This is a genomic window from Arthrobacter sp. cf158 (assembly GCF_900106835.1).
Taxonomy (GTDB): domain Bacteria; phylum Actinomycetota; class Actinomycetes; order Actinomycetales; family Micrococcaceae; genus Arthrobacter.
The window spans coordinates 56472-171814 of the sequence record NZ_FNNR01000002.1; the positions used below are offsets into that span (position 1 = coordinate 56472).

Annotated in this window: 107 protein-coding genes and 1 tRNA gene (2 of these 108 cut by a window edge); 75 read left to right on the top strand and 33 right to left on the bottom strand. The window is 62.3% G+C overall.

Annotation, left to right across the window (positions count from 1 at the left end):
- From BLW08_RS03195 to truA, 8 genes are all read left to right on the top strand, one after another.
- Positions 1–815, top strand: partial view of a P1 family peptidase gene (locus BLW08_RS03195; RefSeq protein ID WP_175538558.1) — the 3' portion only. 124 nt of this gene lie to the left of the window's left edge; only the last 815 of its 939 coding nucleotides appear in the window; its start codon lies beyond the left edge, outside the window; the stop codon is at positions 813–815.
- A 195-nt stretch (positions 816–1010) separates the two neighbouring features.
- The gene (infA, locus tag BLW08_RS03200; protein WP_011775571.1) at positions 1011–1232 is read left to right on the top strand and encodes a translation initiation factor IF-1; all 222 of its coding nucleotides are present in this window, start codon (positions 1011–1013) and stop codon (positions 1230–1232) included.
- A gap of 72 nt (positions 1233–1304) precedes the next feature.
- Positions 1305–1418: a 50S ribosomal protein L36 gene (rpmJ, locus tag BLW08_RS03205; protein ID WP_011775570.1), complete on the top strand. Its 114-nt coding sequence runs from the start codon at positions 1305–1307 to the stop codon at positions 1416–1418.
- 195 nt (positions 1419–1613) lie between these two features.
- Positions 1614–1991 carry a 30S ribosomal protein S13 gene (gene rpsM / locus BLW08_RS03210; RefSeq protein ID WP_011775569.1) on the top strand — a complete coding sequence of 126 codons (378 nt, stop codon included), beginning with the start codon at positions 1614–1616 and terminating at the stop codon, positions 1989–1991.
- 51 nt (positions 1992–2042) lie between these two features.
- Entirely contained in the window at positions 2043–2444 is a 402-nt protein-coding gene (rpsK, locus tag BLW08_RS03215; RefSeq protein WP_014922380.1) for a 30S ribosomal protein S11, read from the top strand.
- A 148-nt stretch (positions 2445–2592) separates the two neighbouring features.
- The gene (locus tag BLW08_RS03220) at positions 2593–3603 is read left to right on the top strand and encodes a DNA-directed RNA polymerase subunit alpha (RefSeq protein WP_011775567.1); all 1011 of its coding nucleotides are present in this window, start codon (positions 2593–2595) and stop codon (positions 3601–3603) included.
- Positions 3604–3669: 66 nt separating this feature from the next.
- A complete protein-coding gene (gene rplQ / locus BLW08_RS03225; protein ID WP_090817804.1) occupies positions 3670–4230 on the top strand; it encodes a 50S ribosomal protein L17 in 561 nt (186 codons plus the stop codon).
- A 32-nt stretch (positions 4231–4262) separates the two neighbouring features.
- A complete protein-coding gene (gene truA / locus BLW08_RS03230; protein WP_175538559.1) occupies positions 4263–5153 on the top strand; it encodes a tRNA pseudouridine(38-40) synthase TruA in 891 nt (296 codons plus the stop codon).
- 120 nt (positions 5154–5273) lie between these two features.
- Here truA and BLW08_RS03235 read toward each other — a convergent pair whose 3' ends face one another.
- The 9 genes from BLW08_RS03235 to BLW08_RS03275 all read right to left on the bottom strand — a co-directional run bounded on the left by BLW08_RS03235 (position 5274) and on the right by BLW08_RS03275 (position 13273).
- Complete coding sequence (locus tag BLW08_RS03235) at positions 5274–6152, bottom strand: type II secretion system F family protein (protein WP_091323342.1); 879 nt, start codon at positions 6150–6152, stop codon at positions 5274–5276.
- 12 nt (positions 6153–6164) lie between these two features.
- Positions 6165–7106: a type II secretion system F family protein gene (locus BLW08_RS03240; protein ID WP_091323343.1), complete on the bottom strand. Its 942-nt coding sequence runs from the start codon at positions 7104–7106 to the stop codon at positions 6165–6167.
- Positions 7107–7108: 2 nt separating this feature from the next.
- Positions 7109–8428 carry a TadA family conjugal transfer-associated ATPase gene (locus tag BLW08_RS03245; protein ID WP_091323864.1) on the bottom strand — a complete coding sequence of 440 codons (1320 nt, stop codon included), beginning with the start codon at positions 8426–8428 and terminating at the stop codon, positions 7109–7111.
- Between the two features lie 122 nt (positions 8429–8550).
- Positions 8551–9750, bottom strand: coding sequence for a CpaE/TadZ family protein (locus tag BLW08_RS03250; protein ID WP_090817813.1), 1200 nt, complete (start codon positions 9748–9750; stop codon positions 8551–8553).
- Positions 9747–10514 carry a Flp pilus assembly protein CpaB gene (locus tag BLW08_RS03255; RefSeq protein ID WP_090817817.1) on the bottom strand — a complete coding sequence of 256 codons (768 nt, stop codon included), beginning with the start codon at positions 10512–10514 and terminating at the stop codon, positions 9747–9749. The genes BLW08_RS03250 and BLW08_RS03255 overlap by 4 nt, the downstream gene beginning before the upstream one ends.
- Before the next feature lie 50 nt (positions 10515–10564).
- Entirely contained in the window at positions 10565–11593 is a 1029-nt protein-coding gene (locus BLW08_RS03260; RefSeq protein ID WP_368086872.1) for a TadE/TadG family type IV pilus assembly protein, read from the bottom strand.
- Positions 11594–11598: 5 nt separating this feature from the next.
- Positions 11599–12000, bottom strand: coding sequence for a TadE/TadG family type IV pilus assembly protein (locus tag BLW08_RS03265; protein ID WP_090817822.1), 402 nt, complete (start codon positions 11998–12000; stop codon positions 11599–11601).
- Between the two features lie 113 nt (positions 12001–12113).
- Entirely contained in the window at positions 12114–12308 is a 195-nt protein-coding gene (locus BLW08_RS03270) for a Flp family type IVb pilin (RefSeq protein ID WP_175538560.1), read from the bottom strand.
- 320 nt (positions 12309–12628) lie between these two features.
- Positions 12629–13273, bottom strand: a complete 645-nt coding sequence (locus BLW08_RS03275) for a prepilin peptidase (protein ID WP_090817824.1) — start codon at positions 13271–13273, stop codon at positions 12629–12631.
- Between the two features lie 288 nt (positions 13274–13561).
- On the opposite strand from BLW08_RS03275, the gene rplM reads away from it, so the two are divergent.
- From rplM to glmM, 3 genes are all read left to right on the top strand, one after another.
- Positions 13562–14005 carry a 50S ribosomal protein L13 gene (gene rplM, locus BLW08_RS03280; protein WP_011775554.1) on the top strand — a complete coding sequence of 148 codons (444 nt, stop codon included), beginning with the start codon at positions 13562–13564 and terminating at the stop codon, positions 14003–14005.
- Positions 14006–14043: 38 nt separating this feature from the next.
- Positions 14044–14550, top strand: coding sequence for a 30S ribosomal protein S9 (gene rpsI / locus BLW08_RS03285; protein ID WP_035760464.1), 507 nt, complete (start codon positions 14044–14046; stop codon positions 14548–14550).
- Positions 14551–14740: 190 nt separating this feature from the next.
- Positions 14741–16105, top strand: coding sequence for a phosphoglucosamine mutase (gene glmM, locus BLW08_RS03290; protein WP_091323344.1), 1365 nt, complete (start codon positions 14741–14743; stop codon positions 16103–16105).
- A 67-nt stretch (positions 16106–16172) separates the two neighbouring features.
- Here the strand turns inward: glmM and BLW08_RS03295 are convergent, their stop codons facing one another.
- Together BLW08_RS03295 and coaA are read right to left on the bottom strand one after the other, a co-directional pair.
- Positions 16173–16964 (bottom strand): M15 family metallopeptidase, encoded by a 792-nt coding sequence (locus tag BLW08_RS03295; RefSeq protein WP_091323865.1) that lies wholly within the window; start codon positions 16962–16964, stop codon positions 16173–16175.
- A gap of 61 nt (positions 16965–17025) precedes the next feature.
- Positions 17026–17997 carry a type I pantothenate kinase gene (coaA, locus tag BLW08_RS03300; RefSeq protein ID WP_026539842.1) on the bottom strand — a complete coding sequence of 324 codons (972 nt, stop codon included), beginning with the start codon at positions 17995–17997 and terminating at the stop codon, positions 17026–17028.
- Between the two features lie 139 nt (positions 17998–18136).
- On the opposite strand from coaA, the gene glmS reads away from it, so the two are divergent.
- The 8 genes from glmS to BLW08_RS03340 all read left to right on the top strand — a co-directional run bounded on the left by glmS (position 18137) and on the right by BLW08_RS03340 (position 30832).
- Entirely contained in the window at positions 18137–20020 is a 1884-nt protein-coding gene (glmS, locus tag BLW08_RS03305; RefSeq protein WP_090817829.1) for a glutamine--fructose-6-phosphate transaminase (isomerizing), read from the top strand.
- Between the two features lie 4 nt (positions 20021–20024).
- Positions 20025–20372, top strand: a complete 348-nt coding sequence (locus tag BLW08_RS03310) for a holo-ACP synthase (RefSeq protein WP_018760400.1) — start codon at positions 20025–20027, stop codon at positions 20370–20372.
- Positions 20373–20389: 17 nt separating this feature from the next.
- Complete coding sequence (locus BLW08_RS03315) at positions 20390–21967, top strand: NAD(P)H-hydrate epimerase (protein WP_175538561.1); 1578 nt, start codon at positions 20390–20392, stop codon at positions 21965–21967.
- A gap of 69 nt (positions 21968–22036) precedes the next feature.
- On the top strand, positions 22037–24316 hold the full coding sequence (glgX, locus tag BLW08_RS03320; protein ID WP_090817831.1) for a glycogen debranching protein GlgX: 2280 nt from the start codon (positions 22037–22039) through the stop codon (positions 24314–24316).
- Positions 24313–26625, top strand: coding sequence for a malto-oligosyltrehalose synthase (gene treY, locus BLW08_RS03325; protein WP_091323345.1), 2313 nt, complete (start codon positions 24313–24315; stop codon positions 26623–26625). Before glgX ends, treY begins: the two co-directional genes overlap by 4 nt.
- Positions 26626–26685: 60 nt before the next feature.
- On the top strand, positions 26686–28458 hold the full coding sequence (gene treZ, locus BLW08_RS03330) for a malto-oligosyltrehalose trehalohydrolase (RefSeq protein ID WP_091323346.1): 1773 nt from the start codon (positions 26686–26688) through the stop codon (positions 28456–28458).
- A gap of 82 nt (positions 28459–28540) precedes the next feature.
- Positions 28541–29578: an L-glyceraldehyde 3-phosphate reductase gene (gene mgrA / locus BLW08_RS03335; protein WP_090817839.1), complete on the top strand. Its 1038-nt coding sequence runs from the start codon at positions 28541–28543 to the stop codon at positions 29576–29578.
- 168 nt (positions 29579–29746) lie between these two features.
- Entirely contained in the window at positions 29747–30832 is a 1086-nt protein-coding gene (locus BLW08_RS03340) for an inositol-3-phosphate synthase (protein ID WP_090817844.1), read from the top strand.
- A 398-nt stretch (positions 30833–31230) separates the two neighbouring features.
- Here the strand turns inward: BLW08_RS03340 and BLW08_RS03345 are convergent, their stop codons facing one another.
- Both BLW08_RS03345 and mshA read right to left on the bottom strand, forming a co-directional pair.
- Positions 31231–32919 carry a formate--tetrahydrofolate ligase gene (locus BLW08_RS03345; protein ID WP_091323347.1) on the bottom strand — a complete coding sequence of 563 codons (1689 nt, stop codon included), beginning with the start codon at positions 32917–32919 and terminating at the stop codon, positions 31231–31233.
- Positions 32920–33023: 104 nt separating this feature from the next.
- Entirely contained in the window at positions 33024–34268 is a 1245-nt protein-coding gene (mshA, locus tag BLW08_RS03350; RefSeq protein ID WP_090817849.1) for a D-inositol-3-phosphate glycosyltransferase, read from the bottom strand.
- A 109-nt stretch (positions 34269–34377) separates the two neighbouring features.
- Between mshA and BLW08_RS03355 the strand changes: the two genes are divergently transcribed.
- Positions 34378–34896 (top strand): GNAT family N-acetyltransferase, encoded by a 519-nt coding sequence (locus tag BLW08_RS03355; RefSeq protein ID WP_090817852.1) that lies wholly within the window; start codon positions 34378–34380, stop codon positions 34894–34896.
- A gap of 12 nt (positions 34897–34908) precedes the next feature.
- On the opposite strand, the gene BLW08_RS03360 is transcribed toward BLW08_RS03355, so the two are convergent.
- Entirely contained in the window at positions 34909–36288 is a 1380-nt protein-coding gene (locus BLW08_RS03360) for a 6-phospho-beta-glucosidase (protein WP_091323348.1), read from the bottom strand.
- Between the two features lie 46 nt (positions 36289–36334).
- Between BLW08_RS03360 and BLW08_RS03365 the strand changes: the two genes are divergently transcribed.
- Genes BLW08_RS03365 through tsaD form a run of 6 tightly spaced genes read left to right on the top strand, consistent with a single transcriptional unit; the run spans position 36335 to position 41621 of the window.
- A complete protein-coding gene (locus BLW08_RS03365) occupies positions 36335–37429 on the top strand; it encodes a carbohydrate kinase family protein (protein WP_254779654.1) in 1095 nt (364 codons plus the stop codon).
- 49 nt (positions 37430–37478) lie between these two features.
- Positions 37479–38726 (top strand): alanine racemase, encoded by a 1248-nt coding sequence (gene alr, locus BLW08_RS03370; protein WP_091323349.1) that lies wholly within the window; start codon positions 37479–37481, stop codon positions 38724–38726.
- Entirely contained in the window at positions 38723–39301 is a 579-nt protein-coding gene (gene tsaE, locus BLW08_RS03375) for a tRNA (adenosine(37)-N6)-threonylcarbamoyltransferase complex ATPase subunit type 1 TsaE (RefSeq protein WP_091323350.1), read from the top strand. Before alr ends, tsaE begins: the two co-directional genes overlap by 4 nt.
- Positions 39301–39972, top strand: coding sequence for a tRNA (adenosine(37)-N6)-threonylcarbamoyltransferase complex dimerization subunit type 1 TsaB (tsaB, locus tag BLW08_RS03380; protein ID WP_091323351.1), 672 nt, complete (start codon positions 39301–39303; stop codon positions 39970–39972). The genes tsaE and tsaB overlap by 1 nt, the downstream gene beginning before the upstream one ends.
- Positions 39973–39985: 13 nt before the next feature.
- The gene (rimI, locus tag BLW08_RS03385) at positions 39986–40498 is read left to right on the top strand and encodes a ribosomal protein S18-alanine N-acetyltransferase (RefSeq protein ID WP_090817869.1); all 513 of its coding nucleotides are present in this window, start codon (positions 39986–39988) and stop codon (positions 40496–40498) included.
- Entirely contained in the window at positions 40485–41621 is a 1137-nt protein-coding gene (tsaD, locus tag BLW08_RS03390; protein WP_091323352.1) for a tRNA (adenosine(37)-N6)-threonylcarbamoyltransferase complex transferase subunit TsaD, read from the top strand. The genes rimI and tsaD overlap by 14 nt, the downstream gene beginning before the upstream one ends.
- Positions 41622–41674: 53 nt before the next feature.
- Here the strand turns inward: tsaD and BLW08_RS03395 are convergent, their stop codons facing one another.
- Positions 41675–42826 (bottom strand): glutamate--cysteine ligase, encoded by a 1152-nt coding sequence (locus BLW08_RS03395; RefSeq protein ID WP_091323353.1) that lies wholly within the window; start codon positions 42824–42826, stop codon positions 41675–41677.
- A 165-nt stretch (positions 42827–42991) separates the two neighbouring features.
- Between BLW08_RS03395 and BLW08_RS03400 the strand changes: the two genes are divergently transcribed.
- From BLW08_RS03400 to BLW08_RS03410, 3 genes are read left to right on the top strand one after another with little or no spacing between them, the layout of a single operon-like run.
- On the top strand, positions 42992–44143 hold the full coding sequence (locus BLW08_RS03400; RefSeq protein ID WP_091323354.1) for a GTP-binding protein: 1152 nt from the start codon (positions 42992–42994) through the stop codon (positions 44141–44143).
- A gap of 47 nt (positions 44144–44190) precedes the next feature.
- Positions 44191–44313: a type B 50S ribosomal protein L36 gene (gene ykgO / locus BLW08_RS03405; protein ID WP_091323355.1), complete on the top strand. Its 123-nt coding sequence runs from the start codon at positions 44191–44193 to the stop codon at positions 44311–44313.
- A gap of 25 nt (positions 44314–44338) precedes the next feature.
- Entirely contained in the window at positions 44339–45151 is an 813-nt protein-coding gene (locus tag BLW08_RS03410) for a shikimate 5-dehydrogenase (protein ID WP_091323356.1), read from the top strand.
- Between the two features lie 13 nt (positions 45152–45164).
- On the opposite strand, the gene BLW08_RS03415 is transcribed toward BLW08_RS03410, so the two are convergent.
- Positions 45165–46394, bottom strand: coding sequence for a THUMP-like domain-containing protein (locus tag BLW08_RS03415; RefSeq protein WP_091323357.1), 1230 nt, complete (start codon positions 46392–46394; stop codon positions 45165–45167).
- Between the two features lie 67 nt (positions 46395–46461).
- Here BLW08_RS03415 and BLW08_RS03420 point away from each other — a divergent pair, with 67 nt between their 5' ends.
- The 5 genes from BLW08_RS03420 (at position 46462) to BLW08_RS03440 (ending at position 52105) form a co-directional block, all read left to right on the top strand.
- Complete coding sequence (locus BLW08_RS03420; RefSeq protein WP_090817887.1) at positions 46462–46824, top strand: hypothetical protein; 363 nt, start codon at positions 46462–46464, stop codon at positions 46822–46824.
- Positions 46825–47017: 193 nt separating this feature from the next.
- Complete coding sequence (gene groES, locus BLW08_RS03425; protein WP_011775524.1) at positions 47018–47314, top strand: co-chaperone GroES; 297 nt, start codon at positions 47018–47020, stop codon at positions 47312–47314.
- Between the two features lie 85 nt (positions 47315–47399).
- The gene (groL, locus tag BLW08_RS03430; RefSeq protein WP_090817890.1) at positions 47400–49013 is read left to right on the top strand and encodes a chaperonin GroEL; all 1614 of its coding nucleotides are present in this window, start codon (positions 47400–47402) and stop codon (positions 49011–49013) included.
- A gap of 164 nt (positions 49014–49177) precedes the next feature.
- On the top strand, positions 49178–50812 hold the full coding sequence (locus tag BLW08_RS03435) for a helix-turn-helix transcriptional regulator (protein WP_091323358.1): 1635 nt from the start codon (positions 49178–49180) through the stop codon (positions 50810–50812).
- Between the two features lie 141 nt (positions 50813–50953).
- On the top strand, positions 50954–52105 hold the full coding sequence (locus BLW08_RS03440; RefSeq protein WP_091323359.1) for a flavin-containing monooxygenase: 1152 nt from the start codon (positions 50954–50956) through the stop codon (positions 52103–52105).
- Here BLW08_RS03440 and BLW08_RS03445 read toward each other — a convergent pair.
- Entirely contained in the window at positions 52000–52995 is a 996-nt protein-coding gene (locus BLW08_RS03445) for a DUF389 domain-containing protein (protein WP_091323360.1), read from the bottom strand. The genes BLW08_RS03440 and BLW08_RS03445 overlap by 106 nt on opposite strands.
- 226 nt (positions 52996–53221) lie before the next feature.
- On the opposite strand from BLW08_RS03445, the gene BLW08_RS03450 reads away from it, so the two are divergent.
- From BLW08_RS03450 to BLW08_RS03500, 11 genes are all read left to right on the top strand, one after another.
- Positions 53222–55279, top strand: coding sequence for an acyltransferase family protein (locus tag BLW08_RS03450; RefSeq protein WP_254779708.1), 2058 nt, complete (start codon positions 53222–53224; stop codon positions 55277–55279).
- Positions 55276–57372, top strand: coding sequence for an acyltransferase family protein (locus BLW08_RS03455; RefSeq protein WP_091323361.1), 2097 nt, complete (start codon positions 55276–55278; stop codon positions 57370–57372). Before BLW08_RS03450 ends, BLW08_RS03455 begins: the two co-directional genes overlap by 4 nt.
- A 238-nt stretch (positions 57373–57610) precedes the next feature.
- A complete protein-coding gene (gene guaB / locus BLW08_RS03460) occupies positions 57611–59122 on the top strand; it encodes an IMP dehydrogenase (RefSeq protein ID WP_026539869.1) in 1512 nt (503 codons plus the stop codon).
- Between the two features lie 104 nt (positions 59123–59226).
- A complete protein-coding gene (locus BLW08_RS03465) occupies positions 59227–61104 on the top strand; it encodes an ABC transporter ATP-binding protein (RefSeq protein ID WP_091323362.1) in 1878 nt (625 codons plus the stop codon).
- Positions 61105–61178: 74 nt separating this feature from the next.
- Entirely contained in the window at positions 61179–62315 is a 1137-nt protein-coding gene (locus tag BLW08_RS03470; protein WP_091323363.1) for a GuaB3 family IMP dehydrogenase-related protein, read from the top strand.
- 139 nt (positions 62316–62454) lie between these two features.
- Positions 62455–64209, top strand: coding sequence for a glycerol-3-phosphate dehydrogenase/oxidase (locus BLW08_RS03475; protein WP_091323364.1), 1755 nt, complete (start codon positions 62455–62457; stop codon positions 64207–64209).
- A gap of 48 nt (positions 64210–64257) precedes the next feature.
- A complete protein-coding gene (locus BLW08_RS03480; RefSeq protein WP_091323365.1) occupies positions 64258–64746 on the top strand; it encodes a PTS sugar transporter subunit IIA in 489 nt (162 codons plus the stop codon).
- Positions 64747–64811: 65 nt separating this feature from the next.
- Positions 64812–65672, top strand: coding sequence for an SURF1 family protein (locus BLW08_RS03485; RefSeq protein ID WP_091323366.1), 861 nt, complete (start codon positions 64812–64814; stop codon positions 65670–65672).
- Complete coding sequence (locus BLW08_RS03490; RefSeq protein WP_090817933.1) at positions 65669–66169, top strand: DUF3817 domain-containing protein; 501 nt, start codon at positions 65669–65671, stop codon at positions 66167–66169. The genes BLW08_RS03485 and BLW08_RS03490 overlap by 4 nt, the downstream gene beginning before the upstream one ends.
- A 107-nt stretch (positions 66170–66276) precedes the next feature.
- The gene (gene guaA, locus BLW08_RS03495; protein WP_090817937.1) at positions 66277–67866 is read left to right on the top strand and encodes a glutamine-hydrolyzing GMP synthase; all 1590 of its coding nucleotides are present in this window, start codon (positions 66277–66279) and stop codon (positions 67864–67866) included.
- Positions 67867–68031: 165 nt separating this feature from the next.
- Positions 68032–72192 (top strand): DUF4011 domain-containing protein, encoded by a 4161-nt coding sequence (locus BLW08_RS03500; RefSeq protein WP_091323367.1) that lies wholly within the window; start codon positions 68032–68034, stop codon positions 72190–72192.
- A 26-nt stretch (positions 72193–72218) separates the two neighbouring features.
- Here BLW08_RS03500 and BLW08_RS03505 read toward each other — a convergent pair whose 3' ends face one another.
- The 3 genes from BLW08_RS03505 to BLW08_RS03515 form a co-directional block, all read right to left on the bottom strand.
- Entirely contained in the window at positions 72219–73019 is an 801-nt protein-coding gene (locus BLW08_RS03505; protein WP_091323368.1) for an RcpC/CpaB family pilus assembly protein, read from the bottom strand.
- 70 nt (positions 73020–73089) lie between these two features.
- The gene (locus tag BLW08_RS03510) at positions 73090–73344 is read right to left on the bottom strand and encodes an FmdB family zinc ribbon protein (protein ID WP_091323369.1); all 255 of its coding nucleotides are present in this window, start codon (positions 73342–73344) and stop codon (positions 73090–73092) included.
- A 154-nt stretch (positions 73345–73498) separates the two neighbouring features.
- Complete coding sequence (locus tag BLW08_RS03515; RefSeq protein ID WP_091323370.1) at positions 73499–74113, bottom strand: 5-formyltetrahydrofolate cyclo-ligase; 615 nt, start codon at positions 74111–74113, stop codon at positions 73499–73501.
- 127 nt (positions 74114–74240) lie between these two features.
- Between BLW08_RS03515 and galU the strand changes: the two genes are divergently transcribed.
- The 11 genes from galU to BLW08_RS03570 all read left to right on the top strand — a co-directional run bounded on the left by galU (position 74241) and on the right by BLW08_RS03570 (position 82222).
- Positions 74241–75146: a UTP--glucose-1-phosphate uridylyltransferase GalU gene (gene galU, locus BLW08_RS03520; RefSeq protein WP_090819105.1), complete on the top strand. Its 906-nt coding sequence runs from the start codon at positions 74241–74243 to the stop codon at positions 75144–75146.
- 6 nt (positions 75147–75152) lie between these two features.
- Positions 75153–75779 carry a GNAT family N-acetyltransferase gene (locus tag BLW08_RS03525; RefSeq protein ID WP_090817952.1) on the top strand — a complete coding sequence of 209 codons (627 nt, stop codon included), beginning with the start codon at positions 75153–75155 and terminating at the stop codon, positions 75777–75779.
- A 130-nt stretch (positions 75780–75909) separates the two neighbouring features.
- Entirely contained in the window at positions 75910–76800 is an 891-nt protein-coding gene (locus BLW08_RS03530) for a hypothetical protein (protein ID WP_091323868.1), read from the top strand.
- Positions 76801–76806: 6 nt separating this feature from the next.
- Positions 76807–77607 (top strand): SDR family oxidoreductase, encoded by an 801-nt coding sequence (locus BLW08_RS03535; protein WP_091323371.1) that lies wholly within the window; start codon positions 76807–76809, stop codon positions 77605–77607.
- Positions 77608–77643: 36 nt separating this feature from the next.
- A tRNA-Ala gene (locus BLW08_RS03540) sits at positions 77644–77716 on the top strand.
- A 321-nt stretch (positions 77717–78037) separates the two neighbouring features.
- Positions 78038–78580, top strand: a complete 543-nt coding sequence (locus tag BLW08_RS03545) for a PadR family transcriptional regulator (RefSeq protein WP_090817961.1) — start codon at positions 78038–78040, stop codon at positions 78578–78580.
- 5 nt (positions 78581–78585) lie between these two features.
- On the top strand, positions 78586–80301 hold the full coding sequence (locus BLW08_RS03550) for an ABC1 kinase family protein (protein WP_254779656.1): 1716 nt from the start codon (positions 78586–78588) through the stop codon (positions 80299–80301).
- 28 nt (positions 80302–80329) lie between these two features.
- The gene (locus BLW08_RS03555) at positions 80330–80851 is read left to right on the top strand and encodes a universal stress protein (protein ID WP_090817964.1); all 522 of its coding nucleotides are present in this window, start codon (positions 80330–80332) and stop codon (positions 80849–80851) included.
- Between the two features lie 19 nt (positions 80852–80870).
- Positions 80871–81269 (top strand): fluoride efflux transporter FluC, encoded by a 399-nt coding sequence (locus BLW08_RS03560; protein ID WP_254779658.1) that lies wholly within the window; start codon positions 80871–80873, stop codon positions 81267–81269.
- A complete protein-coding gene (gene crcB / locus BLW08_RS03565; RefSeq protein WP_090817969.1) occupies positions 81266–81637 on the top strand; it encodes a fluoride efflux transporter CrcB in 372 nt (123 codons plus the stop codon). The genes BLW08_RS03560 and crcB overlap by 4 nt, the downstream gene beginning before the upstream one ends.
- Positions 81638–81691: 54 nt before the next feature.
- Positions 81692–82222: a ferritin gene (locus tag BLW08_RS03570; RefSeq protein ID WP_024817501.1), complete on the top strand. Its 531-nt coding sequence runs from the start codon at positions 81692–81694 to the stop codon at positions 82220–82222.
- A 43-nt stretch (positions 82223–82265) separates the two neighbouring features.
- On the opposite strand, the gene zapE is transcribed toward BLW08_RS03570, so the two are convergent.
- The 4 genes from zapE to BLW08_RS03590 are packed head-to-tail and all read right to left on the bottom strand — an operon-like array spanning position 82266 to position 85380.
- Entirely contained in the window at positions 82266–83417 is a 1152-nt protein-coding gene (zapE, locus tag BLW08_RS03575; RefSeq protein WP_254779660.1) for a cell division protein ZapE, read from the bottom strand.
- A complete protein-coding gene (gene corA, locus BLW08_RS03580; protein WP_091323374.1) occupies positions 83414–84409 on the bottom strand; it encodes a magnesium/cobalt transporter CorA in 996 nt (331 codons plus the stop codon). Before corA ends, zapE begins: the two co-directional genes overlap by 4 nt.
- A gap of 10 nt (positions 84410–84419) precedes the next feature.
- On the bottom strand, positions 84420–84845 hold the full coding sequence (locus BLW08_RS03585; RefSeq protein ID WP_091323375.1) for a DUF1761 domain-containing protein: 426 nt from the start codon (positions 84843–84845) through the stop codon (positions 84420–84422).
- A 10-nt stretch (positions 84846–84855) separates the two neighbouring features.
- Positions 84856–85380 (bottom strand): Lrp/AsnC family transcriptional regulator, encoded by a 525-nt coding sequence (locus BLW08_RS03590; protein ID WP_091323376.1) that lies wholly within the window; start codon positions 85378–85380, stop codon positions 84856–84858.
- Positions 85381–85552: 172 nt separating this feature from the next.
- On the opposite strand from BLW08_RS03590, the gene BLW08_RS03595 reads away from it, so the two are divergent.
- On the top strand, positions 85553–86788 hold the full coding sequence (locus tag BLW08_RS03595) for an MFS transporter (RefSeq protein WP_091323871.1): 1236 nt from the start codon (positions 85553–85555) through the stop codon (positions 86786–86788).
- An 18-nt stretch (positions 86789–86806) separates the two neighbouring features.
- Here the strand turns inward: BLW08_RS03595 and BLW08_RS03600 are convergent, their stop codons facing one another.
- The 3 genes from BLW08_RS03600 to BLW08_RS03610 are packed head-to-tail and all read right to left on the bottom strand — an operon-like array spanning position 86807 to position 89270.
- A complete protein-coding gene (locus BLW08_RS03600; protein WP_011775479.1) occupies positions 86807–87313 on the bottom strand; it encodes an Lrp/AsnC family transcriptional regulator in 507 nt (168 codons plus the stop codon).
- A gap of 57 nt (positions 87314–87370) precedes the next feature.
- Positions 87371–88009 carry a TMEM175 family protein gene (locus tag BLW08_RS03605; RefSeq protein WP_091323377.1) on the bottom strand — a complete coding sequence of 213 codons (639 nt, stop codon included), beginning with the start codon at positions 88007–88009 and terminating at the stop codon, positions 87371–87373.
- Positions 88010–88040: 31 nt separating this feature from the next.
- Positions 88041–89270, bottom strand: coding sequence for an MFS transporter (locus BLW08_RS03610; RefSeq protein WP_091323378.1), 1230 nt, complete (start codon positions 89268–89270; stop codon positions 88041–88043).
- Between the two features lie 95 nt (positions 89271–89365).
- Here BLW08_RS03610 and BLW08_RS03615 point away from each other — a divergent pair, with 95 nt between their 5' ends.
- Positions 89366–90340, top strand: a complete 975-nt coding sequence (locus tag BLW08_RS03615) for a LysR family transcriptional regulator (protein ID WP_091323379.1) — start codon at positions 89366–89368, stop codon at positions 90338–90340.
- Here BLW08_RS03615 and BLW08_RS03620 read toward each other — a convergent pair.
- Complete coding sequence (locus tag BLW08_RS03620) at positions 90315–91358, bottom strand: NAD(P)H-dependent flavin oxidoreductase (protein WP_175538563.1); 1044 nt, start codon at positions 91356–91358, stop codon at positions 90315–90317. The genes BLW08_RS03615 and BLW08_RS03620 overlap by 26 nt on opposite strands.
- Before the next feature lie 41 nt (positions 91359–91399).
- Between BLW08_RS03620 and BLW08_RS03625 the strand changes: the two genes are divergently transcribed.
- Positions 91400–92341: an N-acetylglucosamine kinase gene (locus BLW08_RS03625; RefSeq protein WP_091323381.1), complete on the top strand. Its 942-nt coding sequence runs from the start codon at positions 91400–91402 to the stop codon at positions 92339–92341.
- 7 nt (positions 92342–92348) lie between these two features.
- Here the strand turns inward: BLW08_RS03625 and BLW08_RS03630 are convergent, their stop codons facing one another.
- On the bottom strand, positions 92349–93368 hold the full coding sequence (locus tag BLW08_RS03630; protein ID WP_091323382.1) for a pirin family protein: 1020 nt from the start codon (positions 93366–93368) through the stop codon (positions 92349–92351).
- Between the two features lie 50 nt (positions 93369–93418).
- Between BLW08_RS03630 and BLW08_RS03635 the strand changes: the two genes are divergently transcribed.
- From BLW08_RS03635 to BLW08_RS03675, 9 genes are all read left to right on the top strand, one after another.
- Complete coding sequence (locus BLW08_RS03635; RefSeq protein WP_091323383.1) at positions 93419–95215, top strand: glycoside hydrolase family 35 protein; 1797 nt, start codon at positions 93419–93421, stop codon at positions 95213–95215.
- Positions 95216–95246: 31 nt separating this feature from the next.
- A complete protein-coding gene (locus tag BLW08_RS03640) occupies positions 95247–95699 on the top strand; it encodes an NUDIX hydrolase (protein WP_090818006.1) in 453 nt (150 codons plus the stop codon).
- Between the two features lie 215 nt (positions 95700–95914).
- Positions 95915–97084: a ribosome small subunit-dependent GTPase A gene (gene rsgA / locus BLW08_RS03645; protein WP_091323384.1), complete on the top strand. Its 1170-nt coding sequence runs from the start codon at positions 95915–95917 to the stop codon at positions 97082–97084.
- A gap of 154 nt (positions 97085–97238) precedes the next feature.
- Complete coding sequence (locus BLW08_RS03650; RefSeq protein WP_091323385.1) at positions 97239–98333, top strand: ABC transporter ATP-binding protein; 1095 nt, start codon at positions 97239–97241, stop codon at positions 98331–98333.
- Positions 98333–99073, top strand: a complete 741-nt coding sequence (locus BLW08_RS03655; protein ID WP_091323386.1) for an ABC transporter permease — start codon at positions 98333–98335, stop codon at positions 99071–99073. Before BLW08_RS03650 ends, BLW08_RS03655 begins: the two co-directional genes overlap by 1 nt.
- Positions 99070–99813 carry an ABC transporter permease gene (locus BLW08_RS03660; protein WP_090818018.1) on the top strand — a complete coding sequence of 248 codons (744 nt, stop codon included), beginning with the start codon at positions 99070–99072 and terminating at the stop codon, positions 99811–99813. The genes BLW08_RS03655 and BLW08_RS03660 overlap by 4 nt, the downstream gene beginning before the upstream one ends.
- The gene (locus BLW08_RS03665; RefSeq protein WP_090818021.1) at positions 99810–100766 is read left to right on the top strand and encodes an ABC transporter substrate-binding protein; all 957 of its coding nucleotides are present in this window, start codon (positions 99810–99812) and stop codon (positions 100764–100766) included. Before BLW08_RS03660 ends, BLW08_RS03665 begins: the two co-directional genes overlap by 4 nt.
- A gap of 120 nt (positions 100767–100886) precedes the next feature.
- Positions 100887–102107: a pyridoxal phosphate-dependent aminotransferase gene (locus BLW08_RS03670; RefSeq protein WP_091323387.1), complete on the top strand. Its 1221-nt coding sequence runs from the start codon at positions 100887–100889 to the stop codon at positions 102105–102107.
- A gap of 53 nt (positions 102108–102160) precedes the next feature.
- Complete coding sequence (locus BLW08_RS03675; protein WP_091323388.1) at positions 102161–103015, top strand: polyphosphate kinase 2 family protein; 855 nt, start codon at positions 102161–102163, stop codon at positions 103013–103015.
- A 37-nt stretch (positions 103016–103052) separates the two neighbouring features.
- Here the strand turns inward: BLW08_RS03675 and BLW08_RS03680 are convergent, their stop codons facing one another.
- The gene (locus BLW08_RS03680; RefSeq protein WP_091323389.1) at positions 103053–103310 is read right to left on the bottom strand and encodes an exodeoxyribonuclease VII small subunit; all 258 of its coding nucleotides are present in this window, start codon (positions 103308–103310) and stop codon (positions 103053–103055) included.
- A gap of 41 nt (positions 103311–103351) precedes the next feature.
- A complete protein-coding gene (gene xseA / locus BLW08_RS03685) occupies positions 103352–104629 on the bottom strand; it encodes an exodeoxyribonuclease VII large subunit (protein WP_091323390.1) in 1278 nt (425 codons plus the stop codon).
- Positions 104630–104814: 185 nt separating this feature from the next.
- Between xseA and BLW08_RS03690 the strand changes: the two genes are divergently transcribed.
- Together BLW08_RS03690 and BLW08_RS03695 are read left to right on the top strand one after the other, a co-directional pair.
- Positions 104815–105678, top strand: a complete 864-nt coding sequence (locus BLW08_RS03690) for a hypothetical protein (RefSeq protein WP_091323391.1) — start codon at positions 104815–104817, stop codon at positions 105676–105678.
- A 24-nt stretch (positions 105679–105702) separates the two neighbouring features.
- Positions 105703–106788: a 4-hydroxy-3-methylbut-2-enyl diphosphate reductase gene (locus BLW08_RS03695; protein WP_091323393.1), complete on the top strand. Its 1086-nt coding sequence runs from the start codon at positions 105703–105705 to the stop codon at positions 106786–106788.
- 74 nt (positions 106789–106862) lie between these two features.
- On the opposite strand, the gene BLW08_RS03700 is transcribed toward BLW08_RS03695, so the two are convergent.
- Positions 106863–108149, bottom strand: a complete 1287-nt coding sequence (locus BLW08_RS03700; RefSeq protein ID WP_091323394.1) for a DNA recombination protein RmuC — start codon at positions 108147–108149, stop codon at positions 106863–106865.
- A gap of 111 nt (positions 108150–108260) precedes the next feature.
- Between BLW08_RS03700 and ychF the strand changes: the two genes are divergently transcribed.
- The 5 genes from ychF (at position 108261) to BLW08_RS03725 (ending at position 115053) form a co-directional block, all read left to right on the top strand.
- The gene (ychF, locus tag BLW08_RS03705) at positions 108261–109346 is read left to right on the top strand and encodes a redox-regulated ATPase YchF (RefSeq protein WP_091323873.1); all 1086 of its coding nucleotides are present in this window, start codon (positions 108261–108263) and stop codon (positions 109344–109346) included.
- Positions 109347–109662: 316 nt separating this feature from the next.
- Positions 109663–111345, top strand: coding sequence for a peptide ABC transporter substrate-binding protein (locus BLW08_RS03710; protein ID WP_090818043.1), 1683 nt, complete (start codon positions 109663–109665; stop codon positions 111343–111345).
- 124 nt (positions 111346–111469) lie between these two features.
- Positions 111470–112399, top strand: a complete 930-nt coding sequence (locus tag BLW08_RS03715; protein WP_026539948.1) for an ABC transporter permease — start codon at positions 111470–111472, stop codon at positions 112397–112399.
- Complete coding sequence (locus BLW08_RS03720) at positions 112389–113333, top strand: ABC transporter permease (protein ID WP_090818045.1); 945 nt, start codon at positions 112389–112391, stop codon at positions 113331–113333. The genes BLW08_RS03715 and BLW08_RS03720 overlap by 11 nt, the downstream gene beginning before the upstream one ends.
- Before the next feature lie 10 nt (positions 113334–113343).
- Positions 113344–115053, top strand: coding sequence for an ABC transporter ATP-binding protein (locus BLW08_RS03725; RefSeq protein ID WP_090818047.1), 1710 nt, complete (start codon positions 113344–113346; stop codon positions 115051–115053).
- 172 nt (positions 115054–115225) lie between these two features.
- Here the strand turns inward: BLW08_RS03725 and BLW08_RS03730 are convergent, their stop codons facing one another.
- On the bottom strand, positions 115226–115343 hold the end of the coding sequence (locus BLW08_RS03730) for an SGNH/GDSL hydrolase family protein (RefSeq protein ID WP_254779662.1). Its footprint extends 728 nt past the window's final position; the window shows 118 of its 846 coding nt (coding positions 729–846); its start codon lies beyond the right edge, outside the window — the gene reads right to left on this strand; its stop codon occupies positions 115226–115228.

The following is a 115343-nucleotide window of genomic DNA, read 5'->3' on the forward strand; positions in this document are numbered from 1 at the left end:
GTGGGGGAGGTCCCGGGACGCATGAGACTGATGCCCTTGATCCGACGACGTTGGTGTCCACCGTTGATGCCGTGGTGTTGACCGGGGGCAGTGCCTTTGGGTTGGCGTCGGCGACAGGTGCTCAGCTGTGGTGCGAGGAGCAGGGCAGGGGTTTTGCTGTTCCGGGGACTGTGGTGCCGATCGTTCCGGCCGCGGCCATCTTTGACCTTGGCAGGGGTGGCGACGTCAAGGCGCGACCCGGTGCGGAGATGGGTTACCAGGCTGCTGCCGCGGCGTTCGCTTCCGGTGACCATGCCGCCGTCGAGCGTGGAAACGTGGGCGCCGGGACTGGGGCCGTTGTTGCCCGCGGGCAGTACAAGGGCGGGATCGGTACCTCGTCGATCACTCTGGACGGTGGTGTGCTGGTTGGTGCCATTGCGGTGGTAAATGCGCTGGGAGCGCCAGTCGGACTGGGGATCGGCACGCAGGCGTCGGCGGGCGAGCAGGGGCTGAACACGACCCTTGTGGTGATCGCCACCAATGCTGTCTTGGACGTGGCCGAGTGCAAGAGGACTGCCTCTGCAGGCCATGCAGGCCTGGCCCGGGCCTTGGATCCGTCCCATACCCTTGCGGACGGCGATACCGTGTTCGCCTTGGCGACCGGCGCCGTCGAGCTTGACCGCAGTACCGAACAGGCGCGGCAAGTATCACTGATTACTCTCCAAAGTGCGGCGGCAGAGGCCGTTCGGCTGGCGATTCTGGACGGCGTGCGCTCGGCTGAAAGCGTCACCACAACGGCAGGTGAATTCCCGGCGTTCCGGCCATCGGGAGGGTGACGGCAGCGGGTGCTTGCGCTACCATGGACGGATTTAACTTTCCGGCCTGATTGGCGTAGAGTTATTTGTTGGTTGTCTGTGCAGCCACGCCCTTTTTGGTGTCGTGGTTCCAAGAGGGCCAAGCAAACAAAAAACGTCCGCTGGATCTTCGGTGCCTAACTGAAGGACGGTGGCAAACAACAGTTAGCGGAGGATATGGCCAAGAAGGACGGGGTCATTGAGATCGAGGGCGTTGTGACTGAGGCGCTGCCCAATGCGATGTTTCGTGTTGAGCTCACCAATAAGCACGTCGTTCTCGCACACATCTCTGGGAAGATGCGACAGCACTACATTCGAATCCTCCCCGAGGACCGGGTAGTGGTTGAGCTGAGCCCATACGACCTCACACGTGGTCGTATCGTCTACCGCTACAAGTAAATTGCTGGGCGGCAAGGCAACAGTGCCTAAGCCGCTCCAGCAGATCAACTGCAAAACACGCAAAGGAACGCCATGAAGGTCAAGCCGAGCGTCAAGCAGATCTGCGACAAGTGCAAAGTGATCCGCCGTAACGGCCGGGTCATGGTGATCTGCGAGAACCCGCGCCACAAGCAGCGCCAGGGCTAATTCCCCTTCGGGAATCTGCGTCCGCAAGGACAAACCTGAGCTGCTAGCCCACGCAAGTAAATAAAGGCAGCACAAGCTGTGCCAGGACTGCATTACAGAGCCTGGTCAGCGAACCCCCGGTCGGAGGCTGGGGCCACACTGAACGTGTGGGTGTACTGCCTACGACCTCCGGTTTATTCAAGGAGTACTGCCACTATGGCTCGTCTCGCTGGCGTAGACATTCCCCGCGAAAAGCGGTTGGAAATTGCGCTTACTTACATCTACGGCGTGGGCAAGACCCGTGCACACGAAACCCTGGCTGCCACCGGCATCAGCGCTGACGTTCGCGTCAAGGACCTGACTGACGCCGAACTGGTCCAGCTGCGTGACTACATTGAAGGCAACTACAAGGTTGAGGGTGACCTTCGCCGCGAGGTAGCCGCTGACATCCGCCGCAAGGTAGAGATCGGCAGCTACGAAGGCCTGCGCCACCGCAAGGGCCTGCCCGTACGCGGTCAGCGTACGAAGACCAACGCTCGTACCCGCAAGGGCCCGAAGCGCACCGTCGCCGGCAAGAAGAAGGCCGGACGTTAATCCCTCGGGATTGATCCGGTTTTCCCCCGATAACTTTCTGTAGGAGAAACAATGCCCCCGAAGACTCGTGGAGCGGTTCGTAAGCCGCGTCGCAAGGATAAGAAGAATATTGCGCTTGGCCAGGCGCACATCAAGAGCACCTTTAACAACACCATCGTGTCCATCACGGACCCGAACGGTGCTGTAATCTCATGGGCTTCCGCCGGTGAGGTTGGCTTCAAGGGCTCCCGTAAGTCCACCCCGTTCGCTGCCCAGATGGCTGCCGAAGCTGCTGCAAAGCGCGCTCAGGAGCACGGTCTGCGCAAGGTTGACGTATTCGTCAAGGGCCCGGGATCCGGACGCGAAACCGCAATCCGTTCGCTTCAGGCCGCTGGCCTCGAGGTTGGCTCCATCCAGGACGTCACCCCCAGCGCCCACAACGGTTGCCGCCCGCCGAAGCGCCGCCGCGTCTAATTAGGTCTTCCCCGCCTGACCGGCCGGGCCTGCTATGGATGGTTTCGATCATCCATCAGCATGGCCCGGCTGGTCAGGCTGGAAACGAAGCCGATTTCCACCACCTGTGTTGCGTCATATAGCGGATGCTCGCCGAAAGGAAACCTAAGTGCTCATTGCACAGCGCCCCACCCTGTCTGAAGAAGTTGTATCCGAGAACCGCTCCCGTTTCATCATTGAACCGCTGGAGCCGGGCTTCGGCTACACCCTCGGAAACTCCCTCCGCCGTACCCTGCTCTCCTCCATCCCCGGTGCCGCTGTAACCAGCATCCGGATCGATGGCGTGCTGCACGAGTTCACCACGGTTCCGGGTGTCAAGGAAGATGTCACCGAGATCATCCTGAACATCAAGAACCTTTCGGTTTCCTCCGAGCACGATGAGCCGGTTGTTGCTTACCTGCGCAAGCAGGGCCCCGGAGTCGTCACCGCCGCGGACATCGCTCCGCCGGCCGGCGTCGAATTCCACAACCCGGATCTGCACATTGCCACTCTGAACTCGAAGGGCAAGTTCGAACTCGAACTGACCATCGAGCGCGGCCGTGGCTACGTTTCGGCAGCTCAGAACAAGTCCGGCGACTCCGAGATCGGCCGTATTCCGGTTGACTCGATCTACTCGCCGGTCATGAAGGTAACTTTCCGCGTGGAAGCTACCCGTGTTGAGCAGCGCACCGACTTCGACAAGCTCATTGTCGACGTCGAGACCAAGCAGGCTATCGCCCCGCGCGATGCTGTTGCTTCCGCAGGCACCACCTTGGTGGAACTGTTCGGTCTGGCTCGTGAGCTGAACACCGCAGCTGAAGGTATCGAGATTGGCCCGTCGCCGACGGACGCTGCCCTGGCAGCGGACATGGCTCTGCCGATCGAGGATCTGGACCTCACCGTCCGTTCCTACAACTGCCTCAAGCGTGAGGGCATCCACACCGTGGGTGAACTCGTTGCCCGCTCCGAGGCTGACCTGATGGACATTCGTAACTTCGGTGCGAAGTCCATTGACGAGGTCAAGGCAAAGCTCGTGGAACTGGGTCTGTCCCTCAAGGACTCCCCTCCCGGTTTCGATCTCGCAGCCCGCGCCGCAGCCATCGAAGAGGACGACGCCGCGTTCAGCGACGACGAGCTCTAAACAGCAGATCTTGGCCGCCGGGTCCAGTAATGGACCTGATCGGCTTACATAACAGGAGAAATAACTATGCCTACCCCCACTAAGGGTCCGCGCCTCGGAGGCGGCCCGGCTCACGAGCGCCTGATGCTCGCGAACCTGGCAGCTGCTCTCTTTGAGCACAAGCGCATCACCACCACGGTCACCAAGGCCAAGCGCCTCAAGCCGTACGCAGAGCGTCTGGTCACCTTCGCCAAGCGTGGCGACCTCGCTTCCCGCCGCCGCGTTCTCGGCCTGATCAGCGACAAGGGCGTTGTCCACGAGCTGTTCACCGACATCGCCGGCGCTGTTGCCAACCGCGATGGTGGCTACACCCGCATCACCAAGATCGGCAACCGCAAGGGCGACAACGCTCCCATGGCTGTCATCGAGCTCGTTCTCGAGCCGGTTTCCCCGAAGCAGGCCGTTGTTGCTGAAGCAACCGCTGCCGCTGCCAAGGCTGCTCCGGCTGCCGAGGAAGAGGTCGTTGAGACCGAAGCCGTAGAGACCGAAGCTGCTGAAACCGAAGAGGCTCCGGCCGCTGAGGCAGAGGCAACTGAAGCTGAAGCTGCTGAAACCGAAGAGGCTCCGGCCGCTGAGGACAAGAAGTAATTCACTGAATTCTTCGCAGTAGACTTGAGTCTATGAACGAACGAAAACCCGCTGCCCCCGTTTTGGGGGGCGGCGGGTTTTTGCGTGTCCGGCTTGATCTTTCGTACGATGGCGGACCCTTCAACGGTTGGGCATTGCAGCCAGGGCTTCGGACGGTGCAGGGTTCGCTGGAGGAAGCGTTGGGGCTCCTGTTGCAACGGCCCGTTCGCGTAACAGTCGCAGGCCGGACCGACGCCGGCGTCCACGCCCGCGGCCAAGTGGTTCATCTGGACCTGACTGAAGCCGAGTGGCTCTCACTGCCGCGCGGGCACGAACTTGATCCAGCCGTCGCGCTTCTACGGCGGTTGCGCGGAGCCTTGAGCCGCATCCTTGGTGGCCTCACCGGTGCTGTGGAGGTGCACGACGCCGGTCTGGCGCCGGAAGGGTTCGACGCCCGCTTTTCGGCGTTGTGGCGAAGGTACAGTTACCGGATTGCTGACGGTCCTGAACGGTGGGATCCGGTTCTCCGCGGCATCACTCTGTGGCACAAAGCGCCGCTGGATGTTTCTGTGATGAACGAGGGTGCGTCTTCGCTGCTGGGGCTTCAGGACTTCCGTTCTTATTGCAAACCCCGCGAAGGTGCCACCACCATCCGCGAGCTGCAGAAGTTTGCCTTCTCCCGGGGGAGCGACGGCGTCATTACAGCCACAGTGCAGGCCGACGCTTTCTGCCACAACATGGTGCGTTCCCTGGTGGGCTCTGCGCTGCGTGTGGGGGAGGAGCTTGAGTCTCCGGCGTGGTTGCACCACCGCCTGCTGGAGCGGAAACGCGACGCCAAATCTGTCCTGGCTGCCCCGCACCCGTTGGTGCTGGAGGAAGTGGCCTACCCGTCGGACAGTGAACTCCTGGCCCGGGCTGAGCTGACACGGGCTCGGCGGGAGTAGTCTTCTTTCAGTCCGGGCGTTGGAGGACCCCCTCCCGGCTCTGGGTACCGGAAGGGGGCCGTTGTGGCACTCCGTGGTCTGGGATCCACGAAGTGCCGGTCTATTTCCTGCACGGCAGGGTCAGCTGAATGCCTCCATGATTCTGATACCTGCGGGGCCCAGAAGGATGATGAAGAGTACCGGGAAGATACAGAACAGCAGGGGGAAAAGAACCTTGACCGGCAACTTCATGGCTTTCTCTTCTGCATTCTGACGCCGCTTGACACGGGCTTGTTTGGCCTGCGCACGCAGTACGTTGGCGATGCCGATTCCATACTTGTCTGCTTGAATGACCGCAAGAACGAAACTGCGGACGTCCGTCAGAGTCGAACGGTCCGCCAACGCCTCGTAGGCCTCCTGCCGGGGCCTCCCTACTTGGATGTCTTGGAGGGTCCTCATGAGTTCATGTGCCAGCGGACCAGTCCCCTGAGCGGATGCCCGTTCCATGGCAGACTCGAAACCAAGTCCCGCCTCAACCGAAATCAACATCTGGTCGAGGGTATTGGGAAACTCCATCTTCATGGCTTCCTGCCGTTTGGCGCCTTGGTTGTAGACCAACAGGTCGGGAATGAAGTAAAGAAACAGCGAGAGGAAAAGACCAAACCCAACAACCGTGGGGCTGGGGTTGGCAACGAACAGCAGGATGCTGAAGAGGGCGCCGACGGCCGCCATCATCGGCTTGATTGCAATGAGCTTAGTGAGGGGCATGGACTTCGGGCGCCCCGCAAGTGCCAGCCAGTGGTCAAGTTTGGCTTCGTAACTTCCTGGCGTCAGTTTCCGGGCGACACCAAGCAGCATGGGAGGCCGCTGGATGGTGACGCCGGCCCCCTGCGCGAAGCCCGACCCTAGGTTGGTGTTAATGGCCACAATGCCCTTGCGGTCGATGGTGGCCAAGGACCAGACAAAGTAGGCGAGTGGAAGAACAATCGCGGCGATGATCAGCCACACATGGGTCGACATGTCACTTACCTCCTAGAACTTGATCTTTACGGTGCGGTTCATCCAGAAGCCCCCGACGACGAAGAGCACGCAGCTCAGGACCGTTAATCCGATTCCGACGGGGTGGTGGACGAAAACCCGCAGATACCCCGGGTTGATAACGCCAAGTACCGCGCCAACACCAACAGGCAATGCCATCAGGATGACGGCAGACATCCTGCCTTCAGCACTCAGGGATCGGACGTGGCCCTTAATTTCACTGCGTTCGCGGATAGTGCCCGCCACTTGTTCCAAAACTTCTGCCAGGTCTCCACCGACTTCGCGGTTGATTTGTATAGCCTGGCCGATCCAGCGAAAGTCCTCGCTGTCCATGCGGGCCGCGCAATCATCTATTGCTTGGCGGGCGTCCTTGCCAATCCTCACTTCATTGACGATCCGGGCCAGTTCTTCTGATGTCGGACCTTGAGACTCCTGGGCCGCGGCCTCAAGCGACCGCATGATGCTGTGGCCAACACGAAGCCCGCCGATCAGCATCTGTATGGTGTCGGTCAATTGCGTTTCAAATTTGGATCGACGCTTCTCGGTTCGATAGACCAGAACCAGTTTTGCCGCAAAGGGGGTTGTTATGGCAGCCATGACGCCGATCAGGGGATTGGTCAGCAGCGCCCCCAGGATGCCCAGCATCACGGTGGCGAGGGCTACCAGAACCGTAAAGTCAGCTGGAGACTGCTTCACACCTGCCTTGTATAAAACCTCCCTGTTGTAAGGTCCTCCCGAACGGCCAAGGGCAGTGTCAACCACTTGGACGGCAGACTGGGATACTCGCCCCAACGCCGACTCGTCCGGGGTGAAGCCCAGGCGGCGGCGCTCCAGGGGAATGCTTCCGTTGCGGGGCTTCATCACCACGACGACGAGAATCAGGAGGGCGGCAGCACATGAAGCAATCGCGGAAAAGAACAGTACTGGAGTGTCCACGTTTACCGCCTCCCGCTGGTGACCGGTGCGGCTCCGAAGACGGAAGGCGGAACATTGATCCCCAGTTCCGTAAAGCGGTCCAGGAAGCGAGGGCGAATGCCTGTAGGCAGGGCCTTGCCAAGGAAGCGGCCCTCGGAATCGAGTCCAGCTGCGTAGTCGAACAGAAATGCATCCTGGAGGGTCACGACCTCGCCCTCCATCCCCTGTACTTCGGTGACGTGCGTGATTCGCCTGCTTCCATCGCGTAATCGCGTGACTTGGACGATCAAGTCGACGGCCGAGGATACTTGCTCCCGCACTGCTCGGAGCGGCAGGTCCATGCCTGCCATCAGGACAAGGGTCTCCAGCCGTGCGATGGCATCGCGAGGGGAGTTTGCATGGACCGTCGACAACGAGCCGTCGTGCCCTGTGTTCATGGCCTGGAGCATGTCGAGTGATTCTCCACCACGTACTTCCCCGACAATGATCCGATCGGGCCGCATACGGAGTGAGTTACGCACCAGGTCTCGAATGGTGACGGCGCCCTTACCCTCGATATTGGGCGGGCGACTTTCCAACCTGACCACATGACGTTGCTGCAGCTGGAGTTCCACAGCGTCCTCGATGGTGACAATCCGGTCGGATTCCGGGATGAACGACGACAACACGTTCAAAAGCGTTGTCTTGCCCGTTCCCGTTCCTCCGGAGACGATGACGTTTAACCGGGCACGCACGCAGGCACTGAGCAGTTCAGCCATTTCGTGGCTCATCGATCCCCAGTCGATGAGATTTCGAACCGTCAAGGGAACGTGACTGAATTTCCTGATGGTGAGCGACGGACCGTTCACGGCCAGAGGAGGAATGATGGCATTGACACGGGAACCGTCCTCCAGCCGGGCATCCACGAGTGGCGAGGACTCATCTATGCGACGTCCGACCTTGGATACAATCCGCTCAATGACTTTTCTGAGGTGGGCATCGGAGCTGAACTGCAGGTCCGTGAAGGCCAAGTGTCCATGTCGCTCGACGTAGATCTGGTCGAAGCGATTCACCATGACTTCCGTGACAGAAGGGTCCTCCAAGAGGCGCTGCAGGGGACCAAACCCCATCACTTCGTCCGAAATCTCGCGAATCAGCCGCCGCCGCTCTTCGGGACTGAGCGGCACCTGTTCTTCGTCAATGACAGCCGACAGTTCCTCAACAGCGAAGGAACGCAATTCCTCCTCGGAAGACGATGTGTCCCCAATTCTGCTTCCCATGCGATCAAAGAGCGCCGAAGCTGCCCGTTGTTTCAGGCCGGCAAGAGCATCCACCGCTGGCGCGGAAAGAGTTCCGCCCAACATCGGGCCGCTGGCGGGTGGCAGGGTTTGAGCGCTGCGCGGGTCCTCGTCCTGATGTCCGTCGTCGGAAGCCTGGGCTTCGGCGATAATGTCCGGGTTCTTCTTCGAGAGCCGTTCTGACAGTTTCACGAGACCACCACCCTTCGGTGAAGTTTGCCCTGGGGGACTGTTTCCAGCCGGGGATCGAAGCGTTCCACGAGTTTTTTCAGCCCCTTTACGGCTGAGTCCCGCGAGGTCCCTTGGAGAACAGGCACCCCACGGTTGGTCGAATAGGGGAGATTCCGCGATCGTGGAATCACGGTGTCGATGGGCACTCCAATGGTGGCTTCGACGTCCTGGACGGAGATTCCGCTCTTCCTGTCCGCGAAGTTCAGCACAGTATGCCGGCCTTGCGGCAGGAGTTGGAGTTCTCTCAAAACGCTGAAGCACTTCCGTAAGCCGCGGATGCTGGGTACGTCCATTCCGCATACCCAAACGCCATCCGTCGCAAGCTCCAACGTTGCGAGGCAATGCTCGCCCAAGCCCGGGGCAGTATCCACTACGACGTACCTGAACTCTGTGGCAAGTTGGTTGATCAGCCTTGTCACGTGATCCGCCGTGATGTAATCCGACTCAGACGGCTTCTTGGGTGCGCAGAGCGCGTAGATGCCTGACGGGTGCACAGTGAGGAATGCCTTGAGAACCATGGAGTCCTGTGAGGCTGAGCCATGAACAGCCTCGGTGATGGAATGCTCCGGCTCAAGCAGCAAGCCGGAAGCAACATCTCCGAATTGGAGATCCAGATCCACAATCACGACACTCATCGGGGCAACGGCACCCAGCCCGACGGCAAGGTTCGTCGCAACAGTAGTCTTGCCAACGCCACCTTTGGGTGACATGACAGCTATGACTCTGCCCCTTTCCTGACCGGGTTCGGAAACCGACTGCATTCCACGGCGCCTGCTGGCTGCGGCCAAACAGGCCCTTTCCAAGAGAACCCGTAGCTCGTTGACGTCGATCTCAGGTGTCACGACGTCTCGAATCCCGGCGTGCATGGCGCGAAGGATGATGTCCGGGCTCGGGTCCGATACCAGCAGGAGACTGATTTCCGGGTATTGGAGGTCGAAGACCGTAGCCAGCTTCAGGGCGTCGTCCGGGTTTACGCCAGGCCCCAAGATCATGACTTCCGGCGGTGCCCCGGTCAGCTGCTTGAAAACGTCATCTGTTCCGCCCGTCAGTACATCGGGCGACAGAGTTTGCAGGTCGCCGTGCAGCGCGCCGGTGACGGCTTGACGCACACGGCCTTCGAAGTCGCGGACCGCCGTGATGGCTACGAAGCGGCTCATTGGACCAGCCCTCCAAAATTGGTGGTGGGTGGGTCCGTCTTCACGGTCTTGTCGGTCTGCTTGGAGAGCCAGAGCGTGCCAAATTCAGCGCCAAAGACCATCTTTGCAGCGTTCGCATCGCTGAGGGCGACGGTGACATAGGCGGAACCATTCGGCAGCGCTACTCCCTTGTCGGCTCCGGCCGACTTCTCGGCATCAGGTGCTGCTTGCTGAACTGCTGTCACCAAGACGTCGTGATACAGCAGTTCCGTGAAGTCTTTCCACCCGGTCATACCGGCTGGAAGGCCGGCTCCTGCCGGAACGGCCTCATCCAACTTGAAGGATGCGAATACTGTGACAGCGTCTCCGGCTTCAATTCTTCCACCGAGGATTCTTTCCGGGGCAAGGACAAAGGTAGCTTCCTGCAGGCCGTCCGGCACTGGCACGGTCCCAGGCGCCAGCTCCTTCGGGTCCACGAGCTTGACGCCCAGCAGTTGCTCGCCGGGCTGAAGGTCGGCCGAAGTGACCTTTCCCTTCTGGTCAGTGAGTGCCTGGATGGTGCCAGGCGCTACCGCGGTCTGTGGAAGGGTTTCCACCCGAACCTTTGAATCAAGCTCCTCGGCCTTGGTACCAGCCGGAACACGTTCCTTGACGACCAGGACGTTGACGGGATCGAGCCCTTGCTGCGCACGTTTGTCTGCTCCCTGTACATAGGTAACCAGCAAAACGGTGCCAATGACTGCCAAGAGCAGTGCTGCAATGCCTCCCAGTAGGCGTGTTTTCACTTTTAACTCCTTTCGAGCTTTGGTGATGCATTTGTTGATACTGCGCGCAGCTAATCGGTCAGTGTGACTACGGAGGCGCCGTAGTTGGGGACAGTGCCGCCTATCTGCGAGCCCTCTTCGAGAGATACGAAGCGGGAGAAGTACCCTTGAAGCCCCCGGCAGTTTCCAGTGCAGTTAGGGGCTAGAGGGTCGAGTACCGCCCCTGATCCGCTGAACTTGTAACCGGTGACCTGAAAGGCTGCGAAGCCGATCAGCGTGTACTTTGCATTGCTTCCGTTTCCGGTTGCAGTCTTGAAAAGTGGTATGAGCGCGGGTTCGTCCATGATGGTGGAAAGTACAGCGTCACAAGCGGCCGCGTTGGGGAAATGATTGCCGGTTTGCCCGTTGACAGTCGCGTTGACAGAGATGTTTGTGGAGCAACCCGCGTTGGTGACGAGCCACCCAAAACCACCGGGTTGGTAGCCGTTTTGTGCAGCGCAACCTGGCATAGTGGGGGCGTTTTCGTCGTAGCGAAGCAGGATATGGGTGGGAATTGGGTCGCCGGAGAAGTTGCCTGTGGAGTTGAGCGATGCCAGTTGAGTCGGTGAGAGGTACTTCTTGAAAACGCACTCACTCACAGTCCACGGCAACGTCGTCGCAGCGTTTGGCGCACCCCATTGGGCTTCCGCGGCGGCATCCACGGTTGCTGTGTCCATCCCCAGAACCCGGGCGAAGTACAGTGAGAAGCTGTTCGCCCCTGAGCCGTCATCGCGTGCATTCGTCACAACGCGGACGGTGGTGGACGCCGGAAACGACACGGCGGATCCGCTGGAACCATCATTGGCGTTGCTGTTGGCGAAGCTGTTTGCCGTTGCAGTGCTGTCTCCGCAATTCCCGTTGGCGCAATCGGTTGCGATGGCCAGCGCGGCGGCATCGGCGCCGTTCTGCAGTTGGGCCTTCTCCGCATACAGGGCGCCGACATCTATGGCCAGAGCCGCGAAGCCCAAAAGGACAACCATCAACCCTGCGACAACTATGGTTGCTGCTCCCCGTTCGTTTGACCGGATGTCATTCGGCGGAGTCTGGCTCTTATCCCGGATTTGCTTTAGCCGCCGCATCTCATCACCCCAACCCCTGTCATGTTGAGTGGGAAGATTCCCGGTGCTCCGAAGAAACCGGCGTCCAGGAATCCCGACATCGACGGCAGCGAAACGCTGGTTGTAACTTCGACATTCGAGCCGGGCGTGCAACTGGAAGCGTTGTCGGTGACACTTACCCCTAAACCATCCAACGAAGGCGCTGCGGTCAATGCCGTGCCGGCAACATCCAAACCGCCATCCTGATAGTGAACCGCTGCATAGCGTGCACCCTCCCGTGCCGCTTGTGTCAGGGATACCTGCACGTTAAGCACGCGTCCGAACTCGATGATTCCTATGAGGATGAGAAGCAACAGTGGCAGGAGGATCGCCATTTCAATTGCTACCGCGCCTCGTTCTTTCCGATCCATGTCGATTCCCCGGCTTTCCCAGATAGGGCTGAAAGTGGAACTATTCGGAAAGCAGTTTTGGCTCCGGTGGAACGATGCCACCAGAGCCAAAACTGCGTTTGGGGTGGTGATGCCTAGATGGCGGCGTCCACTCGGGTGAAGAGGTTTGCGATCTGCGGACCAAGGAGGGTGACGGCCGCAAGCACCAGGAGCGCGATGAAGGCGACCATGATGCCGTATTCAACCATCGTCGCGCCCTTCTCCTCTTTGGTGAAGCGGTCCTTGACGCCGGCGATGTACGAGGTGACGGTGAAAATGAAAGCAGACATTGGTAAATCCTTCCCAGAAAAATGATTTGCGAAATAGGTTATAGGTCCAGCAAATTATCGGAATTTGCTTCGACTCCCGAACTACCCCCATGTTTCCTTTAGCGGTTCGGATTTCGATGAGATAAGAATTCACCCTGGGAGGGTTGCCAAACAATGCGTAGTCCTACGCGAATTCACGGGGCGGCGTTATGCCACCACTCGTTCCGGGGCAGGGGTGTACTCGGTTTAGGGGTGAGCGGAAGGGCAGGACTACTTGTTTTTGTCAGCACCCTTAGGGAAACCGGCGAGAATCGAGCCGCATCGAACCCCGCGGGAAGCTCCTATTGGAGTACCAGCACCACGCCAATGGCGGCTGCGATCATGGCGGGCCCGTGAGCGGTTTCTGCGGGCATTTCCTTGCGTCGCAGACGCAACATCAGCACCGTCAGCACCCCGCCCACCACGAATCCCAGGAGGCCGCCATAGAGTACTTGCTCCCAACCCAAGTACCCCAAGTACATTCCGAGGGGTGCCGCGAGCTTCACATCGCCCATTCCGATGCTTCCCGGCGAAAAAAGTCCAAGAATCAGGTAGCCGGAGAACAGGATTGCCCCTCCGGCGAGGGCTCGGAACAGCCCGGGCCAGTCCGGCGTGAAGGCGGCGGCCGGGGCGAGAAGTACTAAACTGCCCGTCAGCAACAGTAAAACCAAGGGGTTGGGCAGCAAATGCAGCGTGAAATCGATCCTCGCAAGCTGCGCGCCAAGCAGTGCCAATAACAGGAACGCCGGCAATTCCGGAGAAAAGCCAAAACGCCACGCAAGCAGGCCAAACAGCAGCGCGGTGACTGCCGCCGTCGTGATCCGGATCTTAAGGGCAGGGAGTCCGCCAAGTCGCGGCAGTATCCGGGCGATCAGGAACTCGGACGCCGGGCTCAACAACAGGCCGCCCAAGGCAACAAGGAGGGGGAGCGTGGGGTCGTGGGTCATGTGCTCTCCCTCTGCGCGGTGCTTGACCCCGAGGGGCGGATACCCCATTTTGACCCGGGCGCCCCGTTGAAGGTATTGTTTAGAGTCGTTGTGCGTGTCCTATCTCGATGACACATGCCTTGCGGGGGATCCAGTTGCAGGATCGCTAACTCCAGAGGCATTTCGAGATCCTGGGATAACTGGTACATAGAGCCCTCACCTCTGCTCCGGTAGCGCATACATAGTAGGTACACGCCTTATTGCGTGTGGCCTAAAACATGAACGCCAGAACAAGAACGAGGCAAAACCGTGCGTACGTACACCCCGAAGCCCGGCGATATCAACCGCCAGTGGCACGTCATTGACGCCACCGACGTTGTCCTTGGTCGTCTTGCCAGCCAGACCGCAACACTGCTGCGCGGAAAGCACAAGCCGACCTTTGCGTCCCACATGGACATGGGCGACTTCGTCATCATCATCAACGCTGAAAAGGTTGCCCTCACCGGCGCCAAGCTGGAGCAGAAGCGCGCATACCGCCACTCCGGTTACCCGGGCGGCCTGACCTCCGTCAACTACGCCGAGCTGTTGGAATCCAACCCGGTTCGCGCTGTTGAGAAGGCCATCAAGGGCATGCTCCCCAAGAACTCCCTCGCAGCTCAGCAGCTGGGCAAGCTCAAGGTCTACGCAGGCCCCGAGCACCCCCACGCTGCACAGCAGCCGAAGACTTTCGAAATCACCCAGGTCGCCCAGTAGTCCTGGCCACCAACCAACTTTTCATTACAAGGAGAACCGTGGCTCAGAACGAAGAACTGACCGCCGAAGCCGTCGAGGCTGAGGAAACCCTCACCAGCTACACCTCTGAAAGCACGTCTGCTGAAGACGCGCCGAAGAAGGAACGCCCGGCACTGACCGTTGCCGGTGCAGCTGTTGGCCGTCGCAAGGAAGCCGTTGCACGCGTTCGCGTTGTTCCGGGTTCCGGCAAGTGGACCATCAACGGCCGCACGCTGGACAACTACTTCCCGAACAAGCTGCACCAGCAGGACGTCAACGAACCTTTCAAGATCCTTGATCTCGAAGGCGCTTACGACGTCATCGCCCGCATCCACGGCGGTGGCATCTCCGGCCAGGCCGGTGCACTGCGCCTCGGTGTTGCTCGCTCGCTGAACGAGATCGACGTCGACAACAACCGCGCTACCCTCAAGAAGGCCGGTTACCTGCGCCGTGACGCCCGCGTCATCGAGCGTAAGAAGGCCGGTCTCAAGAAGGCACGCAAGGCTCAGCAGTACTCCAAGCGCTAAACCCGCTTTCCCGGACCGATGGCCGCTCTCGCGGCCACCGCTGGGGTATCGAACGCCCGTTCCGCCATTTCGGCGGGGCGGGCGTTCGCCGTTTAAAAGGCCACTGCCGCCCACCGAATCCCGGCGCTCATGTGACGCTCCGACACGCCCCTGAACTGATGGCGTCCCGTCGTCGTCTAAACTTGAGCCGATGTCTAGATTATTTGGAACAGATGGCGTGCGCGGTCTCGCGAACGGATTGCTCACCGCTGAGCTGGCTATGCAGCTCGCCCAGGCCGCCGCCGTCGTACTTGGCCATGACCGCGCAACCAACGGCAAACGGCCGCGTGCCGTTGTCGCGAGGGACCCGAGAGCGAGTGGCGAGTTCCTCGCCGCAGCCGTCGAGGCAGGGCTGTCCAGCTCGGGCATCGACGTCTATGACGCCGGCGTCCTCCCCACACCGGCTGCCGCTTACTTGGTGGCAGATCTCGACGCTGATTTCGGCGTCATGTTGTCGGCCTCCCACAACCCCGCGCCGGACAACGGCATTAAGTTCTTTGCCCGGGGTGGCCAGAAGCTCCCGGACCACGTGGAAGATGCCATTGAGGCGCAGCTCGGCAAAGAGCCGCAGCGCCCGATTGGAGCGGACGTCGGACGCATCCAGCGCTTCTCGGACGCTGAGGACCGTTACATCGTGCACCTGTTGGGCACGCTTCCCCAGCGCCTGGACGGCCTGAAAGTTGTCCTGGACTGCGCCCACGGCGCGGCCAGTGGTTGTTCGCCCCAGGTCTTCAAAGACGCCGGCGCGGATGTCATCGTTATTGGCGCCGAGCCTGATGGTCTGAACATCAATGAAGGGGTCGGCTCCACGCACTTGGGTCCGTTGAAGGAAGCGGTAGTGAAGCACGGGGCTGACCTTGGTGTCGCCCACGACGGCGACGCTGACCGCTGCCTTGCGGTTGACCATGAAGGCAACGAGGTAGACGGTGACCAGATCATGGCGATCCTGGCATTGGCCCTCAACGAGGCCGGCAAGCTCAAGGACAACATCCTGGTTGCGACCGTCATGAGCAACCTGGGGCTGAAGATCGCCCTCCGTGATGCCGGCATCACCATCCGGGAAACCGGAGTAGGCGACCGTTATGTCCTGGAAGAAATGCGCGACGGCGGTTACAACCTGGGCGGCGAACAGTCCGGCCACGTGATCTTCTCCGATTACGCGACCACCGGCGATGGTGTCCTGACCGGCCTGCAGTTGGCAGCGCAGGTTGCCCTGACAGGCCGGAGCCTCAAGGAACTTGCCACCGCGATGACCAAGCTGCCGCAGCTGATGATCAACGTCAAGGACGTGGATAAGGCACGCGCGGGCACTGACGAAGGCGTGGCGGCCGCAGTAGCCGCTGCCGAGCTCGAACTGGGGGAGACCGGCCGTGTGCTGCTCCGCCCGTCCGGCACGGAGGCACTGGTGCGCGTCATGGTGGAAGCTGCGGACATGGAAACCGCAGAGCGCATCTGCACCGGTCTGGCTGCCGTCGTCAAGGAACGCCTTGGTGCAAGCAGCGAACTGGCTGTCTAAGAACTCCCCACGGCTTCGGCCCGCACCGCTGGTTGGCCAGCGATGCGGGCCGAACCCTTTTTAAGTGCTAGAGATAGTCGGGCGCTGCTTCCAGCCCGAAGTACTCCTCGAGGGTCGCGATGCCCCGATTGGCCATGTCCGTGGCGGCCTCGACACCTACGTAGCGCAGATGCCAGGACTCGTAGAAATAACCCGTGGTGTCGTGGAACATCCATGGATACCGGACCACGAATCCGAACTTGTGGGCATTGGCTTTGGCCCATACGGCAGCCGGTTGATCGGCAAAACACGGTTGGAAGCTGCAGGCGCCGCCGCCATCCGCGATGTCGAAGGACCAGCCCGTTTGGTGTTCCGAATGTCCGGGGCGGGCGGACGCACGGTCAGCTGCCGCCTGGCCGGTGCTGGCGACGTACCCGTTGTACGTGGCCACCTGCGTGGTGTAAGAGCGGTAGCCCGAAGCCAAGGCCATGACGACGCCCTCGGATGCGGCAGCGCCGAACATCTTTTCTGCGGCAGCCGCCGTCGTGCTGTTAACCATGGATGCTTCGCCGCTGACGGCGAGCCGAACGTTCGGCTGGACGAGGTCTGCCGGAACGAAGTCCTGGGGATTCAGCGGCCGGTGCTTGTTCACGATGACCCAAGGGCTGGTGGGATCCGTGAGGGAATGCTGAGGAGCAACGGCGCTGGAGGGAGCTGCGCTGGAAGGCTCCGGGCTGGCCGGGGGAGTTACAGCCGCCGGATCCGTGGTGGGGACACTGGAGGGCGTTGCAGAAGGGGCATGGGAGGCCATGCTGGGCGCATTGGCAGCGGCGGGGGAGGGAACGGCTTTGTCCGGCGTGCAGGCGGCCAGGGCTGCCATACCGGCCCCCGCAGTGAGGAAGCCTGCGAATGCCCGCCGGTTGGGAAGGGGTTTGGCCACGCTAGACCTTCCTAAGCAACATGCGCCGGATGGAGTGGTCCGCGTCCTTGGTCAGCACCAGTTGCGCCCGCCCGCGTGTGGGCAGCACGTTTTCTTCGAGGTTCGGTTCGTTGATGCGCTTCCAAATGCCGCGGGCGGTCGATTCGGCATCGTCGTCGGACAGTGTGGCGTACCGGTGGAAGTAGGACTCCGGCTGCGCGAAGGCAGTGGTGCGCAGCTTCCGGAACCGGTCAACGTACCATTCCTCGATGTAGGAAGTCTTGGCATCGACGTAGATGGAGAAGTCGAAGAAGTCGCTGACGGCCAGTCCTTGTTTGCCATCCATGCGGGGTCGGGCCGGGGCCAGAACGTTCAAGCCTTCCACGATCAGGACGTCAGGACGCCGCACCACGACTTCCTTGCCCGGCACGATGTCGTAGGTAACGTGGGAATACCACGGTGCCCGGACTTCCTCGGCCCCGCCTTTGACTTCGGACACAAAGCGAAGGAGCCCGCGGCGGTCATAGGATTCCGGGAAGCCCTTGCGTTCCAGCAGGTGCCTGCGTTTGAGCTCCGCCAGGGGGTACAGAAACCCGTCCGTGGTGATGAGTTCCACGTTGGGCGTCCCCGGCCAGCGGCGCAGCATTTCCCGGAGGACGCGGGCGATGGTGGACTTACCGACAGCCACCGAGCCTGCAACGCCAATCACGAACGGCGTGCGCTGCGTTTGTTCGCCCAGGAACGTGGTGGTGGCGGCATGAAGTTGGTGCGAAGCCTGGACGTACAGGTGCAGGAGCCGTGAAAGCGGCAGATAGACCTCCCTGACTTCCTTCATGTCCAGGGGATCGCCAAGTCCGCGGAGACGGAAGATGTCCTCTTCGTTGAGGGGCTGCTCCATCTGTGCCGCGAGCCGGGACCACGTCTGCCGGTCCAGCTCCACGAACGGGGAAGCGCCGTCGCCATTAGCTTCGGTGCGTTGCAAAGTCACGCTCATGATTCTGCCCTCCGCGTGCCGGATCAGGAAATGCGCGACGACGGGAAGGTGAATTGTGAGTGATGGACGTCTCCACCGCAAGGGGAGGAGCTGGGATGTCCCACGTCAGTTGTTTGCGCTAGCCGTTAGGCTTGTACCCATGTGTGGAATCGTAGGCTATGTTGGCAATTCGTCTCGCAAGGCAGCTGGTCACAGCGCCCTTGACGTCGTCGTGGAAGGGCTGCGTCGTCTTGAGTACCGCGGCTATGACTCCGCAGGCGTCGCAGTGGTGGCTGACGGGACGATTTCGTCCCGCAAAAAGTCCGGCAAGCTGAGCAACCTGATCGCGGAGCTGGAAGCAAACCCGGTCCCTGAATCCCTTACCGGCATTGGCCATACCCGTTGGGCCACGCACGGCGGCCCCACGGACCGCAACGCGCACCCGCACCTCTCCGACGGCGGGCGCCTGGCGCTGATTCACAACGGCATCATCGAAAACTTCGCCGAGCTCAAGCAGGAACTGCTCGCCAAGGGCGTTACCTTTGAGTCGGAAACCGACACCGAGGTTGCGGCCGCCCTGGTTGGCGACATCTTCCGCAACCAACTCAATGGCGACGGCGGCAACCTCACCGAGGCCATGCGCCTTGCCTGCCAGCGCCTTGAGGGCGCCTTCACCCTCCTCGCTGTCCACGCCGACCAGCCTGACGTGGTTGTGGCAGCCCGCCGCAACTCCCCGCTGGTAGTGGGCTTGGGCGACGGCGAGAACTTCCTGGGCTCCGACGTCTCCGGCTTCATCGACTACACCCGTCGCGCCGTGGAACTGGGCCAGGACCAGATCGTTACCATCACCGCGGATTCCGTGGAAATCACCGACTTCTTCGGCGCTCCCGCCGAAGGCAAGGAATACCACGTTGACTGGGATCCGGCATCTGCCGAAAAGGGTGGCTTCAACTCCTTCATGGAGAAGGAAATCCACGACCAGCCCGACGCCGTTGCGCAGACCCTCCTGGGCCGCTCGGACCTTGACGGCAAGCTGACCCTGGACGAGGTCCGCATCGACCCCGAGCTCTTGAAGCAGGTTGACAAGATCATCGTCCTGGCTTGCGGTACCGCAGCTTACGCCGGCCTGGTGGCAAAGTACGCGATAGAGAACTGGTGCCGTATTCCCACGGAAGTGGAGCTTGCACACGAGTTCCGCTACCGCGATCCGATCGTCGACTCCAACACTCTGGTGGTTTCCATCAGCCAGTCGGGCGAGACCATGGACACGCTGATGGCCGTCCGCTACGCCCGCGAGCAGGGTGCCAAGACGATCTCCATCTGCAACACCAACGGATCCACCATCCCGCGCGAGTCCGACGCCGTGCTCTACACGCACGCCGGCCCGGAAATCGCTGTTGCTTCCACCAAGGCATTCCTGGCGCAGATCACTGCTGCTTACCTGCTGGGTCTGTACCTGGCCCAGCTGCGTGGCAACATCTTCTCCGGCCAGATCAAGGACGTCCTCGCGGACCTCAACAAGATCCCGGCCAAGATCCAGCACATTCTGGACAACGCCGGTCCTCTGCGCGAGCTCGCCCGCAGCATGAAGGACGAAAAGTCCGTGTTGTTCCTGGGCCGCCACGTTGGATACCCGGTAGCCCTCGAAGGTGCCTTGAAGCTCAAGGAAATTGCCTACATCCACGCTGAAGGCTTCGCAGCCGGCGAGCTCAAGCATGGTCCCATCGCCCTGATCGACGACGGCCAGCCGGTCTTCGTCGTTGTGCCGTCGCCGCGTGGCCGCGACTCCCTGCACTCGAAGGTAGTCAGCAACATCCAGGAAGTGCGCGCACGTGGTGCCCGTACCCTGGTCATCGCTGAAGAAGGCGACGAGTCGGTCAAGGACTACGCAGAGCAGGTGTTCTACGTACCGGAGACGCCCACGCTGCTGATGCCGCTGCTGACCACCGTTCCGCTGCAGATCTTCGCTGCTGAACTCGCCGGCGCCAAGGGCTATGACGTGGATCAGCCGCGTAACCTCGCCAAGAGCGTCACCGTAGAATAACGCCATGATTGTTGGCATTGGCGTAGACGTCGTAGACATCGAGCGGTTCGGCCGGCAGTTGGAACGGACCCCCGGTCTCCGGGACCGCTTGTTTGTTCCTGCCGAACGGGAACTTAATACCCGGTCCTTGGCTGCCCGTTTTGCAGCCAAGGAAGCAGTGGCCAAGGTCCTGGGCGCTCCGGCAGGCATGAACTGGCAGGACTGCTGGATCGGCCTCGACCAGAACGGCCCTACGGTCCAGGTCAAGGGAACCGTGCTTGCCGTGGCTGAGGCCAAAGGCGTCAAGCGTTGGCACCTGTCCATCAGCCACGACGGCGGCATCGCGACGGCGACTGTCCTCGCCGAGGGCTGAACGGACTCTCAACAGCAATGATCAGCGCCTTCACCGGACAACAGATCAGGGACGCGGAACAACCGCTCCTGGACTCCGGTGAGGGCGCTGTTCTTATGCAGCGGGCTGCCTACGGCCTGGCGCAAACCGTGGCCCGCGAAGTCAAAAGCAGGCGCAAGCTGGCCGGTGCCGGCATCACCGTACTGGCCGGCAAGGGAAACAATGGCGGCGACGGCCTTTTTGCCGCGTCTTTCCTCGCGCGCAGGGGAATGCGCACGACGGCGGTACTCGCCGCTTCTGAAGTGCACCCGGAGGCTCTGGCTGCCTTTGTCGCGGCGGGCGGCCGGACGCTGCGTTTGGAACCCGGGAATGCCGAAGAGCTGGCAGTCATGTGTGCGGGCAACGATGTGATCATTGATGCACTGCTCGGTACCGGCGCCCGGGGCGGACTCCGTGGTGCTTCAGCCGAACTCATCGCCTTGCTCCAGGAGCTGCGCCCAGCCCTGGTGGTGGCCTGCGACCTCCCCAGCGGGCTGGACGCCAATACCGGAGAAGTCCACTGGCCCGTCCTGGACGCGGACGTCACTGTGACTTTTGGTGGCATCAAAGCCGGGCTGATGACGGATCCGGGTGAGGGCTGCTCGGGACGCATCGAACTTGCGCGGATCGGCATAGAGGAGTCGCTGTCACCCGAAGAGGCCGAACTGCGCCGTATCACTGCCGTGGAGCTTGGCGCGTTGCTGCCCGCTCCCGATCGCCGTGCGCACAAATACTCCAGAGGCGTCCTTGGCGTCGTGGCAGGTTCGGCGAGGTTTGCCGGGGCTGGGGTCCTGAGCGTCCATGCTGCGGCTACGGCCGGAGTGGGGATGGTGCGCTACCTTGGTCCCGAATCTGCTGCGCAATTGGTCCTTGGCCGCACCCCCGAAGCCTTGTGGGAGTCCGGAGACCCCGGCAGGGTCCAAGCGTGGCTGCTGGGTTCGGGTGTTGATGGCGAGGAACAAATGGAGCGTGCCCGGGCCGTTGCTGCCGCAGCCCTCACCGCTGGCTTGCCTGTGGTGGTGGATGCCGGTGCCTTGAGCCTCTTGCCGGAACGGTGCCCGCCTCACTGGATCCTGACCCCGCACGCTGGTGAATTGGCCACGCTGTTAGGCACCCTGCCCTCCACAGGGGAGGTAGCGGTAACCCGTGAAGACATCGAATCCCGGCCATTGCACTTTGTGCGGCAGGCTGCGGAACAAACCGGGGCAACAGTGCTCCTGAAGGGTGCCACCACACTGGTGGCGTCGCCGTCGGGCGTGGTTTTTAGCCAGTCTGAGGGCACTGCGTGGATGGCCACCGCGGGCAGTGGCGACGTTTTGGCTGGCGTTCTTGGTGCACTGGTGGCGCAGTGTGCGGAATCCATCAAGGACGACGCCGGCGCGTACGCAGCGTTGGGCCTGGACCCCGATGACCGCTGGGCTGCTGCGGCCGCCGTGGCGGCGAGTATCCATGGGCGCGCGGGAGTGGCCGCATCCACTGATTTTTCCGGCGGCCCCCTTACCGCATCGGCGATCGCGGCGGCGGTGCCGTGCGTTATGGGTTCGCTCGCGGCGGAATACGACCGAACAAGACCATAAGGTTACTGTCAATGTCGGGGACATGAGTAGGCTTGCAGCAGGTTATCCGCATCACCAAGAGGAGAACGCATGGAAGTCTGGCCTGGATCGGCTTATCCGCTGGGTGCCACTTTTGACGGCACCGGCACCAACTTCGCGCTGTTTAGCGAGAAGGCCGAGAAAGTGGAATTGTGCCTCTTCGACGACGACGGCGGGGAAGTCCGCGTTGATGTCACCGAGGTAGATGGTTTTGTATGGCACTGCTACTTGCCCCAGGTTCAGCCCGGGCAGAAGTACGGCTACCGGGTCCACGGTCCCTACGACCCCGACGCCGGTCAGCGCTTCAACCCCAACAAGCTGCTGCTGGATCCCTATGCCAAGGCAGTCCACCGGCAAATCGACTGGGATCCGGCCCTGTTCTCCTACAACATGGGCGATCCTGATTCCCGCAATGACGAGGATTCGGCGCCCCACATGATGTTGGGCGTGGTCATCAATCCGTTCTTTGACTGGGACGGCGACAAACTGCTGCGGATTCCGTACCACAAGTCGGTCATCTACGAGGCCCACGTCAAGGGCCTTACCCAGATGCACCCGGAGGTTCCGGAGGAGCAGCGCGGCACCTATGCCGGCGTCGCCCACCCTGCTGTCATCTCGCACTTGCAGAAGCTGGGCATCACGGCCATCGAACTCATGCCGGTGCACCAATTCGTCAACGACGGCATCCTGCAGGACAAAGGCCTGAACAACTACTGGGGCTACAACACCATTGGCTTCTTCGCCCCGCACAACAGCTACAGCTCCAAGGGCGATACCGGCCAGCAGGTCCAGGACTTCAAGGCCATGGTGCGGGCCCTGCACACCGCCGGCATCGAAGTCATCCTGGACGTCGTCTACAACCACACCGCTGAGGGCAACCACCTGGGACCCACGCTGTCCTTCAAGGGCATCGACAACTCCGCGTACTACCGCCTGGTGGAAGATGACCAGAAGTACTACATGGACTACACCGGCACCGGTAACTCACTGAATGTCCGCAGCCCGCATTCCCTCCAGCTGCTCATGGACTCGCTGCGCTACTGGGTGACCGAGATGCACGTGGACGGTTTCCGCTTTGACCTCGCTTCCACGCTGGCCCGCGAATTCTACGACGTAGACAAGCTTTCCACCTTCTTCGAACTGATCCAGCAGGACCCCGTAGTGTCCCAGGTGAAACTCATCGCCGAGCCGTGGGACGTTGGCCCCGGGGGTTACCAAGTGGGCAACTTCCCGCCGCAGTGGACGGAATGGAACGGCCAGTACCGCGACACCGTCCGCGACTTCTGGCGTGGCGAACCTTCCACCTTGGGTGAATTCGCTTCCCGTCTGACCGGTTCCGCGGACCTCTACGAACACTCGGGCCGGCGTCCGGTGGCATCGATCAACTTCGTCACCGCCCACGATGGCTTCACGCTTGCGGACCTGGTCTCCTACAACGAGAAACACAACGAGGCCAACGGCGAAGACAACAACGACGGCGAATCCCATAACCGTTCCTGGAATTGTGGTGCCGAGGGCCCTACGGACGATCCCACGGTGCTCGGAATGAGGGCACGCCAGCAGCGCAACTTCATCGCCACCCTGTTCCTTTCGCAAGGCGTTCCCATGCTGCTCCACGGTGATGAGCTGGGCAGGACGCAGCGCGGCAACAACAACGGTTACTGCCAGGACTCTGAACTGACGTGGATCAACTGGGAGAACGTGGACCAGCCGCTCATCGAGTTCACCGCTGCGGTGTGCGCCCTCCGGGCCAAGCACCCCAGCCTGCGCCGCAGCCGCTTCTTTGACGGCCGTCCGGTACTGCGTGGCGAAGGCGAGCGGCTCCCGGACATCGTATGGCTGGACGCCGATGCCAGCACCATGAGCCCCTCGGATTGGGACGAGGCCTTGGGCCGCTCCGTTGGTGTATTCCTGAACGGTGACGGAATTCATGGCCGCGACAACCAAGGCCGGCGCATCACCGACGTAAACTTCCTGCTGTACTTCAACGCAGACCAGGACGAGGTCGGCTTCCGGATCCCTTCGGATGAGTATGCACCGGCGTGGGACGTCATGATTGACACCGCCGGAGAAGGCGCTGAAGCAGGGGTGGTCAAGCCGGACCAGATCCTCATGGTTGGCGGCAAGTCATTGGTGGTGCTGCGGGCACACAGCACCCCTGAAGTTGAGCCGGACCACTCGGTGGCAGCGTCCCTTGCCGCGCTGACCCAGACCAGCACTCCGGAAACGGCATCCATCACGGCACCCGCGGTGACATCGCTGCCGTTCGACTACAAGGGAGATTCCACGGCGGATGAGGACTCCGGTTCGTCGGAGAAGGCTGACTCATGAGGACGCCCATCTCGACGTACCGGCTCCAAATCCGTCCGGAGTTGACGCTGCAGGACGCTGCGCAGCTTACGGGCTACCTGCGGTCCCTTGGAGTCGACTGGGTGTATGTCTCACCAATCCTCACCGCGGAGGAGGGCTCGGATCACGGCTATGACGTCACCGATCCCACCACCGTGGATCCTTCGCGAGGCGGCCCCGAAGGGCTTGCTGCCCTGTCCAAGGCCGCCCGCGAACAGGGCCTGGGCATCTTGGCCGACATTGTGCCAAACCACATGGGTGTTGCCACCCCCGGGCAGAATGCCTGGTGGTGGCAGCTTCTGAAGGAAGGGCGCACGTCCAAGTACGCTGAAGCCTTCGACGTCGATTGGGACTTCGGCGGCGGGAGGATCCGGATTCCGATTCTGGGTAACGACGACGAGCTGGACCAGCTCAGGATCGTTGACGGCGAACTGCACTACTACGATCACCGCCTTCCCCTGGCTGACGGCACCTACAGCGACGGGGACAGCCCCCAGGACGTCCACGCGCGGCAGCACTATCAGCTGGTGGGGTGGCGCAGGGCCGACGCTGAACTGAACTATCGCCGGTTCTTCGCGGTGAACACCTTGGCCGGCCTGCGCGTAGAGGTGCCGTGGGTGTTTGATGAATCCCACCAAGAGATCGTGCGCTGGTTCCGTGAAGGGCTGGTGGACGGCCTCAGGATCGACCACCCGGACGGTTTGGCAGACCCCGAAGGCTACCTGGCGAGGCTGCGGGAAGCCACGGGCAGCGCGTATCTACTGGTGGAGAAGATCCTGGAGCCGGGGGAGCAGCTGCCGGACACCTTCGATTGTGAAGGCACCACAGGATACGACGCCCTCGCTGACGTGGACCGCCTCTTTGTGGATCCCGCAGCCGAAGAGTATCTCGATTCCCTGGACGCCAGATTGCGGGACACCGAACAGCCAGCGGATTACGGCGACATGATCCATGGGACCAAACGCCGTATCGCGGACGGCATCCTGCGCTCGGAGGTTCTCAGGCTGGCGCGTCTGGTTCCGGAGTCCTTGGGGCTTCCTGTGGAGAAGGTGGCCGATGCGATCGCCGAAGTCATCTGCTGCTTCCCCATCTACCGGACGTACCTTCCCTACGGTCGGGAAGTCCTGGAGGAATCCATCGGTCACGCCGCCGAGAACCGGGCAGACCTGAAAGCTGTGCTGGAAGACCTGAAGCCACTGCTGCTGGACCGTGACGGGGCGTTGGCCCGGCGTTTCCAGCAGACTTCGGGCATGGTGATGGCCAAGGGGGTAGAGGACACGGCGTTCTTCCGCTTCACCCGGCTGGGCACGCTGACTGAAGTGGGTGCAGACCCTACCGAGTTTGCTGTCACCACTCCGGATTTCCACGAGCGGATGGCCCGCCGCCAAGCGGAGCTGCCGCTCTCCATGACCACGCTGAGCACTCACGACACCAAGCGCAGCGAGGATGCCCGGGCGCGGATTTCGGTGATTTCCGAGGCAGTCCCGGAATGGGAACTGTTCCTTGGAACGGTCCAGGAACTGGCACCGATCCCGGACGGACCGCTGGCTGCCCTTATTTGGCAGTCGATTGTCGGGGCATGGCCGGCAGACCGCGGTCGTCTGCAGGCATATGCCTTGAAGGCGGCCCGCGAGGCAGGCAATTCCACCAACTGGACCGATCCCGACGCCGACTTCGAACGCCACCTGGCTGCCGCCGTCGACGCCGTTTTTGATGTCCCGGAGGTTGCTGCAGCCCTGGAGAACTTCGTTGCCGAGCTCGAACCGTACGGCACCTCCAACTCTTTGTCTGCGAAGCTGGTCCAGCTGACCATGCCCGGTGTCCCGGACGTCTACCAGGGCACTGAGTTCAGGGATGGTTCCTTGACCGACCCCGACAACCGTCGGCCGGTGGACTTTCAAGCCCGCATGGAGGCGCTGGCGGAGTTGGACCAAGGCGCCAAGCCCGCTGCCACCGAGGAATCCGCCAAGCTTCTTGTTGTTTCCCGGGCCTTGAGGTTGCGCCGGGACCGCCCTGAACTGTTTGGTGGCTACCGCGCTGTGGAAGTTCGTGGTGAGGCCGCGGCACACGTGGTTGCTTTCGACCGTGGAGCGGAAGCGCCGGGTGCTGTGACGGTCGGTACTCGCTTGCCCAAGCGCTTGGAAGCCGAAGGTGGCTGGCGCAACACGTCCATTGAGCTGACAACCAACGTTCGGGACGAACTCACCGGAGCCACATACGGTGCCGGCTCTGTCCCGGTGGGCACCATGTTGGAGCAGTATCCGGTGGCCCTGTTGGTGCCCACAGACTGATTCGCGAACCACCCACACCATCACTGCAACGAACGCTTGAGATTACGTACAGGGAGCATGATGCTGGAGCACGCTGCTGGAAAAGACCGTTTCGACGTCTGGGCGCCTGACGCCGGGTCGGTCCGGTTGCTCGCGGACGGCCGCGAGTACGCCATGGAACAACATCACGACGGCGCCGCCACCGGTTGGTGGCGCGCGCCGGCTGACGCTGTGGCAGGGGAAGCTGACGGACTGCGCTATGGCTACCTCGTGGACGGGGAAGGGCCGTTTCCCGATCCCCGTTCGCGGAGGGTACCGGACGGCGTTCACGGCTTGTCCGCCACGTTCAATCCCGACGCCCATGCCTGGAAAGATTCCGGCTGGAAGGGACGCAGCCTCCAAGGCTCCGTCATCTACGAACTCCACGTGGGAACCTTCACCCCGGAGGGCACGCTTGATGCGGCCGTCGGGAAACTGGACTACCTGGTGGACCTCGGCGTCGATTTCGTTGAGTTGCTCCCGGTCAACGGCTTCAACGGAGTCCACAACTGGGGCTACGACGGCGTCCTGTGGTATGCCGTCCACGAGCCCTATGGTGGTCCGGCCGCTTACCAACGATTCGTTGATGCGGCGCACGCAGTGGGACTGGGCGTCATCCAGGACGTTGTCTACAACCACCTCGGGCCCAGCGGAAACTATCTGCCCAAGTTCGGGCCCTACCTGAAATCGGGGGAGGGCAACACCTGGGGTGACTCCGTGAACCTTGACGGCCCGGGCTCTGACGATGTGCGCCGCTACATCCTGGAGAACGCCGCGATGTGGCTCCGCGATTACCACGTGGATGGCCTGCGACTCGATGCAGTCCATGCACTGCGGGACGAACGGGCAGTGCACATCCTCGAGGAATTTGGGGCCTTGGCGGACCAGATCGAGGCCGAGACGGGAATCCCAAAGACCCTGATCGCGGAATCGGACCTGAACAATCCGCGGCTCATCTACCCCCGCAAGGACAATGGTTATGGGCTGGAAGGCCAATGGAGCGACGACTTCCATCACGCCCTCCACGTCAACCTCAGCGGTGAGACCACCGGGTATTATTCGGACTTCGACTCGCTCGCAGTCCTGGCGAAGGTCCTGGAGCACGGATTCCTCCATGACGGCAGTTATTCCAGTTTCCGCGGGCGGCACCATGGCAGGCCCATTCGGCATGACCTGGCCCATCCGTCGGCCTTGGTGGTCTGCCTCCAGAACCACGATCAAATTGGCAACCGGGCCATTGGAGACCGGCTCACTGCATCTGTGCCTGTCGGCAAACTGGCCATCGGCGCAGTGCTGACCATGACGTCACCCTTCACCCCCATGCTGTTCATGGGGGAGGAGTTTGGCGCGTCCACACCATGGCAGTTCTTCACCTCGCATCCGGAACCGGAGCTTGGCAAAGCAACAGCCGAGGGGCGGATTAAGGAGTTTGAGCGAATGGGCTGGGATCCATCCGTTGTTCCAGACCCCCAGGATCCGGAAACATTCCACCGCTCCAAGCTCACGTGGGACGAAGCCGGCGAAGGGGATCACGCGCGCCTGCTCCAGCTGTATAAGGATTTAGCACAGCTGCGCCGCAACACGCCTGAGTTGGTGGACGGCGGTTTCGGGGGGACGTCCGTCGAGTTCGACGACGACGAACACTGGCTGCAGTTCTCCCGCGGCAACGTTCGGGTGGTGTGCAACTTCGGGGATCAAGCACTCGGGACACCACTGGACGGCTCCGTTTTGCTGGCCACCGACCCCCAGGCAGCCTTGGACGAGGGCACCTTGAGGCTTCCCGGCGCCAGCGCCGCCGTCGTCCGTTTTAACTGACCTGATCAGAACTGAAGGTGACGGCGCCCACATAGCGGACGGCGCCGTCACCGTTTGTTTGTGCAGTGGCAGGATGGAACGTATGACTTATTCGGCTGCGGAAAACCGCTACGAAACCATGCCCTACCGCCGCGTTGGACGCAGCGGACTCAAACTCCCCGCCATCTCGCTGGGTCTCTGGCACAACTTCGGGGACGACAAGCGGTTCGACGAACAGCGCGCCATCCTGCGCCGTGCGTTCGACCTTGGGGTGACCCACTTCGACCTCGCCAACAACTACGGACCGCCGGATGGATCGGCCGAGACGAACTTCGGGCGCCACCTGAAAGACGACTTCAAGCCCTACCGTGATGAACTGGTCATCTCTACCAAGGCCGGCTACTACATGTGGCCCGGTCCCTATGGTGAGTGGGGATCCCGCAAGAACCTGATTTCAAGCCTGGACCAGTCCCTGGAGCGCATGGGCCTGGATTACGTAGACATCTTCTACAGCCACCGCCCCGACCCCGAGACGCCGTTGGAAGAAACCATGGGCGCGCTGGATTACGCAGTCCGCTCCGGCAAGGCACTCTACGCCGGTATCTCCTCCTACACCCCGGAGCAGACGCTGCAAGCCGCGCGGATCCTGAAGGAACTGGGCACCCCGCTGCTCATCCACCAGCCCAGCTACTCCATGTTGAACCGGTGGACCGAGAACGGTTCGCCGAACCTGTACGAGGCACTGGACCAGGTGGGCGCAGGCTCCATCGCGTTCTCGCCACTGGCCCAGGGGATGCTGACCAACCGCTACCTCAACGGCGTGCCGGCGGATTCCCGTGCCGCCAAGGAACGGTTCCTGTCCGAGTCGCAACTGACCGAGGAGAAGCTGGACCGGGTGCGCGGCCTCAACGCCATTGCCGAGGGACGCGGGCAGACCCTGGCCCAGATGGCGATTGCGTGGATCCTGCGTGACCAGCCCAAGGGATCACCCGTGACGTCGGCACTGATTGGTGCCTCCAGCGTGGCGCAGCTTGAGGACACCCTCAGCGCCATCAACAACCTGGAGTTCACCGCGGAAGAGCTGACGGCGATCGACGAGTTCGCCGTTGAATCAGACATCAACCGGTGGGCTCAGAAGTAGCCTTCGGACGGTGACACAAACAGCAGGGGCCGGGCGGGAACAAAACCGGTCCCTGCTGTGTTGGTTACAATGCAAGTGTGCGCCGAATGGCGCCGTGCCAATTAGTCGCGCCCTGGACTCAGTCAGGGATTCGCCTGGCACCTGAGGTTATTTCTCAAAAGGAGTTCCGTGTCTTCACATCCGATTCGTGTTGCCATTGTCGGTGTAGGTAACTGCGCCGCATCGCTGGTCCAAGGTGTTCAGTACTACCGCGACGCTGACCCGAAGGCCACCATCCCGGGTCTGATGCACGTCGAGTTCGGGCAGTACCACGTCAACGACGTCCACTTCGTCGCAGCTTTCGACGTCGACAGCAAGAAGGTGGGACTGGACCTTGCAGACGCCATCGGCGCCAGCGAAAACAACACCATCAAGATCGCCGACGTTCCTGCAACGGGCGTGACCGTCCAGCGTGGCCACACCCTCGACGGCCTGGGCAAGTACTACCGCGAGACCATCGTTGAGGCACCGGAAGAAGCTGTGGACATCGTCGCAGCCCTCCGTGAAGCCAAAGCTGACGTCATGGTCTGCTACCTGCCGGTCGGTTCGGACCAGGCTGCCAAGTTCTACGCCCAGTGCGCCATCGACGCCGGTGTTGCGTTCGTGAATGCGCTTCCGGTCTTCATTGCCGGCACCAAGGAGTGGGCTGACAAGTTCACCGAGGCCGGTGTGCCGATCGTTGGCGACGACATCAAGAGCCAGATCGGTGCCACCATCACGCACCGCGTCATGGCCAAGCTCTTCGAAGACCGTGGCGTCACCCTGGACCGCACGTACCAGCTGAACGTCGGCGGCAACATGGACTTCAAGAACATGCTGGAGCGCGACCGCCTGGAGTCGAAGAAGATCTCCAAGACGCAGGCTGTGACCTCCAACGTTGAGGCCGAACTGCACGCCGACGACGTCCACATTGGACCGTCGGACTACGTTGCCTGGCTCGATGACCGCAAGTGGGCTTTCGTCCGCCTCGAGGGCCGCAACTTCGGCGACGCCCCCGTGTCCCTCGAATACAAGCTCGAGGTATGGGATTCCCCGAACTCCGCCGGTGTGATCATCGACGCCATCCGCGCCGCCAAGATCGGTTTGGACCGCGGCATCGGTGGCCCGCTGCTCTCCGCGTCCAGCTACTTCATGAAGTCGCCGCCGGAGCAGTTCAACGACGACATCGCCCGCGACAAGGTTGAAGCCTTCATCCGCGGCGACATCGAACGCTAAATCCCGACGCTTCGACCAAGCGCCCTTCCACACATGCGGGAGGGCGCTTTGTCGTATCCGGACGCTCTCTCACCTTTTGGGTGTTTTGGTGGGACGCTCTCTCACCTTTTGGGTGTTTTGGTGGGACGCTCTCTCACCTTTTGGGTGTTTTGGTGGGACGCTCTCTCACCCTTCGCTCAGCGTCAACGACGACGGCACCTACGTGATCGCCGACGTTGGCCAGGAGTTCCGACATAGGTGAGAGAGGGTTTGGGTGGGGCGCGCGATGGGTGAGAGAGGGTTTGGGTGGGGCGCGCGATGGGTGAGAGAGGGTTTGGGTGGGGCCTGCTATTGGTGAGAGAGGGTTTGGGTGGGGCGCGCGATGGGTGAGAGAGGGTTTGGGCCCTGCCCGGGGAGGCCTAGAACAAGCCGGTGGGCTGACCCTCGGCGTCCACGTCCATGCGCATCGCAGCCGGCTCCTTGGGCAAGCCGGGCATGGTCATGACAGCGCCGGTCAAGGCAACGATGAACCCGGCACCGGTCTTGGGAATGAGTTCGCGCACATGGACCCTGAAGCCCTTGGGGGCACCCAACCTGGAGGCGTCATCCGTGAAGGAATACTGCGTCTTGGCCATGCAAATTGGGAACCCGGACCAGCCGTTTTTCTCGATCTCGGCCAGGCGCCTCAATGCGGGAACGGAGAATTCGACGCCGTCGGCCCCGTAGATCTCTTGCGCAATGGTCCGGATTTTGTCCTCCACTCCCATGTCCAGCGGGTACAAATGGTGGAAGCCGGATGGTGAGTCAATCGCAGCAGCTACTTTGGCAGCGAGCTGGTCACCGCCGTCGCCTCCACCGCCGCGGCCCCAAACATCGGCGACGGCGGCCTCCACGCCTTCCGCTGCGCACCATGCCAGCAGCCACTCCAGTTCTTCGGGGGTGTCAGTGGCGAACTTGTTGATGGAGACCACTGGTGAGATGCCGAATTTTGCCACGTTGCCAACGTGCCTCTTCAGGTTCTCCACACCGGCGGCCACGGCGTCGACGTTGGGTTCGCTGAGTTGTTCCTTGGGGACGCCGCCCTGCATCTTGAGCGCGCGGATGGTTGCGACTATAACGACGGCGGATGGTGCCACCTCTGCGATCCGTGCCTTGATGTCCATGTACTTTTCGGCGCCAAGGTCGGCACCGAATCCTGCTTCGGTGACAACGATGTCAGCCAGTTGCATTGCGGTGCGGGTGGCGATCAAGGAGTTGCAGCCGTGGGCAATGTTGGCAAACGGCCCGCCATGCACCAACGCGGGAGTCCCGGCGATGGTTTGGACGAGGTTGGGCTTGATGGCGTCCTTTAAGAGCATCGTCAGCGCACCCTCAACCCCCAGGTCCGCCACGGTCACTGGTGCGCGATCGTAGGTGTACCCAAAGGTGATCCGGCCCAGCCGGGAGCGGAGGTCATCGAGGTCTCTGGCCAGGCAGAAAACGGCCATGATTTCGGAGGCGACCGTGATGTCAAAACCATCCTGGCGGGGCACGCCCTGCGCTGGGCCGCCGAGTCCGATGATGACTTCCCGAAGTGAGCGGTCGTTCATGTCCAGGACTCGTTTGAACGTCATGCGGCGCGGATCGATTCCGAGTTCGTTGCCCTGGAAAATGTGGTTGTCCACCAGCGCCATGAGTGCGTTGTTCGCCGACGTGATGGCGTGGAAGTCGCCGGTGAAGTGCAAATTGATGTCATCCATCGGCAGGACCTGGGAGTATCCGCCGCCGGTCGCCCCACCCTTCATGCCCAGAATCGGGCCGAGCGAAGGCTCGCGCAGTGCGATCATCACCTTGTGTCCTGCCCGGGCCAGGGAGTCGGCAAGGCCCACAGTGGTGGTGGACTTCCCTTCACCCGCTGGGGTAGGGGACATGGCGGACACCAGCACCACTTTCCCTGGCGCCTTCCCGGCGGGGTGGACCAGTTTTGCCGGGTTGATCTTGGCCTTGTACGGCCCATAGAACTCCACTGCCTCTACGGAGATACCCGCGCGTTGGGCGATCTCCTCAATGGGCAGGATGGCGGCGTTGCGGGCGATTTCAAGATCGGTCTTGACCTTGTTCTCAGACATCGTTGTCCTTCGGCTGGGTGTTCCCTTAGCGGGCTGGCGCTTGTGGCGTGCTTACGCTGTGCGGGTCAATCTACCAGCCGTGGGCTCGTATCCCGGGAAGGAAATCAGCGCCGGGGCACCAACAGTCCGCTGACCGCCTCCCGATAGCTCTCCAGGGTGATGGCTGCCGTCCGTTGCCATCCGAAGGATTCGGCGTGGGTGGCCGCCAGCCTTCCCATGTCCTCACGGGTCTGGACATCGTCGTACAGGTCTTCGAGGGCGTCTGCCCAGTCCGAGGGGTCATGGCCGTCCACCAGGATGCCGGTCCGGCCGTCGGAGATGGCCCGGGAAAGCCCGCCGACGTTGGTCGCCACCACAGGGGTCCCGCACGCCTGTGCTTCCAACGCCACCAGGCCAAAAGACTCGCTGAAGGACGGCATGACCACCACGTCCGCCGAACGGAACCAGCTGGCGAGCTCCGGCGCCACAACGGGCGGGCGGTGTGTGACGACGTCGGCAAGTCCTGCATCCTCGATGATGTGCTGGAGGTTGAAGTCCTTGGCCCCGCTGAGAGATCCCAGGATGGTCATCTCCAAGTCGATGTCCGGCCGGCGCTTGCGCAGGATCCCGGCGGCTTTGACGAAAACCTGGGGCCCCTTGAGCCGCTGGATCCGTCCGGCGAAGAGGATATGGAAGCTGTCCGGCCGAACGTCACGTTCCCTGCGGGACTTGCGCCGGAACGATGGCGTGAATACTTTGAGGTCCACTCCGGGCGGCGCGACGTCGATGCGGTCAAGGTCCGCCCCATAGTGCGACACCAGTTCACCGGCTTCCGCAGGGGTGTTGGCCACCAGGCGCGAGGCTCCGTCCACAATCCGTTGTTCGCCTTCTTCGCGGCGCCGTGGTTCCGGGCGCTCGCCGGATTCGAGGACGAGGTTCTTGACCTTTGCCATGGTGTGCATGGTGTGGACCAGCGGAACGCCCCACAGCTCGGATAACTCAAGCCCGGCCACGCCGGAAACCCAGTAGTGCGAGTGAATGGCGTCGTAGCGGCCATGGAGCTGCCGTTGCCGGATACGGTCGATTTCCTCCACCATCTGGTGCAGGAGGGCCGGCAGCTCTTCCTTTGGCACTTTTCGACGAGGTCCGGCCGTCACGTTATGAACGCACACACCGGGCCCGGGGTGCTCGACGGCGGGCTGGCCGGCTTTGGTGGACCGCGTGAAGATCTCCACCTCCACGCCTGACTCTGCCAGTGCCATGGCCAGCGCCCTCACGTAGACGTTCATGCCGCCGGCATCCCCGGCTCCGGGCTGCTCCATGGGGGAGGTATGCAACGACAGGAACGCCACACGACGGATCAATGGCAACGTTTTCCTCCTGACACACTGCAAATTCACTTTTGCCCTGCAGAAAACACTACTCCTGCCGGCAAACGCTCTGTTCAGGCAAACCGGCTATGTGGACAAGGCTGCTAGCGTGGCGGCTGTGAGCCAAGAACAGACTTTCGACATCCGCCCTGCAACTCCCGGGGACTGGCCCGGCATCTGGTCAGTCCTGGAACCGGTGATCCGGGAGGGCGAAACCTTTACGTGGGACCGCGATACCACTGAGGACGCTGCCCGGGCCAAGTGGATCAAGGACGCCCCTGGACAGACCTTTGTGGCAGTCCGCCAGGAGACCGGAGAGGTCCTTGGCACTGGCGAGTTCCACGCCAACCAAGCCGGTGGTGGAAGCCATGTGGCCAACGCCGGTTACATGGTGGGGGCGAAGCACAGTGGGCAGGGCATCGCACGGGCGTTGTGCGCGTACTCCTTGGCTGCGGCCAAGGCAGCAGGCTTCCATGCCATGCAGTACAACGCCGTGGTGGAAAGCAACGTCCGTGCGGTGTGGCTGTGGCAATCCATGGGCTTCAAGATCCTGGCCACGGTTCCCGAGGCGTTCAACCACCCGGAGATCGGGTACGTCGGCCTGCACGTGATGTACCGGAAGCTCTGACTCCGGGCAGGGTCAGCCCCACAGCCCCCGCAGTTCGGGAAAAGCGGCCTCATACCCGTCCAGGAGTTGTTCTCCCAGTTGTGCCGATCCGATCAGCGGATGCGCGGCGAACGCCTGCACGGCTGTAGGGCGACCGCCGCCGCGAACAGCTTGTATCGTCAGCCGCTCCACCTCTTTGACGTGCTGCATCAGGGTGAGGAACTGACCGCCGGGCCGTTCCTGCGCCAGCGGCACCGCGCCGTCGGGCGTTACTTCACAAGGAACCTCGACGACGGCGTCGGCCGGCAGCCCGGGAACGGCCACGTCCGCTTCGGCCGGGCCGCGGGCAGGCACCACGGGCGCGTTGGGCACGTTCAGGATCAACTGGGCGGTCCCGCCGCCAGTCAACGCACGCATAACGGACAGGGCCACCCGCTCATAACCGCCACCGGCGAGGTCGTCCTCGTCCCGTTCCTCGCCGTGCGTGCGGGCCTCGGCCAGATATCCTTCCTCGCGGGACCGCCGGGCGGAGTCCCACAGTGCGTAAGGGTGTGAAGTCTGCGCCAGGGCCGGGTACAGCGAATTCTGCTGGTGATGGATGGAGGCCCCGCGGGTCTGCTGTTGCCGGCGGATTGCTGCCGTGGCTTGCGCAGTTTGGTAGTAGTAGAAAAGGTATTCGTTGGGCAGGCAGCCGAGCTGCAGCAGGGTGTGTTGCCCAAACAGCCGCCCTTCTTCCATGGACTCCAGCGCGTGGTGATCAGCCAGTAGCCCTGGGAGCAGGTCACGGCCGCCAGGTGCCAGCCGATAGAGCCAGCCGAGATGGTTCAGCCCGAAGTAGCCCACGCCGTCGAGCGTTCCCTCCGTCAACGGCGCGCCGGCAGCGCGGGCTGCCCGCTGGACCAGGCCGCCGGCCGAGTCGCAGATGCCGATGACCCGGCGGCCCAGCACCGGGACAAGGGCCTCCGTCACCATTCCGGCGGGGTTGGTGAAATTGATCAGCCACGCGTCCGGACAGTAGCGTTGCATCGCCTCGGCGAGTTCCAGCATCCGGGGAATGGAACGCAACGCATAGGAGATGCCTCCGGCGCCGGTGGTCTCCTGGCCCAACAGGCCAAGATCCAACGCCACGCGTTCGTCGGCGATCCGTCCGGCCGTTCCGCCAGGCCGGATGGCTGCGAACACCATGTCCGTTCCCTTGAGTGCGTGGGCAAGATCAGTGGAACTCACGACGACGGGCGCGGAACCAGCCGCTGCGGGCATATCGCGGAGCACGGCCTCGATGGCCGTCAGCCGTGCCGCATCCACGTCGTAAAGGACCAGTTCGTCCACCAGCCCCGCGAAAGGACCCGCGCACAAGGCCCGGTACACCAGGGGTACCCGGAATCCGCCGCCGCCGGCGATCATGAGCCTCATGGTCCGAGTCTATGCAGCCCCGGGGCCGCAGCGTAGTCTGCCGTGCATGGACGCTATGCCCCAGCGACGTTTTGATCCCCTTGCTGCCGTGCGATCGGACGGCGACAACCAGTGCGACCTGCTGCTGACCGGAACCGTGTTCCAGGACATCATCTTTACCGGTCTGCCGCACTCGCCCGAGCCCGGAACCGAGGTTTGGAGCGAAGGTATGGGCAGCTGCCCCGGAGGTGTCGCCAACCAGGCCATTGCGGCGGCCAGGTTGGGCCTGCGCACCAACCTCGCCGCCACATTCGGCGATGACGGTTACGGGGACTACAACTGGCAGATCCTGGAGAGCCAGGAACACGTGGACCTGTCATTGTCACGCACCATCCCGGGATGGCATTCACCCGTGACGGTTTCCATGTGCGTGAACCAGGACCGTTCCATGGTCACCCACGGACACCCCGCACCGATCAGTTCCTCCGAGCTGATCGGGCGGCCACCCAAGGCACTAGCCGCGGTGGCGGACCTGGGCGAGGAACTGGAACCATGGATGCTGTCCGCAAAGTCCGCGGGGACCAAGCTGTTTGGCGTGGTGGGCTGGGATCCCACGGGTGAATGGTCCGAACGCAGGCTGGACCAGTTGGAGAACTTCCACGCGTTCCTGCCCAACGCCCCAGAGGCCATGGCGTTCACCGGGAAGACCGACCCCTGGGCGGCCCTGTATTCATTGGCCGACCGTGTACCTGTGGCCGTGGTGACGCTCGGCCCCCAGGGTGCCGTGGCCGTGGACTCCGAGACCGGCGAGGAGGAATGGGTGCCCTCCCTCCCAGTGTCCGCCTACGATCCCACAGGGGCAGGGGACTGCTTTGGAGCAGCCTTCATAGTGGGTTGCCTGGCAGGCTGGCGGTTGGGGGACCGGCTGCGGTTCGCCAACCTGTGTGCCTCCCTGGCCGTCCAGGAAGTGGGAGGTTCGCTGGCTGCGCCCGGGTGGGGCGACATTGCCGACTGGTGGCAAAGGGCCAACGCCAGGAAGGAACGCCAGTCCAGCCAGTGGTTGCGGCGCTTCGCATTCCTGGAGCCGATAGTGAAGGACATCCCCGCGGAGGCCCAACGGAGGGCCCGCGCCACCATCGCTCATTTGTCCGACGCCCAGTGAGGGTGCCCGCAGTTAACCCGAATTCACCGGCGCTACTAGAATCTCTAGGGTGACTTACGAAGCAGCTGCAGATATCGGTATCGGGTCCAGGGCCTCCATAGCAAAGTCGGCGGTGCTTGAACGCTCCGCCGTGATTGACCTCGAAGCCGTACGGCACAACGTTCGTCAGTTCGTTGGTATCGCATCCCCGGCCGCTGTCATGGCGGTTGTCAAGGCAGATGCCTATGGCCACGGCGCCGTGCAGGTGGCCCGCGCAGCCCTCGACGCCGGAGCTGCCTGGCTCGGTGTCGCGCACATTTCCGAGGCGCTCGCCTTGCGTGCTGCCGGAATTGACGCCCCGCTGCTTGCCTGGCTGCACACCCGTGAGAGCAACTTCCAAGCGGCAGTCGCTGCCGGCGTCGACGTCGGAATTTCCGGCTGGGAACTGGACGCCGTGGTCGCGGCAGCACGGGAACAGGAACGGCCCGCGCGTGTGCACCTGAAGGTGGACACCGGCCTGGGACGGAACGGCTGCACCATTGCCGATTGGGATCAGCTGGTGGGCCAGGCCATGGACTACCAGGACCAGGGCCTCCTGCGCGTGGTGGGTATCTTCTCGCACCTCGCCGTGGCCGACGAGCCGCACCGCCCGGAAACCGATGAGCAGCTGGCGGTCTTCCGCGAAGCAATCGCCATGGCCGAGGACGCCGGCGTGGACACCGAAGTCCGCCACATCGCCAACACCCCAGCCACACTGTCCCGCCCGGACTCGCACTTCGACCTTGTCCGCGTGGGCCTGGGTATCTACGGCCTGTCGCCGTTCGAAGGTGCCACTTCCGCGGAGCTTGGCCTCCATCCGGCCATGACAGTGCGCACGCTGTTGTCCAACTGCAAGAAAGTTCCTGAGGGCCAGGGCGTCTCCTACGGCCTCAATTACCGGACCACCGGGGAAAGTACGCTGGGTTTGGTGCCGTTGGGCTACGCTGACGGCGTCCCGAGGATCGGCACCGGCGGTCCTGTACGCGTCAACGGAGTCACCTACCCGGTGGTGGGCAGGATTGCGATGGATCAAATGGTGATCGACCTTGGAGCGCTGGCACCCGAAGAGGTGGCCGCCTTCAAGGGAGTCGAAGCCGTGATGTTCGGCGACGGCGCCAACGGCGGACCCACCGCCGATGACTGGGCGGCTGCCGCCGGCACCAACAACTACGAGATCGTCACGCGCATCAGCCCCCGTGTACCGCGCAGCTACGTCAACGAGCAGCCGGACAGTTCCGCGCCGGAGCACCACGCAACGCCGGAAACGGCCGCACTGTGAGCAAACCCCAATGGGAGCGCACGGTGACGGTCACGACGGCGGAACAGACTCACGCGCTCGCAGCAGCTCTGGGTGAGGTGCTTGAAGGCGGGGACCTCCTGGTCCTCACCGGCGAACTGGGTGCCGGTAAAACGACGTTCACCCAAGGCCTCGGCGAAGGCCTCGGCGTACGCGCCGGCATCATTTCACCCACGTTTGTGTTGGTACGCATCCATCCGAACCTTGCCGATGGCCCCAGGCCTGGCGGTCCGGACCTGGTACATGTTGACGCTTACCGGCTGGATTCGTCGGCGGAGATCGACGACCTCGATCTTGAGAACACCATGGACACTGCCGTCACGGTGGTGGAATGGGGCCGTGACAGGGTGGAGCACCTCTCCGACAGTCGCCTGGAGGTTGACCTGCACAGGGCTGTGGGCGGCGAAGGACCGGCACCCGCAGCGGCCGGTGACGTTCTGGATTTCGATACCGACGATGACGACGAGCCCCGCACCATTGTGTTTCGCGGCTTCGGTCCCCGCTGGGCCGCGGCGCCGCACATCCTTGACGTCACCTCCCCAGAGAAGGGCAACTGATGCTGATTCTGGCTATTGACACCTCGGCTGTTGCCAGTGCCGCACTGATATCCGACGATGCCATGGAGAGTGTGGTTGATTCGTTCGCCACTGAAGACACCCGCAGCCATGCCGAAGTCCTTGCCCCGGGTATTGAGAAGCTCTTGGCCGGTGCGGGCATCAATGGCGCAGACATCGACGCCATTGTCACCGGTGTGGGGCCAGGCCCGTTTACGGGCCTCCGCTCAGGGATTGCTACCGCGCGGACCTTGGCTTTCGTATGGAACAAGCCCCTGTATGGGCTGATGAGCCTGGACGCCATTGCCCTTGAAGTGGCGGAATCCACCAAGGCTGCTCCTGAGTTCCTGGTAGCCACCGACGCCCGTCGCAAGGAAGTCTATTGGGCCCGCTACACCCTCGCAGAGGGGCAGCTGCCGGAATTGGTGGCTGGCCCCCACGTGGGCTTCGCCTCGGAGCTTCCGGACCTGCCGGTGTTCGGGGCGGGTGCCGGCTTGTACGCCGATGTCCTTACAGCGGATGAAGACTTCGCTTCCACCCAGCCGGATGCGGCCTCCCTGGGCCAGTTCGCCTTGGCCAGGATCACGGCAGGGCAACCGTTGATGGACTCCACGCCGCTGTACCTGAGGGAATCCGATGCGCAGGTCCCCGGCCCCAGGAAACGTGCATTGTGATGGGACGGAAACCGTGAAATTGTCACCCAAACTGGAACTCGCCGGCGTCTCCCTCCGGGACATGACCGAGGCCGACATCCCGGCCGTGGAGCAGCTGGAACGCCAGCTGTTCCCAGTGGACGCGTGGCCGTTGCAAATGTTCATCGATGAACTCGCCCAGCCTGAAACCCGCCGCTACGTGGTGGCCGAGGTTGCGGGCCGGATCGTGGCGTACGCAGGGTTGATGTGCATTGAGCCGATCGCGGACGTCCAGACGATCGCCGTCGTGCCTGAATTCGAAGGCAAGGGCATCGGCTCCGCTGTCCTTACCGAACTCATCGATGAAGCGCGGCGCCGCCGTGCGGACGACGTCCTGCTTGAAGTCCGGGCGGACAACCCCCGTGCCCAGCAGCTGTACGTGCGCTTCGGGTTTGAGCAGATCCATGTCCGTCCCCGCTACTATCGGGACGGTACAGATGCCCTGATCATGAGGCTTCCCCTCAACGACCCCAACTCTTCCGAAGGAGCCCCGCATGAGCGGCCCTGATCCACAGCAGCCGTTGGTGCTCGGCATCGAGTCCTCCTGCGACGAGACCGGCGTTGGAATCGTGCGTGGCACCACCTTGCTGACCAACACGGTGTCCTCGTCCATGGATGAACACGTGCGATTTGGCGGAGTCATCCCGGAGATCGCGTCGCGTGCGCACCTGGACGCTTTTGTTCCGACGCTGCAGGAATCCTTGCACGAGGCAGGCGTGACCCTGGACGACATTGACGCCATTGCCGTGACGTCCGGCCCGGGCCTCGCCGGGGCACTGATGGTTGGCGTCTGCGCGGCCAAGGCCCTGGCTGTGGCCACCGGTAAACCGCTCTACGCGATTAATCACTTGGTGGCGCACGTTGGAGTTGGCCTGTTGGACCGAAAGCCCAGGACTGACGGAAGGCCCGACGCCGGTGCTGCCGCCGGCTTGGGTGCAGGAACGCTCCCGGAGAACCTCGGAGCGCTGCTGGTATCGGGCGGGCACACGGAAATCCTGCGGATCAGGAGCATTACGGACGACGTTGAGCTGCTTGGCTCAACCATCGACGACGCCGCCGGCGAAGCCTACGACAAGGTTGCCCGGATCCTCGGCCTGGGCTATCCGGGCGGGCCCGCGATCGACAAGCTGGCGCGCCAGGGCAATCCCAAATCCATCCGGTTCCCCCGCGGACTCACCCAGCCCAAGTACATGGGGACCGCCGAGGAGAAGGGCCCGCACCGCTATGACTGGTCGTTCAGCGGCCTGAAGACAGCCGTGGCCAGGTGCGTTGAGCAGTTCGAGGCCCGTGGCGAGGAAGTACCTGTGGCGGACATCGCGGCGGCGTTCCAGGAAGCCGTGGTTGACGTCATCAGCTCCAAGGCCGTCCTGGCGTGCAAGGAGAACGGCATTACCGACGTCTTGCTAGGTGGCGGCGTAGCAGCGAATTCGCGGCTCAGGGAGTTGACAGGGCAGCGCTGTACCTCGGCCGGAATCACGCTGCACGTACCGCCGCTGGACCTCTGTACGGATAACGGCGCCATGGTGGCGGCGCTGGGAGCCCAGCTGATCATGGCCGGAGTGGGTCCGAGCGGGGTCAGCTTCGCGCCGGATTCCTCCATGCCCGTCACCACGGTGTCAGTGCCTGCCTAAGCTTCCCGCCAAGGCAGGCACACCGGCCGGGGCAGGCGTCGGGGCAGTGAAAGTCAGGCGTCGGGGCCCTTGCGCATCTGCTTCACGAGGTCCATGACCACTGCCTGCAGGTCGCCGTTGTGTTCGGCGGCCACGCGGCGTTGTCGCTGGTAGCTGGCGCCACGTTCGATGATCTTGAGGACGTCGGCCAACTCCTCCGAACATCCCAGCTTCGCAGCCACAGGTTCCAAGCGCGCTACAGTTTCCGCGAGGTGCTCCGTGACCAACTGTTCGTTGCCTGCAGCATCAAGGATGATGATGGCTTCCATACCGTAGCGGGCGGCGCGCCACTTGTTCTCCTGCACATGCCATGGCGGCATGGTGGGGATGGTTCCACCGGCGTCCAGGATGGAGGAGAACTCGTCCACCAGGCACTGGGTGAGGGCAGCTATGGCTCCCACCTCTTCAAGGGTGGCCAAGCCGTCGCAGATACGCATCTCAATGGTGCCAAGGTTGGAGACAGGCCGGATATCCCAACGGATCTCGGACGTCGCATCGATCACACCGGTGGTGAACATGTCCTGGACATAGGACTCGTAGTCCGCCCAGGTTTCGAACTGGAACGGCAGGCCGGCAGTGGGCAGCTGCTGGAACATGAGCGCACGCTGGGAGGCATAGCCGGTTTCCTCGCCGGCCCAGTAGGGGCTTGAGGCGGACAGCGCCTGGAAGTGCGGGAAGTAGTTGACCAGTCCGTCCAGGATGGGGAGGACTTTGTCCTTGCGATCGATGCCAACGTGGACGTGAACGCCGTAGATGACCATTTGGCGTCCCCACCATTGGGTTCGCTCGATCAGCTTGGCATAGCGCTCTTTGTCAGTGACGGGCTGGAGCAGGGGAGGACTGAAGGGGTGGCTGCCTGCGCAGAACACCTCGACTCCCATGGGGTCGGTGACCTCGCGTACCGCTGCCAGTGATCGGCTGAGGTCCTCTTTGGCGTCCCTGACGGTTTCGCAGATCCCGGTAACAAGTTCCACGGTGTTGAGGAGCAGCTCGCGCTTGATATGGGGGTGTTCGTCGTCCTCGTTGAGGTCGGGGTGGTTTGCGGCTACGCCCTTGAGGACATCGTTCGCGACGGATACCAGTTCCCCGGTACGTGCATTGACGAGCGCCAACTCCCATTCCACACCCAGTGTCGATTGCCTGGATGGCGCAAAATCAATCTGCACGTAGTCCCCTCATTGTGTTGTATCAGCCGGGCATGTTTCCCCGCTGCGGGGCCGCCAGCGGTCGGGTCAAGTCTAATGCAGCAGGAACACTGGTGATATCGGCGGGTTTCCGGTGCAACGAAACCGTCATTTGCTAATAATAATGATTCTCATTAGAGTTGAGGCATGCACCTCACAGTCGTCAGTTCCCTGGACAGCCAATGCCGTGAGGCAGCTGCAGACAGACTTGGCCGCACGCACGCCAATTCGGTGGTGGTCCTCCATGACCTCCTGGACGGTTCGCTGGTCCTCCGCCGGGTTTACCGTGGCGGCCGGTTGTTCGAACGTGAAACCACAGTCCTGGAGCATGGTTGCCTCAGCTGCACCGTCAGGTTGGACGTTGTCCCCACAGCGGAACGCCTCGCTGCGTGCGGCTTCGACCACGTTGTCCTTGGGCTTCCGCCAGGGGTGGCAGCGGGGATGGCCGTTGCGGAACTTCGCAGGGGCCTGAGCCGCCCGGCAATCATCGACAACGCTGTGCTGGCCCTGGACCCGGCGGATCTTGATGACCACATCTGGGACCGCCACACATTGTTCGAATCTGGATTTACCTCCATGCCTCAGGATGACCGCACCAGCGGTGAGTTTCTGATCGGAGAATTTGGGCAGGTGGACACCGTCATGGTGATCCCCGGCTTGGGGGCCGAGCTGACCGGCGATCACCGGGACGGTTCGGCCGCATGGACAACAGGAGTTGAGTTGCTGGGGGAGTTGGCGCCCCACGCAGCCATCGTCGGAGCCGCTGACCTCTTCCGATCGGGATGTTTCGATGACGCCGAAGCGGCGGCACGCAACCGGCCCGGCGTCGTGCGTGTCCCTGTCAGCGAGACGGCCGGCGCCTTCCGGACCGTGCTCCACAAAGCAGGACGTCCGCTGCACCCGGGACGCTTCCGCGATGCGCTGCCGCAACTTGCTGTAGCCACGCACTGGATGCGCGGGCGCCTGTGGATAGCTTCTGCTCCCAGTATCCGGATCGCCGTTCAGGGGATAGGGCCGAGGGTCTGGCTGGAAAGCACCGGGAAGTGGCTGGCCGATTCCCCCGACGGAACGCGTCGCCCCGCTAACACCGGGGTGACGGGTGTCGACGTCGACTCCTTCCTTGACTGGCACCCAAGCCATGGCGACCGCGGCACGGTCCTGGCGCTCACCGGGCGCTCCGAGGACATGGACGGACAGGAGATCCGCCAGCTCCTGGATGCTTGCCAGCTCACCGAGGAGGAGATGGACCTGGATTACGGCGTCTGGGACGACCCCCTGGAACTTAGCGACGCCCTCTAGCCAGCAACCTAAGCCAGGCCAAACCACCAACAAGAAGGAGAAACACCATGAAGGTCAGGAACTCGCTGCGCGCCCTCAAGAAAATCCCCGGCGCCCAGATTGTGCGTCGGCGCGGGCGTTCGTTCGTCATCAACAAGAACAACCCGCGAATGAAGGCGCGGCAAGGCTGAGCATGGGCCGTTGTTTAATGGGGGAATGCCAATCCTGAACAAAGACATGTCCATGTGCATTTCGCTCGCGGCCCGGCCCAGCAACATCGGTACCCGGTTCCACAACTACCTGTACGATCTGCTCGGCTTGAACTTTGTCTACAAGGCATTCGCCCCTGCTGACATCACCCTCGCGGTGGCGGGCATCCGCGGCCTCCCGATCCGGGGCGCCGCGGTGTCCATGCCGTACAAGGAAGCGGTCATCCCCCTGGTTGACGTGATGGACCCGTCGGCCAAGGCCATCGATTCGGTCAACACCATCGTGAACGACGACGGCGTCCTCACCGCTTACAACACCGACTACATCGCCATTGCCCGGCTCTTGAAGGACCATCAGGTTCCCAGCGGCCACACTGTGCTGCTCCGTGGTGCCGGCGGCATGGCCAAGGCTGTTGCCGCAGCCTTGCGGGATGCCGGGTTCACTGCTGTCACCATCGTGGCCCGCAACGAAGACACCGGCCGTGCCCTCGCGGAACTCTACGGCTTCGCATGGCAGAACGACGTCAACGGTTCCACCGCGGACCTCATCATCAATGTCACTCCGCTGGGAATGGCAGGCGCGGACGAAACGGCCCAGTCCTTCGACGACGCCACGATTGCCGCAGCGAAGGTGGTATTCGACGTCGTAGCCCTTCCCTCGGAGACGCCCCTTATTTCGGCTGCACGCGCCGCCGGCAAGCCAGTAATCACGGGCGCTGAGGTCATTGCCATCCAGGCGGAAGAGCAGTTTGTGCTCTACACCGGGGTGCGCCCGACGGCCGGGCAGGTCCGCGAAGCATCGGAGTTCTCGCGCCGCTGACGGCAGGAGCACGTTAGGCGGTCACGGGCTCCACGACCACAGTCACTCTCTCCTCGCCAATCCGGGTGAGGACCAGGGTGGCTGTTTTCGCATCCTTGCCTTTGACGGGTTTGGCTGGGAGCAGCTGCTTCCGAAGCTCCTCCGGGGTTACCGCGGTGCCGCGCTTCTTGATGTCCAGCACCGTGATGCCGTTTTCCTTCACCCAGGTTTTGAGGGCCTTGACGTTGTAAGGCATCACCTCGAGGACCCGGTAAGCGCGCGCAAACGGCGTGTCATGCAGTTCCGGAGCGCAGATGTAAGCGATGTGCTCGTCCACCAGGTGACCGCCCAGCCGTTCGGCGACGTCGGCCACCAGGCCTGCGCGGATGACGGCACCATCGGGTTCGTAAAGGAAGCCTTCAACACGCCCGACGGCGGCGACCGGACCGCCGTCGAAATCCTCACCGCTGGTGATTTCAGCGGCCCCCTGGCCGCCAATCACCAAAGCGGCCCGACGTACACCGGGACGGGACACTGCGTTGAACCACAACGTCACTTCGGTGACGTCTCCGCCCACCGAGACCCACTGGGCCTCGCAACCTGACGGTACGGAGTCGTGGGGGATACCCGGCCCCATCTTGACGCCTATGGCACGTCCGGTGGCGGCCAGCTTTTCCACGAAGGACAGTGGGGGAGAGAACGCTTCGGGGTCCCAGATCCGCTTGGTCCCGGATGAGGACGTGGTTCGCCGGGCGGGATCCAGCCACACGCCGTCGATCCCGTCCAGTTCCACCGCCATGGCGTCCGAGTGCACCACCGTGGCGTGCGGGAACGGCATGAGGTTGATGGTTGCGCAAGCGGCAGTGGTCTCGTCCATCTCCACCGCGGTGACTGCGATGTCCATGGACGCCATGGCCATCGAATCGGCGCCCAGACCGCAGCCGAGGTCCGCCACGTGCGCAATTCCGGCCTTGGCAAAACGTTCGGCATGCCTGGCGGCAACGTTCAACCGGGTGGCCTGTTCAAGGCCGGCCTGTGTGAACAGCATCTGACGTGCGAACTCGCCAAACTTGGCTTCTGCACGGGTACGCAGGCGGGACTGCGTCAGGACGGCGGCAACCAGGTCAGGGGAGTGCCCCGCCTTCCGCAGGGTGGCATTGACGTTGAACGAATCGGCTTCCCGGTAGGGCCCCAATGAGGCAAGAAGTTCCCATCCTTCAGTAGTCAGCAAGGGCGCGATCTGTTCCTGCGGTGCATGAGGCATGCCATCAAGCCTAACGGCGCGGCTTATGACAACGTGACTGCTGAATCAGCCAGATAGGGTTGTTTTCATGGAAGACAACGCAGCCCCGCATCCCTCCGCCATCACAAAGTTTGCGCGCCCTGCCCTGATAGCGGGCGCCGTAATCACGGTGGTCTGCATCGGCCTGCTGATCATTATCTTCGCGCTGGATTCCTTTAACGCGGCCACATACTCAGTGGCCGGGAAGAGCGTCAACGACGCCACGGACGAGGCACGGGACATCCGCGAGCTGTACAGCGGCGCCCGGACCGGCGGAATTATCACCCTGGTGATCGCCGGCGTCGTAACTGTTGCTTCAGCCGTGCTGCTGTACTTGAACCGGGGCAATGCCCCGCTGGACGAGGACGATGACGGCGAAGACTATGATCTGGACGACCTCACCGGTCGGTGACGGACGTTCACCGATGACGAAATGCTGGCACTCACCTTGACCGAGTGCTAACGCCTTACATAGAGTCTTATTAGCACTCTCCCCTGGAGGGTGCTAATCACGCCAGGCGTACTTCCGGCACCGCGACGACGGTTGCACGCTCCGGCACCCTAGTTCTTAGTCCATGAATCAGCTCATGAAAAGGAGAGTCCGAGTGTCGGTCTCGATTAAGCCTCTTGAGGATCGTATTGTTGTTCGCCCGCTCGAAGCAGAGCAGACCACGGCTTCCGGCCTGGTAATTCCGGACTCCGCGCAGGAGAAGCCGCAGGAAGGCGAAGTTGTTGCAATCGGCCCCGGCCGCTTCGATGACAACGGCAACCGCGTACCGGTTGACGTAGCTGTTGGCGACGTCGTCATCTACTCCAAGTACGGTGGAACCGAAGTCAAGACCGGCGGCAACGAGTACCTCGTTCTGTCCGCCCGCGACGTCCTTGCGATCGTCGTAAAGTAACTTCCTGGAGCCCCGCACCGCCGCCGCGTTGGATTCATTCCGACCCGACAGCGGTGCGGGTTTTCTGTCTTGAAAGGACACAACCATGGCAAAGCAGCTTGCTTTTAACGATGCTGCCCGCCGGTCTCTTGAGGCCGGTATCGACAAGCTCGCCAACACTGTCAAGGTGACGCTTGGCCCGCGCGGCCGCAACGTCGTGCTGGACAAGAAGTGGGGCGCTCCCACGATCACCAACGACGGCGTAACCATCGCCCGTGAAGTTGAGCTTGACGACCCCTACGAGAACCTTGGCGCACAGCTGGCCAAGGAAGTAGCCACCAAGACCAACGACGTCGCAGGCGACGGCACCACCACAGCCACCGTGCTTGCACAGGCCCTGGTCAAGGAAGGCCTCCGCAACGTTGCTGCCGGCGCCGCTCCGGGTGAGATCAAGCGCGGCATCGAGGTTTCCGTTGAAGCCATCGCAGCCCGCCTCCTGGAAAATGCCCGCGAAGTAGAAGGCACCCAGGTTGCCAGCGTTGCAGCCATCTCCGCTCAGAGCGACGAGGTTGGCGAACTGCTGGCCGAGGCCTTCGGCAAGGTGGGCAAGGATGGCGTCATCACCATCGAAGAGTCCTCCACCACGCAGACCGAGCTGGTTCTGACCGAGGGCATGCAGTTCGACAAGGGCTACCTCTCCCCGTACTTCGTCACCGACGCAGAGCGCCAGGAAGCCGTCCTCGAAGACGCACTGATCCTCATCAACCAGGGCAAGATCTCCTCGCTGCAGGACTTCCTGCCGCTGCTGGAGAAGGCACTTCAGGCCAACAAGCCGCTCTTCATCATTGCCGAAGACATCGAAGGCGAAGCCCTGTCCACGCTGATCGTCAACCGCATCCGCGGCACGCTCAACGTTGTTGCCGTCAAGGCACCGGGCTTCGGCGACCGCCGCAAGGCCATGCTCCAGGACATCGCCACGCTCACGGGCGCACAGGTTGTCTCCCCGGACCTCGGCCTGACCCTGGACACCGTTGGCCTCGAGGTACTCGGTACGGCACGCCGCATCACGGTCACCAAGGACAACACCACCATTGTTGACGGTGCAGGTTCCGCCCAGGACGTCGCCGACCGCGTTTCCCAGCTGCGTGCTGAGCTCACCCGGACGGACTCCGACTGGGACAAGGAAAAGCTGCAGGAACGCCTTGCCAAGCTGGCAGGCGGCATCGGCGTGATCAAGGTTGGCGCAGCCACCGAGGTTGAGCTGAAGGAAAAGAAGCACCGCATCGAGGACGCAGTGTCCTCCACGCGTGCCGCCCTCGAAGAAGGCATCGTTTCCGGTGGCGGCTCCGCACTCATCCACGCCCTCAAGGCACTGGACGAGTCACCGGCCGTCAAGGCACTGGAAGGTGACGCAGCAGCAGCTGTTGGCATCGTCCGCCGCGCCCTGATCCAGCCGCTGCGTTGGATCGCCCAGAACGCCGGATTCGACGGCTTCGTGGTTGTTGCCAAGGTTTCCGAGCTGGAAGCCAACCACGGCTTCAACGCCAAGTCCGGTGAGTACGAGGACCTGATCGCCGCAGGCGTGATCGACCCCGTCAAGGTCACCCGCTCCGCTCTCCGCAACGCCGCTTCCATCGCAGCCCTGGTTCTCACCACCGAGACCCTGGTTGCCGAGAAGCCGGCTGAGGAAGAAGACGCACACGCAGGCCACCAGCACTAATAGACCTGCCCCAAAGAACCCCGGTCACGTCCGTGACCGGGGTTTTTTGTCGTCTCCCGCCAAGCGCGGGAGGGCTATTGTGGGCGTACGACGGCGGCGGTAACCTGACGCTAAGACGGCGGCTTTGGGCGCAAACCAGGCCGCTTCCACCCACAGGGTGAGCCATGACAGCTCCGGATACGGCATTGGACCTCGGGCGCTCGGCATACTCCGAGCGCCGCTGGCGCGATGCCTTGGAATGTCTTGTCCGCGCTGACGCTGAAGGCGGACTACCTCCCCAGGACATTGAGCTGGTGGCCTCGGTGGCCATGCTGCTGGGCCTCAACGCTGAGAGCGTGGAGTATCTCAACCGGGCGCACGACGAGTACCTGACCTTGGGGGACACGAACAGTGCAGCGCGGTGCGCCGCGTGGTTGGTCATGTTTCTTATGGACATGGGTGAGTACTCACTCGGACAAGGATGGTTGGCCCGCGCCAAGCATTTGCTTGAAGGAAGCGTGGGCCCCAGCGCCGCAGAAGGCTACCTGCTCATTCCTGCCGGGCTGGGTTTGTTGAGGGCCGGCGACCCTCAGGCCGGGCATGGCCTTTTCAGCAGGGCCCTGGAAATCGGGTCCCTCTTCCACGACCGCGACCTTCAGGCCATGGGACAGCTCGGCATGGGTACTTCTCAGGTTTCCCTTGGGCACGCGGATGATGGTCTGGAACTCCTGGATGAGGTCATGGTGTCGGTCACGGCCGGGGAGGTCTCTCCCATCCCTGCGGGAATCATCTACTGCGCAGTTCTGGGCAGTTGCCGCCTGGCCCAGGATGTCCGGAGGGCCCATGAATGGACAGCAGCACTGGAACGCTGGTGCGGGGATCGTCCGGACATGGTCATGTTCAGCGGTCAGTGCCAGGCCAACCGTGCGGAGTTGCTCATCCTGCACGGTGCCTGGAACGAAGCCCTGTCTGTGGCACGGGCGGCAGAGGGGCGGATCAGGAAAGGTGATCCTGACGCCACCTTTGGAAGCTGGTACCAACAGGGCGAAGTTCTTCGTTTGACCGGGTGGTTGGACGACGCGGAACGTGCATATGCAAAGGCCGCAGAGACAGGCTTTGAACCCGTCCCTGGGATCGCGTACCTCCACCTGGTCCAGCACAAAGTGGCGCAGGCGAAAAACACCATGCGCCGGGCGTTGGCCGGGGCGGATCCGGCTAACCGTAGGCGACTGCTCCCGGCGGCCGTGGACATTGAGCTTGCCGCCGGCGACGTGGCCGCTGCCCGGGCCGCCTTAGATGAGTTGTCTGCACCGCTGCACAGCACGAGCCGGCCGCTGGAGCTGGCGCTGGCTTCCCTCGCCTCAGCCGCCGTGCTGCTTGCCGAGGGCCACCCCGTGGCTTCTCTTCAAGCGTCGAGGAAGGCTTGGCGGATTTGGTACAGCCTTGAAGCCCCCTATCAAGCAGCACGGTGCAGGGTCCTTGCCGGCCGGGCGTGCGCAGCAATGGGGGATACAGACTCCGCGGCCATGGAGTTCGAGGCGGCCACCGCAGAGTTCGCTGATTTGGGGGCTACCCCGGCAGCGGCAGAAGTCCTGGAACTTGCGGGCGAAAAGCCCAAGGGCCAGTCGTCATTGAGTGCCAGGGAAATGGAAGTCCTGCGGCTCGTTGCTGATGGGCTGGCGAACAAAGCGATTGCACGCGAGCTGTATCTCAGCGAAAAGACGGTGGCCAGGCACGTCAGCAATATCCTCTCCAAACTGGCTGTGCCATCCAGGGCTGCAGCCACCAGCTACGCCTTCGAACACGGCTTGATTCACTGACCTTCCCTCAGGTGTGGGTATTAATACCCATGCGCCAGCGCCCGGAATGCGCAATTCGCCCGACGCGGTAGTGGAGGCTACAGCACTAAATTGGCTGTATCAGGGACCACCAAGGCACCACTCAAGGAAGGGTAAGCAGCCATGGCATCGCAACAGCACACGGAAATAGACACGGTCATCGTAGGAGGCGGACAGGCCGGCGTGGCGCTTGGCTACTGGCTGGCCCAGGAAGGCAGGGAGTTCGTGATTGTGGACGGGAATGCCCGGCCCGGAGATGCCTGGCGGCAGCGTTGGGACTCCCTCCGGCTGTTTACTCCGGCCAAGTACGACGGACTGCCGGGTAGGCCGTTCCCGGGAGACCGCCTGGCGTTCCCCACCAAGGACCAGCTGGCCGATTACGTGGAGGAATATGTGGGCCGCTTTAACCTTCCCTTCGTGTCCAACGTCCAGGTGGAAGAGATCCGTGCCGAGGGTGAGGGGTTCGTCGTCCGGGCAGGCGACCGCACGTGGCGCTCGCACAACGTGGTGATTGCCACCGGCGGCCACCGTCTTCCGAGGCGGCCGGCGTTCGCGGCGGAACTGGACCCGCAGATACGCCAATTGCATTCACAGGACTATAAGAACCCTGGGCAGTTGAGGGACGGGACCGTACTGGTGGTTGGGCTGGGAAACTCGGGGGCGGAGATCGCACTTGACGTGGGACAACACCATTCAACTGTTATTGCCGGAAAACCCAGCGGCGAGATGCCCATGAAGCACGGCCGGACGGCAGCACGTTTTGCCCTGCCTGTGGTCAGATTCCTGGGTGTCCATGTCCTCACGCTCAATACGCCCATAGGACGCAAGGCCGCCCCGGGTTTCAAGTCCATGGCAGCTCCGTTGATCCGGACAAAAACCAAGGACCTGGCTGCCGCTGGTGTGCAGATGGTCCCCAGGCTGGCGGGGGTCTCGGAGGTGGGAATGCCGGTCCTGGACGACGGAACACAGGTGGAGGCCGCCAACGTTATCTGGTGCACCGGCTATCACGAGGATTATTCGTGGGTGAAGCTGCCCGTCTTCGACGATCACGGTGAGCCGAAGCAGACCAGGGGTGTAGCCGACGATCTTCCGGGTGTGTACTTCCTAGGCCAGGAGTTCCTTTTCTCGGCGGCTTCGGCAACGCTTCCCGGGGTTGCCCGGGATGCCCGCTACCTGGCCCGTCGGCTGGCCAAGGAACGCCGGCCCATGACTGCACGCCGCCAAGAGGCGGCCGGACGCCGCACAGATGAGGGCCGTTTGCCGATGAGCCGGTAGAACATCAGCACGGCCGCTGCAGCTGCCACGATTCCCACGAGGTTGAGTGCCAGCTGCATCGCCGACCCTGCCGCCTTGCTGTATTCGCCCAGCACCAGGGCAACGGCGACGTATCCGGCGGCAGGGACGGTGGTCACGGATATGAAGACCCCCACCAAGGCGGAAGATCTGTGGCTGATCATGGAGAGCATGCCCGCAGCGCCGGCCAGTGCCGCCACAATCAGCGAGTACGGGCCCGGGTGGTAGATGAACTCGACGGCTGATCCCCGGTCCAGCGTGTCCCGGGGAAACAAGCCCAAGGGGATGGATAACCACGCCGCCAATGCCGTCACCACCATGGCCAGTGGGAAGCCGACGCCGAGGGCCACCAGGGAAGTCCGTACCAAACGCCACTTCCGTTCCACCAGTCCCACAGCCAACGCTGCCAGTGGTCCGAACTCGGGCCCCACCACCATCGCGCCCACAATTGCGATGGTGGAATCGGTCACAATGCCGATTGCGGCCAACTGCGTGGCAATGACCAGGAAGGCCAGGAAGCTCCATGTGAGTTTCGAGTCCTCACCGGTTTGCCGTGAGACCTCATCCCAGATGACCGAGTCCGCGGACTCGCCGGGGGCGGAGTCCTCGGCGGCGTCGGCTCGTTTGGACAAGACGAGGTCCGGCGATGAGATGGAGATGGAACCCAGCTCCGGAACCTTGAGGGCATGAAGCCGTTCGATCAGCTCTTCCGCGGATTCCCGGGCGATCTGGACGGTTATCACATCGCCCGGAGGCACCACGGATGCGCCCCTGTGCAGTGCTACCTCTGCGGCACCTGTTTGACCGGAGCAGCATTCAAGGACGGCGTCGGACAACTCCGCAGGCACGCACAGGCGCAGTTGCACGATCATGGGGTTTCCTTTCTGTGGTTCCGATCCAGAGTAGTTCCGTGGAGACGAAAGCAGAGTCATTCGGCACAGGCCACGCACAGGTATGTCTGGGAAGATACATAGCCGGACCTGAGCTAATTGGGCTTCGGAAGAGGGTTCACAGGGCGGTCCCGACTGGGGTGGGGCCGCCAACCCGCGTATGATTGATGCTTTGTGCCACAGCTTTGAGGAACTGCCTAACGTGACTATGCCAACGATCCCAGCCCCTGCCCGGCCCGGCAGGCGGGCTTCGGGACCCGTTGCAAAGTCCAAGTTCCGCCCCGAAATCCAAGGCTTGAGATCCCTCGCCGTCCTCATGGTGGTGAGCTACCACATCTGGATTGGGCGGGTTTCCGGAGGCGTTGACGTCTTCCTCCTCATCTCGGCGTTCCTGATGACTCTTCAGTTCACCGGACGCTATAAACAGGGCCGGCCCATGGACCTGCTGCGGCACTGGTTGCACCTGTTCCGGCGACTGCTGCCGGCCGTCGTCGTGGTTCTTCTGGCTACGCTTGCCGCCACGTTCGCGTTCCTGCCGCCTACCCGCTGGGTTGAAGTTGTCCACCAGGCGTGGGCATCCCTGTTCTATTTCGAGAATTGGCTCCTGCAGGGCCTCGCGGTTGATTACTACGCCGCGGACCACAGCCTGGCCAGTCCGCTGCAGCACTTCTGGTCGCTGTCCATCCAGGGCCAGGTATTCATCATGTGGCCTCTTATTTTCGCCACGGTGGCACTTCTTTGCCGACGTTTTGGTTTGCGGTACCGGGCAACGCTCGCATATGTCTTTGCGATCATTTTTGTCCTCTCCCTCACCTATTCCGTGATCTTCACGGCCAACAACCAGGCCGTTGCCTACTTCGACACCTTCGCGCGGCTATGGGAGTTCGCCCTGGGCACCTTGCTGGCGCTGATCCTTCCTGGCCTGAATTTCGCGAAGCCCGTGCGCGTGGTGATGGGCTGGATCGGCGTGGTTGCCATGCTCACGTGTGGGGTGCTGCTTCAGGTCCAAACGGCATTCCCCGGGTTTGTGGCGCTGTGGCCCACCCTTGCCGCAGTATTGGTGATTGCCGCTGGCCAAACCGGCAGCCGCTTCGGCGTGGACCGGATTCTGAGTTCCAAGTTCCTGGTCCGGCTCGGCGACAATTCCTACGCCCTTTACCTGTGGCACTGGCCCATTCTGGTCATTGCGTTGGCTTGGAGCGGCAAGGACCACGCCGGCTGGCTTTCCGGAACCGCAATCGTTGCTTTGGCGCTTGTCTTGGCGTTCCTCACTACCAAATATGTGGAGAAGCCCTTCCGCGAATGGAAGTGGCCCGAAGTCAAACGCCGCCGCTCGGCGATCGCGATCGCCGCATGCCTGGCCGTGGCATCCGCTCCGCTCCTGGGCTTCCAATACAAACAGGACCTGGACCTCAAAGCAGCGCAGGCGCAGGCCTTCAATGACAACCCCGGCGCCCACGCGCTCCTCCCCGGATACGTTGATTTGGTCAGCGACGGCGCAAAGACGCTGCCCACCGCGGAACAACTTCCCGAGGACTGGGCAACCCTGGCCGGGCCCTGTGAAGGCGACTCCAAGCCAACTGAAAAGATGCTGCAGGACAAATGCCAGCAGAACGCCGTGGGGGACGACGCCGTCAAGGACATTCTGGTTTTGGGTGATTCCCACTCCCAGCAGTGGCTCGCTGCGCTTGGCCCCTTGGCCGAGGCCGAACACTGGAAAGTGACAGCGCTGTTGTTGGGCGGATGCCATTTCATGCCGGACAACCCTGATGCCGAAGACGGCTGCAACGATTTCAATGCGGCTGCTTTCAAGTACGCCGCTGCCCAGGCACCCGACGCTGTTTTCATGGTGGGGACCATGGCGTCGCCGTCGTCGCCGGACGAGCAACTGGTGTATGGATTTGAGCAGACCGTCACCAACTTCAATGACCTCGGAATCCAGGTGGTGGCCATGCGCGATAACCCGCGGTATGACTATAACGTCACCGAGTGCGCCCTCTCCAAGGGTGTGGACAGTGCTGATTGCAAGTCCGACCAGCCCGATGTCCTCGCCGCAGAAAGCCCCTTTGCGGCAGTGCAGGGAATGTTTGGGAACGCAGCCTTCCTGGACATGACGGATCTGCTCTGCGATGGCGTGACGTGCCCGAGCGTCGTGGGCAACGTCTTCGTGTATTTGGACGACAACCACTTGTCCAAAACCTATGTCACCAGCATGGGCGAGATGTTTGACGAAAGGTGGTTTGCCGCGACCGGGTGGCAGCAATGATGGAGGCACGCAGAACCGCACCGGCACCTGCCGGAGAGAAACGCACGACGCCGAAACCCGGCTTCCGTCCGGAAGTCCAGGGACTGCGCGCCCTGGCGGTGCTCATGGTGGCGGCGTACCACATTTGGCTTGGCCGGGTTTCCGGCGGGGTTGACGTCTTCCTGCTGATCTCAGCATTCCTCCTGACGCTGTCTTTTACGCGCAAGCTCGAAAACCGCAGGCCGTTGAGGCTGCTGAAACACTGGCTGCACGTGTTCAAGCGGCTGCTGCCCGCCGTCGTCGTTGTCCTGTTGGGGGTGCTGACCGCCACCTGGGTGTTCATCCCGCAGAGCCGCTGGCCGGATGTCCTCGCCGAGGCGTGGGCATCCCTGTTTTACCGGCAGAATTGGCAGCTTGCTGACGCCGCCGTTGACTACTACGCCCAGGATCATTCCGGCGCCAGCCCACTCCAGCACTTCTGGTCGTTGTCCGTCCAGGGCCAGGTATTCATCCTGTGGCCGCTGATTTTTGCAGCTGTGGCCTTGCTGCAGCCACGGCTGGCCAAGGTGTTCCCGCGCCGGAAGGCAGTAGCCCACCGGCCGCTGTTGTTCATGGCTTTCGGAGCGGTTTTTGTGGCCTCCCTGGTCTTTTCCATCGAGCAGACCGCCAGCAACCAGGGGTACGCGTACTTTGATACCCGCACCCGGCTGTGGGAGTTCGCCTTGGGCTCCCTGCTGGCGCTGGCTCTTCCGTACTTGAAGCCAGGACCACGGCTCCGGGTACTCCTGGGTTGGGCCGGCATCGTCGCAATGCTCGCCTGCGGATTGGTCCTGACAGTGGACCGTTCCTTCCCGGGCTTTATTGCACTGTGGCCCACCCTCGCTGCTGCGGCGGTCATCATCGCCGGGCAGAGCAACAGCCGTTGTGGCGTGGACCGGATCCTGTGTTCCAGGCCGCTGGTATTTGTGGGGGACAACTCATACGCCCTGTACCTCTGGCATTGGCCGGTCCTGGTGTTTTTCCTCCTCATCTCCGGGACCACCACGCCCAACCTGCTCCAAGGTCTGGGAATCATGGCGGCGTCCATGTTGTTGGCCATCGCCACCACCAAATACGTTGAAGTACCCATGCGCCGCTGGGAGTGGCCGGATGTGCGGTCCTGGCGTGCCGCCGTCGTGATTGCATCCTGTGGCGCGCTGCTGGCGCTGCCGGTGACCGCGTGGCAGGGCGCCATTGCGTCCGAAAGCGCGGCGATCGCGGGCCAGCCGAAGGAATTGACGCCCGGGGCTGCGGCCCTGTCCCCGGAATTCGTGGGCGAACCCACCCAGGAAGCCATGATCATCCCGGCTCCGGCCGCCATGAAGGACGAGTGGGCGGACATTGATGGATTGTGCACCGGCGACAACGTGCCCACGGACCCTTTGCTGGAGGGCTGCCTGCAGAACGACGAACCGGAGGAAGTCACCAAGGAAATAGTGGTCCTCGGTGATTCGCATGCACAGCAGTACATGGCTGCTCTGGGACCTATCGCCAAGCAGCACGGCTGGGAAGTAGTGACGCTCCTGAAGGGCAGTTGCCGTTTCGGCGCGGAGTCCCCGGAGCGAACGGACGAATGCAATGAGTTCAACAAGGCAAGTGCCGCCTACGTCATGGAGCACAAACCTGACGCCGTGTTCACGGTGGCTTCGCTGACGCACGTGACGGAGCCGTTCGAGACGGAAGTTCCCGGCTATCTGGAAGGCATCCAGCCGTTCACGGATGCCGGGATCGATGTGGTGGGTGTCCGTGACAATCCGCGGTTCAGCATCAATATGCCCGAATGTGTGCAGAAAAAGGGACCCGATTCGCCGGACTGCAACGCGCCCTTGGAGCAGTCCCTGGCAGCGTCTTCACCCTTGGACGACTACATCGGCAAGATTGACCGGCTCTACTTGATGGACATGAGCGACTTCATCTGCGAGCAGGGGACGTGTCCGGCTGTGGTGGGCAACGTCTACGTCTATAAGGACGACAACCACCTCACCAAAACGTATGTCCAAAGCATGATCCCCATGTTTGAGGAGCGGCTCCTGGCTGCCACGGGATGGTCCGGCAGGCAAGTGGCGCCCCAGTAGCGGTGCAAAGTGTACGACGCCGGGCTGCTGCCAGTGCTGTTGCTCACACTGAGGCGTCGCGGAATATGGCGATCGGCGCGGAGGTTCTACTATTTATTCAATACCCGGCAGCACTTTTCTCCTGCAGTACCCATGCCGCAGTACGTATGCACAGGCCAGTCCCGTAATGACGGGCTGGTCATCAGTTGCAACCCCTACCAGTTAAGCCCCCCAGAACCCAGGTAAGAGGCGCACACTCATGACCCAGCCCGAACACGATCCCTTTGGCTTTGTTGGCCTGACGTACGACGACGTCCTGCTGCTCCCGGGCCACACAGATGTCATTCCGTCCGATGCTGACACGTCTTCGCGCATTTCCAAGCGCATCTCCGTGCAGACGCCGCTGCTCTCCGCTGCCATGGATACCGTGACCGAATCCCGCATGGCCATCGCCATGGCCCGCCAGGGCGGCCTGGGCGTTGTTCACCGAAACCTGTCCATCGATGACCAGGCTGAGCATGTGGACCGCGTAAAGCGCAGCGAATCCGGCATGATCACCAACCCGTTGACCATTGGCCCCCAGGCCACGCTGCAGGAACTGGACGAGCTCTGTTCCCGTTACCGCGTGTCCGGCCTTCCCGTGGTGGACACCGACGGACGCCTGCTGGGCATTGTCACCAACCGCGATACGCGCTTCATTCCGGAGTCGGAGTTCCCGCTGCGCAGTGTCAGCGATGCCATGACCAAGATGCCCCTCATCACCGGACACGTGGGCATCAGCCGCGAGGAAGCCTCGCACAAGCTCGCTACCAACAAGATCGAGAAGCTTCCCCTCGTAGACGAGCAGGGCCGCCTCAAGGGCCTCATCACCACCAAGGACTTCACCAAGGCTGAGCAGTACCCCCTGGCCACCAAGGACGACGAAGGCCGCCTGCGCGTCGGTGCTGCCATCGGCTTCTTCGGCGATGGCTGGGAGCGCGCCATGAAGCTCATCGATGCCGGCGTGGATGCCTTGTTCGTAGACACCGCCAATGGGCATTCGCAGGGGGTGCTGGACATGATCCGCCGCCTGAAGTCGGACCCGATTGCTGCCCACGTGGACATCATCGGTGGCCAGGCCGCAACCCGTGAAGGCGCCCAGGCGCTGATCGACGCCGGTGCCGACGGCATCAAGGTTGGCGTTGGCCCCGGATCCATCTGCACCACCCGTGTTGTAGCCGGTGTTGGCGTTCCGCAGATCACCGCCATCTACGAATCCGCGAAGGCTGCCATCCCGGCCGGTGTTCCGCTGATCGCCGACGGCGGCCTGCAGTACTCGGGCGACATCGGCAAGGCGCTGGTCGCCGGTGCCGACACCGTGATGCTCGGCTCCCTGCTGGCCGGCTGCGAGGAATCGCCGGGCGAACTCATCTTCGTCAACGGCAAGCAGTTCAAGAGCTACCGCGGCATGGGCTCCCTCGGCGCCATGCAGTCCCGCGGCAAGAACACGTCCTACTCCAAGGACCGCTACTTCCAGGCCGACGTCTCCGGCGATGACAAGCTCATCCCCGAGGGCATCGAAGGCCGGGTGGCCTTCCGCGGTCCGTTGGCTTCCGTTGCTTACCAGTTGGTAGGTGGCCTCCGCCAGACCATGTTCTACACCGGTGCTCCCACCATCCCCGAGCTCAAGGCACGCGGCAAGTTCGTCCGCATCACGCCTGCCGGGCTCAAGGAATCGCACCCGCATGACATCCAGATGACAGTGGAAGCGCCCAACTACGGTTCACGCTAAAGCATCGCCTGTTCCCCGCGGAGAATTCCGTGGGGAACAGTTGTTTAAGGGCCGCCCGTTCCGGGACCAACGGAAATGTCTGCCCGGGAGAATAGGCTGGGGTCATGTCTGAAAAGCCCGCGCAACCGCGGCACCCGGAGTCGGTCCGGCTGAACAACACGCCGCCGCGGAAGCTGGCGCTGCGCCCTTATGCACGCGCCGTCGGGCAGGTCCTGAAGGTGAGCTTCCAAGCCTCGCCCGTGGCGGTGATCATGAAGGTCCTTGGCTCCCTGATTTCTGCCACCCTGCCGCTGGTCACCACCTACTTCGCAGCGCTGACCACCACGGCTTTGGCGGCCGGTTACGCAGGAGACCCCGACGCCGGTCCGCGGGCCATTCTGTACGTCATCATCACCGCGGCGCTGGGGCTGTTCTGGGGCGCGTTCAGCAGCGTTGACCGCTACATCCAGCAACTGATGAGCTTCAAGGTTGGCGCGATCGTGGGGGACATGATGTACCAGCGGTTCCTCGCGCTGGAGTTCTGGCGCTACGACGACAAAGAGACGGTGGACCTCTACGACCGCGCCAAGCGGTTTTCAGACTCCTACGCCCGCGTCCTGGACCGCATTGCAGCCATCTTCACGCAACTGGTCTCCGTGATCCTGGCCATTGGTGCGCTGTTCCTGGTCAGCTGGTGGATCGCCGTGATTGTCCTGGTGGCCATCGTGCCCAGTGTCTACCTGCAGTTCAAGCTGTCCCGTGAGCAGATTGCCCATTGGAACACGCAGGTGGATTCGCGGCGGCAGCGCCGGATGATCGAACAGAACCTGCTCCGTCCCCAGCACATCGCGGAGATGCGGCTGTACGGCATCGTTGGGTACCTCATGGATCTGCGATCACGGCTGCGCGATGCTGACGAGAAACGACGCCTGGATTTCCAAAAGCGGTACATCCCCAAACAGTTGGCTGCCGATTCCCTGCAGTATGGGGCAGAAGTGGTGTCCCTTATTTGGGTTGTGGGGCAGATTATTGCCAGGGCCCAGCCCGTGGGGCAGTTCCTCTACGTCCAGCAGATCGTGAGCCGGGCGCTTTCAACAGCCAACAACCTGGTCTCGTCCTTGAGTTCCATCGACGAGGACCTTGCCAACCTTAAGGACTATGAACTGTTCATGGCCTTGCCCGTGCCCAGTGGCCACGAGCAACCTCTGCCCTCGTCTCCCGCCACTGTGGAACTGCGGAACATCCGCTTCAGCTATACCGGAAGCGACATTGAGGTCATCAAGGGCATTTCCATGACCATCAAGGCCGGCCAGCACATAGCGATCGTCGGAGAGAACGGAGCGGGGAAGTCCACGCTGATCCGTATCCTCGCCGGTCTCTACACGCCCGATTCAGGCCACGTACTGCTGGACGGCGTTGACCTTGCGGGGATTGACGTCACCAGTTGGCACCGGCACCTGGCAGTCCTGAGCCAGGAGTTCCTCAAGTACGAGTTCGCCACGGCCGCGGAGAACATCTATCTCGGTGATGTGGACCAGCCCCGCAATGATGACCGCATCCGTCGGGCAGCTTCGGATGCAGAGGCCATGGAGTTCATCAACAAACTGCCCAACGGCTTGGAAAACCATGTCAGCAACTGGATGGAAGATCCCCGCGGCCGCAAGGGCAGTGGCCTGTCCGGCGGGCAATGGCAGCGGCTGGCAATGGCGCGTAACTTCTACCGGGACGCATCCTTCATGGTCATGGACGAACCCACCTCGGCCATCGATGCCCTGGCAGAACACCGTATCTTTACCAGGCTTTTCGCCGACCGGAGCAGCACCATCATTGCCATCAGCCACCGCCTGGCCACCATCGAGAAGGCGGACATCGTATACATGCTGGAGGACGGCAAGATCGCGGAGCAGGGCACGCACAAGGAACTGGTGGCCTTGCGGGGCCGGTATTTCCGCATGTTCGAGTCCCAGCTCTCCGTCGACGAGACCAGCCAGAAAAGTCCGTAGGCGCCAACATCACACGGAGTCGCACATGTCGGGCGCGAACCGGGGGCCCGGCCTTGGTGGGATAAACTCAAGCAGTGACTTATGAGATTGAGATTGGCCGTGGCAAGCGTGGGCGTCGTGCCTACTCCCTGGATGACATCGCGATCGTCCCGAACCGCCGGACGCGTGACCCTAAGGACGTCTCTGTCTCCTGGCAGATCGACGCCTATAAGTTCGACACCCCCGTGATTGCCGCTCCCATGGACTCCGTGATGTCCCCGGATACCGCAATCGCCTTCGGCCGGCTTGGTGGCTTGGGCGTCCTTGACCTCGAAGGTCTCTGGACCCGCTACGAGGACCCCCAGAAGGTGCTTGACGAGATCGCCGCCCTGGCCGATGAAACCAGTAGCCCGGCCGTCACCCGCCGCATGCAGGATCTTTACCAGGCTCCCGTCCAGCCCGAGCTCATCAGCTCCCGCCTGGCCGAGATCCGCGCCGCGGGCGTCACTGTCGCAGGCTCCCTGACCCCGCAGCGCACGCAGGAACACTACAAGACGGTGGTGGCCGCCGGCGTCGATATCTTCGTTATCCGCGGAACCACGGTTTCGGCGGAGCACGTGTCCAAGAACCACGAACCGCTGAACCTCAAGCAATTCATCTACGAACTCGATGTTCCCGTGATCGTGGGTGGGGCAGCCGGCTACACGCCAGCCCTCCACCTCATGCGCACCGGTGCCGCAGGCGTCCTGGTGGGCTTCGGTGGCGGCGCCACCACCACCACGAGGCGGGCCCTGGGTATCCACTCGCCCATGGCGTCGGCCATCTCCGATGTCGCAGCCGCACGCCGCGACTACATGGATGAGTCCGGCGGCCGTTACGTCCACGTCATTGCCGACGGCGGCATGGGCACCTCCGGCGACATCGTCAAGGCCATCGCCATGGGCGCGGACGCCGTCATGCTCGGCAGTGCCTTGGCACGCGCCGAGGAAGCGCCCGGCCGTGGCTGGCACTGGGGTCCGGAGGCGCACCACCTCGAATCACCCCGTGGCGACCGCGTCAACGTTGGCACGGTGGGCCCGCTGGAGGAGGTCCTCTTCGGACCCGGACACCACACTGACGGCACGTCCAACCTCATCGGTGCACTGCGTCGCTCCATGGCCACTACCGGCTACTCGGATCTCAAGGAATTCCAGCGTGTCGACGTCGTAGTGTCGCCGTACGCAGGCAACTGACGCCGGCATTCCCAGCCACTTCAGTGGCATGGCCTCTCTGTCCTGGCGGGTTGGGTCTCTCTGAGAATGGCCCTGCCCAAGGCGGCGGGCAACAAGTAGGGTAGGGGACTACCAGCTGTTGCGTTTGAGGAGGGGTCCGATGAGCAATGTCGCAGGCGGTCCGCAAGTGAGTTCCCCGGGAGCACTGAGCCCGGAATTCCGAGCCGCGTCGATCGACGTCCTGAAAGCCACTGCCGAGGCCGGTAAGGAGCTCGACATCCTGATTGTCGGCGGCGGCGTCGTGGGGGCAGGGGCTGCACTTGATGCCGTGACCCGTGGCCTTACAGTGGGCATTGTGGAGGCCAGGGACTGGGCATCAGGTACCTCGTCCCGGTCCTCCAAGCTCATTCACGGCGGTCTCCGGTACCTGGAGATGCTCGACTTCGGCCTGGTCCAGGAAGCACTCCAGGAGCGGGGACGGCTCATTCAGCAGATCGCCCCGCATTTGGTTCGCCCGGTGCCCTTCCTCTACCCGCTGACCCGCCGTTTCTGGGAGCGTCCCTACGTCGGGGCGGGCATCATGCTGTACGACACCTTGGGACTGACATCCGGGCACAGTCGGGGAGTCCCGATGCACAAGCACCTCTTCAGGCGTGGAACGCTGCGTGCGGCCCCCAGCCTCAAGGATGACGCTTTCGTCGGCTCCATCCGCTACTACGATGCCCAAGTGGATGACGCCAGACTGGTGGTCAACCTGGTGAGGACCGCCGCGCATTACGGTGCGTACGCCGCCAACCGGGTGCGGGTGGTTGATTTCCTCCGCGAGGGCGAACGCGTGGTCGGGGCCAAGGTGGAAAACCAGGAGGACGGCAGCGTCTTCGAGGTCAGGGCCAAGCAAGTAGTCAACGCAACCGGGGTGTGGACCGACGAAACGCAAGCGATGGTCACAGACCGTGGCCAGTTGAAGGTCAGGGCATCCAAGGGCATCCACCTCGTGGTTCCGCGCGACCGTTTCCAGTCCACGGTGGGGCTGATCCTGCGCACTGAGAAATCCGTACTCTTCGTGATCCCTTGGGGGCGGCACTGGATTATTGGGACCACGGACACTGATTGGAAGCTGGACAAGGCGCACCCGGCAGCGTCCAGCAAGGACATCGACTATGTCCTGGAGCACGTCAACAAGGTACTCAAGCGTCCGCTGACCCGGGAGGATGTGGAAGGGGTCTATGCAGGGCTCCGTCCGCTCCTGGCGGGCGATAACGATTCCACCGCAAAATTGTCCCGTGAGCACGTGGTTGCACACCCCGTCCCGGGACTTGTGGTGGTAGCCGGCGGAAAATACACCACCTACCGGATCATGGCCAAGGATGCTGTGGATGAGGCAACCAGAGCCATGGACGAACGTGTTCCGTCCAGCTGCACCGACACCATTCCGCTGCTCGGCGCCGAGGGATTCAAGGCAGCCTGGAACCGTCGCGGCAGGTCGGCAGAACAAGCCGGCGTTCACGTTGCACGCGTGGAGCACTTGCTCAACCGCTTCGGTTCAATGACACCCGAAGTCCTGGACATCATCTCCGGCCGACCGGAACTGGGAGAGCCGCTTCCCGGCGCCGACGATTACCTTGCAGCGGAGGTTGTGTATGCGACAACCCACGAAGGCGCCCGTCACGTTGACGACGTTTTGACCCGCCGGACGCGAATTTCCATCGAAGCGTGGGACCGGGGTGTGTCTGCTGCGCCCGTAGTAGCTAAGCTGATGGGAGAAATCCTTGGCTGGAGCGAGACTCAGCGCGAAAGCGAAATCAAGCACTACCTGGCGCGTGTGGAGGCTGAACGACTCAGTCAGCAGCAACCCGATGATGAATCGGCAGATGCCGCGCGCATGGGAGTGGATGACATCGTTCCCCTTCGCTGACCAGCTCAGGGTAATGCGGCCGGGAGGCCACACTGGAGGGAACACGACTTGGCTGAACCACTTGATCGGTATGACGCGGAACTGACAACCCCGGATACTGTCATCCTCGAGCTTGTCGCCCAGGACAAGATCGACGCCGCTGCCCAGCTTGCCCGCAAGCTCCACCAAGCCGGCAGGATTACCAATCTTGAGGGCTTCCTGGAGCAGGTTCATTCGCGGGAGCACCAGCTCGCCACGGGACTCCCGGGGGGCATCGGGCTGCCGCACGCGCGCAGCGAGTTTGTGGACAGGATTTCCATCGCCGTGGGCGTGACCAAATTCGGCCACGCGCTGGACTTCGGGGCAACTGATGGGCCAGCCACTCTGATCCTCCTCATCGCCACCCCTGCCAGCTCATTCTCGGACCACCTTGAGGTCCTGGCCACGTTGGCGCGCTCCCTGTCCAAGGAGTCGTTCCGGGAGTCGCTTCGGCGGGCACATGATCCCGAGGTTATCTCCGAACTCATCAACTCCAGTCTGGTCTTCTTCGACCACTAAAAGATTTGGGCAGGCCCTTTACCCCCGTTTCGTTGTTCTACAGCAGGACGAAGTACGGTTAAGGGGTGTTGAAAACCGCGTTGAAACCCCGCTGGATCGCAGGACTGGTCTTTGCGCTTCTGTTGTCCGGGGTGTTTGTGCTGCTCAGTCAGTGGCAGCTCAGCCGGTCCGCCCAACACGAGCCCCCCGTGCCTTCCAGCATCGAGGAAGTCAAACCGCTGGTGGAGGTCTTGAAGCCAGGGCAATTCTTCCCCGGCTCGGTCTCGGACCAGATGGTCAGCGCCACGGGAAGCTACGATCCCGGCAAGCAGGTCCTTGTCGAGGGGCGCCTCTACAACAACCAAAAGGGCTTCTGGATCGTCTCGGCATTCGCGGTAGACGCCGCTCCGACGCTGAAAGGCGTCGGTGCCTCGCCGCAGACATGGATCCCTGTGGCCCGCGGCTGGGTGGCCGAAGCCTCCCAAGCCGGCCCGCCGCCGTCGGGAACCATTACGCTGACCGGCCGCCTCATCCCTTCTGAAGCGCCGGTTCCAAACGTCGACGCCGGTCTGGGCCGCGCGTCTGCGGTCTCCGCAGCGGAACTCATCAACAAGTGGGAAGTCTCCAGCTATCCGGGGTTCGTTGCGGCGACGTCCGAAATTGCCGGCGGCTCGCCCATTTCCCTCGGCGACAACGTCAAGGCCCTCAATATTCCGCCGCAGCCCCCTGCTGAGCAGGTCAATTGGCTGAACCTTTTCTACGCGGTGGAATGGGTTGTCTTTGCCGGTTTCTCGATTTTCATCTGGTGGCGGCTGGTGAAGGACGACTACCGGCGCGATCTCGAAGACGATGAGTTCGAGGACGACGACGTAGAGGACGAGCCGGTAGACCCCGGGGCCAGTACAGAACCAACAAGCCCACAGCCAGAACAAAAGGTGCAGCAATGATCGAGCCAAAGCCGGCTATCCAGCCCGAGCAATCAGGTCCCAAGACTAAGAAGCGGCGATTCGGCGGAACGGAAGCCCAAATCCGTTCGGCGTTGAAGTTCTACAAAGTCATGGCCTACCTCACCGGTGCGATGCTCCTGCTGCTGTGCGCTGAACTGATCGCGCGCTACGTCTTCGGCGTCTCCCTCTTCGCCGGCGGTACCAGTGCCGTCACCGGCCAACCGTTCGGCTTCGGGTTTGCAGAATCCGAACCCAAGGGAGTCATCGGAGGGTTCAACATCTCCACATCGGTGCTGATTGTGCACGGCTGGATGTATGTGGTTTACCTCGTCTCCAACTTCCGCCTCTGGTCACTCATGAGGTGGCCGTTCTCCAAAATGATCCTCTTGGCGCTGGGCGGCGTCATCCCTCTGTTGTCCTTCATCGTCGAGAAGAAATTCCACGCGCAGGTGGAAGCGGAACTCGCAGCCAACCCCCAGGCATCCAAGCGTTACTAGGCCCTGAAGGCCTTCCACTGTGAGATGCCTAACGGCGAGGCCTCTTTTGGCCCTTGGCCGCCCTCGTCAACGTGCATGGGGGTGGCCGGGCCAAGTAGTCTTGTCTGGTGACTACTCCCACCGCACCCCAGACTTCCCAGAAGCCGGTGCTGGTTGTTGACTACGGTGCCCAGTACGCGCAGCTGATTGCCCGCCGCGTCCGCGAAGCGAATGTGTATTCGGAAATTGTTCCGCATACCTTCACCACCGAGCAGCTTCTGGCCAAAAACCCGGCAGCCATCATTCTCTCCGGAGGGCCCTCCAGCGTTTACGCCGAGGGTGCCCCGAGCGTAGGCGCCGACCTCTTCGAAGCCGGGGTGCCCGTTTTCGGTATCTGCTACGGCTTCCAGGCGATGGCCAACGCACTGGGCGGCAAGGTGGCCCAGACGGGCCTCCGGGAGTACGGCGCCACCGAAGCCCTGGTTGTGGGGGATGCCCGTTCCATTCTTGATGGCGTTCCCGCTTCCCAGAACACCTGGATGAGCCACGGCGACTCCGTCCATGAGGCTCCTGAGGGCTTCGAGGTCCTCGCTTCCACGGCAGGTGCGCCGGTCGCTGCTTTCGCCAACGAGCAGAAGCGTCTCTACGGCGTGCAGTGGCACCCCGAAGTGAAGCATTCCGTCCATGGCCAGCATGTGCTGGAGAACTTCCTGTTCAAGGGTGCGGGCCTGAGCCCCAACTGGACCACAGGGAACATCCTGGAAGAGCAGGTGGACCGTATTCGCCAGCAGATCGGCGACTCCAAGGTCATCTGCGGTCTTTCCGGCGGTGTCGACTCTGCAGTAGCTGCCGCTCTTGTCCAGCGCGCCGTCGGCGACCAGCTGACCTGTGTCTTCGTGGATCACGGTCTCCTCCGTGAAGGCGAAGCCGAGCAGGTTGAACGCGACTTCGTAGCCGCTACTGGTGTCAACCTGTACGTTGCCAACGAGCAGGAACGCTTCCAGTCGGCCCTCGCCGGCGTCAGCGATCCCGAAACCAAGCGCAAGATCATCGGCCGCGAATTCATTCGCGCCTTCGAGGAAGCGGAGCGGGCCATCATCGCCCAGGCCGCTGCCGAGGGTGAAAAGATCAAGTTCCTGGTCCAGGGCACCCTGTACCCTGATGTCGTCGAATCCGGCGGTGGTGAGGGCGCAGCCAACATCAAGAGCCACCACAACGTGGGCGGGCTCCCGGAGGATCTGCAGTTCGAGCTCGTCGAGCCACTGCGTGCCCTGTTCAAGGACGAGGTCCGTGCGGTTGGCGCCCAGTTGGGCCTGCCGCAGGAAATCGTCGGCCGCCAGCCGTTCCCAGGTCCCGGCCTGGGTATCCGCATCGTGGGCGAAGTGACCAAGGAACGCCTGGACCTGCTGCGCAAGGCTGACGCCATTGCCCGCGCAGAGCTGACCGCCGCTGGCTTGGACAACGACGTCTGGCAGATGCCCGTGGTGCTTCTGGCAGACGTTCGCAGCGTTGGCGTTCAGGGCGATGGCCGGACCTACGGTCACCCCATCGTTCTGCGTCCGGTGTCTTCCGAAGACGCCATGACGGCAGACTGGTCGCGGTTGCCCTACGACCTCCTGGCCCGGATCTCCAACCGCATCACCAATGAGGTGGATGGAGTGAACCGCGTGGTACTGGACGTCACCAGCAAGCCACCGGGAACCATCGAGTGGGAATAGCATTCTGAGTGGCCGGCTTCCTCTGGAAGCCGGCCACTTTGCTTGAAGTCCTCAGGTGTGCTCGATCCGTGAAAAACGGCAGGCACCTGTGAAATGACGGCGAATTTCGGGTCGGAACAGCGTTGCGGAACGGGCTGACCGCGTATTCCCGCTACCCTCGAAAGTATGCCGGTATGGTCCAAGGCGTCTAAAGCTAGTACAGAAAAGAAGGCAGAAGTTGTGTCAGTAGGTCAAGGCCAGGAAGAGGGCTCCGAAGAGCTCCGTAAATGGCTGTCTGGTCTTAAGCCCGTCACCGGGGCGGACACGATGCTGCGCTTCGTCAAGACGCCCGAAGGCGCCATCGACCTCAGCAACGCGCACCCGTCCGGGCTTGCCCAGTTGCTGGCAGGCCGCCGAACACGCCTCTCTACCCTGATCAGGGATCGGCAACAGTACCTGGTGGCGGCCCGCGCAGCGCGCAACATCCGGTCCAAGATTTTTGAGCTCAGCAATGACCGCGGTATCGAAGCCGGCTATTTGTCCGCCGGTACCGTTGTGTGGACGTCCGCGGTGGGCGGCAAGCCTCAGCGAGTTTCCGCGCCTGTGATGCTCACCTCCATTGTCCTGACGGTCAGGCCCGGTGAGGACGACTTCGAACTCCAGCTGACTGAGCAAGCACGCATGAACCCGGCGCTGGTGCGTCACCTCAAGACCGTCCACGGCATCGTCTTTGATGTCAACGCGGTAGCGAGGATGGCCTACAACACCGCGAGGTTCGATCCCCAGCCGGTGCTGGATCGCCTGTCCACGCTCGTGCAGCCAATCCACGGTGCCGATGTTGAGTTCAACCTGCTGGTGACCACGCTCGCCGACCTGTCGGGCAATCTCGACGATCCTTGGATCAATACGAACAACCCCACAGTCGCGGCTCTGTCGTTGGCAGCGAACGGCGGCGACATTGAGCCCGAGGCCATCAAGGCGGGCAGGTTCCCCAGCCTTGATGTCCGCGATCCGGCTGATGAACTTCTCTTGCTCGACGCCGACACGGACCAGCAGTACGTGGTGGATGCTGTTCGCGCCGGTGACTCACTGGTGGTCAGTACCCCACCCGGGAGCGGCCAGACACAGACTGCCATTAATGCCATAGGTGCGTTGGTCAGCGCAGGCAAATCCGTGCTCGTGGTAGGGGACAGGCAGTCCAGCCTCGCAGGCCTTTCCGCCCATTTGGAATCACTCGGCCTTGAATCGATGCTGTTCCGCCCTGGCAACGGAACCACGCCGCAGCAGCTTAAGGGGCAGTTGGTCCGGGCCATCATGCGGAACGAGAAGGCACTCGAACCGCAGTTGGGCAACCTGCACCAGACTCTGACCGGTCACCGCCATGCACTCATGGACCATGTGGCCTCGCTGCATAACGTCCGGGAGCGCTGGGGATGCTCTCCTTACCAGGCCATGCAATCGCTTGCTGAGCTGACGTCAATCCACCCCGCGCCCTCAACGACGGTCCGCTTGAAGCGCAGCGTCCTGGACAACATCAAGGACCGTGAGGAACTCGCGGGCCGTTTGCGTCGCGCTGCCGAACTGGGCAGTTTCAGCCGGGCGTCCACTTCCAGCCCTTGGTATGGGGCGCGGCTGGTCACCCGCAAGGAGACTGAGGAAGCCCAGCAGCTAGCCCGTTTGGCAGAAGAAAAGCTGCCGGTGCTGCGGGACCGGATGAAGCAGTTGTCCGATCACGCCGAAATTCGTTTGGGGGAAACGTTCACGGAGTGGGGCGCCCAGCTCGAACTGCTCATTGCCGTTCGGGAGAGCCTGGACAAGTTCACGCCTGATATCTTCGACCGTCCGGTGCATGATCTGATATCCGCCACCGCGAGCTCCGCTTGGCGCCGTGAGCGCAACCTTGAGATGCCCTCCATGCAGCGGTCCCGTCTGCGCCGGGTAGCCAAAGAGTACGTGCGGCCCGGTGTGCACATCGCAGACCTCCACAGTTCACTGGTCCTGGTCCAGGAGCAGCGGGCCCTCTGGGCAGGCTACGCCACCACGCAACGTCACCCTGCCGTTCCTTCTGGCCTTGCTGACCTCGGTGCTTTGTACCGGGAACTGGACGGTGAACTACATCGCTTGGGTGATGCCCTGAAGCACACAAGCGCGGGAGGTTTGCTGCATGGGACCCCGTATCTGGAGTTGATGGAGCGGCTGGAACGGCTTGTTGCAGACACTTCTACCTTGGAAACCCTTCCCGAGCGCACACTCCTGATCGAGGAAATGCGCGAGCACGGCTTGGGCGAGTTGCTGTCCGATTTGGCTGCCCGTGAAGTTCCTGCGTCCTCTGTTGCTGCGGAATTGGACCTTGCCTGGTGGCAGTCCGCTTTGGAAGCCATGATCAGCGGGGACGACTACCTTGCCATGTCTGACGGCGACTCCTTGCGGCGCCTCGAAGCCGAGTACCGGTTGGCGGACCAAGCACACATTGCCAGTGGAGCCGCGCGGCTGCGGTGGCAATTGGCCCAGAAGTGGCGGCAGGGCCTCCTGGAGCACCCCAGGCAGGCTGAGCTCCTCAAGGCGTTGCTGAAGGACGGCCGGGTTACCTTGCCGGCGCTCAGCGCCCAAGCGCCCGACCTCGTACCCCTCCTGGTTCCGGTGTGGTCCGTCAGCCCGTATCTGCTGACCGGCGTTCTTCCGGCCGAGCAGAAGTTTGACGCTGTGGTGGTCATCGACGCAGAGTCGACCTCACTGCAGGCAGTGCTTCCCGCGATAGCCCGGGCGCCGCAGGTAGTGGCTTTCGGTGATGCAAAAATTGCCAATGCCCGCACCTTCAGTGTGGCTGTGGAGCCTCCAGTAGCTGGAGTTGCCAGCCATGAGAACGTGGACAGCGCCTATAAGGCTTTGGCCCGGGTGCTGCCTACGTGGCAGCTGAACTGGGTCTACCGGGCTGTGGATGAGGACCTGATCCTCCAGCTGAGCAAGAACTACTACGACGGCGGCCTGCGCAGGCTGCCGGACGGCAACTCGGTCACCGGCCTGGATCGTTCCATTCATGTGGAGTACATTCCCGATGGCACCGGGCTCCCGGGTGCCGACCACGAGGGCGTCGAGTCGGTCACCGCCGAGGTCAACCGCGTGGTGGACCTGGTCTTTGAGCACGCCAGGCTGCGGCCCCGGACGTCTTTGGCCGTGGTGACGGCCAGCCTGCGTCACGCCGCCCGTATTGGCGAGGCCATCAGGCTTCAGTTGCCCAACCATTCGTTGCTGTCCGCATTCTTTGGAGCCGGTCCGGAATCTTTCCGTGTAGTGGACCTCGAGCGCGCCCAAGGTTTGGTGCGGGATCACGTGATCTTCTCGCTGGGTTACGGGCGTACTCCCCACGGCCGTGCCCTGCATTCGTTCGGCCCATTGTCCGTTGAAGGTGGCCGGAACCGGTTCGCCCTGGCGATGACCCGTGCGCGCCGCTCCATGCACGTTCTGAGTTGCTTCCGCCCCGAGGATCTGGACCTTGACCGCTTGGCTCATGGAGCGGTGGACTTCTACGAACTGCTGGACCGGGAACTCTCCGGAAACAGCAACCTCGGAACGCCTGCATCCCGCGCTGTTGCCAGTGAGCAGGCGCTGGGGGAGGATCCCCTGGTGGCTGATCTCGGTGAACGCCTGCGTGCCCGGGGAGCCAGGGTCTGGCACCTTTACGATGGCGTGCTGGATATCGCTGCCGCAGCGGATCCCGTCCATACGATTGGCCGGGAAGGTGCGGAGATCCCTACTCCCGTGGCCATCGAGTCCGACGGAACGGAACGCTACCGGCGCATGAGCGTCCGCGAACGCAGCCGCCTGCGCCCGCAGCTGCTTGAACGAATGGGCTGGCGTTATATGTCGCTGTGGACGATCGAGGTCTTTACGGATCCCTCGTCCTGTGCAGATCGGATTGGATCCTACCTCGGGCTGGAGAACCACATCCCGAGGCCTGCTTCCCCCCAGCATGGTTTCCTGGACATGGATGTTGAACAATTGACATTGGATAAAGGGCAACCAAGCTACGCCCACAGTTCGGCCGGGCAAGCGGAGGGCGAAGTCCACGATGCTGCGGGCCACGCGAACAACGTCATAGAGAACGGGAAAGAAGCACCACAGATGGAACAGGAAACCGGCACGGACGACGCAGCCGCTGAGTCCGGCGCACAGGTCGATGCCGCTCCGGAGGAAAGAGCCGGGTCCAAGGCGTCCGCGTCCAAGCCCGGCACTGGCGGGATTCTTCCCACCAAGGCTGCAGAGGACGATCCCCGGCAGTGGGGCGACGAGCCCGGATACGATCATGAGCAGTGGCTGAAGGAGCAAAAGCCGCCGCATTGGGGCTGACTTGCCTGCGGCAATTGCTCCGCTGATCACGGACTGACCAAAACAAAGAAGAGCTTGCCCTGCGTTGACGCGCCGGCAAGCTTTTCTGCTTGCTGGGGATCGGCTGCCACCACTACCAGCCCCTCAGTGTCGCTTGTCCCGAGCCATTCTCCGGCCTTGCCCCCGTGGGCCGAAGTCCAGAGGACGGGAACGGGGCCGGCCAGTACCTCGCTTTGTTTGGGCTCGTCGTAGGAACCCGCTGACGTGAGCACCACCGTTACGAGCTGGCCGGGGGAGAGCAGCTGAATGGACGAGGGGTCAGCCATCCGTAGCGGGACTGCTGCCGAGCCCAAGGGGGCTCCCGTGAGCAGCCCAGGTCCCAGGAGGTTGGATTCAGCAGGGATCTGCCCTTTGCCGAGTGGCGACGCGAGCTGGCGTCCAACCAGGACTCCCGCGTCTGTTACGGATCCGGAGACAGCCAGCTCCGGGGCTACAGCTACATTCGCAAAGTCGGATTCGGTGAGGCTGGTGCCCGTTGGAAGGTCTCGGGCTGCGACCAGTACATTGACCCGCAGTTGGGACTCCGGAGTCATCTGTTGGACTGCGATGCCAGTGGCGAGGCACAGCAGGAGTGCCACTGTCAGCCGACGATTGCGTGCAATCCAAGAGCGTGATGCCTGAACCGGGTTCCGGCGCGCAACGCGGTTGAAGGGTTTGCCCCGGGAGAAGGTTTCGCCCCGATAAACGGTTCCTGGCGGACGGGAATTCGTGACGGGAGGCAGAGGCATGGCAGCTGATGCTGAGCGTTCAGCGCGGGCAAGGAGCGCGCTACGGGACTTCTGTGGCATGCCGCCACGTTAGCCAGCGGACCGGACGGCCTGACAGTAGCTTGAGGCCGTATGTGGAAAAGGAAGAGTCCTAGCTCGCTGCTGGTGCCGGAGCGGCAGCAGCAGCAGGGGACGCTGCCGGAGCGGCGGAAACCGTGCTGCCCTTGGAATCGCGGGAATCAGTCCTGTAGAACCCGGAGCCCTTGAAGACGACGCCAACGCTGTTGAACTTCTTGCGAAGCGAACCTTTGCACTCGGGGCACTCTGTCAGGGAGCTGTCAGAGAACGACTGGACGATGTCAAAGGCATGGTCGCAGTCTTTGCAGGCGTATGCGTATGTGGGCACTGAAATCCTCCTTCAGGACAAAGTTCAGGTCCTGTGCAGCGTCAGCGGAGAACATCCGCATTAGCAGTCGCAGGGCCTGAGTGCCAATTCTATCATCCGGACTCCGGGAGCGTGCCAGTGAGTGTGCCGGAACTCACCCGACGGCACAGTGCAGTCAGGACCCCTCAGATGCGACGCCGAGCTGGACGACGCCGGAAGGGGTAAGGACTTCGCGCACCGGGCGGTCAAAGGCTTCGGCGGGAATCGAACCCGGAGGCAACACGTCGTCGTCGTACACCACAGCGATAGTGGGTGGTCGCTGGCCGGAAGCATCCAGACCCTGGAGCAGGCGGTCGTAGTAGCCGCCGCCCTGGCCGATCCTGTTGCCATCCCGGTCAACTGCTGTAGCGGGCATGAAGATACCGGCAGCCCCGGCTATCACGGAGCTCGCCAGGCGTTCGCCAACAGGTTCGTCGATGGGTGCGTAGGCAGATCGGGCAAAGTTCGTGCCGGGCGTCCAGAAGACCCAGCTCAGCTGCCTGCCCGGCTCGCAAACGGGCAGTAGAACCCGGTGGCCAGCGTCATGGAGGGACGTGATCAGGGGCAGGGTGGGTGGCTCGAAGGCGACTCCGACATAGACGGCAAACGTTGCGCCTGAGCCTGGTGAAGTCCTCGCAGCCCACGCTGTTCCATGCCCGGCAATGGATTCGCCCGCCTCTGCTATCTGTTCCGGAGTCAGGGTCCGCCGGTGCAGGCGCCTGCTACTGCGGATGTCTTCCTTGGATGCCATCTGTGTCCGATCGTGAGGTGTTGTTCGTCCTGGTAAGCCGCGTATGCCATCAGTTCCGCGATCCAAATGTGCTAACGGTGCGGCGAGGGTTTAGCCGTTGATGTATTCCTTCCGTTACATTAGTCCCGTGACTCTTGATAACAATGCTGTCCGTAAGGCCGTCATCCCCGCAGCGGGTCTTGGCACCAGGTTCCTCCCTGCAACAAAGGCGATGCCGAAGGAAATGCTGCCAGTGGTTGACAAGCCGGCCATCCAGTACGTCGTCGAAGAAGCCGTAAAGGTTGGCTTGCATGACGTCCTGATGATCACCGGACGCAGCAAGCGTGCCTTGGAGGATCACTTTGACCGCGTGCCGGCGCTGGAGGCGACCCTGGCTGAAAAGGGTGACACCGCCAAGCTTGAAGCTATTCAGTCCGCCACCAACCTGGGTGACATTCACTACGTCCGCCAAGGTGACCCCAACGGTTTGGGCCACGCAGTCCTCCGCGCCAAGCAGCACGTGGGCTATGAACCCTTCGCTGTCCTTCTGGGTGATGACCTGATCGACGCCCGCGAGGACCTCCTGAGCGAAATGATCGCTGTCCAGCAGAAGACCGGTGGGTCAGTTGTGGCCCTCATTGAAGTTGAACCCTCCAAGATCAGCGCCTACGGCTGCGCGGATGTAGAGGAGATCGGCGAAGAAGGCTACGTGCGCATCAAGCAGCTCGTGGAGAAGCCTTCCCCGGAAGAGGCTCCCTCCAACCTTGCTGTGATCGGCCGTTACGTGCTGCATCCCGCCGTGTTTGATGTCCTGGAGAAGACAGCTCCGGGGCGCGGCGGAGAGATCCAGTTGACTGATGCGCTGGAGGTCCTGGCTGCTGGCGAGGGCGAAGGCTACGGCGTGTACGGTGTCGTCTTCCGCGGCCGTCGCTACGATACCGGTGACAAGCTCAGCTATCTCAAGGCATGCATTGAGCTCGCGTGCGAACGTGAGGATCTCGGTCCCGAGCTTCGTGAGTGGCTGCCGACCTTTACCGCTGCGCTTCCCAAGTAACACCGGATGTACGGCTCTGCGATCTGGCCGGTAACGCTGGAAAGCGGAGACTTGCTTCTTCGGCCCATTCGTTACCGCGACAAGCGGGAATGGTCTGAAGTCCGCTCGAAGAACAGTGAATGGCTCGCACCATGGGAGGCGTCCAACCCGGCACCGGGTGGGCGCCTGCCCAGTTACCGTCAGATGGTGGGGTCCCTGAACGATCAGGCCCGCCAGTCCACGGCCCTTCCGTTTGTCATCGTCGAACGGACTCCCGGTTTCCGGGAGCCGCGCATCGTGGGGCAATTGACGGTGTCGTCCATAGTGTGGGGATCGGCCATGATGGCCACACTGGGGTATTGGGTTGATCAGGAGCGGGCGGGCCGCGGAATTGCTCCGACAGCGGTGGCCATGGCCACGGACCACTGCTTCAGGGTGCTGGGACTTCACCGGATGGAAATCAACATCAGGCCGGAGAATGGCCCCAGCCTCCGGGTGGTGGAGAAGCTCGGATTCCGTGACGAGGGTTACCGTGAACGGTATCTGCACATCAACGGGGAATGGGCTGACCACCGTTCATTTGCGTTGACATCGGACGAGGTTCCCGAGGGGCTCCTGCGCAGGTGGCTCCAAGGACAAACGGGCAGGTCATAAGGCTTTTCGACCGTATCTCCAGTCATTTGCGGACTCGCCGACGACACACCGGGCGCAATGCCGCCACCCCCGGGGATTTGCTTCTACGGTTTTGAATGTGGACTTCCCTCTCAGCAGCTCAGTGATACTCGTGGTCACTGTCGCGCTGTGGATGGTCTGGGTGGCGCCTTACGTTCTGCGTAACCGCCGGCAACAAGTCCAAACGGCCACTGTGCCAGCAGAGGCATTCGACGACGAACCAGACGAACCGCAGGCAGGGGTGGTATTGACTTTGGCACCTCAGCAGGAGAAACCGATGGAGACCATGCACAGCAAAGCACAGGCCTCGCCGCAGGATTCCCGCGTGGCAGAGTCGTCCGCCATACCAACGCCCGTTACCCCCTTCACGATTCGTTACGCGCGGTGCACTCTGGCGTTGTCCGGTGCAGCGCTGCTTTTGACGGCAGTGATTTCCGGGGTGCTTCTGCTTTTCCGCACGGGATCCTTTTGGTTGCCGTTGGTGTCCTTCATTGGGGCGGTCTTCGCTGTCGTGATTCTGCGCAGGCTTGCTCTTCGGGATCTGCGCGAACGACGTGCGCGCCGTGCAGCCCAGGCATCGCGCATCCCCACTCCCGCGCGCTATCTGCCGAAAGAGCCGGCCGTCGAGTCGAAGGAAACCACTGTTTTCGACGCCGAGGCCAGTAGTAGTGAGGCTGCGCGCCTGTCCGCTGTGGAGCTTCGTGAGGCTGCGCTGGCAGTTGCCGTGGCGGCTGGAGACACGTCTGCACAAGCGGCCGAAGACACGAGGGGTTCCAGTTGGCAGCCGGTTTCGGTTCCCAAGCCCACCTACGTTGATGCCGCCAAGGCCCCGAGGCCTGCTCCCGAGCCCTTGGATCTCCCTGAGGCTCCCAAGCCAGTTGGCAAGCCTGTGCTGAAACAGGGCGTTGATCAGATGGATGCTGCTGCGATGTCGGCGGCGTCGGTCAAGGGTCAGAGCGCCCTGAGCAATCTGGACGACGTCCTGCAGCGCCGCCGCGCGTAATTTCCGATGACCAGCATCTGCGTGGCTGGTGGAACCGGTCAGGTGGGCCGCGAGGTTGTCCGGCTTGCCCTGGCTGCCGGGCACTCCGTCACAGTCCTGTCCCGCCACGTGCCCCCGACAGGATCGAACAGGCATCACGATGTAGCCAGCTACTTTGCGGGCGACGTCACCACAGGGGATGGTCTGTCAGACGCATTGGCGGGTGCCGACGTCGTGATCGACTGCCTTGAAGGGCAGTTTGGCAAGGCGCAAAAGCATTTCGCCGACGGCGGTGCCAGGCTTCTGGCCGCGGCCAACCGGGCAGGGGTTGTAAAGGCCGTGGCCCTGTCCATCATCAATTGCGACCAGAGCACGTTTGATTACTATGCGACAAAAGCAGCCAAGGAACAGAAATACGCTGAGTCGACATTGGAAACGGTGGTGGTGAGAGCGACGCAATTTCACAGCTTGGTGGCGGCTGTCTTCGCGGCCGCTGCGAAAGTGCGGGTTATTCCTGTTTTCAAGGGTGTGGGTTTCCAGAGCATTTCTCCCGTGGACGTGGCGAAGGTCTTGCTGCTGGAAGCCGTGGAGGAACCTTCTTCCCAGCTGCACAGGGTCCGCACCATCGGCGGTCCGGACGTGCTGGACATGAGGGCGATGGCGGTGTCCTGGAAGGCCGTAACGGGTGCGCGGGGCAGGATTGTGCAGTTGCCTTTGCCTGGCGCGATGGGCGCTTTCCTGCGTGCCGGCCGTAACCTGATCCCGGAGCAAAGGATCGGGACTGAGACCTTCGTGTCGTGGTTGGAAAAGCGCAAGGAAAGTTTGTAGCCTAGGGACACTGGCCGGGTGCCCACCACCGGTCCAGGGGCTATAGCTCAGTTGGTAGAGCGCTTCGTTCGCATCGAAGAGGTCAGGAGTTCGAATCTCCTTAGCTCCACAAATTTCCCGGGATAATTCCAGCCGCGCCAATCCTCGGAGCGATCAGGATGCAGGTAGTGCCGGGTCCCAGCCGCTGTAAAAGACGAGTACCTACTACTCGTGTGCGGGCATAGCCGGTTCGTCTTTACTGAACCCAGCGGATCCCCTGCGCCGGCTAATGATCCCCCTCGTTTGCCGGGGCAGCCCCAAAGATCCGCGGCCGGGGCCGGGCGACACCACCCAGAAGTGTTGTCCGGTCCTGTGCTTAACCCAGCAGACCCCTTGGGTATATCGTTAACTATCGTTCAGTATCGTTCGCGACGTCCCCGAGGTGAGCAAGATGCATAATTCATTCCCTGCAAACGGATTTATGGGCAACAACCTGGATGGCATGTGGCAGGCTGTCGAAGAGTTTCGCTCCCGCTTCGAGAAGCGTGCCGGCACCCGTGCCGGCCGGGGGGAGTTACGGACGGCTATTCTGGCACTCCTTGCCGAGCGGCCCATGCACGGGTATCAGATCATCCGGGAAATCGAGGAGCGCAGCGGTGGCAACTGGAAGCCCAGTGCCGGCTCCGTTTATCCCACCCTGCAATTGCTGGCAGATGAGGGCTTCGTCAATGCCGAAGAATCAAGCGGACGCAAAATCTACTCCTTGACCGAAGCGGGTCGGGAAGACGTGGCCAGTGCCGAGGCATCCGCGCCGTGGGACTCCGTGGGCACCAGTTCGGGCCCGGGTTTTGCTGCCTTGCCCAAAGCTGGCGTGGACCTTGCGCAGGCCGCAGCACAGGTTGGCCGCACAGGGACGCCCAAGCAGGTTCAGGAGGCCGTTGCAGTGCTGGAAGAGGCTCGCCGCAGGCTGTACTCGATCCTCGCACAGGACTGAGGGCGGTGACGTTGGATCGTCGCCACCGGGTAGGTGCAACACCGGGCGCAGGGGACGCCCGCACCCGATATCGTCGGATCCTGCGGTTTGCTTCATGGAATCTCGCCGTCACGTGGTGGTTTGAGTTGTTCCTGCCCCGGGTGGGTCTGCGGTGGGTCTCTGATCGCAACCGCGCCCAGCGGATGAGGGGCTTTGCGAAGCGCTTCCATGACTTGGCTGTGGAACTTGGTGGCCTGATGATCAAGGTGGGCCAGTTCATGTCGTCCAGGCTGGACGTCCTGCCACCTGAGATCACGGCCGAACTTGAAGGGCTCCAGGACGAAGTCCCGGCGGTGCCATTTTCGGAGATACGTTTACTGGCTGAAGCTGAGCTGGGTGCGCCGTTGGAGACAGTGTTCGCCTCGGTTGAAGAGACACCTATAGCTGCCGCTTCACTCGGGCAGGCCCACCGGGCAAAGCTTCTGGCCGGAAATGCGGAGGACACCGGGCTCAGCAGCGTGGTCTTTAAGGTTCAGCGGCCGGGCATCGATACCATTGTGGACGTCGATCTGGCGGCTCTTCGCAAAGTAGGCGGATGGCTGAGCCGTATCCGCCTCGTATCGGATCGGGCGGATGTGCCTGCCCTGATCAAGGAGTTTGCGCAGACCAGCCTTGAGGAGATCGACTACCTTAACGAGGCCGCAAATTCCGAGCGTTTCGCAGCGGATTTCGCCGGTGACCAGAGGGTGACTGTGCCCGGAGTCGTGTGGGAAAGGACAACGCGACGCGTGCTTACCCTCGAAGATGTCACTGCCATCAAGATCACCGACACCGAATCATTGCGGATGGCCGGAATTGACCCAGCGACTGTGGCGCCGGTCTTTGCATCCGTGATGTTTGACCAGCTGTTCACGAACGGCTTTTTCCATGCGGATCCACATCCCGGGAACATCTTTGTCACGCCCATGGCCGGCGCATCCGGCGAGCGACCCTGGAAACTAACATTCATCGACTTCGGCATGATGGGGGAGGTCCCGCCAAAGACCCGGAGCGGGCTGAGGAAGCTCCTGATTGTTGCTGCCTCCCGGGACGGCAAGGGCTTGGTGTCCGCCATCAGCGACGTTGGTGTGCTGATGCCATCTGCTGACACAGCAGAGCTGCAGCGTGCCATGACCCAGCTCTTCTCACGGTTTGGAGGAATGGGGTTCGCAGAGCTCCGCGATGTGGATCCGCGGGAATTCCGCGACTTTGGCTCCGAGTTCGGCGCTGTCATTCGTTCGTTGCCCTTCCAGCTGCCGGAGAACTTTCTCCTCATCATCCGTGCCATGTCGCTGACGTCCGGCGTATGCAGTTCCTTGGATGCCCGCTTCAATTTGTGGGACGCGGTGGAACCCTACGCAGCACAGCTACTCCGCGACGAACGTGGCAACATCGTCAACGACGTCGCGTCCCAGGCTCTGGATGCCGCAACAGTTGCTTTGCGCTTACCGAAACGGCTGGACGGGCTGATCAACCAAATCGAGGACGGTGCCCTGGAAGTGGGCAATCGTCGCCTCGAACGACAAATGGAGAGGCTCATCGTCACGGCGCGCAGGGCTGTAGCCGCCCTGGTCTTCGGGGCGCTCCTGATTGCAGGATCCGTGGTGAGGGCTGACGACGCGGTGCTCGGCAACGTGCTCATGATCCTGTCCGTCATTCCGTTGGTCCATGGTTTGTGGTCCGGGCGTCGTCGTCGTCCGTGAGCTACAGCCGGCGTCGTAGAATTGCCGTGTGACTGAGCCCCCAGCACCTCCTCCCGAGGCATCCAACAGCATGTCAGGTCCCATCCTGGTGGGTGTGATGCCGGGGCAGCGTCCGGTGGTCGTCGAGCAGGCAGCACAAGTAGCTGCCGCTGCGGGCCTCCCACTCGTGTGTGCATTTGCCGATGTCACGGTGTATCCGGTGGATGGCAGCGCCGGGGGTCCGGCTGCGCCCATTGATCCTGACGGGGTTGATGACGATGCTCCCTGGATTCCTGAGGAGTTGAAAACTGCCATTGCCTCGCAGCTGGCAGGGAGAGGCGTGGCGTGGTCCATCGTGCGTCTGGCAGGTGAGCCGGCGCAGGCCTTGGCCCGCCAGGCCAAGGACATAGGCGCGTCGATGCTCGTGGTGGGCACGCGGGAGCACACGCTGTCGGCGGCTTTTAAGGACCTGACGGCCGGCTCCGTGGCCCGGCAACTGTTCCATCGCCAGGACCTGCCGGTACTGGTCATCCCGGTGAACCCCCGGGTTCCGGATGATGATGACGACTGAGGCCAAGCGTCCGGTCCACTTGCACTGGAGATTTATCGGCATCGTGGCGGCGGGCGGCGTGCTGGGTGCCTTGGCGCGGTATGGCCTTGGATTAGTGATCCCGGCGCCAGGTGCGTGGCCACTTCCCACCTTGGTCATCAATCTGACGGGTGCTTTGGCGCTAGGCGCGTTGCTGGAAGGACTCTCCCGCAGCGGACCCGACGTCGGTAATCGCCGCGTCCTGCGCCTTGCCCTGGGAACGGGGTTCTTGGGCGCCTACACCACCTACAGCACATTGGCGCTGGACGCAGTCCATCTCTTCGCTGCGGGTGCAGCCCCTGCGGCCGCGGGCTACCTTCTGGCCAGCCTCCTGGGCGGCGCAGTAGCCACCACTGCCGGTATCTGGCTTGGCGCATGGCACCACAGGCGGAACCAATGACGGTGGTTCTGCTCGCTCTGGCTGGTGGAGCCGGCGCAGGGGTTCGGTTCGTCATCGACGGACTGGTCCGCTCGCGCCTCAAGACGGCGCTCCCTTGGGGAACCATCATTATCAACATCTCGGGTTCCCTGCTGCTCGGCTTTCTTGCTGGTCTTGTCATGCGCGGCCAAGCACCGGAATCCCTCCTCCTGGTTTTAGGCACAGGATTTCTGGGTGGCTACACCACCTTCAGCACGTCCAGCCTGGAGACCATCCGATTGGTCCAAAGTGGCAGGGCAGGACTGGCGCTTGTCAACGCCATGGGGTCAATGGCCGCGAGCGTTCTGGCCTCCGCTGCAGGCGTATTGATCGCTTCACTGCTGCCCTGAGCTGTGGTGAACTTCACCATCAAAAGTGTCATTGCCCGCCTGTAGGATCGAGCCATGGCTAAGAAGACTTTCAATGAGCTGTTGTCCGCCCAGGTCGCCAATGAGTTTGCGGCCTCCCAGCAATACATCGCAGTAGCTGTGTACTTTGACGGCGAGGACTTGCCGCAGCTTGCCCGGCATTTCTACCGGCAATCCCTTGAGGAGCGCAACCACGCCATGATGATGGTCCAGTACATGCTGGACCGCAACGTGCACGTGGAAATCCCTGGCATCGCACCCGTGCGCAACAACTTCACCAACGCCAAGGAACCCATCGCACTGGCCTTGGAGCAGGAGAAGGAAGTCACCCGGAACATTGAGGAAATGTTCCGTGTTGCCCGCGCAGAAGGAGATGCTCTGGGTGAGCAGTTCATGCTCTGGTTCCTGAAGGAGCAGGTTGAAGAGGTCGCGTCCATGACCACGCTGCTGAACATCACTGAACGGGCGGAGAACCTCTTCGACATCGAGAACTACGTCGCCCGCGAAACTGTGGGCGATGGCGGAAACGATGCCAGTGCCCCGTCCGCAGCCGGCGGCGTTATCTAGCTGTCCGCGTCAAACCACTTTTTGGAGAGAGGCCGCAGGAAGTTTAGCTTCCGGCGGCCTCTTCGCGTGCCGGGGAATCGTCCACGCTGGAACGCCCCAGCAATGCCAGCCGGCTAGCGATGCGTGCCAGGTCCACGGGGAGGATATTGCCGGTGGCACCGATATCCCAGTCGAGGGGTCCTTGGCCGATCAGGAACAGCCGAATGTCCTGATCATGAAGGACGTCCACCACGTTGCTGAAACGCTGCCAGGCAGGAGCGGACGCAGAGTCGGTGATGGAGGGTGACGGGACATCGTCAATGACCCACGTCGTGTAGGCGTCAGCCAACGCCAGGAAGTCGGAGGTGGACGTCAACCCACCACATAGCTCCTCAAAAGATACCCAGAGGAGATCGGGGTCCGAGTTCTTGACGACGATCGGCTGGGTGGTTGGGCTGAGCACCCGTCTTTGGGATGGCGGTGGCCGGAACAAGCCAAGGCGTCCAAGTTGTCCGGGCGTGCCGGGGGAGATGATGCGCCCTGAGCCGAATGCCTCAAAGCCAGTGCCCGAGGTGGACCCGTCGGCGGGAAAACGACGGAAGTCCCACGAGCCATTGATTTCCACGATGTCCATCATCTCCTTGATGGCCTCGATGGTGGGTAGGTAATGGTCATGCCACAGAGGATTGGGCAGCAAGTCGTCAGGCGCGTAATTCGAGGTCACCACCAACGGAACGCGTTGTTGCGCGGCTGTCCGGAGCAGCCGGGAAATGAACATGCCGTCGCCGACGTCATGCACATGGAACTCGTCAAAGAAGAGCACGTCTGTGTCAGCCAGCAGCGCGTCAATTGAGTGTTGGATGGCGGTTCCGTTAACGGCGTCCAACCCACGTGTCCCCGCATGAAGCTTGCGGAAGAAATCGTGGAAGTGGACTCGCCTGGTCCGCAGGCCCAACCGCGCGTGGAAGCTGTCCATCAGCCAGGTCTTGCCGCGGCCCACGGGTCCGTGCAGGTAGATGCTTCGCGGTGCCTTTGGGGAAAATGTGCGACGCCGGCCCGCAATCTGGGCGCCAAAGGCGGCCAGTCGCTCGGCTGCTTGGCGCTGGCTGGACTCAAGCTCGAAACCCGAGCCCGCGGCGTCGTTCTCCATGCCGTCCATCAAAGTCCTGGCAGCCTCCCGCGCAGTGCCGGGAGCAGGCCTTGAAGGAGGTGTCACAGCCAGCCTTTTCTCTTGAAGATGAGGTACATCAGCAGGGCCGCGCCGAACATGAGGGCCACAGCCAGCGGGTACCCGAAATCCCAATGCAGCTCGGGCATATGGTCGAAGTTCATGCCGTAGACGCCGGCAACAAAGGAGGGTGCGAAGAGGATCGCAGCCCAGGAGGAGATCTTCTTGACCTGTTCGTTTTGTGCGGCGCTGGCCTCGTTCTGGCGGTTGGCCGTCAAGGTTCCATCCAGCGTGAGTGCATTCTGCAAGAGGTCCCTGAACGAGTTCACCCGGGAGATGACACGTTGAACGTGGTCCTCAACGTCGCGCAGTGAGCGCTGCAGTTCGATGTCCACACCGTATTTTTCGAAACCCTTCTCCAGCAGGGCCATCATGTCCGGGAGCGGTTGGATGGCCCGCTGGAACTGGATGACTTCGCGGGCGAGTTCGTAGATGCGGCGTGACACGGCGCTGTCGCCGCTGAAAAGCTGATCTTCGATTTCGTCGATGTCATTCTCAAGGCCCGCCACAACGGGTGCGTAATCGTCCACCACCTGGTCAAGAAGTGCGTAGAGCACCGCTTCGGGCCCGTGGCAGAGAAGGTCCGGACGCTGTTCGAGGCGGTGCCGGACCCTGGCGACTCCGCCGGTTTCGGCATGGCGGATGGTCACCACAAAGTTCTTTCCTGTGAAGATGTGCAGTTCGCCGAACTCTACCGACTCGGTGTCGTCCAGGTACCGGGCGGGGCGGAGAACGGTAAACAGGTTGTTGTCGTACCGCTCAAGCTTGGGCCGTTGATGCGCCGATACTGCGTCCTCCACGGCCAGCTCGTGAAGTCCGAACTCGTGGGCGACGGCGGCCATCTCGTCCTTCGTGGGCCGGTACAGGCCAATCCATGCCATGCCGCCATGCTCCGCCAACGTCTCAAACGTTTGCTCGAGGTTGTGCGGGGTTGCTGTGCGTACGCCGTCTACGTATACGGCGTTGTCGATGATGGTCACTGGTTGAACGCTACTGCATGGCTCCGATGATGGCGCCCGCAATGGTCATGGCTACGATGTCGTGGCCGGAGTCGATCACAGTTACTACCGACGGGCGCCCTGCGAAGCCGTTGTGGATGACATGGCCACCGGCGCGGAAAACCACGGACGCAACCAAGGCGAAGAAGCCTCCCGCTACGAAAGTGTTGATGTCCAAGGCGCTGATGAGGATGGCGAGGAGGATGCTGGTCAGCGCCGCAGCCACCATCATGGGCACCCAGATGCCCGCTCCGCCGTCGATGTTCTTGAGGTCGTCTTCGGTCTTGCCGATTGCCTGCATCCACCGGCGCCCAAGGACGGCGGGCATGTACCAGACAAAGCCGATCACCATGCTTGAAACGAAGGCCAGAAGTACGGCAAACCAGTTGATCTGGGAAATATGTGAGAGCCAATCCATGCCTGAAATCCTAGTCCGTTCCGTCCTCTGAACCGGCGCGCTGGCCATCCTGTCTGGCGCGTGTTGGGGCTGCGGCCATCCTTCCGATGAGCGGTTCGGTGCGGTAGGGAATATGCGTGTGCAGGGCCAACACGGTTTCAGTCCTGATAACCCCCTTGGTGCGAAGGACAGAGCGCAGTGCGGACTGCAGATTGTGGGTATCCGTGGCCACCACCCGGCACCACAGATCTCCGCGCCCTGAGATTTCGTGGACTTCCAGTACTTGGGGAATCAGGCGCAGGGCGCCGATGACGCCGTCCAGTTCCCGGTGGGTGACTTCAATCGTGACGAAAGCGACGACGTCGTACCCTACCTTCTCAAGATCAACTTCCCGCCCTGCCGCCTGCAGCACGCCGGAGCGAGCCAGGCGCTTTACGCGGCTCTGGGCAGTGTTGCGGGCTATGCCCAACGCATCGCTTAACTCTGCGATCTGGATGCGAGGGTCCTTAATGAGCTCCAGGAGTATCTTCAGGTCCATAGGGTCAAGGGTGTTCAAATGGTCACTCCAGCTCACGTGGTGGGAACTTCTTTGAGTATTTTGATCAATTTTTACACTTTTGTGGCCCTTGCAGATCAGCGTCATTGCATTCTATTGCCATCATTACTTAGCCAAACTGCGCTCCCAGAAGGAATCACGCAGGGCGGCCACCGAGTCCGAAGGCATGGAAATGACTGTCTTGAGCGAACTCCGCATGCGTCCGGCTACCGCCGAACGCATGGGATGGGATGCCTCCACCACGGCCAGGCTGGTCCTGGCCGGCGTTGTGATCTTTACGTTGTTGGTGGGCGCCAATCTCGCCACACCCCTCTACCCGTTGCTGCAAGCCAAACTTGGGATGTCGTCCCTGGACGTGACAGTGGCGTTTTCCAGTTACGTCCTTGCGCTCGTGGCAGTTCTCATGGTGGCTGGCCACTGGTCGGATCACATCGGCAGGCGGGCCGCACTGGTCCTGGCGATACTGGTCGGCTTGGTGGGCGGAGTAATTTTCGCGAATGCGGACTCGCTTGTTTCTTTGTCCCTCGGCCGGGCATTGCAAGGCGTGGCTGTTGGCCTTGCCACTGGAGCCAGCTCCGCTGCTTTGCGGGAGTTGTTGCCGCAACGGCCTGATTGGGCTTCCCGGTTTACCCTGTTGTCCTCGGCAGGTGGCGTGGCTGCAGGTCCCGCAATCGGCGGTGTCCTCTCGCTCCTGCCTGACCCCACCCGCACGCCGTACTACATCCATTCGGCCGTGTTGCTTGCTGCGCTGGTTCCTTTGTGGTTACTCAAGGCCCGGCCGGCCATCGCACCGGCCCAGGGTCCAAGGCCCCTCAAGGTCCTTGCGCCGCGGAAGCCATCCATCTCCAGAGACGCTCGCGGAGCGTTCTGGATGGCGGCGGCCACCGGTTTCCTGAGCTTCGCTGTGTTTGGCTTCTGCTTGTCCCTGGCTCCGGGCTACTTCGCCAGCGTGGTCCACGCCGACTCGCGGCCATTGATCGGCCTGCTGGCGGGCGTCACTCTTGGGGCCTCGGCCCTGAGCCAGCTCCTGGGGGCGCGAGGGCGCTTCGTTGTCCCGGTGTCTCTTGCTGTTCTGGGAGCATCGGTAATTCTGGTGGGGGCCGCCGCTGCGTGGTCCAGTCCGTGGCTGCTGGTGGCCGCGAGTATCACTGCGGGGGCCGGCCAGGGAATTGCCTTCCGGCAGGTTTTCAACGAAGTAGCCGGAAAAGTGGAGGCGGCCCGTCATGCGCAGGTCATCAGTACCGTCTACGTGATCACGTATCTGGGAAGCGCGGTTCCAGTGATTGGCTTGGGGCTGGCCGTCGCGGTGCTAGGCTTGCACGCCGCCGTCGTGGTTTTCACTGCGGTGTGCGGCGTGGCGGCACTGGCGCTCGCGGCAGTGTCTCTTCGGAAGGCCTTGCGGGACTGAACGCCGCTGCGCCGGCCCTTATTCGGGCAGCGGTCCCCGGTTACCCGGGATATGCTGGAAGACCATGGTGGTTTCGGTGTGACCCACCACGGGGTCGGTGGCGAGGTTGTCCAAAAGCCAGTTGCGAAGGTCGTCCGTGTTGGCCACGGCAATATGGAGAAGGTAATCCACCGAGCCTGTGGTGTGGAACGTGGAAATGACCGCCGGAAGCTTGGGGACTCGCGCGGTAAAGCGGTCGATCTGGTCGCGGTCGTGTGCGCGGAGGCGAACGGCAATGAGGGCCTGTACCGATCGGCCAATAGCCGGAAGGCTCAACACGGCCTCGAAGCCTTCAATGATTCCGCGTTCGGAGAGCGCCCTGGTGCGCATCAAGGCCGTGGAGGGGGCGATCCCCACAAGTTCAGCCAGTTGCTTGTTGGAGATGCGGGCGTCGTCCACCAACGCTGCGAGAATCCGTTCATCAATCGCGTCCAGCGGCTCTGCGCTGCCCGTGCTTGACCGAACATTCTTCGTGGGGTTGCTCACGGATCCTCCTGAAATTGCCTTCCATCCATCATAGGCTGTGAATTCTTCAGGCGACCATCACTTTTGGAGGGCTGCGTGGTCGCGACGGCTGGCCACGTGTTGAAGCGGTCCGCTCAGCAGCATCAGCAGCAAGGTCAGGTTTCCCGCGTCGGGAACCATCAAGGCCACCAGCAGGGCTGCCAGGAACAAGCCTGCGACGATGCAGCCGCCTCGGATTCCGGACCGTGTCTCCAACGGGTCCAGATCGTGGAGGTCCGGGTGGTAGCGCAAGTACAAGCGCGCTGCCAAAAGCATGAGGCTGGTGGCCAGGAGGGTTCCGATGTAGACCAGAGCCTGGGCGCCGTCCGCCTTCATCTGCGTTGACAGCGAGGTGGCAACAGGCATCCACACAATGGTGAACATCCAGGCGATGGTCAACCACAGCAGGCCTGTGTCTATACGGTGGACTTTCCGGAAGAGCCGGTGGTGATGAACCCAGAAGACGGCGATAAGCACAAAGCTGAGGACAAAACCCAGGAGGGCGTACTGTTCGTCAGCCAACCATTCGGCCGTGGTGCCGTCGTGGTCCGCGAGTTCACCCACGCTTTCCATGAGCGGCAATATCAACAGAGTCAGGGCAATCGCCACGACTGCATCGGTAAACGCCTGCAAACGTTCCGGCGACGACAGTTCCCGGGCTTTCGTGACCTGTGTCATGCCTCCGATTGTAGGACCAGATCGCCCGAAATCAGCTGGAGTGGCGCGCTGGCCGGTGGACTGCCAAGGTGACTGCCGCCGTCGTGAATGAAAGGGCGATGACGCTCAACGCCAAGGCGGGCCAGCCATACGCCTGAAATGCCAGCCCACCCGCCCAGCCAATGACGCTGGAACCGAGGTAATAGGACAGGTTATACAAGGAAGCTGCCTGGGCCCGTCCTGTGGTGGCAATGGTTCCCGTCCACCCTGAGCCGACACTATGGGCCGCAAAGAATCCTCCGGTGAAGATCACCAGCCCTGCAAGGGTGGCTGCCAGGTTCTCCATCAACGTCAGCGCCAAACCGCACGACATGACGGCGATCCCGGTCAGGAGCACATTCCGCCTGCCAAACCTCGAGGTGAGCCCCGCAGCCCACCGTGAGCTGACGGTGCCGGACAAATACGCCAGGAAGATGAGGCTGACCACGGTGGCAGGGAGACCAAACGGTTCTGCATGCAATCGGAATCCGAGGTAGTTATAGACGGCCACAAAGCCGCCCATCAGCAGGAAAGCCTGCAAATACAAGGCCACCAGCTTGGGATTGCTCGAGTGGCCACCCAAGGTCCGGAGGGCTCCGCGAAAGCCCATCGCCGGAGCAGGGCTGAAACGCCTTTGCTTTGGGACAAGCACCAGGAAGAGGACAGCGGAGACTGTCGCGAGGAGGGATACAGCCAAAGCTGCAGCCCGCCAGCCCCAGAGCTCGCCCACGGGGCCGGCCACCAAACGCCCGGCCAGCCCGCCCAGGGTAGTCCCGGCAACGTACGTTCCCGCTGCCAAGGCAGTGTGAATCTTGGTGACTTCCTCGTTGAGGTAGGCAATGGCGATGGCCGGGATGCCACCCAACGCCATTCCTTCCAATGTTCGTAGTCCCAGCAACAACGGCACGGAGGGTGCCAGGGGTACCAGGAGCCCCAGCAGGGTAGCAGCGCCGATTCCGATGGACATGGCACGGACGCGGCCAATCCTGTCGGCCACGAAAGACCACGGCAGCACTGTGATGGCAAGCCCTACCGTGGCCAAGGAGATGCTGAGGGCGGCCTCGGCGGCTGTGATGTTCAGGTCGCTGGCCATGAGGGGCAGGACAGCCTGTGTGGAGTACAACTGCGCAAAGGTGGCCACGCCGGCCAGCGCCAAAGCGGCAAGCAACCGCCGGTATCCCCGGGACCCTTTGGTGTGTCCGTCCCACGTTTCGGCGGTGTTTATGGCGATTGCTTTACTCACCCGGCAAGGTTAGGACGCAGTCGACTCCGCATTCCAATGCATGATTTGAGTACGATTGATGCAGAAATGCATGAGTAATTCAGGCAAGGAGACACGTGGAACCCGATCATCAGCAACTCGTCCAGCTCCTTCCTCTGCTGCCGGTCCTTGCTGAACTTGGCCGCACTGAACACATGACCGAAACCGCTGAGATCCTTGGCGTTCCCCAATCGACAGTCAGCCGCGCCGTGGCCCGGGCCAGTGCGATCGTCGGCATGGACCTGCTGATCCGCGACGGCCGCGGCATCCGCCTGACGCCCGCTGCCAAAACCCTGCTTCCCTACATCGAGGCAGCTCTGGCGGACTTCCAAGCAGGACTGGACAGGGTGCGCCATGAGTCCGATGTGGTGCGGGGGCGCATTGGCGTTTCCTTCCAGCACACCTTCGGCGAAGCCACACTTCCGTTGCTGATCAGCGCTTTCCGTGGCCGCCACCCGCAGACCATGTTCGAGCTGTGGCAGGGGCCGCGGGACGATTGCCTGCAACGGATGGCCAGCGGCGATATGGACTTCGCGCTGATCGCGCCCATCGCTCCAGAAGGCAGGGGGATCCGATCGTTGCCGCTCTACCGCGAGCCGCTGAGGGTGGTCCTGCATTACAGGCACCCCTTGGCGGGGCGGTCCAGCGTGCGCCTTTCCGAATTACGGCACGACCCCTACATCACCCTTCCAGAGGGAGTCGGCCTGAGGGCGCTGGGTGAGGCGCTGCTGCGTGAATCCGGGTTTCGTCCCCGGATCGCTTTCGAAGTCCAGGAGTCCACCTCTGCCCGCGGCCTGGTTTCCGCTGGCCTGGGGTTCAGTATCCTTCCGCCGGCAGGCCCAGGCTCAGGCACGGGCCAATTCCTTCCCGAGGCCGAGCTTGGACTGGTGGAAGTGGCTATCGAATCGGAACTGGCCTTCCGGCAAATCGGGATTGCGTGGCGTGAGCGTAGTTTTGAACCGGATGCCGTACGGCTGTTCCGTGAATTGGTGGTGACGGAGGGCGGCGGATTACTGGCCGAACTGGTCAGAGCCCGTTCAGGAACTCCCTGACCACTTCCTTGGCAGAACCTTCGCGTGCCTGGCGCCAGCCCGTGCCGGCCCACAAGTTGAGGCGCTGGGGATCGCCGGCGGCGGATGAGGCCGCGCGAACAGGCGCTGTGAGGTGGTGAATGGCGGGGTAGCCCTCCGGCGCATCCCGGTGGTCGAGCACGAACTCATTGACCAGCGATCGTGCCAGTCGCCCCGTGAATGCCCGGGTCATGGCTGTTTCCGTGAAGGAAGGATCGCCCAGCGCATCCTTGTGCGGCGTCCGGGCTCCACTCTCGTCGGTGCGGACCAGGGCGGTACCGACTTGCGCGGCTGTTGCACCAGCGGTCAGAACGTCGCGAAGTGCGCTGCCGTCCATGATTCCGCCTGCTGCTATCAGCGGAAGCCCGACGGCGGCACGCACCTGGGCGATCAGTTCCGCCGTCGTCCGGGCCGCCAGTGTTCCCGCACCGTCTGTGCTTTCGGTCAGGAAGGCGGCCGTGTGCCCGCCTGCGGACTGGTGTTGGACGGCGATGGCGTCCGGGCCTTCCTCCGCAGCCGCGAGGCCCTCCGCAACGGTCGTGACGCTGGAAATGACCATGCTTCCCGCCTTCTGCAGCGCGTGGACCACTGGCTTTCCCGGGAGACCGAAAGCGAAGCTCACCAACTCCACGGGATCGGCCAGCAGGGCATCAATTTTTTCCTGCCACGCGTCGTCGTCATCCAGGCGCAGGGAAGGAAGGTCCACCCCGTAGCGGGCGGCGTCGGGCTCCAGCTCACGACGGTAAGCCTCAAGGCGGGCCACTGCATCCGGAGCCGGCGGCAGCTGGCGATGATCCGGCACGAAGAGGTTGATGCCAAACCGAATGTCGAGGGCCCGCGCGGAGGCGATGTCAGCAGCCATGGCTTCGGGGCTCTTGTAGCCAGCGGCAAGGAATCCCACACCGCCACCCTCCTGGACTGCCTGCACCAAAGCAGGCGTTGACGTTCCCCCAGCCATGGGAGCTGCAATAAACGGTGTGCCAAACAGGGAATCGGGCATATGCGGTTTCTCCTCGGGACGCTCCAAGCTAGTCTTTCACGGTGAACAATCTTGACTCTGCCCAGCATTCCCATGCCACTACGGAGGCCTTGAGCGGCACCGTCATCGGGCTCGATATCGGCGGCACAAAGACCCGCGGTGTGAGGTTTGAAGACGGAGCTCCGGTCCGGGACGAGAATGCCGGCAGTTCCAATGTCCAGAACGTGACGCGGGAGCAAGCCATAGCCAACCTGGCCGAGTTGTTCGGCAAGATTGGTGGGGGACGGATTGATGAGGTCTACGCCGGTGCGGGTGGGATTGACACCGACCAGGACGCTCAGGCGCTCGCAGACCTGATCGCGCCCCATGCGCCCGGGGCCCGTATCACTGTTGTTCACGATTCGCGGCTGCTGCTGGCAGCCGGGGGAGCAAGCACGGGAGTGGCAGTGATCGCCGGTACCGGTTCTGCCGCGTGGGGGAAGAACGACGCCGGCCAGGAAGCCCGGGCGGGCGGCTGGGGGTATCTCCTCGGTGACGAAGGAAGCGGCTACTGGCTGGGACGCGAAGCCGTGCGGCACAGTCTTCGGCGGATGAACCAGGGCCTGGAACCGGATCAGCTGAGCCGTGCACTGCTGGATTCATGCGGTGTGGATGAGCCGGGGAAGCTGATCGCCCTCTTCCATTCGCCTGAAACCGGCCGCCGATTTTGGGCTCAGCAGGCCCGCCTTGTAGTGGAGGCCGCTGATGCGGGCGATGAAACCAGCAAAAAGCTGGTGGAGCAGGCAGGCCGTGACTTGGCTGACCTGGCCGCGCAAGCAGTCCGCCAGTTGGGTCTTGACGGGCCAGTGATCCTGGGCAGCGGGCTCGGTATGAATGTTCCGCGGCTTCAGGAAGCCTTCGCTGCCAAGCTGGCCGAAGGCGGCATCGATGACGTGCGGATTTTGACGCAGGATCCTGTCTTCGGGGTCCCGCGGCTCGTGGCAGAGCAGCGCGTCCAGCCGTAGGAAACGTCTAGCCGCGGGTCCTCGGCCGCAGCTTGACACCGGGAAGTGGCGGAGCGGGAATGCGGCCGGCTTCCGGTCCGGCATCAGGGCCGTGGCCTTGGACGAAACCAAAACGGGAGGCCGCGGCAGCGTCGTCGTCGAGCAGTCCCTCGGCTTCCCATTCTTCGCGGGCCTGTTCCACTTCCTCATGGGTCCGGCCCACGAAATTCCACCACATCAGGAGGTCTTCGCCGAACGGTTCGCCGCCCAGGAGCATGAATCGGGTGTTTGGCCGGGAGTCGACACGCAGGCTCGACCTGCCGGCGCCGAGGTAAGCCAACGGCCCGGCGTCAATGTCCTGACCATCGATCACAACATGACCGTCCAGAACCAGCACCGCGTGTTCAAAGTCAGGGCGCAACGGCAGCTCAAGTGAACCAGCGCCCGTGATGTCGGCTCCCACGATGGGGCTGAACATGCTGGCGGGGGAGCGTTGGCCCGCAAACTCGCCCACCATGACCGTTGCGGTGAAGCCGTCGCCCACTGCCACGGGCAGGTCCTTGACCTGTTCGAAGGACGGCGCGCGGTGGCGGTGCTCCTCCGGTAGGGCAACCCACAGTTGGAGTCCACGGGAAACGGGGATTTCCTCCAGCAGGGGACCTGTGGTGGCGGGAAGGACCGAGAACTCCGAGTGTGAGATCCCTTTGCCCGCGGTCATGATGTTCAGCTCGCCAGGCCGGACCACGACGTCACTGCCCACGCTGTCTCGGTGCCGAACCGCGCCTTCCATGGGCCAGGTCACCGTTTGGAGTCCGCAGTGCGGGTGGGGGAGGACGCTCATGGCCACCCGATCCGGCCCGAAGCTGTCCAGGAAGCACCAGGCGCCTACGGTGGGTAGCCCGCGTTGAGGCAGCGTCCGCATGACGTTCATGGCCCGGACACCACCCAGGGGAACTTCACGCTCAGGCCACAACTGAACGCACGGGCCTTGACCCTCCGGCGCCGCCGGGCATACTTCTTGTGCCGGGGAAGTATCAAGATTGGTCACGTGTTCATCACCTGTGCATAAATGTTGGAAATTGAGCTAATCTGTTCTGTGTGAACAACGCGCTCTTGAGCTACCACGACGCTGTCCTTTACCGTTCGGGTGAACCGTATCGCATCCTCGCCGGAGCCATCCACTACTTCCGGGTTCATCCGGACCTATGGCAGGACCGTCTGCGTCGGCTCAAGGCAATGGGCGCCAACACTGTGGACACCTACGTGGCCTGGAACTTCCACCAGCCGCAGCAGGATGAAGCGCCGGACTTCAGCGGATGGCGGGATCTTGGCCGCTTCATCGACCTCGCAGGCGAGGTGGGACTGGACGTTATTGTCCGTCCCGGACCCTACATCTGCGCCGAGTGGGACAACGGCGGCTTCCCGGCCTGGTTGACCGGCATTCCCGGCATCGGCCTGCGCTGCATGGACCCGGTCTTCACAGGTGCGATCGAGGAATGGTTCGATCACCTGCTCCCGATTATTGCGTCCCGTCAAACGTCTGCAGGCGGTCCAGTGGTGGCGGTGCAGATTGAGAACGAGTGCGGCAGCTACGGCGACGACCATGAGTACATCCGTTGGAATCGACGGGTCCTTGAGGAACGCGGGATCACGGAGTTGTTGTTCACTGCCGACGGCGGCAACGACTACTTCCTCGACGGCGGCTCCGTGGAAGGAACCTGGGCGACGGCAACACTGGGAAGCCGCGGCGATGAGGCGGTAGCTACCTGGAAACGTCGCCGGCCTGACGAACCATTCTTCAACGTCGAGTTTTGGGGCGGCTGGTTCGATCACTGGGGCGAACTGCACCACCGCCGTGACGCTGATGATGCGGCAGCGGAAGCACGGAAGATGCTCGATCTCGGTGGTTCACTCTGCGTCTACATGGCTCACGGAGGGACCAATTTTGGCCTGGGGTCCGGCAGTAACCACGATGGCACCATGCTCCAGCCCACAGTCACGAGCTACGACTCAGACGCACCGATCGCAGAGAATGGAGCCCTGACCCCCAAGTTCCATGCCTTCCGCAAAGAGTTCTTCCGCGCGCAAGGAATCGAAGACCTCCCGGAGTTGCCCGCCGAACTGTTGGCAGATGCTCCTGTACTGCCTGCCCAGTCGTTGCCACTGGGCCATGGCTCAGGGCTGTTGGAGTTGGCACGCGCCGCCGGAAAGCAGATCACCAGCGTCAAGCCGCTCAGCTTCGAAGAGTTGGGACTCGACGCCGGTATGGTCCTCTACGCCTCCGAAGCCATCCTGCCGGGCCATTCCGACGCTCCCGCGGAGAGCAGGCTGAAGATCACCGGGCTGAACGACCGTGCCTACGTGTGGGTGGATGACCACTTTGTTGGTGTCCTGGACGACGTCACCGGAGCCGAGGGCCTAACGGTTACTGGCACCGGGATTCCAGCCAAGATCGACATCCTGGTGGAGAACCTTGGACGGATCAACTATGGTCCGTTGACCGGCCAGGGCAAGGGCATCCTGGGAGGCGTCCTGGTCAACCAGCGCTATACCTTCCACTGGACGCAGACTCCCGTAGCGCTGGCCGACTGGAAGCAAGAGGACCTGGAATCCTTGGCAAGAGCCGACTTCGAAGTTGATGAGCCGGCCGACACCTATATCGCCCTGCCTGATTCCGGCAAGGGCTTCGTCTGGCTCAACGGTTTTCTCCTGGGCAGGTATTGGGAAAAAGGACCGCAGGTCACCCTGTATGCACCTGCCCCACTGCTGAACGCCGGCCGCAACAGCATCAGGGTATTGGAGCTCGTGAAGCCCGGGACCGTCGTCGAACTTCGCGAGGAGCCAGATCTCGGGCCTGAAGAAGGCGGCCCGATCGCCGCGGCCGAACTTCCGTAGGGATGTGGGCCAAGGGAATTATGCTGGCTCCATGACCCTGCAGTTCGATACCCGTCCAGCGGCTTACGCTGTGATCGTCCAGGATGGGCAAATCCTCCTGGCCTACTGGAAACAGGACGACAAGGAAGGGTGGACGCTCCCGGGTGGCGGCCTGGATCTAGCAGAACATCCGGTGGATGGATGCCGGCGTGAAGTCTTCGAAGAGACCGGCTATGAGGCCAGGATCGAGCGCATGCTGGGAATCGACGTCGGGCACTGGCCAGGGGAGACCCGGCCGGATGGTTCCGTGAAGGACTTTCAGGCACTTCGGCTGGTGTATGAGGCATCAGTGATAGGCGGCGAATTGACTCATGAGGTGGATGGCAGCACTACCCACGCCGCATGGATTCCCCTGCCGGACATTGAACAGCTGAACCGGGTGTCCCTGGTGGACACGGCGCTCCGCTTGTACACGGAGCGGCCCGAGGACGGCAAGCTCACGTAGAGCGCGGGTCTAGCCAAATTCGGCAGTGGTTGGCTAGGCTAAGCATCGTTGCCGGCATTTCAATGGCCGGCCTGGATGCCAAGGAGGTGGATTTGATGATTGTCATGATCTTGCGTGCCCCGCACTCATTTGCGGCGCACCGTCATCACCCCACCATTCCTGTCCCGGTATCCGCCTGCCAGAGCTAGGTGGCCGGGCCTCATCAGAGGCTTCCATTGAACACTTTCGCTTACTCAAGCAACCCTTTAACCAGCTCAGTCCAGCCCCTCCACGGGCCCATGAAGTACGGCTACACCACTAAAACCGCGGAGCTTTTCCGCGCCCATATGGACCCCAACGGGCACAATAATGCCGCCCCGGGTCGTGTAGTCCGCCTCGACCGGAACCGCGTGCTGGTTGCATCCGGCGACGGACTCCTTCATTTGCCCTACCCGGCTCACAGTGTGGTACCGGCCACCGGTGACTGGGTGTGGGTAGGCCACAATGCCGCAGGTGAGCCGGCCGTCGTCGAGGTCCTGCCCCGGCATCCCGCACTAAGCCGCAAGAGGGCCTTTGAGGCTTCTTCGGAAGAACAAATTTTGGGCAGCAACGTGGACATCGTGGCGGTGGTGGTTCCTGTGGACCGTCCGCTGACCCACAACCGTCTGGAACGGACGCTGGTGGCTGCATGGGATTCCGGTGCCACGCCGCTTGTCGTCATCACTAAAGCTGACCTGGCCGATCTGGCGGATGACGTTGTGGGCGAGGTCATCCTGCAGGCGGCCGGCGTGGACGTTGTCACTACTTCGGCGGAACACGGTGACGGACTCGACGAACTGATGAACCACATTCCCGCGGGTTCAACGTTGGTGCTGCTGGGGCCGTCCGGCGCCGGGAAATCGACCCTTATCAACGCCCTCGTGGGACGCGACGTCCAGCAGACCGGCGCAGTCCGGGCAGGAGACGGCAAGGGAAAGCACACCACAACGTCAAGGGAACTGGTGCCCCTGCCCGGTGGTGCCGTACTGATGGATACCCCGGGAGTCCGTGGCTTCGGGCTGTTCGACGCCGATGACGGGATGGAGGAGATGTTCGGGGACCTTGACCAACTCTTCGCGCGCTGCCGTTTCGCGGACTGCGCGCACCAAGCAGAGCCGGGCTGTGCCGTGCAGGACGCCCTTGCTGACGGAAGCCTGGATCCCCGCCGCTGGGCCAGTTACCTGAAACTGCAACGTGAGTTGGCTGCTCTTGCCAGGAAACACGATGCAGCGGCACGCCGCGCCTACCAGCGCGAATGGCACCAGAAGGTGGTGTCAGCGGAAAGAGGCCAGCGGGCGGCGGAGCGATACAGGCATGACCAAGCTGAAGAACGGTCCGGGAAAAATGGAAAACGACGGAAGCGCTGAACATTGCCGATTCATTACGGAAAACGTGGCGGCGCTGACATCGTCGGTGGTGCTGGCTACGCTGGGTGAAGATTGCTTTGCAGCCAAGTAATAAGAGTGCATATGATCGTGTGGCTCTGCCGATGTTCTCCACCACAGATAGGTAAGCCCGGGTATGGCCGAAGCCATGATTGAGTTCCAGAGCGTCACCAAGCAATACCAGGGCGGGCAACCCGCGGTGGATGCCCTGAGCATGTCCATCGATAAGGGCTCCATTACCGTGTTTGTTGGGCCTTCGGGCTGCGGTAAGACGACATCCCTGCGCATGATCAACCGGATGGTGGAGCCCACCAGCGGCACTATCACAGTGGCCGGCGAGGATGTCTCGCAGGTGCCCGCGGCACAGCTCCGCCGTTCCATGGGCTACGTCATGCAGTCATCGGGCCTGCTGCCGCACCGTTCGGTGCTGGACAACATCGCCACCGTCCCACGGCTGAACGGGGTTCCCAAAGCAGCGGCACGGAAGCGCGCAGCGGAACTGCTCGACGTCGTCGGGCTGGCTGCGGTCCTTGGCAAGCGGTATCCGTCACAACTTTCGGGTGGTCAGCAGCAGCGCGTCGGGGTGGCCCGGGCGCTTGCTGCTGATCCGCCGGTTCTGTTGATGGATGAACCCTTCAGCGCGGTGGACCCTGTGGTGCGCGACGAACTGCAGCAGGAACTGCTTCGCCTGCAGCGTGAACTCGCCAAGACCATCGTTTTCGTCACGCACGACATCGACGAAGCCACAGTGCTGGGCGATAAAGTGGCCGTGTTCGCCGTCGGCGGGAAGCTGGCCCAGTATGCGGCGCCGGAAGAAATCCTGAGGGCGCCGTCCAACGACTTCGTGGCCTCATTCGTGGGACGCGACCGCGGATTCCGCCATCTTGCCTTCAATCCTGCGGACGCCGTAACACTTCACCCGGTGACCATGGTAAATGCTTCTGATGGTCAGCAGGCGGGACGTGAGTCGGGGGAGTGGGCCTTGGTGGTGGATGAGGATTCACGTCCGCTCGGCTGGTCCTCGCCGCGTGACGGTGCCGGTTTGATACCGGGCGGTTCGCTTTTCCGTAAGGGCGATACGTTGCGCCGCGCCCTGGATGCGGCGTTGTCGTCGCCGTCGGGCCTGGGCGTAGCAGTGGACGACGACGGCCGGGTGGCCGGGGTCCTGAAGGCGCCGGAAGTCCTGGCTCTCATCGAGGAAGTCCGGCACCACAGGGAGGACGCCACCTGATGGAGTGGTTCCTCGCCAACAGTGGCATGGTGATGGGGTTGGCCGGTCAGCACATGGTGCTTGCGATCATTCCCATGATCCTTGGCCTGCTGATTTCGATTCCCCTGGCCCAGCTGGCCAGGCGCAACAGTACGCTCAGGTCCGTGGTGGCCACGGCTACTTCGCTGCTGTACACCATTCCGTCCCTGGCCCTTTTCATTATTCTTCCTACCGTCCTGGGGACGCGGATCCTGGACCCGATCAACGTCGTGGTGGCGCTAACCATCTACGCTGTGGCTCTTCTGGTTCGTGCTGCCATGGATGCCTTTGATTCCGTGGACGACGACCTCCGTAATGCCGCCGTCGCCATGGGCTTTAAACCCCTTGCCCGGTTCTTCCAAGTGGATCTCCCGTTGTCCCTCCCTGTGCTGTTCGCCGGGTTAAGGGTGGTATCGGTCAGCAACATTTCCCTGGTGAGCGTGGCGGCGTTGCTTGGCGTGGGCAACCTTGGAGTCCTCTTTACGGACGGTCTGCAGCGGACGTTCATCACCGAGGTGGTGGTGGGCATCATCGCGATCCTGGTGCTTGCCCTGCTGATGGACGCGCTGCTCGTGGTGCTGGAACGGCTCTTGACTCCCTGGACACGGGCGGCGGGTGGAAAGTCTTCGCGACTGGACATCAACTCCCTGGCCGCGGAGCCCAAGGCAGGATCTGCCACTCCGCACGCTGCACTCCGGCCTGATCCGGGGGCGTCCGCATGAACATCTTTGCAGAGACCATCGCCTGGCTCACCGACCCGGCGCACTGGACCGGAAGCGGTGGAATCCCCACGCGGCTTCTGGAACACCTCCAATACAGTGCACTGGTGCTCGTCATCGCGGCCGCCATCGCGGTACCCATCGGCCTCTACATCGGGCACACAGGACGCGGCAGGGTGGTTGCTGTTGCTGTGGCGGGAGCCCTCCGGGCCCTGCCGACCCTGGGTTTGTTGGTCCTCTTCGCTTTGCTTGCCGGCAGTGGGTTGATGCCCCCGGTATGGGCGCTGGTCATCCTGACAGTCCCGCCGCTGTTGGCCGGCACCTACGCCGGCATTTCCAGCGTCGATGCCGTTGTGGTGGACGCTGCCCGCGCCATGGGTATGACCGAACTCCAGATCCTGTTCCGGGTGGAACTCCCTAACGGCCTGCAGGTCATGTTTGGTGGAATCCGCACCGCAGTCCTGCAGGTCATCGCCACCGTTTCGGTAGTGGCCTACCTGCCCTTGGGCGGGCTGGGACGCTACCTGTTTGACGGGCTTGTACTTCAGGACTTCCCAAGGATGCTCGGCGGTTCCCTGCTTATTGCCGGGCTTGCCATCGCCGTGGACCTGATCCTGGCCGGAGTGCAAAGGCTTGTTCTCTCGCCCGGCCTGACCCTCGATTCAAGCGGCCGCCAGAAGGCGGCCGATGATCTCACAGCCACAGCTCCCGCAGGGGCTGCCGTTCAAGGAGGTACACCATGAAAAACCCCGTTCCCATGACCCTTACGCGCCGTGGTCTCGGCGGCCTCGCAGCCGGACTGGGTGTAGCCCTCGCGTTGAGCGCGTGTGGCGGCAGCCCGTTGGCCACTCCCTCCAGCTCGGCCCCCAGCGGCTCGGCTGCCGGTGGCTCGCTGGTGGTTGGTTCGGCCGACTTCCCGGAGAGCCAGGTCATCGCCGAGATCTATGTTGGCGCCTTGAACGCAGCAGGCCTCACTGCCACGTCCAAGCCGAACATCGGTTCTCGCGAGATCTACTTCAAGGCCGTTCAGGACGGCTCCATCGATCTGGTCCCCGACTACTCGGGCAACCTTCTCTCCTATGTGGACAAGGAAGCTACCGAAGTATCGGCCGAGGACGTCTACAAGGCGCTCCCTGGAAAGCTTCCTGAAGGCCTCGCGGTCCTTGAGCCTGCGAAGGCGGAGTCCAAGGATGCCATGGTGGTTACCAAAGCTACGGCTGAGAAGTACCAGCTGAAGTCCATTGAGGACCTCGCGAAGGTGTGCAAGGACTTCACCATGGCTGCACCGGCCACGTTCGAGACCCGTGCCTACGGATTCCCCGGTCTGAAGGCCAATTACAACTGCGAGCTCAAGGGCCTGCAGCCGTTCAACGACGGCGGCGGCAACCTCACGCTTCAGGCCCTGCTGGAGGACAAGGTACAGGTGGCGGACATCTACACCACCACGCCCTCCATCGCTGACAACGACCTCGTGGTCCTTGAAGACCCGAAGAACAACTTCAAGGCTCAGCAGGTCCTGCCTCTGTACAGCAAGGCCAAGATGACGGACAAGGCCAAGGAGGCGCTTAACAACGTTTCCAAGATCCTCACCACGGATGACCTGATCAACCTGAACCGTGCCGTGAGTGGCGACCAGAAGCAGGCCCCCAAGGATGCAGCCGCCGCTTGGCTGAAGGACAAAGGCATCGTCAAGTAACGCTTGAACAAAACCGCGCACGACGGCGGTGACGGACCCGCGTGGGACCGTCACCGCCGTCGTCGTATGTGTGAGTTAAGTCTCAGCTGAACTCCATCACCCATGTGGCATATTTGATGAATGGCGAATTTCAAGCAGTCCACCAAGCTTCATAATGTCCTTTACGACATCCGTGGACCGATTCTTCAGGCCGCCCAGCAAATGGAGGCGGAGGGTCACCGGATCCTTAAACTGAACATCGGAAACCCGGCTCCTTTCGGTTTTGAAGCACCTGACGCCATCTTGGTGGACATGATCCGCCACCTGCCAAACGCCCAGGGTTACAGCGATTCACGTGGCATCTTCTCCGCCCGGACCGCCGTCTCGCAGTATTACCAAACCCGCGGCATCCAGAACATCCACGTGGACGATATCTACCTGGGCAACGGCGTCAGCGAGCTCATCACGATGTCCCTGATGGCGCTCCTGGACGACGGCGATGAAGTACTGATTCCTACCCCGGACTATCCCTTGTGGACCGCTTCTGTTGCGCTGGCTGGCGGGCGCCCTGTCCACTACCTCTGTGACGAGGACTCCGGCTGGCAGCCTGACCTGGAGGACCTGGAGTCCAAGATCACGCCACGCACCAAGGGCATTGTTGTTATCAACCCCAACAACCCCACCGGGGCGGTCTACCCGGAAGAAACACTCAAGAAGATCGTTGCGTTGGCAGAGAAGCACGGCTTGGTTCTTTTCGCGGATGAGATTTACGAGAAGATCCTTTACGAGGACGCGGTCCACATCAACCTGGCCGCGCTTACCGGCGATGACGTCCTTTGCTTGACGTTTAGTGGCCTGTCCAAGGCTTACCGTGTGTGCGGCTATCGGGCCGGTTGGATGGCGATTTCCGGTCCCAAAAAGGAGGCTGCGGACTATCTTGAAGGCATCAACCTGCTGGCCAACATGCGGCTGTGTGCCAACGTCCCGGCGCAGCACGCCATCCAGACTGCTCTCGGTGGCTACCAGAGCATCAACGATCTCATCCTGCCCGGCGGCCGGCTGTTGGAGCAGCGCAACAAGGCATACGACCTCCTCAACGCCATTCCCGGTGTCAGCACGCAACAGGCCAGGGGTGCACTCTATTTGTTCCCCAAGCTGGATCCCGAGGTCTACCACATCAGGGATGACGAAAAGTTTGTCCTGGACCTGCTGAAGGAGCAGAAAATCCTGGTATCCCATGGACGCGCCTTTAACTGGGTCCGCCCGGACCACTTCCGAATGGTGACCTTGCCCAACGTGAAAGATATCGAAGAGGCGATTGGCCGCATGGCGGACTTCCTGTCGAGGTACCCGGGCAACTAGCCTGAGGCCATGGCCGCGTCATAGGGGCGCGGCCCGGCAGAAAGGCACGCCCCATGGCCGTTGCAGTTGAGTTCGCCAAGAGTCCCGCCGAAGTCCTGAGGGTTGGCCCAGGTTTTTCGCTGGCCGACGTCGACCAAAAGTCAACGCCGGGGTACACCGGTGCCAAAGCCGATGGACGCACCTTGCTTGAGGCACAGGACGGCCGGCTGGCGGAACTGCAGGAGCAACTCTTCGCCCAGGGCAAATTCGGCAGCAACAAGCGGCTGCTGCTGATCCTGCAGGCCATGGATACTGCGGGCAAGGGCGGCATCGTCAGCCATGTGGTGGGTGCCATGGACCCCCAAGGTGTTCAACTGTCCGCTTTCAAGGCTCCCACGGACGAGGAAAAGTCCCACGATTTTTTGTGGAGGATCGAGAGGCAAGTGCCGGCGGCAGGAATGGTGGGAGTGTTCGATCGGTCCCATTATGAGGACGTCCTCATCCACCGCGTCCATGGGTGGGCAGACGGACCCGAGCTTGAGCGGCGGTATGCCGCGATCAACGACTTTGAGGCCCGGCTTGCCGAGCAGGGCACCACCATCGTCAAGGTCATGCTCAACATCAGCAAGGACGAGCAGAAAGAACGACTCATAGCCAGGCTTGACGACCCCAGCAAGCATTGGAAGTACAGCAGGGGCGACCTCGCTGAGCGTGCCTACTGGGATGACTATATGGACGCCTACAGCACAGCGTTCGAGAAGACATCCACCGAGGTGGCTCCCTGGCATGTAGTACCGGCCAACAAGAAGTGGTACGCACGCATTGCCGTTCAGCAGTTGCTGTTGGACGCCCTCGAAGGGTTGCAATTGGACTGGCCAATGGGCGACTTTGACGTTGCAGCTGAACGCGCGCTTGTGGAGAAGTCCTAGCAGTTCAGCAGCCACATCCGCACGGCGTCATGCGCGGTTAGTCCGTGCCTGCCGCACTCCCGGCGTCGTTGTTTGCGTCGCGTGCGGTTGCCAGCCGCTGACGGGCGCCTTCCAGCCAATCCTCGCATCGCTTGGCCAATGCCTCGCCCCGTTCCCAGAGGGCCAAGGATTCCTCCAGGCTCGCTCCGCCAGCCTCCAGCCGGCCAACGACGCCCACAAGTTGCTCGCGGGCTTCCTCGTAGCTCAAGGAATCAAGGGCGTCGGGTGAGGGGGCCATTGGGTTGTTGTCGGTCATGATGTCCTTTGTTTTGATGATGGCTGGTGATGTGGCGGGGCTTAGGACTCGAGGAGTTGTCCCTGACCAGTAGAGACGGCCCGGAAACGTCCCTCGGCAACGCGGATGGCCAGTGCCGTCCCGTCAGGGGCTTCTTCCGGGCTGCTGATCACGTGGTGTCCGGCTTGGTCCTCACCGAGTAGTTGGACCACTGCATATCCGCGGTCCAGAGTCTTTTGCGGTGACAGCGCCCTGACTTGGGCCCGCAGGTGATGGACTTGGTCCAAGGCGCGGACAACGGCTGTGCTGACCGAAGAATGGGAGCGCTGTTGGAGCCGGCGGATGTCATCGGCACGGGCGTCCACCATGGAGTCCGGAGTAGCCAGGACCGGCCGTGACCTCAGCGAGTGGAGCCGGTCCGTTTCCCGATCCACCATCCGGCCGATGCTTCGGCGGAGGTGGTCCCTGGCCTGCCGCACCATGGCCAATTCCTCTGCAACGTCCGGAACTATCCGTTTGGCAGCATCCGTAGGCGTTGAGGCGCGGAGATCCGCTACGTCGTCCAGGATGGGACGGTCCGCTTCGTGGCCTATTGCGCTGACAACGGGTGTCGTCGCCGCCGAAACGGCGCGAATCAGGTCCTCGTTGCTGAATGGGAGGAGATCCTCCAACGCGCCGCCACCGCGAGCGAGGACGATGACGTCTACGTGAGGATCGGCGTCGAGCTTCTTCAGTGCTGCGATGATCTGGGAAACGGCGGTGTTGCCTTGAACCGCAACCTCGCGAACGTCGAACTCAACTGCCGGCCAGCGCAGTGCGGCATTGCGCAGGACGTCTTTTTTGGCATCCGAATCCCGGCCTGTGATGAGTCCGATGCGATGGGGCAGCAGGGGCAGTTTGCGTTTGCGGGAATCCGCAAACAGCCCTTCGGCTGCAAGGGCCTGCCGAAGTCTCTCGATCCGGGCCAGCAGGTCGCCCAGGCCCACTGGACGGATGTCCTTCACAGACATGTTGAGGCGTCCCGTTTTGACCCAGAAGTCCGCCTTGACCAGGGCAACCACGCGGGATCCGCGTTCGAGGGGTATTTTTTGCCGGTCGAGCACAGTGGACCAGACTGAGGCCGGCAGGGAAATTTCGGCATCAACGTCCCGCAGGGTAAGGAATGCGTTGCCGCCCCGCCGGTTCAGCTCGATGACCTGGCCCTCGATCCAGGCTGCAGGTGCCCGCTCAATATGCGCCTTGAGTTTGCGCGACAAGAGTTGCAGCGGCCAAGGGTTGTCCGGACTTGTTTCAGCGGCAGTTCCGGGCAGGGTGGTCTCCGGTGTTTGTTCAGCGGACATTGGCGTTCTCCGCCTGGTCCAGTAACCGTGGTTGTGCCTGCATGTGTTTCTGTCCTCGCTCAGGGGTGCGGCCATGGGTCCCAGCCGGCCTTCCAACTCTATCCATAGCTTTAGCGCAGCGCCCTGACATTTTCCCTATCATGTGGACAGTTCTAGGATGGTGGCACAGCCCCCGAGCCCCGAGGATGACCTTGCGTACATTTGTTTCAGCAGTGGGAGTGGTCCTCGCTTTACTGCTCACTGCAGTGGCCGTTCCTGCCGCCTGGGTAGACCAGAACATCGTCAAGGAAAAAGGCTTTGTCCGCATCGCCGGAGGCCTGGGGAACGATCCCGACTTCCAGAGCCGTCTAGCCACCGCCGCCGTCGGAACCTTCGAGTCCTCAGTGGAGCTCCCGGGACCCATCCAGTCCCTTGCCGCTGATGCGCTTCAGAATGCCGCAACCGGGATGCAGTCGTGGAGCGATTATCCTGCCGCGTGGGAAGAGACCGTCAGGAACAGCCACAGGCTGAACTTCGGCGCAGCCCCGGAGGCGGAAGAATCCGCGGCCTCGACGGCCCTGGTTCTGGATATTGGTCCCCTGGTCAGGCTCATTCGCGACCATTTTGCCGAAGCCACCCGGATTCGGCTGGACGTGCCGGCGCAAAGCCTCGTGTCCTTGGGAGAGCCCTCCCATAGGCAACTGGTGGAACGAGTGGCCACCTTTGCGCCGATGTGGTGGATTGCTGCGGCGGGTGCGCTGGTGGCGGGCCTCCTGGCGCTCGCGGCAGCGCGACGCCGGTCGCTCGTCCTGGTCTTCCTCGGTTTGGGGGGCTTGGCGCTTGCTGCACTATGGGCCGCAGGCGCCGACTTTGCTGGAAACATGGTGGGGAACCTCGCCAGTGCCAACGGTGTGGCTGAGCTATTCAAGCAGGAGTTCCTCACCGCTGCACGTACAGGATTTGGGCAGTGGACTCTGATTGCTGCAGTAGCCTCAGGGGTGGTCTTCGTGCTGGGCGTCATCTCTACGGTGGTGTCAGGGCGACAACGGTCACGTTCTGCCCGTAGCTAAAGGCTGGGCCGGTAGCATGGAGGGATGACCAGCACAGCAGTTTCCATTCCTATGCCCACGGTGCCCCGCAGACGCCGATCTCCGGAAGAGGTACAGGCAGCGGCACCCGTCTCGGGTCCCAAAAAGGTTCTGCTCGCTGCCCCACGCGGTTACTGCGCCGGCGTGGACAGGGCTGTCATCGCCGTCGAAAAGGCGCTGGAGCACTACGGTCCTCCCGTGTACGTCCGTAAGCAGATCGTCCACAACGTGCATGTGGTCAGCTCGCTGGAAGAACAAGGCGCCATTTTCGTCGAGGAAACGGACGAAGTACCCGAGGGTGCCCTGGTGATTTTTTCGGCGCATGGCGTTTCGCCGGCGGTGGTCCAGTCCGCAGAGGATCGCGGTCTGCGTACGATCGACGCCACCTGCCCCCTGGTGACCAAAGTCCATAAGGAAGCCGTGCGCTTCGCCAAGGAAGATTACGACATCCTGCTCATCGGCCACGAGGGCCACGAGGAAGTCGAGGGAACCGCTGGTGAAGCCCCCGAGCACATCCAGATCATCAACGGCCCGCACGAGGTAGACAAAGTCACCGTCCGCGACCCCGAGAAGACCATTTGGCTCTCGCAGACGACACTCAGCGTGGATGAAACCATGGAGACCGTCCGCCTGCTCAAGGACCGTTTCCCCACGCTCCAGGATCCGCCCAGCGATGACATCTGCTATGCCACCACCAACCGCCAGGTGGCTATCAAGAAGATCGCCCCGCAAGCGGACCTAGTGATCGTTGTTGGTTCAGCCAACTCTTCCAATTCTGTCCGGCTGGTTGAGGTTGCCCTTGAGTATGGTGCCAAGAGCTCCTACCGGGTGGACTTTGCCAATGAAGTTGACGAAGCCTGGTTTGAAGGGGTTGCAACCGTAGGTGTGACGTCAGGTGCATCTGTTCCCGAGGTACTCGTCCAGGACGTGCTGCGCCTCTTGGCCGACTACGGCTACGGCGAAGTCCAGGAAGTTGTCACGGCCGAGGAAGACTTGCTCTTCTCGCTGCCTAAGGAACTCAGGGCAACCCTCAAGAAGGCCGGAGATGTTTCCCGCGCCCTCGGCGGCCGCGGGAACAGGCCCACCTCCTAGGAATAACCGACCTCATGGAGCAGGCCCGTAGCGGTTGCCGTCACAAGGACGACAACCGCCACGGGTCGCTTCGTTTAAGCGGCCGATTCGCGGTCTTCCCTGTCCTGGTCACTGTCATCGTGACGGCCCAGGGGTGAGTGCTGATCGTGGGTGTCGACAGCCAGCAACTCAGGGGCCGCCAAGGCGCGGGGGACGGCCTCCACGGACATTGGCGCGGCTAGACCGGCATCGTCCATGGTGTTGAGCTTGCGCGCGGTAGGCAGGACGCGGGCCTCCAAAGTGCCCACCATGGCGTTGTAGCGGTCTACGGACGTCTTCAGCGAACTGCCCAGCTTGCCGACATTTTCACCCAAAGTACCCATGCGCTCGTAGAGCTGCTTGGCGAGCTCGAACAGCTCGTGCGCGCTGTCGGTGAGAACGTCCTGCCGCCAGGTGAACGCCACCGACTTGAGGACCGCCAGCAGGGTCCCGGGAGAGGCCAGCACAACATTTCTGGACAGAGCATGTTCCAAAAGGGCCGGGTCGGCTTCCAAGGCTGACGCCAGGATGGACTCGGCCGGGAGGAAACAGATCACCAGCTCGGGGGAGTTCCCCGGAATGTCCCAGTACTTCTTGGAAGCCAGAGCATCGATGTGGGCTTTGAGTGCCTTGGCGTGCTGTGCCAGCAGCGTCTTGGAGTCGTGGTTGGAGCCGGGGGTTACTGACTCTCCGAAGGCCCCATCGCCGTGCATCTGTTCCTGCGCAGAGAGGTAGGAAGCCAGCGGCACTTTCGCATCCACCACCAGTTGCTTGCCGCCAGGCAGTTGGACCACCAGGTCAGGACGGAGCGTATTCTCGCTCCTGCCGGAATGAACCTGTTCGTGGAAGTCCACGTGCCGGAGCATTCCCGAGGCCTCCACCACCCTGCGGAGCTGAACCTCGCCCCACTGGCCCCGGGCGCTGTTCGAACGCAGTGCTGAAGCAAGAGCGTGGGTGGAGCGCAGGAGCTGTTCGTCAGACAGGCGGGCGTCCTGCAGTTGCTGGGCGAGCTGTCCGTACTGCTCCACCCTGTCCCGCTCAAGGAGCGATACCTGTTGCTGCACCGCCGTGAGCTTTTCGGCCACTGGAGCGAGCGCACGCAGAACGCTGCCATCCGAGTTTCTTGCTGCGCTCAGCTCGCGGTTCTGTGTGAACAGGAGCCGCCGCTCGGCGTCGGCTGCTGCCAGCTGTGCGGTCACCTCTGAAAGCCGCGACGAAACGGCGTCGAAGTCTTCTTCCAACCCTGCCCCCCGGCGTCGGAAGACGACGTATCCAGCCGCGAGACCAACCGCGGCACCTATCAGCAGCATGAGCAGGGCCAATACCAATCCAAATCCATCCATGTGGCAACCCTGTCACAGGGGTACGACAGTTTTAGAGAGGCTGTATGCCTGCGCCCCATTCGCGGGCACTGACAACGCCGGACGTGGTTCCACCGGGTAGAATCAATGCTCGTGGCTCTTACTATTGGCATCGTCGGACTGCCCAACGTCGGCAAATCAACTCTTTTCAACGCACTGACCCGTAACCAGGTGCTCGCTGCGAACTATCCGTTCGCAACGATTGAACCCAACGTCGGCGTGGTCAACCTGCCGGATACGCGTCTGGCCAAGCTGGCGGAGATCTTCGGTTCGCAGAAGTTGCTGCCGGCTCCCGTGTCCTTCGTGGACATCGCCGGCATCGTCAAGGGTGCCTCCGAGGGCGAAGGCCTGGGCAACAAGTTCCTGGCCAACATCCGTGAAGCAGAGGCCATCGCGCAGGTCGTCCGCGTCTTTGACGATCCCGACGTCATCCACGTGGATGGCAAGGTTGATCCGCGCTCCGACATGGAGACCATCAACACCGAGCTGATCCTGGCAGACCTTCAGACCATCGAAAACGCCATCCCGCGTATCGAAAAAGAAGTCAAGATCAAGAAGCGTGAAGCAGCCGAGCTGGCCGCCATTAAGGCAGCCCAGGCGGTTCTGGAACGCGGCGACACCATCTTCTCCTCGATCAAGAGCGACAAGCTGGAGATGGCTCACCTCAAAGAGCTCGGACTTCTGACTGCCAAGCCCTTCATCTACGTTTTCAACGCAGATGAAGGGATCCTGGGGGATCCGGCAAAGCAGGACGAACTGCGTGCCTTGGTGGCCCCTGCTGATGCAGTGTTCCTTGATGCCAAGCTAGAAGCCGACCTCGTGGAACTGGACGAGGAAGAAGCCCGCGAGATGCTGGAAATGAATGGCCAGAGCGAATCCGGCCTGGACCAGTTGGCCCGCGTTGGCTTCCACACCCTCGGCTTGCAGACTTATTTGACGGCTGGCCCGAAGGAAACCCGCGCATGGACCATCCGCCAAGGCGACACCGCACCCCAGGCGGCCGGCGTGATCCACTCCGACTTCCAGCGTGGCTTCATCAAGGCCGAGGTTGTCTCGTTCGATGACCTCATCGACGCCGGTTCCATGTCCGAGGCAAAGTCCCGCGGCAAAGTCCGGATCGAAGGCAAAGAGTATGTGATGGCCGACGGCGACGTGGTGGAGTTCCGCTTCAACGTCTAGTCAAGGCTGAGCGCCTCAGCTTCTGGAAGGGTCCTGGTTCGAGAGAACCAGGACCCTTTTTTGGTGCCAAAAACGTCCTGTCCTGCTGTCAGACAGCGAATGCTACCACCGAGTAGTGTTTGACTTGAAATTCCCGGCAATTTAGGCATCTGTAGGTTGCGGAACGGTTACAGTTTGGCCAGCATGTCCCAACATTCGGACGCAATGTGGGTAGGCTTACACTCACATGTAGGCAACGTCACAGTAGGAAACTGTGCCCGCGCCTGGGGGAATCACGAGTTTTCCCTGCTCAACTCCACGACTCATAGGAGGCGGAATGCGTTTCTCGCGCACTTCCAAAGCTCTAGGCGTAGCGGCGATCATCGCCCTCGCAGTGACCGGTTGCGGCGGCGGTGGCGGCAGCAATACGAACAGCTCTGCCGCGGCTGACCCGAACAAGGTCATTTCCGCATACAGCAACGAACCGCAGAACCCGCTGCTTCCGGCCAACACCAACGAGGTGTACGGTGGCCGCGTCGTCGAGCTGCTGTTCGAAGGCCTTCGCGCCTACGACTCGGACGGCAAGCCCGTCAACGCATTGGCGGAGTCGATCGAAACCACCGACTCGCAGAACTGGACCATTAAGGTCAAGTCCGGCGCCAAGTTCACCAACGGTGAGGCCATTACGGCCAAGACGTTCGTTGATTCCTGGAACTTCGCCGCGCTGAGCACCAACCTCCAGAACAACGGCTTCTTCTTTGAGTCCATCGAAGGCTACGCCGATGTCAGTGCAGTCACCGAGACCACCGGTGCTGACGGCAAGAAGACCTCCACTCCGGCCCCGACGGCGCAGACCATGTCCGGTCTGGCAGCGACTGACGACCAGACCATTACGGTCAAGCTCGGTCAGCCTGAAGCTGACTGGTCGCTGCGCCTGGGTTACTCCGCCTTCTACCCGCTGCCTTCCGAGGCTCTGAAGGACCCGAAGAAGTTCGGTGAGAACCCGATCGGCAACGGACCGTACAAGTTCGAGAAGGAAGGTGCCTGGGTACACGACCAGTCCATCTCCCTGGTCAAGAACGCTGACTACACCGGTCCCCGCGCTGCCAAGAACGGTGGCGTGACCTTCAAGTTCTACACCGATCCGGGCCCCGCATACACGGATCTTCAGGCCGACAACCTCGACATCACTGACGTCGTGCCGTCCAACGCACTGAAGACCTACACCACGGACTTCCCGGACCGTAACTCCACTCGTCCGAACGCCAACAACTCCACCTTGAACATCCCGGGCTACAACCCGAACTTCCAGGGTGAAGCCGGTCTTCTGCGTCGCCAGGCTCTGTCCCACGCCATCAACCGCGATGAGATCACCAAGGTCATCTTCAACGGCACGCGTACTCCGGCCACCGAGTTCACGGCTCCCGTCCTCGATGGCTACAACGACGCCATCCCGGGCAGCGATGTCCTGAAGTTCGACGCCGCCAAGGCCAAGGATCTCTGGGCACAGGCCGAGAAAATCAAGCCGTACGACGGATCCAAGCCGTTGCTGATCGCCTCCAACACCGACGGTGGCAACAAGGAATGGATCGACGCCGTTGCCAACGGTTTCAAGAACAACCTCGGCATCGAAGCAGAAATCCAGCCGTTCGCTAAGTTCGCTGAAGTTCTGGACCTGCGCAAGTCCCAGTCCCTCCCGGGCCTGACCCGCGCCGGTTGGCAGGGTGACTACCCGTCGCTCTACAACTTCCTCGGACCTGTATGGGCAACCAACGCTTCGTCCAACTACGAGAAGTACTCGAACCCTGAGTTCGACAAGCTCCTCAAGGAAGGCCTTGCAGCCAAGACTCCGGAAGACGCCAACACCAAGTTCAACCAGGCACAGGAGATCCTGTTCAAGGACCTCCCCGGCCTGCCGCTTTGGTACCGGGCAACCCCGATTGTTTGGAGCAACAACGTTGTCTCAGCCGAAACCGGCTGGAACGGCGGCATCCGTTACTTCGACATCGAGGCCAAGTAGTCCTCAGGATCTGAACTTGCCTTAGGGCATCGGGGGTCCGGCCACAGCGCCGGGCCCCCCTTGCTTGCTTGGCAGGAAGGCACACATGACACAGCAACACCCGACCAACGGAGAGGGGTGACCCGTGGTTCGCTTCATCTTCCGTAGGCTCCTCCAGGTCATCCCGGTATTCCTGGGGACCACGCTCCTCGTGTACTACATGGTCTTCGCACTACCCGGCGACCCTATTGCTGCCCTCTTCGGGGATCGCCAGCCACCGCAGAGCGTCATCGACGCTCTCAGGGCCCAGTACAACCTGGACCAGCCATTCTGGGTTCAATACGGGCTCTTCATCAAGAACTTGTTCACGTTCAACCTTGGCGTCGACTTCACCCAGCAGCCAATTGCCGATTCCCTGGCAAGGGCGTTCCCTGTCACGGCAATGCTCGCCATTGAAGCCCTGATTATCCAGGCCGTGTTTGGCATCGCCTTCGGCGTCTTCGCGGGCCTCAAAAAGGGCAAGCTCTTCGACTCCACCGTTCTGGTCGTTTCGCTCCTGGTGATCGCAGTCCCGACTTTCGTTCTGGGCTTCGTTTTCCAGCTTGTGTTCGGTGTCCAGCTCGGCTGGGCCAAACCTACTGTGGGCGCTAACGCCGACTGGGGCAACCTGATCCTCCCCGCCGTCGTGCTGGGACTGGTGTCCTTCGCGTACGTGCTGCGCCTGACCCGCGCCTCCGTCAGCGAGAACATGAATGCGGACTACGTGCGTACGGCAACAGCAAAGGGCCTTTCGCGTCCCCGAGTCGTGATGGCCCACATCCTCAGGAACTCGTTGATCCCCGTCGTGACCTACCTGGGTGCCAACCTGGGTGGACTCATGGGTGGTGCCATCGTTACCGAGGGTATTTTCAACGTCCCTGGAGTGGGTAACAAGCTCTTCCAGGCCATTCAGCGCAGCGAGGGTCCAACCATCGTCGCGATTGTGAGTGTCCTGGTTCTAGTCTTTGTCATTACCAACCTTCTGGTTGACCTCCTGTACGCCTGGCTTGACCCGAGGATCCGCTATGACCAGTAATACTGAACACTTCGTGGCTCCCGTAGAGGAGACGCCGCTTCTGGCCACTGACGCTGTCAAAACAGATCAGGCGCCTCTGAGCCTCTGGGCCGATGCGTGGCGGAAGCTTCGCCGCCGGCCCATGTTCATCGTCTCCTCGCTGCTGATCCTGCTCTTGGTGATCGTCGCGGTCTTCCCGGGACTTTTCACCAGCGTGGAACCCAATAACGACTGCCAACTGGCCAACTCCGAAGGTGCGCCCACTGCCGGGCACCCGCTGGGGTTCACCCTGCAAGGCTGCGACGTTTATTCCCGCGTGATCCACGGTACGCAGGCTTCCTTGTCTGTCGGTGTGTTGTCCGTGCTGGCCGTAGTACTCATTGGCGTCACCCTTGGTGCGCTGGCCGGTTACTACGGCGGCTGGCTGGACTCAGTCCTGGCACGTCTCGGCGATATTTTCTTCGCGTTGCCCATCATCCTCGGCGCACTTGTTATCACCCAGCTGCCTTTGTTCCGCGAGAACAGGAGCGTGTGGACGGTGGTCTTGACGATATCCCTGCTTGCGTGGCCTCAAATGGCGCGCATCACCAGAGGTGCCGTCATCGAGGTGCGCAATGCGGACTTTGTCACTGCGGCCCGATCGCTGGGAGTCTCCAAGTTTGGTGCCCTGGTCAAACATGCGCTGCCCAACGCTTTGGCTCCCGTCATTGTCTTGGCCACGCTGGAACTGGGCGTGTTCATCGTCCTGGAAGCCACTCTGTCCTTCCTGGGTGTCGGTCTGCCCGGCAGCGTGATGTCGTGGGGTAACGACATCTCAGCGGCCAACGCGTCCATCCGCACCAACCCGGGAATTCTGCTTTACCCGGCAGCCGCCCTGTCCATCACCGTCCTGAGCTTCATCATGCTTGGCGACGCCGTCCGCGATGCTCTTGATCCCAAGAGCCGTCAGCGCTAAGGAGGCGAACATGACTTCTGCCAACATCAGAATTGATGAAGCCACGGCACCAGTACGGCCCATCCTGGAGATCAAGGACCTGGCCATCACCTTCAAGACCGGTTCCGGTGAGGTCAAGGCGGTTAAGAACGCCCACTTGTCCATCATGCCGGGCGAAACGGTCGCCATTGTGGGGGAGTCGGGTTCTGGAAAGTCGACGACGGCGCTGGCCGCCATTGGCCTCCTGCCCAACAACGGTCGAGTCTCGGGCGGTCAGATTCTGCTCGACGGCGAGGACATCGCCCACGCGTCGGAAAAGCGCATGATCGAACTCCGTGGCAGCCACATCGGCATGGTTCCGCAAGACCCCATGTCCAACCTGAACCCGGTATGGAAGATCGGCTACCAGGTACGGGAGACCTTGAAGGCCAATGGTCGTCCGGACGGCCCCGAGGACGTAGCCCGCGTCCTGGCGGAAGCCGGCCTACCGGATGCTGCGCGGCGTGCCAAGCAGTATCCACATGAGTTTTCCGGTGGCATGCGCCAGCGCGCGCTCATCGCCATTGGCCTCAGCTGCCAGCCCAAGCTTCTGATTGCTGACGAGCCAACCTCTGCGTTGGACGTTACGGTGCAGCGCCGGATCCTGGATCACCTGGACAAGATGACCACTGAGCTGGGTACTTCCGTATTGCTCATCACCCACGACCTCGGCCTTGCAGCTGAACGCGCGGACAAGGTCATCGTCATGTACCAGGGGAACGTTGTGGAAGCAGGTCCCTCGTTGGATCTGCTGCGCAATCCCCAGCACCCGTACACCCGTCGCCTTGTCGAATCGGCACCTTCCCTGGCGTCGCGACGTATCCAGGTGGCTAAAGAGCAGGGCGTGGAAGCCGGTGATCTGCTGGCACCTGTAGCGGCCGCGAAGGATCGCTCCCAGGATGAGGTTCTGCAGATCAAGAACCTGCGCAAGATCTACAAACTGCGTCAGGGACTCGGCCAGACGTCCGATTTCGCGGCTGTTGACGATGTCAGTTTCAGCGTCAAGCGCGGAACAACCACGGCAATTGTGGGCGAGTCCGGTTCGGGCAAGTCAACTGTCGCCAAGATGGTTCTGCAGCTGGAAAAGCCCACTGAGGGCCAGATCGTCTTTGACGGTGTGGACACAGCGGGGCTGAAGGGCAAGGAACTCTTTAAGTTCCGTCGCCGTGTGCAGCCCATTTTCCAGGACCCGTATGGTTCCCTGGACCCGATGTACAACATCTTCAGGACCATCGAAGAACCGTTGCGTGTGCACAAGATCGGTAATGCGGCCAGCCGTGAAAAGAAGGTTCGGGAATTGCTGGACCAGGTAGCCCTGCCGCAGTCCATGATGCAGCGGTACCCCAACGAGCTCTCAGGTGGTCAGCGTCAGCGCATCGCGATCGCACGGGCCTTGGCCTTGGATCCCGAAGTGATCATCTGTGATGAGGCTGTCTCAGCACTCGACGTTCTGGTCCAAGCGCAGGTGCTCAACCTGCTGGCTGACCTTCAGGACAACCTGGGCTTGACGTACTTGTTCATCACGCACGACCTCGCGGTAGTGCGCCAGATCGCGGATCACGTCTGCGTCATGGAAAAGGGCAAGCTCGTGGAAACGGGCAGCACGGATGATGTCTTTGACAATCCCCGTGAGGCCTACACCCAGGCTCTCCTGGATGCTATCCCCGGTGGTTCGCTGCTGCTGCCGCCTGCGGTGGCCTGACCCGGCGTCGTACGTTTTACCACGCGTTCAGCGCAAGAGCCGGTGGTTCCCACGAGGGAACTACCGGCTCTAGCCGTTTAACACATTTGTTGTGGGGCCTGCTTTGCGCGCCAAAGAGCGCAGTAAGCGCGCAGAGCGGACCCCGCAACGCCCGTTATGACGACGCCGCGGGCTACTTAGCTGGCTCGGAAGTGTCCTGACGGGCCGTGAGGCCCAGGGCCGTGAGCTGGCCCGCCAGGATTGCACCAAGCTTGCTGTGTCCTGAGGGCTTCAGGTGCACGCCATCCTGG

Bases quoted from the DNA above. Each gene is read 5' to 3' on its own strand.
- infA (WP_011775571.1), top strand. From the start codon at position 1,011: ATGGCCAAGAAGGACGGGGTCATTGAGATCGAGGGCGTTGTGACTGAG.
- rpmJ (WP_011775570.1), top strand. From the start codon at position 1,305: ATGAAGGTCAAGCCGAGCGTCAAGCAGATCTGCGACAAGTGCAAAGTG.
- rpsM (WP_011775569.1), top strand. From the start codon at position 1,614: ATGGCTCGTCTCGCTGGCGTAGACATTCCCCGCGAAAAGCGGTTGGAA.
- rpsK (WP_014922380.1), top strand. From the start codon at position 2,043: ATGCCCCCGAAGACTCGTGGAGCGGTTCGTAAGCCGCGTCGCAAGGAT.
- rplQ (WP_090817804.1), top strand. From the start codon at position 3,670: ATGCCTACCCCCACTAAGGGTCCGCGCCTCGGAGGCGGCCCGGCTCAC.
- truA (WP_175538559.1), top strand. From the start codon at position 4,263: ATGAACGAACGAAAACCCGCTGCCCCCGTTTTGGGGGGCGGCGGGTTT.
- BLW08_RS03235 (WP_091323342.1), bottom strand. From the start codon at position 6,152: ATGTCGACCCATGTGTGGCTGATCATCGCCGCGATTGTTCTTCCACTC.
- BLW08_RS03245 (WP_091323864.1), bottom strand. From the start codon at position 8,428: ATGTTGGGCGGAACTCTTTCCGCGCCAGCGGTGGATGCTCTTGCCGGC.
- BLW08_RS03250 (WP_090817813.1), bottom strand. From the start codon at position 9,750: ATGAGCCGCTTCGTAGCCATCACGGCGGTCCGCGACTTCGAAGGCCGT.
- BLW08_RS03265 (WP_090817822.1), bottom strand. From the start codon at position 12,000: ATGGATCGGAAAGAACGAGGCGCGGTAGCAATTGAAATGGCGATCCTC.
- BLW08_RS03270 (WP_175538560.1), bottom strand. From the start codon at position 12,308: ATGTCTGCTTTCATTTTCACCGTCACCTCGTACATCGCCGGCGTCAAG.
- BLW08_RS03275 (WP_090817824.1), bottom strand. From the start codon at position 13,273: ATGACCCACGACCCCACGCTCCCCCTCCTTGTTGCCTTGGGCGGCCTG.
- glmM (WP_091323344.1), top strand. From the start codon at position 14,741: ATGTCTAGATTATTTGGAACAGATGGCGTGCGCGGTCTCGCGAACGGA.
- BLW08_RS03295 (WP_091323865.1), bottom strand. From the start codon at position 16,964: ATGGCAGCCCTGGCCGCCTGCACGCCGGACAAAGCCGTTCCCTCCCCC.
- coaA (WP_026539842.1), bottom strand. From the start codon at position 17,997: ATGAGCGTGACTTTGCAACGCACCGAAGCTAATGGCGACGGCGCTTCC.
- glmS (WP_090817829.1), top strand. From the start codon at position 18,137: ATGTGTGGAATCGTAGGCTATGTTGGCAATTCGTCTCGCAAGGCAGCT.
- BLW08_RS03310 (WP_018760400.1), top strand. From the start codon at position 20,025: ATGATTGTTGGCATTGGCGTAGACGTCGTAGACATCGAGCGGTTCGGC.
- BLW08_RS03315 (WP_175538561.1), top strand. From the start codon at position 20,390: ATGATCAGCGCCTTCACCGGACAACAGATCAGGGACGCGGAACAACCG.
- glgX (WP_090817831.1), top strand. From the start codon at position 22,037: ATGGAAGTCTGGCCTGGATCGGCTTATCCGCTGGGTGCCACTTTTGAC.
- treY (WP_091323345.1), top strand. From the start codon at position 24,313: ATGAGGACGCCCATCTCGACGTACCGGCTCCAAATCCGTCCGGAGTTG.
- treZ (WP_091323346.1), top strand. From the start codon at position 26,686: ATGCTGGAGCACGCTGCTGGAAAAGACCGTTTCGACGTCTGGGCGCCT.
- mgrA (WP_090817839.1), top strand. From the start codon at position 28,541: ATGACTTATTCGGCTGCGGAAAACCGCTACGAAACCATGCCCTACCGC.
- BLW08_RS03345 (WP_091323347.1), bottom strand. From the start codon at position 32,919: ATGTCTGAGAACAAGGTCAAGACCGATCTTGAAATCGCCCGCAACGCC.
- BLW08_RS03360 (WP_091323348.1), bottom strand. From the start codon at position 36,288: ATGAGGCTCATGATCGCCGGCGGCGGCGGATTCCGGGTACCCCTGGTG.
- BLW08_RS03365 (WP_254779654.1), top strand. From the start codon at position 36,335: ATGGACGCTATGCCCCAGCGACGTTTTGATCCCCTTGCTGCCGTGCGA.
- tsaB (WP_091323351.1), top strand. From the start codon at position 39,301: ATGCTGATTCTGGCTATTGACACCTCGGCTGTTGCCAGTGCCGCACTG.
- tsaD (WP_091323352.1), top strand. From the start codon at position 40,485: ATGAGCGGCCCTGATCCACAGCAGCCGTTGGTGCTCGGCATCGAGTCC.
- BLW08_RS03400 (WP_091323354.1), top strand. From the start codon at position 42,992: ATGCACCTCACAGTCGTCAGTTCCCTGGACAGCCAATGCCGTGAGGCA.
- ykgO (WP_091323355.1), top strand. From the start codon at position 44,191: ATGAAGGTCAGGAACTCGCTGCGCGCCCTCAAGAAAATCCCCGGCGCC.
- BLW08_RS03410 (WP_091323356.1), top strand. From the start codon at position 44,339: ATGCCAATCCTGAACAAAGACATGTCCATGTGCATTTCGCTCGCGGCC.
- BLW08_RS03415 (WP_091323357.1), bottom strand. From the start codon at position 46,394: ATGCCTCATGCACCGCAGGAACAGATCGCGCCCTTGCTGACTACTGAA.
- BLW08_RS03420 (WP_090817887.1), top strand. From the start codon at position 46,462: ATGGAAGACAACGCAGCCCCGCATCCCTCCGCCATCACAAAGTTTGCG.
- groL (WP_090817890.1), top strand. From the start codon at position 47,400: ATGGCAAAGCAGCTTGCTTTTAACGATGCTGCCCGCCGGTCTCTTGAG.
- BLW08_RS03435 (WP_091323358.1), top strand. From the start codon at position 49,178: ATGACAGCTCCGGATACGGCATTGGACCTCGGGCGCTCGGCATACTCC.
- BLW08_RS03440 (WP_091323359.1), top strand. From the start codon at position 50,954: ATGGCATCGCAACAGCACACGGAAATAGACACGGTCATCGTAGGAGGC.
- BLW08_RS03445 (WP_091323360.1), bottom strand. From the start codon at position 52,995: ATGATCGTGCAACTGCGCCTGTGCGTGCCTGCGGAGTTGTCCGACGCC.
- BLW08_RS03450 (WP_254779708.1), top strand. From the start codon at position 53,222: ATGCCAACGATCCCAGCCCCTGCCCGGCCCGGCAGGCGGGCTTCGGGA.
- BLW08_RS03455 (WP_091323361.1), top strand. From the start codon at position 55,276: ATGATGGAGGCACGCAGAACCGCACCGGCACCTGCCGGAGAGAAACGC.
- guaB (WP_026539869.1), top strand. From the start codon at position 57,611: ATGACCCAGCCCGAACACGATCCCTTTGGCTTTGTTGGCCTGACGTAC.
- BLW08_RS03465 (WP_091323362.1), top strand. From the start codon at position 59,227: ATGTCTGAAAAGCCCGCGCAACCGCGGCACCCGGAGTCGGTCCGGCTG.
- BLW08_RS03475 (WP_091323364.1), top strand. From the start codon at position 62,455: ATGAGCAATGTCGCAGGCGGTCCGCAAGTGAGTTCCCCGGGAGCACTG.
- BLW08_RS03490 (WP_090817933.1), top strand. From the start codon at position 65,669: ATGATCGAGCCAAAGCCGGCTATCCAGCCCGAGCAATCAGGTCCCAAG.
- BLW08_RS03500 (WP_091323367.1), top strand. From the start codon at position 68,032: ATGCCGGTATGGTCCAAGGCGTCTAAAGCTAGTACAGAAAAGAAGGCA.
- BLW08_RS03505 (WP_091323368.1), bottom strand. From the start codon at position 73,019: ATGCCACAGAAGTCCCGTAGCGCGCTCCTTGCCCGCGCTGAACGCTCA.
- BLW08_RS03515 (WP_091323370.1), bottom strand. From the start codon at position 74,113: ATGGCATCCAAGGAAGACATCCGCAGTAGCAGGCGCCTGCACCGGCGG.
- BLW08_RS03525 (WP_090817952.1), top strand. From the start codon at position 75,153: ATGTACGGCTCTGCGATCTGGCCGGTAACGCTGGAAAGCGGAGACTTG.
- BLW08_RS03535 (WP_091323371.1), top strand. From the start codon at position 76,807: ATGACCAGCATCTGCGTGGCTGGTGGAACCGGTCAGGTGGGCCGCGAG.
- BLW08_RS03545 (WP_090817961.1), top strand. From the start codon at position 78,038: ATGCATAATTCATTCCCTGCAAACGGATTTATGGGCAACAACCTGGAT.
- crcB (WP_090817969.1), top strand. From the start codon at position 81,266: ATGACGGTGGTTCTGCTCGCTCTGGCTGGTGGAGCCGGCGCAGGGGTT.
- BLW08_RS03570 (WP_024817501.1), top strand. From the start codon at position 81,692: ATGGCTAAGAAGACTTTCAATGAGCTGTTGTCCGCCCAGGTCGCCAAT.
- BLW08_RS03585 (WP_091323375.1), bottom strand. From the start codon at position 84,845: ATGGATTGGCTCTCACATATTTCCCAGATCAACTGGTTTGCCGTACTT.
- BLW08_RS03595 (WP_091323871.1), top strand. From the start codon at position 85,553: ATGACTGTCTTGAGCGAACTCCGCATGCGTCCGGCTACCGCCGAACGC.
- BLW08_RS03605 (WP_091323377.1), bottom strand. From the start codon at position 88,009: ATGACACAGGTCACGAAAGCCCGGGAACTGTCGTCGCCGGAACGTTTG.
- BLW08_RS03620 (WP_175538563.1), bottom strand. From the start codon at position 91,358: ATGCCCGATTCCCTGTTTGGCACACCGTTTATTGCAGCTCCCATGGCT.
- BLW08_RS03640 (WP_090818006.1), top strand. From the start codon at position 95,247: ATGACCCTGCAGTTCGATACCCGTCCAGCGGCTTACGCTGTGATCGTC.
- BLW08_RS03650 (WP_091323385.1), top strand. From the start codon at position 97,239: ATGGCCGAAGCCATGATTGAGTTCCAGAGCGTCACCAAGCAATACCAG.
- BLW08_RS03655 (WP_091323386.1), top strand. From the start codon at position 98,333: ATGGAGTGGTTCCTCGCCAACAGTGGCATGGTGATGGGGTTGGCCGGT.
- BLW08_RS03660 (WP_090818018.1), top strand. From the start codon at position 99,070: ATGAACATCTTTGCAGAGACCATCGCCTGGCTCACCGACCCGGCGCAC.
- BLW08_RS03665 (WP_090818021.1), top strand. From the start codon at position 99,810: ATGAAAAACCCCGTTCCCATGACCCTTACGCGCCGTGGTCTCGGCGGC.
- BLW08_RS03670 (WP_091323387.1), top strand. From the start codon at position 100,887: ATGGCGAATTTCAAGCAGTCCACCAAGCTTCATAATGTCCTTTACGAC.
- BLW08_RS03675 (WP_091323388.1), top strand. From the start codon at position 102,161: ATGGCCGTTGCAGTTGAGTTCGCCAAGAGTCCCGCCGAAGTCCTGAGG.
- BLW08_RS03680 (WP_091323389.1), bottom strand. From the start codon at position 103,310: ATGACCGACAACAACCCAATGGCCCCCTCACCCGACGCCCTTGATTCC.
- xseA (WP_091323390.1), bottom strand. From the start codon at position 104,629: ATGTCCGCTGAACAAACACCGGAGACCACCCTGCCCGGAACTGCCGCT.
- BLW08_RS03690 (WP_091323391.1), top strand. From the start codon at position 104,815: ATGACCTTGCGTACATTTGTTTCAGCAGTGGGAGTGGTCCTCGCTTTA.
- BLW08_RS03695 (WP_091323393.1), top strand. From the start codon at position 105,703: ATGACCAGCACAGCAGTTTCCATTCCTATGCCCACGGTGCCCCGCAGA.
- BLW08_RS03700 (WP_091323394.1), bottom strand. From the start codon at position 108,149: ATGGATGGATTTGGATTGGTATTGGCCCTGCTCATGCTGCTGATAGGT.
- BLW08_RS03710 (WP_090818043.1), top strand. From the start codon at position 109,663: ATGCGTTTCTCGCGCACTTCCAAAGCTCTAGGCGTAGCGGCGATCATC.
- BLW08_RS03720 (WP_090818045.1), top strand. From the start codon at position 112,389: ATGACCAGTAATACTGAACACTTCGTGGCTCCCGTAGAGGAGACGCCG.
- BLW08_RS03725 (WP_090818047.1), top strand. From the start codon at position 113,344: ATGACTTCTGCCAACATCAGAATTGATGAAGCCACGGCACCAGTACGG.